The sequence below is a fragment of the Brevundimonas sp. BR2-1 genome (assembly GCF_037626195.1).
Taxonomy (GTDB): Bacteria; Pseudomonadota; Alphaproteobacteria; order Caulobacterales; family Caulobacteraceae; genus Brevundimonas.
The window spans coordinates 214,434-325,008 of the sequence record NZ_JARKMV010000003.1; the positions used below are offsets into that span (position 1 = coordinate 214,434).

The following is a 110,575-nucleotide window of genomic DNA, read 5'->3' on the forward strand; positions in this document are numbered from 1 at the left end:
TGAGGCCGAAGGGTTTGCGGTCGGCGACGGAGACCCCTTGGCCGAGGCCATGGCGGGCTGGGCCGCGGGCCTGTCTGGCAGCGACGCCTTGGAATTGACGGCGACGCTGTTGCTGGGACTGGCGGCGCCGGCGCGATCCGCGCGGGTCACGCCAAACGTCCTGACCCTGTCGGATCCCGGCGCCGGCGAGAGGCTGGCCGCAGAGGGCGCGCGACGCCGGGCCGGCCGCAGGGCGGCGGGCGCGGTCGAGGCGCTCGCGACAGCGCTGGCAAGTGTTTCGGACGCTGTCAGTCGGTGCGAGGGCCCGCGTGCCGACTGCGCCGATCCCGCGTCCAATCCGGCGCTGGCCAGGGCGGCGCTCGCCGCACGGCGCAGCGGGGCGTCGGACGCCGATATCCTGCGAGCCATCGCCGGTGAGCGGTTCGATTCTGTTCCCCTGCCCCTTTCGCCCCCGCCCGTTATCGTCGCCCTGGCGGACCGCGCGATGATCGCCTCGGGCGCGCCGGACGCCCTGATGGCGGCCGAGGCGGCGCTGGAAGGCGATCTGCTGCTGACGTTCGAGCCCGACGACGCGGAAAGCGCCGCCGGGTCGGCGCGGGCGCCGGCCGTCCTGCTGTCCCTGCCGGCCTTGCGGGCGATCAGCGGCCCCGCCGTCGAACACGCCCTCGGCGATCTGGTGCGGCTGTGGTCCCGCGCCCTGAGCGCGGGCCGCGCGTCTTCCTTCGCAATCGGCCTTGGCGGACTCGCCGATCTGATCCTGAAGGAGGGACCGGACGACGCGGCGTCGCGGACGGCCCAACTGGCGGGAACCGTCACGGCGGCCTGCGACGTCGCGCCATCCCTCTTCGTCGACGACGTTGAGGCGTCGCTGCGCCTCGGCCTGGGCCCGCTGGCGGCCATCGATATCTGGCAGACGGGAGACGGCGAAGTCGTCCGACGTCTGAATCCGGCGCTGGCCACGGCCATCCGCAGGGCCGGCGGCGACATCGATTCGGCGGAACGGCATCTGTTCGGCCGACGCACGCTGCTGGACGCCCCCGGCGTCGACCACGCGGCCCTGAGAGCGAAGGGTTTCACCGACATTGAACTTGAGGCGGTTGAGATCGCCCTGACCCAGGTCGACGCGCTGGCGGACGCCTTCCGCGCGCCGGTGCTCGACGCAGGCTTCGTCCGCGACGTGCTGGGCATCGAGGCGGCGGAAGGAGATCTGCTGCCCCAACTGGGGTTCGCCGACGACGCGGTCAGTCTGACCCAGGCCTGGGCGCTCGGAGAACCCGATCTGGCCGGATGGACGGAGGCGCCGGAAGCGCTGAAGCAGATTCTCGCCGACCCCGCCGCTTTCGAGGCCGGCCTGCGCACGGTCGTCGAACAGGTCAGCGCGGCCCCGGACGCCGCCCCGACGCTGATCGACTGGCGCACCACGGCGATCCAGGCCGCGAGGCTGCTTGGCGACGCGGCCCGCGAGGGCCGGCGCGCCATCCGCCTGCAGCGGGCGGCGCCGCCCGCCGGGCCGCTGCTGAGCCTGACGGAACCGGAAGAGACGACCCGCCAGCGTCGGTGGGAGCCGGAAACCCGGGCCGTGGAACGGGTGGTCGAGAAGGTGATCGAACGCGACCGCACCCGACGCAAACTGCCGGACCGGCGCAAGGGCTATATCCAGAAGGCCGCCGTGGGCGGACACAAGGTCTATATTCACACCGGCGAATACGAGGATGGCGAGCTCGGCGAGATATTCATCGACATGCACAAGGAAGGCGCCGCCTTCCGCAGCCTGATGAACAATTTCGCCATCGCCATCTCCATCGGCCTGCAATACGGCGTGCCGCTGGACGAGTTCGTGGACGCCTTTGTCTTCACCCGGTTCGAGCCGGCAGGACGCGTCACCGGCAACGACTCGATCCGCTCGGCGACGTCGATCCTGGACTACATCTTCCGCGAATTGGGCGTGTCCTATCTGGACCGGAGCGAACTGGCCAATGCGGACGCCGATGGCCTGAACGCCGACGGTCTGGGAGCCGGCAAGGCCGACGACGGCGAGCTGGAAACCGTGCCGGCGGCCCGGTTCATTTCCAAGGGATTCGCCCGCGGCGCGGCGCCGGACAATCTGGTGGTCCTCCCCTTCGGTCAGTCGCGCGTTGCGCCGGCGACCGTCCCGGCGGCCACAGAGGCTGTGGCCTGCCCGGCATGCGGGGATTTCACCCTGCAGCAGCGCGGCGCCGGCTGGACGTGCGACGCGTGCGGCGCCGCGCCGTCCATGCAGGGTTGATCAAGGATTGTGCGCCATGATGGCCTGCGTCTTGCATATTCGAAGGCGAGACCGGAGCCCGTCATGAAAGCCATTCTGACCCTCACCCTGGCCGCAATCCTCGCGGCCGCCGCCCTGCCCGCCTCGGCGCAGAACGCCGGCCAGATCGCGCGCGTGCGCGGCGGCGCCAGCTGCCCCGGCTGCAACCTGTTCCAGGGCGATTTCGGCGGCCTGGAGGCGCGGGGCCTCAATCTGTCGGGCGCGCGCCTGCGGCAGGCCGACCTGAGCCTGGCGGTCATGAACCGGACCCGCTTCTCCAACGCCGACCTGCGCGATGTGGAAGCCTACGGCGGGGTGTTCTCAAACTCCAATTTCTCGGGCGCAAACCTGTCCAACAGCAGCTTCGTCGGGACGTATCTCGAAGGCGCGTCCTTCTCGGGCGCGACCCTGTCGGGAGCCAATTTCTCGGGCGCCTCGCTGCGGGGAGCGACCGGCCTGACGCAGGGCCGGTTGAACCAGGCTTGCGGCGACGAAGCCACGCGCCTGCCGCGCGGCCTGTCGATACCCCACTGCTAAGCTGACGGAATGAAGCCGCGCACCTTACCGCGATTTAAGTAGGGTTTGTCGGGGTTTGACGTCATGACAGGGGTGTGAAAATTCTTGTTTCCATGACCCGCCGCCTTCCCGCCGCAAGCCTTGCGCTCGGCGCGGCCCTCGCCGCCCTTGCGGCGGCCGGGTCGGCGAGCGCCGAAATCCAGTTCCAGTTCGGCCAGGATCGCGACGTGGCGCGGATGGTGTCGCTGGGCGGCTCCTGCAACCGCTGTGAGCTGTCGGGTCGCGACCTGACGGGCGCGGCCTTCACCGGCGCCGTCTTCACCAACGCCACCTTGGTCGGCGCCAACTTGCGCGGCGCCGAACTGCAAGGCTCGAACTTCACCGGCAGCGACTTCAGCCGCGCCGACCTGACCGGCGCCGAGATGAATTTCGCCAACTTCACCAACGCCAACTTCAGCGGCGCGGACATGTCCGGCGCCGAGGCTATGGGCGCGACCCTGGTCCGGGTGCGGATGGCCGGGACCGACCTGAGCGGAGCCGCCCTGAACGGCGCCAATATGAACGGCGCGGTCCTGACGGGCGCCGACCTCTCGTCTACCGAAATGAACGCCACCACCCTGGCGAACGTCAGCGCCCGGTCCGCCAACTTCAGCGATGCCGAAATCGCCATGTCGAACCTGTCGAACGGCGATTTCCGGAACGTCTCATTCCGCGACGCCACGTTGAACGGGGCCCGGCTGACCGGTGGAAATTTCGCCGGCGCCGACTTCCGCGATGCCGAAATGAACCGCGTCGACATCCGCGGCGCCGATCTGTCGGGCGCACGGGGTCTGACGCAGGAGCAGGTCCAGCGGGCCTGCGGCGACGCCAACACCCGCCTGCCGGGCAATCTCACGCCGCGGGTGTGCCGGGGCATCATCGGGGTCCGCGTTACGCCCCGGCCGCCCGTCGTGCCGAGCCCGCCCGCGCCGCCGGCGCCCCCGAGGGTGCGCAACCTCGTGGTCGCCAACTCCGGCCACTGACGACAAAGGCCGCCGTCCCCGGGGACAGCGGCCTTTTTCATGTCCGGGGATCCGGCCGCTGATCAGGTCTTCAGCGGCAGGGCCGCACGGATGTGCAGCTCCTTGTACTGACGTTCCTGCGCCTCGGCCGGGGCGCTCATCAGCAGGTCCTGACCCTGCTGGTTCAGCGGGAAGGCGATGACCTCGCGGATCGCGACCTGGTTAGCCAGCAGCATGACGATGCGGTCGATGCCGGGCGCCAGACCGCCGTGCGGGGGTGCGCCGAAGCGGAAGGCGTTGAGCATGCCCCCGAACTGCTCCTCGACCACCGAGGCGTCATAGCCGGCGATCTCGAAGGCCTTGAGCATGATCTCCGCCTTGTGGTTCCGGATCGCGCCCGAGCACAGCTCATAGCCGTTGCAGACGATGTCGTACTGGTAGGCGAGGATGTCGAGCGGATCCTTCGTCTCGAGCGCCTCCATCTCGCCCTGGGGCATGGAGAAGGGGTTGTGCGAGAAGTCGACCTTCTTCTCCTCCTCCGACCATTCGAACATGGGGAAGTCGACGATCCAGCAGAATTTGAACTCGTCGTCCGAAATCAGGTTGAGGTCCTGTCCCAGCTTGGTGCGGGCGTTCCCGGCGAATTTGTGGAACACGGCCGGGTCGCCGGCGGCGAAGAAGGCGGCGTCGCCCTTGCCCATGGCGAGGGACTTCATCAGGGCGTCGGTCGCCTCGGCGCCGAGGTTCTTGGCGATCGGGCCGCCCCACGCGCCCTGGTCCTCGGACCAGAAGATGTAGCCGAGGCCGGGCTGGCCCTCGCCCTGGGCCCAGGAGTTCATGCGGTCGCAGAAGGCGCGCGAGCCGCCGGTCGGGGCCGGAATGGCCCAGACGGCGTTCTTCGCATCGGCGGCGAGGATCTTGTTGAACAGGCCGAAGCCGCCGTCGCGGAAATGCTCCGACACGTCCGACATCTCGATCGGGTTGCGCAGGTCCGGCTTGTCGGTGCCGAACAGGGCGATGGCCTCGCGATAGGGGATGCGGACGAAGGGATAGGGATCGACCTTCTTGCCGTCGGCGAACTCCTCGAACACGCCGTGCATGACGGGTTCAATCGCAGCAAAAACATCCTCTTGTGTGACAAAGCTCATCTCGACGTCGAGCTGATAGAACTCCAGCGAACGGTCGGCGCGCAGGTCCTCGTCGCGGAAACAGGGGGCGATCTGGAAATAGCGGTCGAAGCCCGAGACCATCAGCAGCTGTTTGAACTGCTGCGGGGCCTGCGGCAGGGCGTAGAATTTGCCCGGATGCAGGCGCGACGGGACCAGGAAGTCGCGCGCGCCTTCCGGCGACGAGGCCGTCAGGATCGGGGTCTGGTATTCGAGGAAGCCCTGGTCGACCATGCGGCGGCGGATCGAGGAGATGACGCGCGAGCGAAGGACGATGTTCTTGTGCAGGGTCTCGCGGCGCAGGTCGAGGTAGCGGTGCTTGAGGCGGATGTCCTCGGGGTACTCCGGCTCGCCGAAGACCGGCAGCGGCAGTTCGGCGGCCTCGGACAGGACCTCGACGCCGGTGACGCGCAGTTCGATCTCGCCGGTGGGCAGGCTGGCATTGATCACGGAGGCCTCGCGGGCGACCACCTCGCCGTCGACGCGGATGACGCTTTCGGCGCGCAGGCGTTCGACGGCCTCGAAGCCCGGCGTCTCGGGGTGCAGCACGAGCTGGGTGAGGCCGTAGTGGTCGCGCAGGTCGATGAACAGCAGACCGCCGTGGTCGCGCTTGCGGTGGACCCAGCCGGACAGGCGGACATTGGAGCCCGCATCGGTCAAACGGAGGGCGCCGCAGGTGTGGGAGCGGTAGGCGTGCATGGTCGGTACGTCTTGGAATACGGGCCGGGGAGGCCTCAAATCGGGAGGCCGGAAGGGCGCATTATCGCCCCTGAAAGTCAAGGTTTGCCGGACTGTGGCGCGCATGTCCTCCCTGTCTTCCAATTCTTTCCCCGATGTCTCCGAACTCCTCCGGTTTCTGTCGTCGAATTCCTCGCCCGTCCTCCACAGCCGAAAACCTTTGTCCACGGGCCTGAAAGGAACCCGCGCCGTCGTCTGCTATAGCTGTCCCATTATGACCGCCCGCCCCGCCCCTCCTGGCCAGATGCGACTTCCGCTGCAACGCGACCTGCCTGACGGCGCCGAGGGCTTCGTCGTGTCCGACTGCAACCGCGCGGCAGTCGAGGCCTTGGAGGACTGGCCGAACCTGATCGGCGGGGCGATGGCGATCTGCGGGCCGGCGGGTTGCGGCAAAAGCCGGCTGGCGCAGATCTGGGGCGAACGCGTCGGGGCCGTGGCCCTGCACGGAGCCGAGGCGGCGCTGATCGATCCGCTGGAGATCGACGGGCGGCCGGTGCTGCTGGACCGGGCCAGGGATGTCGACGACGAGACCCTGTTCCACCTGATCAACCTGGCCCAGGCGCCCGGCGGCGCCCTGCTGATGGTGGCGCGGTCGGCGCCGTCCAGCTGGACGGTCGCCCTGCCCGACCTGCGATCGCGGCTGGATGCGGTCATCAGCGTGCCGATGGAGGCCCCCGACGACGCCGTGCTGGCGGCCATGCTGGACGCCCGGTTCGCGGAACGGGGCATCCGGCCGCAGAAGGACGTGGTGCCCTATCTGCTGAGGCGGATCGACCGGTCGGCGGCGGCGGCGGAAGCCGTGGTTGCGACGCTGGACGCCCTGCACAAGCCGGTGACGCGGGCCCTGGCGCGTGAGGCGCTGGAAGGCGCGGACGACACCGACGACCTGTTCGGCTAGCCGCCAGCAAGACCGATCAAGGCATGATATCGGCGGAGGCCCGGGCTCATACCCCGATCTGGCGGTCGTCTTTCCGTAGCGCGGCCGGTCCGGATGAGGCGCTCGTCGGTTCCGCGGCTTCGCGATCCCCCCTCCCCATCGCTTCGCGACAGGGAGGAGACAGGATTCACAGCCCCAGCTTCGCCTTCAGGATGTCGTTGACCGCGGCCGGGTTGGCCTTGCCGCCCGTGGCCTTCATGACCTGGCCGACGAACCAGCCGAGGGCCTGGGGCTTTTCGGCGACGGCGGCGGCCTTGTCGGGATTGGCGGCGATGATGTCGTCGATGGCCTTTTCGATCGCGCCGGTGTCGGTGACCTGTTTGAGGCCGTGCTTCTCGACGACCTCCGCGGGCGAGCCCTCGCCGTTCCAGACGTGGTCGAAGACCTCCTTGGCGATTTTCGACGAGATGACGCCGGTCTCGATCAGTTCGACCAGCTGGGCGACATGGGCGGCCGGCAGGCTGTTTTCGGAGAAATCCTTGCCGTCGGCGGCGAGGCGGGCGGACAGCTCGTTGGTGACCCAGTTGGCGACCAGTTTGGCGTCGCGCCCCCTGGCGGCCGCTTCGAAATAGTCCGCCTTGGCCTGTTCCGAGATCAGGACCACGGCGTCGTATTGCGACAGGCCGTAGTCGGCCATCAGCCGCCGACGCTTGGCGTCCGGCAGTTCGGGCAGGCTGGCCTTGATGTCGTCGATCCAGGCCTGCTCCAGCTCCAGGGGCAGCAGGTCGGGGTCGGGGAAGTAGCGATAGTCCATCGCCTCTTCCTTGGAGCGCATCGAGCGGGTCTCGCCGGCCGTGGGGTCGTAGAGGCGCGTCTCCTGATCGATCTTGCCGCCGTCCTCGAGGATCTCGATCTGGCGCCGGGCCTCGTAGTTGATGGCCTGGCTGATGAAGCGGAACGAGTTGACGTTCTTGATCTCGCAGCGCGTGCCCAGATGGCTGAAGTCGCCCGTCGCCTTGTATTCGGCGTACTGGCCCTCGCGGCAGACCGAGACGTTGACGTCGGCGCGAAGGTTGCCCTTCTCCATGTCGCCGTCGCAGGTGCCCAGATAGATCAGAATGGTTCTGATCTTCTTTACGTAAGCCACGGCTTCTTCAGGAGAACGGATGTCCGGGCGTGACACAATCTCCATCAGGGCGGTGCCCGCGCGGTTCAGGTCGACATAGCTCTCGGTCGGCGACAGGTCGTGGATCAGCTTGCCCGCGTCCTGCTCCAGATGCAGGCGTTCGATGCCGACGTTGAAGAAGGAGCCGTCCTCGGCCTCCACCTCGACGACGCCCTCGCCGACGATGGGGAAGTAGAGCTGGCTGATCTGATATCCGGTGGGCAGGTCGGGGTAGAAATAGTTCTTCCGGTCGAACTGGCTGCGCTTGTTGATCTGCGCATTGAGGCCCAGGCCGGTGCGGACGGCCTGTTCGACACAGTGTCTGTTCAGGGTCGGCAGCATGCCGGGGAAGCCGGCGTCGACCAGCGACACCTGCTCGTTCGGCCCCGCGCCGAAGCCGACGGCGGCGCCCGAGAACAGCTTGGCCTTCGACGCCACCTGGGCGTGGATCTCCAGCCCCATGACGATTTCCCACGGGCCGGTGCGGCCCTGGATGAGTTTGGATGTGTCGGTCATGCTCACCACCACTTGTCCGGCCTGGCCACAAACCCCGCCGCGTCTTCCAGAGCACTCGCCACCTGGAACACCGTCGCCTCGTCCAGCGCCTTGCCGATGACCTGAAGGCCCAGCGGCAGGCCACCCTTGTCGAGGCCCGCGGGCACCGAAATGCCCGGCAGGCCGGCGAGGTTGGCGGTGACGGTGAAGATGTCGTTCAGATACATCTGCAGCGGATCGACCTGCTTGTCGCCCAGGGCGAAGGCGGCAGACGGGGTCGACGGCGTCAGGATGGCGTCCACCTTGTCCCAGACGGCGTCGAAATCCATGGCGATGCGACGGCGGACCTTGAGCGCCCGGACGTAATAGGCGTCATAGAATCCGGCCGACAGGACATAGGCCCCGATGGTCAGGCGGCGCTGGACCTCCTTGCCGAAACCCTCGGCGCGGCTGGTCTCATAGAGATCGGTCAGGCTGGTCGTTCCCTCGGCGCGGTGGCCGAAGCGCATGCCGTCGTAGCGGGCCAGGTTGGACGAGGCCTCGGCCGGGGCGATGATGTAATAGGCCGGCAGGGCGTATTTGGTGTGCGGCAGGCTGATTTCGACGATCTCGGCGCCGCCGGCCTTGAGCCAGGCCACGCCCTGGTCCCACAGGGCCTGGATCTCGGCGGGCATGCCGTCGACGACGTATTCCTTCGGCACGCCGATGCGCAGGCCCTTCACGCCCTTGTTGAGGGATTTCGTCCAGTCGGGGGTCTCGACGTCGAGGCTGGTCGAATCCTTCGGGTCGAAGGAGCACATGGAGCGCAGCAGGATGGCCGAATCCTCGACCGTTTTCGTGATCGGACCGGCCTGATCCAGCGAACTGGCGAAGGCGACCATGCCGAAGCGGCTGGCGCGGCCGTAGGTGGGCTTGACCCCGACGGTGCCGGTGAAGGCCGCGGGCTGGCGGATCGAGCCGCCGGTGTCCGAGGCGGTGGCCGCCAGACACAGGTCGCCGGCGACGGCCGAGGCCGAACCGCCCGAGCTGCCGCCCGGGGTCAGGTCTGCGTTGGAGGTCTTCGACTTCCACGGATTGACCACCGGACCGAAGGCCGAGGTTTCATTGGACGAGCCCATGGCGAACTCGTCCATGTTGAGCTTGCCCAGCATGACTGCGCCGTCGCGCCACAGGTTCGAGGTGACGGTGGACTCATAGGGCGGGACGAAGCCGCGCAGCATGTTGGAGCCGGCCGTGGTCTGGACGCCCGCGGTGCAGAACAGGTCCTTGATGCCGAGAGGCGCGCCTTCCAGCGCCCCGCCCTCGCCTTTCGCGATGCGGGCGTCGGAGGCGCGGGCCATGTCAAGGGCCTTGTCCGTGGTCTGGACGACATAGGCGTTGAGGCGCGGGTTGGCGGCGTCGATGTTGGCGACGAAGGCCCGGGTGATTTCCTCGGACGAGAAGGACTTCGACTTCAGGCCGTCGAGTGCGGCCTTGAGGGTGAGCTTGGTCAGGTCGGACATGTCTATTCGACCACCTTGGGCACGACGAAGAAGCCGTCGGCGGACCGCGGCGCGTTTCCGAGCACGTCAGCGACCTTGCCGCCGTCTGTGACGACGTCGTCGCGCAGGCGCAGGGGCTGGGCGACGTTGGAGGTCATGGGCTCGACACCCGCGACGTCGACCTCGTTCAGTTGCTCGATCCAGGCGAGGATGCCGTTCAGCTCCTGGGCCAGGGGCTCCAGACGCTCCTCGGGGGTCTTGATACGGGCGAGGTGCGCCACCCGGCGCACGGTCGCGGCGTCGATGGCCATGCGGCCCTCCAGCAACGGAAACGGAAGCGGCGGGAATAGCGGTCCGGGTCCCGAATCTCAAGAACGGCGCGCGATTACCGTGATCCAGTCGGCTTCCCGGCCACGGAAGAGCGAGCGCCAGTCCACGGCGAGGCCGTGTCGGGAGAGGCAATCGACCATGTCGGCCTCGCGCCAACGGACGACCTGATAGGTCCCTTCGGCGTCCATGGACGTGTGTTCGCCCTCGCCTTCCTGCCATGACACCAGCAGCGTTCCTCCGGGACGGAGCGCCTCGGCGACCCGGGTGATCACGCCGTCGACAAGGTCGCGGCCGATGTGCTGGATGACATAGAGGGCGACGAGGCCGTCCCACGGGCCGCCCAGATCGCCGGTGATCAGGTCCAGTTGCTCGACGGCCCGGCCGCGATCCCGCTGGAAGGCGATGAAACCTTCGGAGAGGTCGGTTCGCCGAACCTGAAGTCCCATGGCCTCCAGCCGGTCGGCGTCCCAGCCCGGGCCGGAGGCGACTTCCAGTACGCGGCCGCCGGGCCCGACCGCGGCGACAAGCCGCTCGAGGGCCTCCACATGCTCCGGCGTCGGGGCATGGTCCGTCTCGGCCGCGTAGCTTTCGGCTGAGGCGTCATAGCCCGCGACCGTCGCCCGGTTGCGGGCCAGTTCGTCGGAGGCGTTCACTGCGCGGGCGTGAAGGTCACCGTGGGCGGGGCCGAGCCGTCGGCCGCCACCGCCCAGCCGACGATGACCCGGCGGGTCCGGCTGCCGATCGCGCTCGTGGCCTGGTCCATCGTGCTTTCCTTGATCTCCAGGTCGACGCGGCCCGGGGCTTCGGACAGGACGCGATATTCGAGGAAGTCGCCGAGGCGGAAGACACGCCAGCCCTCGGCCGGGCCCTGGAAGAAGGCCAGGTGGGTGTAGAGGCCGTTCATCGCGGGGTCGCCGCCGGCCGTGCCAAACAGTTTGGCGGTCGATGTCCCCTGGGCCCTGAGCTCGTCGAGTTCGACGACGGAGGCCGCGTCCTGCAGATTGGGCGCGGTTTCGGGCTGGAGGGTCGCGGCGGGCCCGGAGGCGGTCAGCGGCGCGGCGGCGGGCGTGGGCGTTCCGGTCTGTTCAACGGGCGGGACCTCGGCCTTGCGGGTCTCGACCTGGGTGTCGCAGGCGGCGAGCGCGAGCACCGCTGCAAGGAAGGTGACTGGCTTCATCGGATGTTCCCCCATCAACGATACGCCACCTTTGCACTTTGACAGGGCGGCTCGCCAGTCCTACCGCCAAGCCGTGACAGTTCTATCGCTCGAAGACCTCGCCGCCTCGACCCCGCCGGGCACGCCCTGGCTGGGGCTGGACCTCGGCGAGAAGACCATCGGCGTGGCTGTTTCGGACACGACGCGCATGATCGCCAGCCCGCTGTCGCTGATCCGCAAGACCAAATTCACCGACGACGCTCATGCGGTGCTGAAGCTGATGGACGGGCGCAGGGCGTCGGGGCTGGTGATCGGGCTGCCGTTGAACATGGACGGGACAGAGGGCCCGCGGGCGCAGTCGTGCCGGGCGTTCGCGCGAAATCTGCAGCGCATCCGCGAAGTGCCCTGCGCCTTCCAGGACGAGCGGCTGTCGACCAGCGCGGTCGAGCGGTTCCTGATCGGCGAACTGGACCTGACCCGAAAGCGCCGCGCCGACGTGGTCGATCGAACCGCCGCCGCCTGGATATTGCAGGGCGCGCTGGACCGGCTGAGGGATCAGGCCGGGCGATGAGCGGCCTGCTCACCGGCATCGTTCCCGTCTTCGCCATGATCGCCCTCGGCTGGGGGCTGAAGAAGCGCAATTTCCTTGCTGACGATGGCTGGCGGGCCGTCGAGCGTCTGACCTATTTCGTCTTCTATCCCGCCTTCCTGATCCCGGCCGTCTGGCGCGCCGACTTCGCGGGCGGCGCAGCGGGACCGGTGGCGATGGCCACGGTCGCCGTGGCGCTGACGGTCGCCCTGCTGACGGTGCTGGCCAAGCCGCTGATGCGGATCAGCGATCCGGCCTTCACCAGCGTGTTTCAGGGCGTCATCCGCTGGAACGGCTTCGTCTTCCTGCCGGTAGCGGGGGCGGTGTTCGGCGAGCCGGGACTCGGCGTGGCGGCGGTGGCCTTCGGCGTGCTGGCGCCGGCCCTGAATGTGGTGTGCGTGCTGGTGCTGGCGCGCTGGGGCGCGGGCCAGGGCGGCGGCTGGCGGCTGGCGCTGACATCGCTGTCGAGAAACCCGATCATCTGGGCCTGCGGAACCGGGGCGGCCCTGAATTTCGCCGGCGTTCCGCAACCCGCCCTGCTGATGGCGGGGTTCGACCTTATGGGCCCCGGGGCCATCGCCCTGGGCCTGATGACCGCCGGGGCCGGGCTCAGTTTCCGATACGCGGCCTCCCGACCGGTCCTGATGGTCGCGGTGACGGCGATCAAGCTGATCATCCTGCCGCTGGGCATGTACTGGCTGACCGGCGCGCTGGGCGGCGACCGGATGGCGCAGGGGCTGGCGCTGCTGGCCGGCGCTTCGCCGGGGGCGGCCGCCTCCTATGTCATGGCCCGCCAGATGGGCGGCGACGCGCCCCTGATGGCCGGGGTGGTCGCCCTGACCACGGTGGTCAGCGCCTTCACCATTCCGATCCTTCTGGCGGTGTTCGGCTACATCTGAACACGCGGCGTCTTCCGTTCCGCCCCGCCCGGCCCTATAGGCGGGCCTCGATGAGCCAGCCTGCCGCACTCACCGATCTGATTCTCGAGCGGCTGGCGCCGTTCCCGCACAGCCATTTCCTGTCCGCGGGCGACCTGAATGCCGCCACGACCCCGCCGCTGCTGGACCTGGCCGACGCCTTCGTCGACTTCAACCGCCAGTCCTCCAAGTCGCTGGACCTGATGCGCGGGCGCACGGTCATGAACCTGTTCTTCGAGAACTCGACCCGCACCAGCGCCTCGTTCGAGATCGCGGCCAAGCGGCTGGGCGCCGATGTGACGGCCCTGAGCCCGCGGACCTCGTCGGTGGCCAAGGGCGAGACCCTGATCGACACGGCGGCGACGCTGAACGCCATGAAGCCCGACGTGCTGGTGGTGCGCCACGGAGCCTCGGGCGCGGCGGCCCTGCTGGCCCAGAAGGTGGGCTGCGCGGTCGTCAACGCGGGCGACGGACGGCACGAACATCCGACCCAGGCCCTGCTGGATCTGCTGAGCCTGCGCCGGGCGTTCGGGGACGTGGGCGGGCTGACGGTCGCCATCTGCGGCGACATCGCCCACAGCCGCGTGGCGCGGTCGAATGTGTCGATGCTGTCGATGATGGGCGCGCGGGTGCGGCTGATCGGGCCGCCGACGCTGGTGCCCGGAGACGCCGACCGCTGGGGCTGCGAGGTGTTCCACGACATGCGCGAGGGCCTGAAGGGCTGCGACGTCGTGATGATGCTGCGCCTCCAGCTGGAGCGGATGGAGGGGGCGCTGGTCCCCTCGACCCGCGAATATTTCCGCTTCTGGGGCCTGGACCGCGAGAAACTGTCGTGGGCCAATCCGGGGGCGAAGGTGATGCACCCGGGACCGATGAACCGGGGCGTCGAGATCGACTCCGACGTGGCCGACGATCTGACCGTCTCCCTGATCCAGGACCAGGTCGAGATGGGTGTGGCGGCTCGCATGGCGGTGCTGGCCGCCCTGTCGGCGCGGCTGGATGGAGCGGCGTCATGAGCGCCATAGCGATCCTGAATGCGCGGCTGCTGGACCCCGGCGCCGACTACGACGGTCCCGGCGCGGTGCTGGTCGAGGACGGCCGCATCACCGAGGTCATCCACGGCGCCGGAGCAGCCGCGCCGGACGGTGTGACTGTCATAGACGCCGGCGGCCTGTGCCTGTCGCCGGGCCTGATCGACATCCGGGTCAAGACAGGCGAGCCGGGCGCGGAACCGAAAGAGACGCTCAAGTCGGCCAGCCTGTCGGCGGCGGCGGGCGGCGTGACCACCATCGTCATCCAGCCCGATACCGACCCGGCGCTGGACGATCCGGCGATGATCGAATTCATCCAGCGGCGCGGCGCGGCCCTGGGCCTCGTCAACGTCCGCGCGGCCGGCGCGGCGACCCGGGCGCGCGACGGGGTCCGCATGGCCGAGATTGGCCTGATGGACGAGGCCGGCGCGCTGTATTTCACCGACGTCGATGCGGTCATCGCCAACACCCGGACCCTGCAGCGGGTCATGAGCTACGCCGCCGCCTTCAACGCCCTGATTTCATGCCGTCCGGCCGAGCCCTGGCTGAGCGAGGGCGCGGTGGCGACCTCGGGCGAACTGGCGACGCGGCTCGGTCTGGCCTCGGCCCCGGCCATCGCCGAACGCATCCAGCTGGAGCGCGATCTGGCGCTGGTCGAACAGACAGGCGCGCGTTTCCTGGTCGACCAGATCTCGACCGAGGGCGCGCTGGAGGCGCTGGCGCGGGCCCGGGCGAAGGGGCTGGAGGTCGCCGCCTCGGTGTCGATCAACCACCTGTGCTTCAACGAGATCGACATCGGCGACTACCGCACCTTCTACCGGCTGGACCCGCCGTTGCGGCCCGAGAGCGACCGGCAGGCGCTGATCGAGGCGGTGCGCGACGGCCTGATCGACGCCATCACCAGCGCCCACGCCCCCGCCCCCGCCGAAGACAAGCGCCGGCCCTTTGCCGAGGCGACGCCGGGCGCGGTCGGGCTGGAGACCCTTCTGGCGGCTGCCCTGTCGTTGCACCACGAGGACGGGCTGGACCTGCTCGACATCCTGCGGCCCCTGACCCACGGCCCGGCGACCCTGCTGGGACTGGATGCAGGCGTGCTGGCCGCGGGCGCGCCCGCGGACCTGATCCTGTTCGATCCGGGCGCGCCTGTCGTGGTCGATGCGAGTGCGCTGAAGTCAAAATCCAAGAACTCCCCCTTCGACGGACGCCGTCTGCAAGGCCGGGTGTTGCTTACCGTCGTCGGCGGACGCATCGTCCACGACGCACGCTAAGAGGGAGCGAATCACTTGCAGGATCTGGTCGGGCCCGCTCTGGGGACGCTCGCCCTCGTGGCGGTCGGCGGCTACCTGCTGGGCTCCATCCCGTTCGGCGTGATCCTCACCCGTCTGGTGACCGGCGAGGATGTGCGCAGCATCGGTTCGGGCAATATCGGCGCGACCAATGTCCTGAGGACCGGGCGCAAGGATCTGGCCTTCGCGACCCTGATCCTGGACGCCGGCAAGGGCGCGGCGGCGCTATTGCTGGCCAGATACATGCTGGGCGGCGTGAGCCATGCGGCCGAGGTCGCGGGCGCCATCGCCGGCGGCGCGGCCTTCATGGGCCACCTGTTCCCCGTCTGGCTGAAGTTCAAGGGCGGCAAGGGGGTTGCGACCTTCTTCGGCCTGCTGTTGGCCGCCTGCTGGCCGTTGGGCCTGCTGGCCGGGGCGACCTGGCTGCTGATCGCAGCCCTGTTCCGGATATCCTCGCTGGCGGCCCTGATCGCTGCGGTCGCCGCGCCGGTCTACGCCGTGCTGCCTCTTGCGGCCCTGGGTCTGCCCGCGCCTACGCCGGTCGCGGCCCTGTCAGTCTTCACCGCCGCCCTGATCTGGATCCGCCACCACGAGAATATCGCCCGCCTGCTGAAGGGGACGGAACCCCGCATCGGCGCCAGCAAGGGGTGAGCCCCCGTCCGCCCCTGTCCGAGGCGGAGCGATTCGCGCGGCTGCGGCTGGCGCGCACCGTCCGGGTCGGTCCCGTGACCTTCCGCCAGCTTCTGGACCGGTACGGCGCGGCGGAACGCGCGCTTGAAGCCCTGCCGGATCTGATGCGGCGCGCCGGAGGCCGCGGCGAAGGCCCGCCGCCGGTCGGAGAGATCGAACAGGAACTCGCCGCGGGTGAGCGGATCGGGGGCCGGCTGATCGTGCTGGGCGACGCCGCCTATTCCGAGCCGCTGGCGGCGACGGATCCGCCGCCGCCCGCACTGTGGACCCTTGGCGACGTCGCGCTGATGGCCCGGCCATGTATCGCCGTGGTGGGCGCCCGGATCGCGTCCGCGGGCGGCCAGCGGATCGCGCGGGGGCTGGCGCAGCAACTGGGCGAGGCGGGCCATGTCATCGTCTCGGGGCTGGCGCGCGGAATCGACGGGGCGGCGCATACGGGGGCGCTGCCGACCGGCACGATCGCCGTGCTGGGCGGCGGGGTGGACGACGTCTATCCGCCCGACAACGCCGACCTCTATCGCCAGATCGTCGAACGGGGCTGCATCGTCTCGGAAAGCCCGGTCGGAACGCGGGCGCAGGCCAGGGACTTTCCCCGGCGCAACCGCATCATCTCGGGCCTGTCGCGCGGCGTGATCGTGGTCGAGGCCGAGCTGAGATCCGGGTCGCTGATCACGGCGCGTCTGGCGGCGGAACAGGGGCGTGACGTCTTCGCCGTGCCGGGTTCGCCACTCGATCCCCGCTCGAAAGGCCCCAACGAACTGCTGCGGCAGGGGGCGATCCTGTGCGAGGGGCTGGAGGATGTGGAACGCGCCTTCTCGACCCTGCGCACCCTGCGCGAGCCGGGCCCGGACAATCCATTCCGGGGCGCGCCTGACGAGATCGACGCGGCGCTGATCGAATGCGTGGCCGGCCTTCTGTCGCCGACCCCGACGCCGCGCGATGAGTTGGCCCGGGCGGCGGGCGCGCCCGTCGGGGCGGTGGCCGCGGCCCTGCTGGAGCTCAGCCTGGCCGGACGGGCGACGCTTCTGCCCGGCGGTCTGGCGTCCAGCTAGGCCCGGCGTTTGATCGGTGCGGCGACCACGACCGGATGGACCAGCGGACGCATGGCCAGATCCACGGCCGCCTCGAGCGCCTCGGCGAGGGCTTCGTCCCCTGCGTCCCGCGCCATGAGCGCCAGCTGCCCGGCGAAGTCGCCGACGTACTCCCTGACCGGGTCGCGCGCCTCCTGCGGCCTTCCTGCGGTTCGTCGGGGAGATGGCGCGGCGAGCGACGGGTTCGGGTCGGACATGTCTGACTCCTGCAGATGTCACGGATTGGACACAACTCCTACGTGTTTTGCAAGGTCATGCACCGTATTTCGAGTTGCGCCTCAGATACGCCGATTGACAGCGACGCTCGCTCCAACCACGTTCCGCCCCCTTTCCGCGCCGTTTCAAGGCCCCCTCCCCGCATGAACCTCGTCGTCGTCGAGAGCCCCGCAAAGGCCAAGACCATCAACAAATATCTGGGCCCGGACTTCACCGTCCTGGCGTCCTACGGGCATGTCCGCGATCTGCCGTCCAAGGACGGTTCGGTCCTGCCCGACGACGACTTCGCCATGTCGTGGGAGATCGACGCCAAGGCCTCCAAGCGTCTGTCGGAGATCGCCGAGGTCGCCAAACGGTCCGACCGCGTCATCCTGGCCACCGACCCCGACCGCGAGGGCGAGGCGATCAGCTGGCACGTGCTGGAGATCCTGAACAAGAAGAAGGTGCTGAAGGACACGCACGTCGAGCGGGTCACCTTCAACGCCATCACCAGGAGCGCCGTGCTCGAGGCCATGGCCAATCCGCGCCAGATCGACATGGAGCTGGTCGAGGCCTATCTGGCCCGTCGCGCGCTGGACTATCTGGTGGGCTTCACCCTGTCGCCGGTGTTGTGGCGCAAGCTGCCGGGCGCGCGTTCGGCCGGACGGGTGCAGTCGGTCGCCCTGCGCATCGTCGTCGATCGCGAAATGGAGATCGAGAAGTTCAGGGCGCAGGAATACTGGTCCGTCGAGGCCGACCTGAACGCCGACAGCCCGCCCTTCACCACCCGTCTGGTCAAACACGCCGGGAAACGGGTGCAGCGGCTGGACATCACCTCGGAAGCCATGGCCACGGCGGCGCGCGACGCCATCAACGCCGGGACCTTCACCATCGCCTCGGTGGAGAAGAAGCCGGTCAAGCGCGCACCGGCCCCGCCGTTCATGACCTCGACCCTGCAGCAGGAGGCCTCGCGCAAGCTGGGCTTCACCGCGCAGCGCACCATGCAGGCGGCCCAGAAACTGTATGAGGGCGTCGACGACCAGGGCGGCCTGATCACCTACATGCGGACCGACGGCCTGTCGGTCAGCCCCGAGGGCATCGCCCAGGCGCGCGAGGTCATCGGCGACCGGTTCGGACCGGCCTACGTTCCCGAACAACCTCGCTATTACAAGACGAAAGCCAAGAACGCTCAGGAAGCGCACGAAGCGATCCGTCCGACCAACATGACCCGCGCGCCCGAGACCCTGCGTCTCGAGGGCGACCTGCAGAAGCTGTACGAACTGATCTGGAAGCGGACCATCGCCAGCCAGATGGAGTCCGCGCGTCTGGACCGCACGACGGTCGAGATCGAGGAGCCGACGGGCCAGACCGGCCTGCGAGCCACCGGCCAGGTCGTGGCCTTCGACGGATTCATGGCCGTCTATGAAGAGGGCCGCGACGACAGGCCGAAGGACGGCGGCGACGACGAGGACGACACGACCCGCCTGCCCGCGCTGAAGGAAGGCGCCGCGGCCAAGGTCGAGGCGATCCGCACCGAACAGCATTTCACCGAGCCGCCCCCGCGCTATTCGGAAGCGACCCTGGTCAAGAAGCTGGAAGAGCTGGGCATCGGCCGCCCTTCGACCTACGCCTCGATCCTGACGACGCTGCGCGACCGTGAATATGTGCGCACGGACAAGAACCGCTTCTATCCCGAGGACAAGGGACGGCTGGTGACAGCCTTCCTGGAGCAGTTCTTCGCAAAGTGGGTGGAGTACGACTTCACCGCGGCGCTCGAGACACGGCTGGACGAGGTGTCGGCGGGCAATCTGAACTGGAAGGTGCTGCTGCGCGAATTCTGGTCGGACTTCCATGTCGCGACCCAGGCCGCCGGCGAGCTGCGCACCACGGCTATTCTGGACGCGCTGAACGAGTCGCTGGGACCCCATATCTTCCCGCAGAAGGAAGACGGCTCCGACCCGCGCGAATGCCCGCTGTGCCATCAGGGGCAACTGAGCCTGAAGACCAGCCGGTTCGGCGCCTTCATCGGCTGTTCGCGCTATCCCGAGTGCAAATACACCCGGCCCGTGGCCTCGCCTGATGCGGCGGAAGGCGGCGCGGACGGCGGGGACCGGGAGCTGGGCGTCGATCCGGCGACCGGCGCCTCCGTGTCGCTGAAGATCGGCCGCTTCGGCCCGTATGTTGAGACCACCCCTCCCGGGGAGGAGAAGCCGAAACGGTCGTCCCTGCCCAAGGGCTGGTCGCCGGCGTCGCTGAGCCTGGAACAGGCCCTGCGCCTGCTGGCCCTGCCGCGCGAGGTCGGGATGCACCCCGAAGACGGCAAGCCGATCACGGCGGGCCTCGGCCGCTATGGCCCGTTCGTGCTGCACGCCGGAACCTACGCCAATGTCGCGGACATCGACGAGGTGTTCGAGATCGGTCTGAACCGCGCCGTGGTTCTGCTGGCCGAGAAGCGGGCGGGCAAATTCGCAGGACGGGGCGCCGCGACGGCGCCGCTGAAGGACCTGGGCGCCCACCCCGAAACGGGCGAGCCGATCCACGTCATGGCGGGCCGGTTCGGCCCCTATGTGAAATCGGGCAAGATCAACGCCACCCTGCCCAAGGGTACGGCGCCGGAAGACCTGACGCTGGAGCAGGCCCTGCCCCTGCTGGCGGCGCGGGCGCTGGCGGCGCCGTCCAGGGGCAAGAAGGCTCCAGCCAAAAAGGCGGCGGCGAAGAAGCCCGCTGCGAAGAAACCGGCTGCAAAGAAGGCTGCGGCCAGGAAGCCGGCTGCGAAGAAGGCCGCCAAGCCGGCGGCCTGACCCTCGGGTCACCGCCTGAGCAGGTGATCGCGCGCCGCGTTCAGACGTGAGGCGAGGCCCTGCGTTCCGCCCTGATCAGGGTGGGCGCGGCCCATCAGGCGCTTCCAGGCGGCGTTGATGTCCTGAACCGTGGCGTCGGCGGATACGCCGAGGATCGCCCGCGCCTCTGTATCGCTCATCGCCTCGCTGCGGGGAGCGACGGCCCGCTGGCGCGAGGCCACCGTCAGCCACAGGCTCGCGCCGATCAGGCCGACGGCGGGTATCCACGCGCCTTTCGAGGCCAGCAGGACACCGCCGGCCAGCATCACGGCGCTGAAGAGGGTGGCGGCGACACGCCACTGGCCCCGGCCCCTGCTCTCGCTCTGGCGTCCGAGCCGGACCAGGGCCCAGACGGCGATCGCGGCCAGGGCCAGCCAGATCAGGCTCAAGACGTCATGCCGCCGCGTCGAGCGGGGCGTCCAACGCGCCGCTGTCCAGCCCGAGGGCGTGCATCAGGCTGCGCATCTCCTGACGGGCCGCGACGTGGGCCAGCGACACAGCCACGGGGCGGATGTCGTTGGAGAGGTCCGCCACGGTCAGGCCGAACGGGAACAGTTCGCGATAGATGACGCGGTCGCGCAGGCCGGGGCCCATTCGGAAGCCGACGCGGCGAGCCAGCTTCTCCATCCGCTCTTCCAGACGCTGGCGATTGCGGGCCGCGGCGACGGCCAGGCGGTTGGTGACCACGATCCAGTCGATCTGGGCGTGGCGGCCCTGGGCGACGGCGCGCTGTTTGCGGGCCTCCCAGACGCTTTCGGAATAGATCGAGGGCTTGAGCAGGTCGAGGGTGACGGGATCCACCGACCCCAGCAGGTCGAAGTCGACGAAGCTGTCGTTCATCGGCGTGACGATCTGATCGGCCAGGCCGTGGGCCGTGCGCGACAGGAGGGTGTCGCCGCCGGGGGTGTCGATCAGGATGACGTCGGCGGTCGCCTTGGCCTCGGCGAAGGCCGCTTCGAACCGGGCCAGTTGCTCGGCCTCGTTGGCCCGCGCCAGGGCCTTGCCGTCGCCCATGTCAGGCTCGATCGGCATGGGCAGGGTGTGGCCATTGCCCGCCATCCAGGCCGCGCGATTGGCGAAGAATTTGGCCATCGACCGCTGACGCAGGTCCAGGTCGATGATGGCGACCCGCTTTCCGGCGTGCAGCAGGGCGGTGACGATATGGATCGCGAGCGTGGACTTGCCCGCCCCGCCCTTTTCGTTGCCGACGACGATGACCGTGGGGTCAGCCATGGAGGATTCACACCTGTATGGAGCCGCCGACTCAGACGCGCGGCCAGAACAGGCAAAATCGCGTTCGCCGGGGCCGCCGTCAACGCAGGCGGATGGAAGGTCTGTGGATGCGCGGTCTAGACGGCGCGGCGGCACCAGGGATCGTCGATCCCGGCGGCGGCGCAGACGGCGGCGGCGCCGGAGGCGGGCGCGCGGACCTTCAGCCGCGTCAGGCTGCGGCCGCCGACATCGACGGCTTCATAGACCGGCGACAGGCCGTCCAGAGCCCAGGCCGCCTGCCCGCTCTTGAGGCGGGTCCAGGCCGCACGGGCCGAAGCTTCACTGGAATAGGCGCCCAGTTGCACCAGACCGCGCGAAGCGGCGGGCGCGGCGGCCGGGCGGGTCTGGATCGCCGGGCGCAGGCCGGCGCGGGAGGCGGCGCTGTCGATACGGGTCGAGACCTGCTGCACGACGGCGTCGGCCACGGCGGGCGCGGCGGCGGCCACGAGTTGCGGTGCGGCGCGCTCGACCATGCCGCTCATGTCGGCGTCGCGCGCGTCCCAGAAGGCGTGGGTATCCATGACCTCGACGCGAATGGCGGGGCGCAGGCCGGCGTCTGCGGCGGTGCGGTGAGCCGCAGGCGTGACGGCGGGCGCGCGCTGCCCGTCGAGGGGGATGGCGGCGACGGACTCGGCCAGATTTTCGAAACGATGCGGGTCGGCGTCGACCATGCCGCAGGCGGTCAGGCCCGAGGCGGCGAGAAGGACAAGCACTGGACGGATCAGGAGGCTCGGCGTCATAAGCCAACCCTCGCACGGCAGCGTTTGCCGCCCGGTTCACAAGCAGGCTTAAGGCGAAGGGTTAATCCGTTCATCATGACCGATCCCACGTCCCTTCCGATCGTCCGCACTGTCGCCGCGCTGCGCGAACAGGTCAGCGCGTGGAAGCGTCAGGGGTTCACGGTCGGCTTCGTTCCGACCATGGGCGCGTTGCACGAAGGCCACTTGACCCTTGTGCGCGAAGCGGGCCGCCGGGCAGACCGCGTGGTCGCCAGCGTCTTCGTCAATCCGACCCAGTTCGCGGCGCATGAGGATCTGGGCACCTATCCCCGGCGCGAGGCGCAGGACGCCGAAATGCTGGCGAGCGCGGGCTGTCACCTGCTGTTCGCGCCGACGGTCGAGGAGATGTATCCGGACGGGTTCGTCACCGCCGTCAGCGTCGGCGGGCCGTCGGCGGGGCTGGAGACCGACTTCCGTCCGCACTTCTTCGGCGGGGTGGCCGTGGTGGTCGCCAAGCTGCTCAATCAGGTCCAGGCCGATGTCGCGGTGTTCGGCGAGAAGGATTATCAGCAGCTGATGGTCGTGCGGCGCATGGTGCGCGATCTGGACATTCCCACCGAGATCGTCGGGTCGCCGACCGAGCGCGACGGCCACGGCCTGGCTCTGTCGTCGCGCAACGCCTACCTCAGCGAGGCCGAGCTTGAGACCGCGCGGCGGCTGAACGGGGTGCTCGCCGAGGCCGGGATACAGGCGACGGCGCGGCGTCCGCTGGCCGCTGTAGAACGCGACGCGCACGCCGCCCTGCTGAAGGCCGGGTTCGAGCGGATCGACTATGTCGCCGTGCGCCGCGCTGACGACCTGGCGCCGTTCCGGGACGGCGTCGTGGACGCGCCAGCGCGCATTCTGGCGGCGGCGTGGCTGGGGCGGACGCGGCTCATCGACAATATGGCGGTCGCGACCCCGACCTGAGGGCCGTCTAGGCCAACTCCAGATCCATCGGTCCGCCGATCCATTCGACAGCCGCCTTGCGCCTGGCCTCGGCCGCCGCGTCGGCGTCGCCCAGCGCTGTCTCGGCCTCGGCGAGGACAAAATAGCTGTAGGGGTCGCTGGGCCAGTCCTCGAGCAGTTCGACGATCTTCACCTTTGCGCCCGCCGCGTCGCCCTTGAGCAGCAGTGCCGCGGCGAGGCTGCGGCGCGTCGGATACCAGAGGATCGGCGGATCGCCGCCCTCGGAATCCTGCCCCTGGATTTCGGCGGCGCGGGTAAAGGCGGCGACGGCCGCGTCGGCGTTCCCCTCGATCATGGCGGCCCTGCCTTCGAGCACCCGCTGCGAAACCTCGGTGAATTCGTTGCGCATCCTGCCCTGCGGTCCGGCGGCGAAGTCCGGCGCGGCGCGCAAGGCGGCGATGGCCTCGGCCTCGGCCCGGACGGCGGACGCGTCCCCTGCCCGCGCCGCGGCCTCGCCCCGGGCGAAGCGCCAGCTGACGCGCAGCATCGGATGGGTTTCAGCCGGTTCGGCCAGCGAGGCGACCTTCTCCGGCGAACCGAAGCGGCCGTAGATGGCGTAGGCGTTGTTGGCCATGGCCTGACGCCAGACATTGGTCGCCGGAATGTCCGGATAGGTGGCCAGGAACCAGTCGGCCAGTTTCAGCCCTTCCTCACCCCCGCCGGCCATCAGGGCGCCGCCCATGCCGAAATGGATGTTGTGGCCGTGCAGCGGCATGCCGGGCACGCCGCCGGGTGGACGGGCCAGCCCGTCATAGCGCCGGTCCAGCGCCACGGCGTTGACGTTGGACATCATCGCGTCCTTGTACCGACCCACGCGATAGAAGGTGTGCGACGGCATATGCACCAGATGGCTGGCTCCGGGAGCCAGGGCCGCCAGCCGCTCGCCATAGGGAATGGCCTTGTGCGGGTCGTCCGACCATTCGGTCAGATGGATGTAGAGGTGGATGGCGCCGGGATCGTCGGGAAGCCGGGCCAGGGTCTGTTCGAGGATGGACATGGCGCGGGTGATGCCGGGGTCGGCGGCCTTGCCGTCGTCGTCCCACCATTCGTCGGCGTTCAGCATCCAGGCGTCGGCGGTGATGGCGGCCACGGTGACGTCCGATGGATTGTTGCGCGCGATCCGGTCCATCGACTGGGCGAAGCGGCGACTGCGCGAGGATTTCCAGCCTGAATAGCGCTGGACGAGGGCGTCGATCATCTGCCGCTGCATGGGCGTCGCCTGCCGCGCCATCCGGCGGGCTTCGCGCGCGGCCTTCACGGCGGCGGCGAGGCTTTCGTCGTCATTGCCGCCGCCGTTCAGATTGGGGCCGAGCGCCCAGGCCTCGCCCCAGGCGCACATGGCGCATGACGGGTCGAGTAGACGGGCCTTGCGGAAGGCGCGCACCGATTCCGTGTGCTCGAAGGCCCAGCGCAGGCGGACGCCGTGGTTGAACCAGGCCTGGGCCTCGGGATTGGCCGTATCAATGGCGAAGCCGCCCGCGCCGAAGCCGTCGACCATGACCATGTCGGTGACCGGCGTGCCCGCATTGGCCGACCCGGCCTGTCCGCAGACCTGGGGGCTTTCCAGCAGCGCGCGTACGGCGCTGTCGGCGGTCGCGTCGGCGACGGCGGCAGGTCCGATCAGCACCGCCGTCAGGGCGACGCCCGACATCAGCATCGTACGCATGGTCTGCCCTCCCCGGACTTCCACGCCACCCTGCCGTGAAAGGCGCGGGACGCCAAGCGGGATCAGCCGCAGTCGACGCGTTCGATGATGCCGGTCGCCTGGTTGAAGCGGATGTTCAGCCGGTCGGGGCGCAGGTCCTTCGTCGTCGGACAGGTGGTGCAGACGATGCGGACGTTCGCGCCGGCTGCGAAGTCCACGGCGCCGACATGGGAGCCGATCAGCGACTGCGCCGCCCCGGCGTCGCAGCGTTGGGGGACGGGCGAGGTCTCGGGCGTCCCTGCCGGCGCGCACGCCGCCAGAGTCAGGCCGGCGACGGCGACGGCGATGGCCCTCATCCGCATTTGACCTCGCGGATGACGCCGGTGCGTTCCTCATAGAAGATATTCAGGCGCGAGGGACTGTAGTCCATCGTCACCGGGCAGGTGGTGCAGGTGACGCGCCAGTTCTCATTGGCCGGTTTGGGCGGCAGTTCGGAACGGTTGCGGCCGACGTACTGCTGATACTGGTCCGCGCGGCACTGGGTCGGACCGTCCGAAGGCGGAACGGACGCGCCGTCGTCGACCGGGGCGCAGGCGGCCAGCAGGCCGGCGGCCGAGAGGCTGAGTACAAGGGTCTTCATCGGCGGGGTCTCCTTGGGGTGCGTCAGCCGCAGCGGACCTGTTCGACGATCTGCGTCTGTTCGTTGAAGAAGATGTTCAGGCGGTGAGGCGCATAGTCCTCGGTCACCGGACAGGTCGTGCAGGTGACCCGGCGATTCACGACATCGACAGGAACGGGAATCTCGGTCTTCGGTTTCCCGACCAGCCATTGAAGCTCGCCCGCGCGGCACATGTCGACGGTCGGATAGGTGGGCTGGGAACCGACGGGAGGATTCAGCTGCGCCTCCTCAATGGCGCGCGGCGCCGAGGCGTCAGAGGCGGGCGTCGTGCAGGCCGCCAGCGCCGCGAGGGCGATCAGGCCGCCTTTTCCCAGCGTCCCTCGGGCGACTGCTTCCAGTAGGCCAGGTTCGCGCCCTGATCCTTCAGCGTCTTCCAGCGGACCCGCGCGCCGGACAGCGCCTCGTCGTTCCGTCCGTCGAAGATGATGAAGCATCGGTCGAAGCCTTTCGTGTCGCCCAGTTCAGCGCTGTCCAGGATGAACAGCGCCTGAGCCGCGTTCGGGTTCTCGGTCGATTCCGTCAGCAGGATGGGCTGACGCGCCGCCTCGGGCTCGTCCGCGCGGCCGTGGGCGAGGAAGCTGTCGTCGCGGTACGTCCACAGCCGCTCGTCGATGTCGTCGAGCAGATGCGGATCGGACGCGCGGACCAGCGCCTTCCAGCCCCGCTCGCGCGTCTTTTCCAGCAGACCCGGCAGGACCTGATCCAGCGTCGAGCGCTCGAGATGGTAGAACCAGATTTCCGGCGATGCGTCAGACACCCGGTTCCACCTCTCACAGCCGATCAGGACTCGTAGGAGTCGGCCACCATCCGGTCGAGCGTGCGCACGCCCCAGCCGACGGCGCCGTCCGGCACGGTCGGGCTCTTCGAGTCCTTGACCCAGGCCGTCGGGGCGATGTCGATGTGGGCCCAGGGCGTGCCGTTGGTGAAGCGCTGCAGGAACAGGGCGGCGGTGATCGAGCCGCCCGCGCGGCCATTGCCGGTGTTCTTCACATCGGCGATCGGGGTGTCGATGTGGCGCTCGTAGGCGGCCGGGATCGGCATCCGCCACGCGTTCTCGCCGACCTTGGGCGCGGCGGCCAGGAAGTTATTGGCCAGTTCGTCCGAGTTGGAGAAGACGCCCGCATATTCCAGGCCGAGCGCCACGATCATGGCGCCCGTCAGGGTGGCCAGATCGAGCATGAATTTCGGCTTGAAACGCTCTTGGGTGTACCAGAGGCAGTCGGCCAGAACGAGGCGGCCCTCGGCGTCCGTGTTCAGCACCTCGACCGACTGGCCGGACAGGGACATGACCACGTCGCCCGGGCGCTGGGCCGCGCCGTCGGGCATGTTCTCGACCAGGCCGATGACGCCGATGGCGTTCACCTTCGCCTTGCGGCCGGCCAGGGCGTGCATGAGGCCGGACACGGCGGCGGCGCCGCCCATGTCCCACTTCATGTCCTCCATGCCGTCGGCCGGTTTGATGGAAATGCCGCCGGTGTCGAAACAGACGCCCTTGCCGACGAAGGCGATGGGCTGCTCGCCCTTCTTGCCGCCGTTCCACTTCATGATGGCGACCTGGCTCTCGCGCACGCTGCCCATGCCGACGGCCAGCAGGGTGTTGAAGCCGAGTTTGGTCAGTTCCTTCTCGCCGAGAATCTCGACCTCGAGGCCGAGTTTCTCGAGGCTCTTCACCCGTTTGGCGAACTCTTCCGGGTACAGGACGTTGGCGGGCTCGCTGACCAGATCGCGCGAGAATTCGACGGCGGCGGCGACGGCCGAGAACGATTCGTATGCAGCCTTGGCGGCCTTCGGATCGGCGGCGACGACCTCGATGGTTTCGATCGACGGCGTCTTCTCGGGCTTCAGGGTCGTGCGGTATTTCAGGAAGCGGTAGCTGGCCAGACGGGCGGCGAAGGCGGCGCGGGCGGCCTGGTCGGCCGAGAGGTGCGAGGCGTCGATGGTGAGGGCCGTCGCGCCCGACATCTTAACCGCATGATAGGCGGCGCCGGCGGCGGCCTCGAGGGCGAGATCATCGAACTTGCCCGGATCGCCCGCGCCGGTCAGCACGATGGTCGAGGCGTCGACGCCGGCGGGCGCGGCGACGACGAGGGTGCTGTTGGACCCGCCGGTGAAGCGGCTGGCGGTCATGGCCCGGGTCAGCGCACCTGACGTCGCGGCGTCGAGCTGGCTTCCCGTCCCCACGAAGGTCCTTCCTTCGTTGACGAGGACGGCGAGAACCTGGGGGGCGCTCGCGGACGCGACGAATTCGATCTTCATTTACTGCTCCCGCCGGGCATTACGCGCCCGGTGATGGTGTCGACAAGGATGAGCGCGCGCGGTTTCACCGGCGCGGTCGGGTGTGTATTAGATGCTCTCCCTCGCCGCCGCCTGCAACGGGCGATTTCTCCCGAACATGACCCTGATCCAAGGCTATCTTTTCCGGCAAATCGCGCGTCCCGTCATCGGCGCGTGCGCGGCGCTGACCGGAATCGGCATTCTGAGCCAGAGCCTGGATCAACTGGAGGTGATCGTCGAGCGCGGCCAGAGCCTGTGGGTGATGGTCAAGCTGACCCTGCTGGCTGTGCCGCAGCTGCTGGCCGTGATCGTGCCCATCGGCTTGTTCGTCGGGGCGCTGATCGCCCTGACCCGGCTGCAGCGCGAACAGGAACTGACGGCCGTCTTCGCCTCGGGCGTGACGCGCTGGTCCGCCATCCGGCCGGCGATCAAGCTGGCGGCGATCGCGGCCCTGGTCACCCTGCTGATCACCACGGTGCTGCAGCCATGGGGCCAGCGTCAGGCCCGCGCCGAGGCCTTCGCCATCCGCACCGATCTGGCCGCCGTGCTGATCGAGGAGGGTCGCTTCGTCCAGGGCCCCAATGGCCTGACCGTCTATGTCCAGCAGATCGAGCAGAACGGCCTGCTGAAAAACCTGTTCGTCTATGTCGACGAGGGCGACAAGGTCACGACCTGGGACGCGGCCGAGGCGCGCTTCGGACGAATCGACGGCAGCCCCGTCCTGACCCTGCTGAACGGCTCGCGGCAAAGCTATTCGTCGCGCGGCGTCCTCGAATACTTTTCGTTCGGCCGCACCGTGGTCGATCTGGCGCCCTACGCCAACCTGACCGACCGGATTCGCTACAAGCCGGCGGACCTTTACCTGCCGCAGCTGTTCAACCCCTCGCCGCAGGATCTCGAGACCGTCGGCTCGGCCGGAGAACTGGCGGCGGAGGGGCATTCCCGCCTGTCAGCGCCGCTCTACGCGCTGATGGCCATGGCGATGGCGCTGACCGCGATCATGGGCGGTCAGTTCAGCCGCACCGGCTACAGCCTGCGAATCGCCAAGGCGGCGGGCGCCTTCCTGATCGTACGGGTGGCCGGCTACGGGGTGGTGTCCGCAAGCGCATGGAACGGCTGGCTGAACGTGTTCCAGTATCTGCTGCCGATCGTCGCCACCGCCATCGCCCTGAGGCTGCTGTTCCGCGCGCTGAAGCCGCGGCGCAGCCGGCCCTGGCCCCTGGTGGACCAATTGAAGGCGAGGTTCGCATGAGCCGCGTCGCCCTGCCCGTCCCGCGGATCCGCCTCGGCCGGATCGAGCGCTACGTTCTGGTCCAGCAGGCCCGGTCGTTGGCCATCGCACTGGGCGTCATCAGCGCACTGATCATGCTGATCGACTTCGTGGAAATTTCCCGCGGCGTCGGGTCGGACGTCGATCTGTCGGCCCCGCGCATCCTCGGCCTGATGCTGCTGAAGTCGCCGCAGGTGATCATCCAGCTGTTGCCGTTCGTCTTTCTGTTCGGGACGCTGGCGGCCTTCGTCGGGCTGAACCGGCGCAGCGAACTGATCGCGATGCGGGCGGCTGGGGTTTCGGCCTGGCGGTTCGTCCTGCCCGCAGCCGGCGCCGCCCTGATGTTTGGCGTGCTGACGGTCGGCGCCCTCGGGCCGTTGGCGGCCTCGGCGGACGGGCTGTTCCAGCGGGAGCGGTCGCGGCTGTCCGGATCGGCGATGTCCGGCGAGACCGAACAGGCGATCTGGATCCGTGAGGGCGACGACACGCGGCAGATGGTCATTCGCGGGGCCCGACAGGATCGCGCGAACGCCCGCCTTCTGGGCGTGAGCTTCTTCATCTACACCAATGACGCCGCCGGAATGCGGACCTTCTCCGAGCGGATCGACGCCGCCTCCGCGACCCTGGCCGCGGGGCGCTGGCGCCTGGTCGACGCGGTCGGAGCCCAGATCGGCCAGCGAGCGGTGCGCTACGCCACGCTCGACCTGCCCTCCAGCCTGGCCGACGACGAGGCGTTCGAGCGATTCGCCCGGCCCCAGTCCACATCCTTCTGGTCGCTGCCGGCCCAGATCGCGCGCGTCGCGGACGCGGGCTTCTCTTCCACTGCCTACAGGCTGAGATTCCAGCAATTGCTGGCCACGCCCCTGATGTTCGCGGCCATGTCGATCCTGGCCGCGGCCTTTTCGCTGCGGCTGATGCGGCTGGGTGATCTGGCGAAGATGAGCGTCGCGGCCGTGGTGCTGGGATTCGGCTTCTTCTTCGTCAACCAGGCGGCCTCAGCGTTCGGTTCCGCCGAGGTGATCCCGCCCTGGCTGGCCGCATGGCTGCCGCCCTTGCTGACAGCGCTCGCCGCCTTCACCTTGCTGTTCTATACCGAAGACGGCTAAGCGAACCCTCGTCGCCCCTCCACGGCCAGAGTGATTTTTGCATGCAGCGTGACCGCCGCGCGCCCGACACGGCAGCCTTGCGCCGTCGGCTTCTGGCCGGCGCCGCCGCCATGGCCCTGGCCGGCTGGGCGTCCGTCGCCCATGCGCAGACCCCCTCCGCACCCGCCACGCCGGCGTCCAATGCAGCCGGCCCGGACGGACTGACGCCGGACGCCCTGTATCTCGAGGCTGACGTCGCATCCCGCGAGGGCGACGTCATCACGGCAAGCGGCCTCGACGCCAGCCGGGTGCTGGCCCGATTCCGCGGCTCGACGCTGAGAGCGGGCGAGATCAGCTACGATCTGGCGCTCGGCGTCGCCACGGCCAATCGGCGGGTGGAGTTCACTGACGCGGGCGGCACGGTGATTTTCGCCAGCTATCTGGAGCTGGATTCCGACATGAAGGCCGGCGTCGCTGTCGACTTGGCCAGCCGGTTCCCCAACGGCAGCAGCCTGATGGCCGCGACCGCCGTGCGCCGGAGCGAACACGTCAACGAGCTGAACTACGCCATCTTCACGCCGTGCCCGATCTGCGACGCTGAAGGCCGGCCAAAGCAGCCCAGCATCTCCGTCCAGGCCGAGAAGGTCGTCCAGAACGAGGAGCTGCGGGCGGTTCTGTACCGCAACGCCGTCTTCCGCGTGGGCGGCGTGCCGGTGCTCTACCTGCCGTATTTCGCCCATCCGGATCCGACTGTGGAGCGCGCCTCGGGCTTCCTGGTGCCGATCCCCAGCTATGACGACGGACGCGGCCTGAGTGTGGAGACGCCCTATCTGCGCGTCATCTCGCCGTCTGAAGACTGGCTGATCAGTCCGCAGTTCAACACCGACGTGGCGCCCCTGCTGAACCTGCAATGGCGCCGGCGGTTCTCGCACGCGACCGTCCAGGCCCGCGTCGGCTATACCTATGAAGAGAATTTCGGGGATTTCGACGCCGACGGCGATAACGTGCCCGACATCCCGATCGAGGCCGAACACCGCAGTTATCTGCTGGCTTACGGCCGGTTCGATCCCGATGGGCCGTGGCGCGCCGGTTTCACCGCCGAGCGGACCTCGGACAAGACCCTGTTCGACCGCTACGACATCCACGACCCATATCAGGACAACGGCCTTTACTACGGCGACCGCCGCCGGCTGATCAGTCAGGTCTACGCCGAGCGACAGACCCAGCGGTCGTATCTCTCGATCGCAGCCTTCGACCTGCAGAGCCTCCGCGTGGCCGTTCCCAATGACGATGCGCCGGGTCTGAACGAATTCGAGGCCGACGGCAGCCTGCCGTTCGTCGCGCCGTTGATCGAGGCGCGGTGGGAGCCGGACGGTCCGGTGCTGGGCGGGCGTCTACGGCTGCGAAGCACAGCCGTAGCCCTGTATCGCGACGCCTATGTCGGCAGCCCGGTCCTGCGTCCCGAGGTCATCCCGCCTGGCTCGATCCTCGGCCAGCCCGGCGTCGACAGCCGCCGTATCTCGGGCCAGGCCGAGTGGCGCCGGACCATGATTTCCCGCGCCGGCGTGCGATGGGAGCCGTTCGTCGACGTGCGCGCCGACGTCTATTCGATCGCCGACCTGCCGCCGAGCCTGGGGCTGGAAGACGAGACAATCTCCCGCGGACGCGCCACGGCCGGCCTGGATGTCAGCTATCCCCTGATCCGGCGGATGGGCGACAGCGCCGACCTGATCCTCGAGCCCATGGCCCAGTTCTCGGCCTCGACCGATCCCGACCTGGACCCCCGTATTCCGAACGAGGACAGCCAGACGCTGGAATTGGACCAGAGCTCGCTGTTCCGGACCGACCGGTTCCCCGGGTACGACCTGCTGGAGGGTGGTTTGCGTCTTACCGCCGGCATGCGGGCGACCATGCGCTGGGATCAGGGCCGGGAAGCCAGCCTGTTCGTCGGCCGCAGCCTGCGCGACGCCGAGCAACCTGGGTTCCGCGTCCCTGTGCCCGACGCGCCGGCGCAGCTGTACGATCCGTCGGGTCTGGCGTCGGATACGTCGGACTGGGTCGTCCAGGGCAGCTTCTCCCCGTCGGACCGGGTCCGGGGTTGGGGGCACGCCACGATCGATTCCTCGGGCGAGGTGCGGCGGGCCGAGGCCTCGGCCGACGGCCGCTGGGGCCGGCGCAACCTGGCGACGGTGACCTATATTATCGACCGGTCCAACCCGATCGAGGGGCCACTGAACCGCAACTATGAATTCATCCAGCTGTCGGGCCAGCAGTTCATCTATGGCAATTGGGGCGTGACCGTCGCCGGCATCGCCGACCTGGAACAGGACGAGATCACCCGCTCCGACATCGGACTGCTGTTCGATGACGATTGTTTCCGGTTCGAGCTGGGCTGGCGGCGCGACAACACCCGCGTACGCCCGACGGGCCCGTCCGAGGGCGTCTATGTGCGCCTAAACCTCGCCACTTTCGGCGGTACAGGGTATTGACGCAGCGACAGGCGCTGGACGCCGCGCGACCCGGGGGCGCGCGGAATGATTATCCGGATCAAATCCGGGCCAACGCCGCTTGAGGAATACGGACTGATATGGGTTTGACGCGTTATATGACGGGCGTGGCGATGGCCGCCCTCCTGGCCGGTACGGCCGTGGCGCAGACCGCGCCGGTCCAGGCTCCGGCCGCTGCGGGAACCCTGAATCCGGCGGCCGAGGCGGCGCCGCCCGCGGCTCCGGCCGCACCCGCGTTCCAGATGTCCGACGGCATCCTGGCCACGGTCAACGACAGCGTCATCACCGGCTACGACCTTCGCCAGCGGATGCTGCTGCTGATCGCCATGACCCAGGTCCAGCCGACGCCCGAGAATATTCCGGCCATCCAGCAGCAGGCCCTGAACCTGCTGATCGACGAGCGGCTGCAGGCCCAGGAACTGACCAAATACGAGGACCTGGTGATCACCGACGAGGAGGTCGATCAGGAACTGGCCGCCATGGCCCAGGAAGTCGGCGCTGCACCGGCGACCTATATCGATTTCCTCGCCCAGGGCGGCATCCGTCCCTCGACCCTGCGCGAACAGCTCCGGACCCAGCTTGGCTGGTCCCAACTGGTCGGCGGACGCTTCCAGAGCCGCGCCCGCGTCAGCAAGGCGGCGGTCGACGCCGCCCTTCGCCAGGCCGCCGAGGCGGCCTCGAAGAAGCAGTATCTGATCGGCGAAATCTATATCGAGGCCAGCCGCGTCGGCGGCCAGCAGGCCGCGCTGAACGGCGCCACCCAACTGGTCCAGCAGATGGTCCAGGGCGCACCCTTCCAGGCCGTCGCCCAGCAGTTCTCGGCCGCGCCTTCGGCCACCCGCGGCGGCGACGCCGGCTGGGTCGTGGAAGGCACCATGCAGCCGGCCCTGCAACAGGCGCTGGATCAGCTCGAAGTCGGCCAGCTGTCGCGGCCAATTCCGGTCGATGGCGGGGTCTATATTGTTTATATGCGCGACAAGCGGGATGGGGCGTCGGCCAGCCTGGTGCAGATCAAACAGGTGATGATCGAGCTGCCGGAGACCGCCACCGACGCGGAGGTGGCCGCGGCCACGGCGCGCCTGGAGGCCCTTCGGCCCCAGCTGACCTGCGATACGATGCTGCAACGCGCCACGTCGGAACAGGGCCTGCTGGGCTCCGACCTGGGCGAGGCCGACGTGCAGAACCTGGCGCCCCAGTTCCAGCAGGTCGCCCGCTCGGCCGAGGTCGGTTCGGTCAGCACTCCCGTCCGCACGCCGCTGGGCGTCCACCTGCTGGGCGTCTGCGGACGCCGGGCCGGCGGGGTCGAGGCTCCCGACGCGCGCGCCGTGGAAGCCCAGTTGTTCCGCCAGAACCTCGCGACCCTGGGCAAGCGCTATATGCGCGACCTGCGTGAGGACGCCCTCATCGAGATGAAGTGATGACCGGCCCCGCGCCGCTGGCCCTGTCCATGGGCGAACCGGCGGGCGTGGGACCCGAGATCATCGCGAAGGCGTGGGCGGCGCTGAAGGCCGAGGGTCCGGTCTTCGTCGTGATCGGCGACGCCCAGGCGCTCAGCGTCTACGCGCCGGTCGCTGCTGTTCTGACCGCGGCGGACGCAGCCGACGTCTTTTCGACGCGCATCCCGGTTATCGATTCACCGCTTCCCATTCAGTGCAGGCCGGGCCATCCCGAGCCCGCCAACGCCGGGACCGTCGCCGACTGGATCGAGCAGGCGGTCAACCTGGCCCTGTCGGGCGAGTGCTCGGGCGTGGTCACCGCCCCGATCGCCAAGGCCCCGTTGTACGCCGCCGGCTTCCGCTTCCCCGGTCACACAGAATTTATCGCCGAACTGACTGCGGACGCGCCGTTCGCCGGCGCGCGCGGACCGGTGATGATGCTGACGGCGAAGGATCTGCGGGCCTGCCTCGTCACCATCCATGCGCCGCTGGCCGAGGCGCCGGAACTGGTCACGGTCGAACGCGTCTGCCGCACGGCGCGCGTGGTCCATGAGGCGCTGAAGCGCGACTTCGGCGTCGCCGCGCCCCGGCTGGCCCTCGCCGCGCTGAACCCGCACGCGGGCGAAGGCGGGGCGATCGGACTGGAGGAGATCGAGGTGCTGGCCCCGGCGGTCGGGATCCTCAGGGGCGAAGGCATCACCATCACCGATCCCCTGCCCGCCGACACCCTGTTCCACGACGACGCGCGCGCGACCTACGACGCCGTCCTGTGCCTGTACCACGACCAGGCCCTGATCCCGGTCAAGACGCTGGACTTCTGGGGCGGGGTCAATACGACCCTGGGCCTGCCCGTGATCCGCACCTCGCCCGACCACGGCACCGGCTTCGACATCGCCGGCAAGGGCGTCGCGCGGGCCGACAGCCTGATCGCGGCCATCCGTCTGGCCGGACAGATGGCGGCGGCGCGCCGGGCGCTGTAAGCAGCCCGTGTGACCGACCTCCCCACCCTCCGCGAATCCCTCGACGCCCACGGGCTGTCGGCGAAGAAGAGCTTCGGCCAGCATTTCCTGCTGGACCTGAATGTGACCCGCAAGATCGTACGCCTGGCCGGCCCGTTCGAGGGCCGCGCCGTGATCGAGGTCGGCCCCGGCCCCGGCGGTCTGACCCGGGCCCTGCTGGAAAGCGACGCCGGCAAGGTGGTGCTGGTCGAGAAGGACCCCCGCTTCCTCCCTCTGCTGGCCGAGCTCGACGACGGATCCGGACGGTTGATCGTGGTCGAGGCCGACGCCCTGAAGGTGCGCGAGGCGGAGCTGGTTGAGGGCCCCGCGCATGTGGTGTCCAACCTGCCCTACAACGTCGGCACGCCGTTGCTGATCAAATGGCTGACCGGGCCGTGGACGCCCCACGCCCTGACCCTGATGTTCCAGAAGGAAGTCGCCGAGCGGATCGTCGCCGCGCCGGGCGACGACGCCTACGGCCGGCTGGCGGTGATCAGCCAGGCCGTGTGCGAGGCGCGTCTGGTCATGCATCTGCCGGCCGCGGCGTTTACGCCGCCGCCGAAGGTGGCCTCGGCCGTGGTCCATCTGGTCCCGCGGACGGATCGGCCGGATGCGGAGACACTGAAGCGGCTGGAACGGGTGACGGCGGCGGCGTTCGGCCAGCGCCGCAAGATGCTGCGATCCAGCCTGAAGACGCTGGGCGGCGCGGCGCTGTGCGAGGCCGCCGGGATCGAGCCGGACGCGCGCGCCGAGGTGGTCGATGGCGCGGGCTTTCTGCGGCTTGCACGCGCGCTCTGAGCCTCACTGTGGGCGGGCGCGCCTCAGTTTCGGCATCGTGTGGAGTGGCAAAGGCCGCTATCGTCCACCGACCAGCCTGAAGGGGGGACCCGCCACCGTCTGCGCCAGCGCGTCTCTAGACCGCCTCGTTCAGCAGGGCGTTGCGGTAGGCGTCGACCCAGAGGTTGCGGAACCGCCGGGACCGTTCGGCGTGGTAGATGTGGGCCAGTTCGGCGTAGCTGCGGTCGAAGTCGTCGTTGACGAAGATGTAGTCGAAGTCCCCGCAGTGCTCGATCTCGCCCTTGGCGTTGGCGATGCGGCGTTCGATGACCTCTTCGGCGTCCTGCGAACGGGTCACCAGGCGGCGGCGCAACTCCTCGAGGCTGGGCGGCAGGATGAAGACGCGGACGGCGTCCTCCGGGCATTTGCGGGCGATGTCGCGGGCGCCCTGCCAGTCGATGTCGAACAGGACGTCCCGTCCCTCGGACAGGGCCCGGTCGATGGGGGCGCGCGGCGAGCCATAGCGGGCGCCGTGGACGTCGGCCCATTCGAGGAAGGCGTCGGCATCGATCAGACGCTGGAATTCGGCGTCGTCGACGAAATGATAGTCGCGGTCGGCGACCTCGCCAGGGCGGATGCCGCGGGTGGTCATGGAGATCGACAGCTCCAGCCCGCCGTGGTCGGCCATCAGGCGGCGGCACAGGCTGGTCTTGCCCGCGCCGGACGGGCTGGCGACGATCAGCAGGACGCCGCGGCGGGGCGTGCGTTCATTCGACATTCTGGACCTGTTCGCGCAACTGTTCGATGACGGCCTTCAGCTCGAGGCCGATTCCGGTGAGCGCGGTCGTAGCCGATTTCGAGCAGAGGGTGTTCGCCTCCCTCATGAATTCCTGCATCAGGAAGTCGAGTTTTCGTCCGGCGGGGGGTTGCTGCAACAGGGTGCGGGCCGAGGCGACGTGGGCGGTCAGCCGGTCCAGTTCCTCGCGCACGTCGGCCTTGGTCGCCAGCGCCGCCGCCTCGAGGAAGATGCGGTCCTGGAGCCCCGGAGCGTCCGGCGCCAATTCGGTCATGCGGCGGGTGAACCGCTCGCGGATGGCGTCGGTCTGGGCGGCGGCCCCGGTTTCGGCCTGGACCGTCAGGGCGTCGATGCGGGCGATGAAGTCGGTGATCACGGGCAGAAGCTGGCCGCCCTCGCGGTCGCGCGAGAGCTTCAGGGCGTCCATGGCCTGATCGATGGTGACGGCCATGGCGGCCTCGACGGCGGCGCGGGCCTCGGCTTCGTCGGCGTCCTCGGGCGCCTCCAGCACGCCGCGCAGGGACAGCAGGCCGTCGGCCGAAGGCGGGGTCGCCCCCTCCTCCGCCAGCTCATTGGCCAGCGCCAGATAGCGGGCGAGGACGTCCTGATTGATCTTCAGCGCGGCGGCGCCGGGGTCGGCGCGTTTGGCCTGGATCCCGACCGTGACCTGTCCGCGGCTCAGCCGGGCCTGGGCCGAAGCCTTGGCGTGGCGCTCCAGGGTGTCGAAGCCGGGCGGGCCGCGGAAGCGGACCTCCAGATTGCGGCCGTTGACCGAACGGGCCTCGACCGACCAGCTCCAGTCGCCCCCACCCTCGACGGCGAGCGCGCCGTCCGCACGCCCGAAGCCGGTCATGCCGGAAATCCGGCTCATCGGGCCGGCGCCGGGGTCGTCTGCGGGATGCTGATGACGCGGGCGCCGGGCGGCGCGGTCACCCCCGGAGCCGCGGTTGCGCCCGCGGCGGCCTCGGGGGGCGCATTGGGCACGCCGGGAACCGTGCCGGGCACGGCCGGCGGCGCGGCCTCGGGCGGCAGGCCGGCCTTGCGACGCTCGATCTCGCGCCAGCGGGCGACATTGATCAGGTGCTCGTCATAGGTTCGGGCGAAGACGTGTCCCCCCGTGCCGTCGGCGACGAAGAACAGTTCGTCGGTCCGGGGCGGGTTCAGCACGGCGGCGATGGCGTCGCGACCCGGATTGGCGATGGGCGTCGGAGGCAGGCCGTCGATCTGATAGGTGTTCCAGGCCGTCTGGCGATCCAGCTCGGACCGCCGGATGCCCCGGCCCAGAGGGCGGCCGCGGGTGATGCCATAGACGATCGTCGGATCGCTCTCCAGCCGCATGCCGGCGCGCAGACGGTTGGTGAAGATGGCGGCGACGCGCGGACGTTCGGCGGCCAGACCGGTTTCCTTCTCGACGATCGAGGCCAGGACCATGGCTTCCTCGGGCGAGCGAACGACCGTGGTCGGGCTGCGGGCGGCCCACAGGCGGGCCAGGTTCTCGTCGCGGGCGCGGCGCATGCGGGCGATCACCGAATTGCGGGTTTCCCCGCGGCTGACCTCATAGGTGTCGGGCCACAGGGAGCCCTCGTCCGGGGTCACGTCCACCGTGCCGATCAGGATCGGCTGTTTGTTCAGGATGTCGACGGCCTGGGCCGAGGACCAGCCTTCCGGCAGGGTGACGTAGTGGCGGACCACCCGGCCCTCGACCAGCAGGACGATGACGGATCGCAGCGACGCCTTGCTCGGCACCTCGTACTCGCCGGCGCGCAGCTTGCGGTCGGCGCCGGTCAGGGTGGCGGCGGCCTTGAACATGTCGGTCGAGCGGATCACGCCCGCCGACTTCAGGGTCGCGGCGATGGCCGAGACGCCCGCGCCGCTGGGCAGGGTGACGATGGTGGTCTGTCGACCGTCCCGAGCCGCCGGGCCGGGGGCGTAGAAGACGCTCCAGGCCGCGACCAGGGCGGCGATGATGAACAGGCTGATGGTGGCCGTGGCCGCCAGGAAGGCCGTCTTGCGGCCCGATCCCCGTTCGACCCCCACCTAGCTCACCTTGCGGAAGATGACGGTGGCGTTGGTGCCGCCGAAGCCGAAGCTGTTCGACATGGCCACATCAATCTCCATTGGCTGGCCCTTGTCGCGGACCAGGTTCAGGGCGGTTTCCTGCTCGGGATTGTCCAGGTTGATGGTCGGCGGCGCGATCTGGTCCCGGATGGCGAGGATGCAGAAGATCGCCTCGATGGCCCCGGCGGCGCCCAGCAGGTGTCCGGTCATGGACTTGGTCGAGGACAGGGCCACCTTCGGCGCGTGGTCGCCCATCAGCTTCTCGATGGCGCCGGCCTCGATCCAGTCGGCCATGGTCGAGGTGCCGTGCGCGTTGACGTAGTCGATGTCCGAGACCTCGATACCCGCCCGTTTGACGGCCATCTGCATGGCGCGGTAGCCGCCGTTGCCGTCCTCGGCCGGGGCGGTGATGTGATACGCGTCGCCGCTGAGCCCATAGCCGATGACCTCGGCGTAGATCGTCGCGCCGCGCGCTTTCGCGTGCTCGTACTCTTCCAGCACCACGATGCCCGCGCCCTCGCCCATGACGAAGCCGGAATGGTCCTTGTCCCAGGGCCGCGAGGCCTTTTCGGGCTGATCGTTGTACGCGGTGCACAGGGCCTTGCAGGCCAGGAAGCCGGCGATGCCTATGGGGACGATGGAGCTTTCCGCCCCGCCGGCCACCATGACGTCGGCGTCGTCCATCATGATCATCCGCGCCGCATCGCCGATGGCGTGGGCGCCGGTCGCGCAGGCGGTCACGACGGAATGGTTCGGGCCCTTGAGGCCGTGGCGGATCGATATCTGGCCCGAGGTCAGGTTGATCAGGGCCGAGGGGATGAAGAAGGGGCTGACCCGGCGCGGGCCCTGCTCCTTGAGGATGATGGCGGTGTCGGCGATGGGGCCCAGACCGCCAATGCCCGAACCGACCATGACGCCTGTGCGTTCGCGCTGTTCCTCGGTCTCGGGCTTCCAGCCGGCGTCGGCCAGGGCCTCGTCGGCTGCGGCGATGGCGTAGACGATGAAGTCGTCGACCCGCTTGCGATCCTTGGGCGACATGACCTTTTCATGGTCGAAGACTCCGGGCTGGCCGGGCGCGCCGCCGCCGCGGCCGTCTACGGACGGGATTTCACCCGCGATGGTGCAGGCATAGCCTTCGGTATCGAAGCTGGTGATCGGGCCGATGCCCGAACGCCCTTCAAGGATGCCCTTCCAGGTGTGATCCACGCCCCAGCCCAGAGGCGTGAGCAGACCGAGACCGGTGACGACGACGCGGCGCATGAGCGCTCCTCGCTACAGAATCCTGACCGCAAACAGTAATGGCCGCCGGGCGACCCCGCTAGGGGCGCGCCACGGCGGCCATCAAAGCCGTATCGAAAGCGGCGGCGATCAGCCGGCCAGCTTCTCGTCGATGAACTTCACGGCGTCGCCGACCGTCTGGATGTGTTCGGCGGCGTCGTCCGGGATTTCGATGTCGAATTCTTCCTCGAAGGCCATCACCAGTTCGACGTTGTCGAGCGAGTCGGCGCCCAGATCGTCGATGAAGCTGGCTTTTTCAACGACCTTTTCCGGATCGGCGTCCAGGTGGTCGATAACGATCTTACGGACGCGTTCCAGGGTGTCGGACATGGGAGTCTCTGCTTTTAGGGCCGCCGGGGCGGCTGTTGTCTCAGTCACTGCCGTATGACGACAGCGGCGACGGCGCAAGCCTTCAACGAAGACTCAGGCCGGTCGGTTGCGTGGCCTTTAGCACAGCCGTCAGGGCAGGAAATAGCCCCCGGCCAAGCCAGGCGAAATCAGATCATCGCCATGCCGCCGTTCACGTGCAGCGTCTGGCCCGTGACATAGGCGGCCTCGTCCGACGAAAGATAGACGGCGGCGGCGGCGATCTCGTCCCCCGTGCCGAGGCGGCCGGCCGGGATGTTCTTCAGGATGGTCTCGCGCTGGGCGTCGTTCAGCACGTCCGTCATGGGCGAGGCGATGAAGCCCGGGGCGATGCAGTTCACGGTGATGCCCCTGGAGCCCACCTCCTGCGCCAGCGACTTGGAAAAGCCGATCATGCCGGCCTTCGAGGCCGCATAGTTGGTCTGGCCGGGGTTGCCGGTGACGCCGACCACCGAGGTCACGCCGATGATCCGGCCCGAGCGTCGCTTCATCATCCCCTTCATCGCGGCGCGCGACAGGCGGAAATAGCTCTCCAGATTGATCCGGATGACGTCCTGGAAGTCCTCGTCCTTCATTCGCATCAGCAGGCCGTCCTTCGTGATGCCGGCGTTGGCGATCAGGATGTCCAGCGGCGCGCCGGCGGCTTCCTCGGCGCGGGCGATGAGGCCGTCGACCGATTCGGCGTCCGACAGGTTGGCGGCGGCGGCGAAGGCGCGCTCACCCAATTCCTTCGCCAGATCCTGCAGCACCGCCTCGCGGGTGCCGGACAGGACGACCGTCGCGCCCTGGGCGTGCAGGGCGCGGGCGACCGCGCCGCCGATGCCGCCCGTTGCGCCGGTTACAAGCGCAGTCTTTCCAGTGAGATCGAACATCTTCTTTTCCTTGTGTCTCAGAGCGACGTGGCGAAGGCTTCCAGCTCTTCGGGCGTATTCAGGGCCGTGCTTTCGGCGTCCGGCGCGATCCGCCTGGCCATGCCGGTCAGGACCTTGCCCGAGCCGATCTCGGCGAAGCGGGTGACGCCGCCCTCTCCGGCCATCCACTCCATGCTTTCGCGCCAGCGGACGCGGCCGGTGACCTGTTCGACCAGCAGGCGGCGGATGACCTCGGGATCGGTCTCCGGGCGGGCGGTGATGTTGGCGACGACGGCGACCGAGGGCGCGACGATGGTCGCCGGGGCCAGGGCCGTGGCCATTTCGTCGGCGGCGGGCTGCATCAGCGGGCAGTGGAAGGGCGCCGAGACGTTCAGCGGAATGGCCCGCGCGCCCAGCTCCTTGGCCTTTTCGATGGCGCGGTCGACGGCGGCCTTGTCGCCCGAGATGACGACGTTGCCGTTGTTGTTGTCATTGGCCACGACACAGACGCCGACCTCGGACCCGGCCTTCGCCGCCTCCTCCGCCAGCGCCAGATCGGTTTTCGGGCCGATCAGCGACGCCATGGCGCCCCTGCCCACGGGCACGGCGCGTTGCATGGCCTGACCGCGCAGCTTCAGCAGCCGCGCCGTGTCGGCCAGGGAGACGGCGCCCACGGCGCACAGGGCGGAATATTCGCCCAGCGAATGGCCGGCGGCGTATGTCGCTTTCGTCAGATCGAAGCCGAACTCGGTCTTCAGGGCCCGCATCGCCGCCACCGAGACCGCCATCAGGGCCGGCTGGGCGTTCTCGGTCAGGGTCAGCTGATCCTCGGGACCCTCGCGCATCAGCTGGCTGAGGTTCTGGCCCAGGGCCTCGTCGACCTCGGCGAAGACGGCGCGGGCCGAAGCGAAGGCGTCGGCCAGGGCGGAGCCCATGCCGACCGACTGGCTGCCTTGTCCCGGGAACAGCAGGGCGAGGGTCATGAGGGGCTCCTGAGCCGTGAATCAAGCGCGAACCGATAGGCCGGGCCTGCCGCAGGGGCAAGCCGTCCGCCCTGCCTTGTTCCTCGTCGGACCATCGATTTGACATGCAGGTATTTACCTGCATATATGATCCATATCCGAGAGAGACCGAATGGACGCGGACAAGGTTTTCAAGGCGCTGGGCGACCCGACCCGCAGAAAGCTGCTCGACCGGCTTTGCGAAAAGAACGGCCAGACGCTGGGCGAGCTTTGCGAAAATCTGGACATGGCCCGGCAGTCCGCCACCCAGCACCTCGGAATTCTCGAGGAGGCCAATCTGGTCAGCACCGTCAGGCGCGGCCGGGAAAAGCTGCACTTCATCAACCCGGTGCCGCTGCACGACATCTACGAACGCTGGATCCGCAAGTTCGAAATCCAGCGGCTCAGCCTGCTGCACGACCTCAAGACAGAACTCGAAGGAGACAAGAGATGACCCGCCAGACCACCAGCTTCGTCTATGTGACCTACATCGTCTCGACGCCCGAAAAGGTGTTCGAGGCCATCACCCGGCCCGACATCGCGCGGCGCTACTGGGGCCACGAGAATGTCTCGGACTGGAAGCCCGGTTCGAAATGGCAGCACGTCCGCGCCAATGACGAACGGACCGTCGAACTGGTCGGCGAGGTGGTCGAATCCTCGCCGCCCTCGCGGCTGGTCATCACCTGGGCGAATGAGTCCCAGGCCTCCGATCCGGACGCCTACAGCCGGGTGACCTTCGAGATCGAGCCTTATGAGGAGATGGTCCGGCTGACCGTCTCGCACGACGATCTGGTCGTCGGCAGCGGCATGGCCAACGGCGTCACCAAGGGCTGGCCGATCGTCCTTTCCAGCCTGAAATCGCTGCTGGAGACCGGCCAGGGCCTCGACGTCTTCGCCAGGCCGAAAGCGGCCTGACCATGACCGAACCCTATGCCGGCGGATGCGCGTGCGGCGCGGTCCGCTATGAGGTGAAGAGCGAACCCCTGTTCCAGAACCACTGCCACTGCCTCCAGTGCCAGAAGCTGAGCGGCGCGGGGCACGGCTCCTACCTGACCTTTCCCGGGCGGGCGGAGGCGAGCCTGACGGGCGAGGCCAGCACATGGCGGGTGGCGGGCGACAGCGGCGCCAGGAAGCTGCACGCCTTCTGCCCGACCTGCGGATCGCCGGTCTGGCTGACGTTTGAGGCGGCGCCGGACCTGATCGCGGTCCACGCCGGCAGCCTCGACGATCCGGGCCGGTTCAAGCCGCAGGCGATCACCTACGGCGTTCGCGCGCCGGCGTGGGACACGATGGATCCGGCGCTGCAGACCTTCGACAGGATGCCGACGGGCTAGCTCTCCGGACCGGCGCCTAGAACAGCACCGCGGGGTTCATGATCCGGTGCGGGTCCAGCGCGGCCCGCACCGCCTGCATCGCCGCGATCTCGACCGGCGACTTGTACCGCCGCGCCTCTTCGGTCTTCAGCCGTCCCAGCCCGTGCTCGGCCGAGATGGAGCCGTCGTAGCGGGCGACGATGTCGTGGACGACCTGCGACCCTTCCGCCCAGCGGGCGAGAAAGGCCGGGAGGTCGCCGCCGGGCGGGCACAGCACGTCATAGTGCATATTGCCGTCGCCGACGTGGCCGAAGGCGCTGACCCGCGCGCCGGGGTGGAAGCGTTCGACGGCCGCCGTGGCTTCTTCCAGGAAGTCGGCGATGCGCGAGACGGGCACGGAGACGTCGTGCTTCCAGCCGCCGCCCTCGGGCTTCTGGGCCGCGGACTGCTCCTCGCGCACCTTCCAGAAGGCGGCGCGCTGGGCGTCGTTCTGGGCGATGGCGGCGTCGACGATCAGGCCGGTCTCGAAGGCGTGGGTCAGCAGCCGTTCCATGGCGGAATCGGCCCCGCCGGGCTCGCCCGAGACCAGTTCGATGAGGACGTACCAGGGCGGGGTCGAGTCCAGCGGCTCGCGCGTGTCGGGGATGTTGGCGAGAACGAACTCCATGCCGATCCGCTTCATCAGCTCGAAGGCCTCGACCCCGCCGCCGGTTTCGGCCTTGGCGCGGGCCAGCAGTTCGATCGCGGCCGCGGGCGTCTCCAGCCCGACCATGGCCGTCGCCCGGCTGCGCATGACGGGAAACAGCTTCAGCGTCGCCGCCGTGACGACGCCCAGCGTGCCTTCCGCGCCGATCAGCAGCTGCTTCAGGTCGTAGCCGGTGTTGTCCTTCCGCAGACGTTTCAGACCGTGGAAAATCTGGCCGTCCGGCAGCACCGCCTCCAGCCCCAGCACCAGATCGCGCATCACGCCGTAGCGGATGACCGCGGTGCCGCCCGCATTGGTCGAGACCACGCCGCCGATGGTGGCCGTGCCCTCGGCCGCGAGGCTGAGCGGGAACAGACGGCCGGCGGCGGCGGCGGCCTGTTGAGCCTCCAGCAAGGTCACGCCGGCCTCGACCGTCATGGCGTCGTCCAGCGGCGTGACGTCGCGGATCGCGCGCAGCTTCCGCGTCGACAGCAGGACCTCGCCATAGGGAATCTGGCCGCCCACGAGGCCGGTGTCGCCGCCCTGGGGGGTGATAGCCACGCGGTGTTCGGCGCAGATCGCGACCAGCCGAGCCGTCTCTTCCGTCGAGCGGGGTGTCAGCATCAGCGGCGTATGTCCCCGCCAGCGGTTGCGCCATTCCGTCAGCCATGGCGCGATCTCGGCGGGATCGTCCGTCCAGCCGCCGGCTCCGGCCGCGGATTTCAGGGCTTCGAGGGCGGCGGCGGACGGCGGGGTCATGCGCCCTTGTCTCAAAGTCGTGGACGCGGCGAAAGGGCCAAGCCACGCTGGCGCCATGACGACCGCCCTTCCCTCGCCCGTTCCCGCCGTCGGCGTCGTCTGCCTGCGGGGCGACGAGGTGCTGCTGATCCGGCGGGGAACGCCGCCGCGGCAGGGCGAATGGAGCCTTCCGGGCGGCCGGATCGAACCGGGCGAACGCGCCGTCGACGCCGCGCTGCGCGAACTGCGCGAGGAAACCGGGGTCGAGGCGGAGATCACCGGCCTGATCGACGTGGTCGACGGGATATTTCCGGATTCGGACCGCCACTATGTCCTGATCGACTACGCCGCGCGCTGGATGTCCGGCGAGCCGGTTGCGGGCGATGACGCGGTCGAGGCGCGGTTCGTGGCGCTGGACCAGGTCGAGGCGCTGGTGAACTGGTCGGAGACGCGCCGGATCATCGCCCTGGCTGCGGCGTCCCGCGATTTGGGACGCGACCCGCGTTCGCCGACGTGACAAGCTGCGCCTTTCCGGCGATCGGCCGGACGGGGAACCTCATCATGCGTATCCGTAGTCTCGTGGCGGCGCTCGCCGCCTCGGCCGCCCTGCTCGCGCCGGCGGCCTCGGCCCAGACCGAGTCGATCGACTTCACCCTGACCAACAACACCGAACATGTGCTGACCGCCCTGTTCATCTCCCTGCCTTCGACGAACGAATGGGAAGAGGACATCTTCGGCGCCGACGTCCTGGGTTCGGGCGAGAGCATCGACATCTCGATCGACGACGGCCTGCCGGAGTGCGTCTACGACATCCGCGCCGACTTCTCGGACGGCGATTCGGTGCAGGTCGCGGAGGTCAATTTCTGCGAACTGGACGGCGAGGAACTGGCCATCAACGAGGACTAGTCCGGCGCGCCAACGCTGACCGCAGGGCGGCTCCCGACCGGGGGCCGCCCTTTTCATTACGCGGATGTCATCTTCGCCCTGTCCGGTTTCTGTGGCGCACGGGCCACAGGGTGCTAACCTGAACGGGATTTGGGAGGCTTTATGGACACGTCCGTTCTTTTCACCATCGCCCTGGTCGCGCTGGCCTTCGTTCTGCTGTTCAGCGTGGTCAAGATCGTGCCGCAAGGGCGCGAAATGACTGTCGAACGTTTCGGCAAATACACGCGCACGCTTGCGCCGGGCATCAGCATACTGACGCCCTTCGTCGAGCGGATCGGCCGGCGCATGAACATGATGGAGCAGGTCCTCGACGTGCCCCAGCAGGAGGTCATCACCAAGGACAACGCCATGGTGAAGGTCGACGCCATCGTCTTCATCCAGGTGATGGACGCCGCCTCGGCCGCCTATCGGGTCGAGAACCTGCCCTACGCCATCACCCAGCTGTGCATGACCAACCTGCGCACCGTGGTCGGGTCGATGGAGCTGGACGAGGTCCTGTTCCAGCGGGACAGCATCAACTCGCGCCTGCTGACCGTGATCGACGCGGCGACCGAGCCCTGGGGCGTCAAGGTCAACCGGATCGAGATCAAGGACCTGACCCCGCCCGCGGACATCACCAACGCCATGGCCCGCCAGATGAAGGCCGAGCGCGAGAAGCGCGCGGTCATCACCGAGGCCGAGGGCGAGAAACAGGCCGCCATCGCGCGCGCCGAGGGCGCCAAGCAATCGGCCATCCTCCAGTCCGAGGGCCGCAAGGAAGCCGCCTTCCGCGACGCCGAGGCCCGCGAACGCGCCGCCGAGGCCGAGGCCAAGGCCACGGCCATGGTCTCGGAAGCCATCGCCCGCGGCGACGTCAACGCCATCAACTATTTCGTGGCCCAGAAATACGTCGAGGCCTTCGCCGAACTGGCGCGCAACCCGACCGCCAAGACCGTCATCGTCCCCGCCGAGATGAGCGGACTGGTCGGCACCATCGCCGGACTGGGCGAACTGGTCGGATTGGCGAAGGAGCAGCAGCAGAGCCGCACCGACGTGCGCCGCGATGCGCCGCCGCCGCCGCCGAAGCCGCCCGCGCCGCCGCGCCCGCCGCGTCCCGCCGTTCCGAGGACCTGATCCATGGATGCCCTGATCGACCTGCACGCCGCCCAGCCATTCTGGATCTGGCTGGCCCTGGGCGTGATCCTGCTGGCGGTCGAGGCCGCCTTCTCGACCGAATGGCTGCTGTGGCCGGCGGTGTCGGCGGGGATGGTGGCCGTGGTCACCGCCCTTGGCCTGCCGCTGAGCTTCGTGGGCGAGGTCGCCCTGTTCGCCGTGCTGACGGTGGCCATGACCCTGCTGTCGCGCCGCCTGATCCAGCGGGTGAACCCCAGCGACAGTCCGGACATCAACGCCCGCGACAACCGGCTGGTCGGGCAGCGGGCCCAGGTCGTCCAGCCGTTCGTGGACGGCCGTGGCCGGGTGTTCGTTTCGGGCGCCGAGTGGGTGGCCGAAATCGACGGCGCGGGGCCGCTGATCGGAGAGAGCGTGATCGTCGACCGGGTTGATGGATCGAAGCTGAGGGTACGTCTGGCCTGAAATCCTTCTGAAGGCCTTGCCCCCGGAGCGCCGGCATGTATGTTGACTTAGTCAACATAGGTCGCCGCCATGGACTTCGCTCAGGACGTACGTCGGTTCAATCGTTTCTACACGCGCCAGATCGGCCTGCTGGAGGAACACCTGCCCGCCAGCGATCTGTCCCTTCCGGAAGGTCGGGTCCTGTTCGAGATCGCGACGGAAGGGCCCCGCACCGCCGCCGCCATCTCCAGAGCGATGGGGATGGACAAGGCACAATTGAGCCGCCTTGTCGGACGCCTTCTGGAGCGCTCGCTGCTGGTCAGCCAGATCGACCCGGACAACGCCAGGCGCCGCATTCTCTCGCTGACAGACCGGGGCCGCAAAGCCTTCGCCGAGCTGGATCGCGGCTCGCAAAACAAGACCGAGGCCATGCTGGAGGCTCTTCGAAGCGAACAGCGGCGCCGGCTGGTCGGAGCCATGCGGGAAATCGAGGCGACCCTTGCCGCCAAGGACGGCGACGGCGACGGGGTGACGCTAAGAGCCCCCCGGTCGGGCGATATCGGCTGGGTCACCAGCCGTCAGGCCGTCCTGTACACACAGGAGTACGGCTGGGACTGGACCTACGAGGCCTTCGTCGCGAAAATTCTCGGCGACTTCGTCACAGGTTTCGATCCCCGACGTGAGGACGCATGGATCGCCGAAAGGAACGGCCGGATCCTGGGATCGATCTTCCTCATGCGGGGCGACAGGCCCGAAGTCGCAAGACTGCGCCTGCTCTACGTCGAGCCGGAGGCGCGTGGTCTGGGTCTTGGCCGCCGACTGGTCGAGACGTGTATCGAGCGCGCCCGTGAACTGGGGTACGGCCGCCTGACCCTGTGGACCAACGACATCCTGACCGCCGCCCGCCATATCTACGAGAACGCCGGCTTCCGCCTGACCGAACAGACCCCGCACCGGTCCTTCGGAAAGGATCTCGTCGGCCAGACCTGGGATCTGGACCTCTAGCCGCCGCGCATCTCTTCGATGCCGCGATTGGCCAGCCCGTCGGCGCGCTCGTTCAGTTCGTGCCCCGCGTGGCCCTTCACCCAGTGCCATTTGACGTCGTGCCTGGCGCGAGCCTCGTCGAGGCGGCGCCACAGGTCCTCATTCTTGACCGGCTTCCTGTCGGCCGTCTTCCAGCCGCGCGCCTTCCAGCCCCGGATCCATTCTGTGATGCCGGTCATGACGTATTTGCTGTCGGTGTGCAGATCGACGCGGCACGGCCGGGTCAGGGCCTCCAGGGCGCTGATCGCCCCCATCAGCTCCATGCGGTTGTTGGTCGTCAGCGGCTCGCCGCCCCACAGTTCCTTCTCGTGGCCGCCGCCGGTCTGAAGGACGGCGCCCCAGCCGCCGGGCCCCGGATTGCCCTTGCAGGCGCCGTCGGTGTGGATGATGACGTGACTCATGGGCGCGTCCTAACAGGTTCGCTTGGCGTCGCGCCACTGAACGGCCTATATGCGGCAAGAGATTTCGACCGGGCCGACCCGGCCTGACTGAGGAGAGTTGTCCGTGGGTTCATTCAGCATCTGGCACTGGGCCATCGTCGCCATCATCGTGCTTCTGCTGTTCGGCGGCCGGGGCAAGCTGTCGGGCCTGATGGGCGACGCGGCCAAGGGCGTGAAAGCCTTCAGGGACGGCCTGAAAGACACCGACGGGGACAAGCCCCGCGATGAGCGCGCCGGAGCACTGCCCCGCACCGACGCCGAAAAAGAAGACCTGAAGTCGTAAGCCGCATTGACGTCGGAGACCTGACGCATGGGTGGCCTGGGTCCCGGAATCGGGGGCGGCGAATATCTGGTGATCGCGATTGTGGCCCTGCTGGTGGTGGGGCCCGAGCGCCTGCCGCTGCTGTTGCGCAAGCTGGGCAAAATGGTCGCCAAGGCGCGCGGCATGGCCAATGAGTTCCGCTCAAGCTTCGACGAGATGGCGCGCCAGTCCGAGCTGGACGAGCTGCGCAAGGAGGTCGAGGCGCTGCGCACCGGTCAGGGCATGCACGCCCTGGGCGCCGACGCCGAAGCCGCCTTCCGGGACATCCGCGACGACCTGAACAAGCCGCTGGATCCGCCGATGCTGTCCGCGCCCGACGAATGGCCCGACAGTCCGCCGGTCATGGCCCCGATCGAGACGCCGCCGGCCGCCGTCAAGCCGACGCCCAAGGCGAAGCCGGCCCGCAAAACGCCCGCGAGGGCGAAGGCCGCAGCGAAACCGGCGGCCTCCGTCAAGGCCGCCGACGGCAAGAGAACGCCCGTGCGCGCCCGTAAGGTCGAGCTGTGACCCTGGATCGCGACGAGGACGAGATCGAGGCGTCGCGCGCGCCTCTGATGGATCACCTGATCGAGCTGCGCGGACGGCTGCTGATCTGCGTCGTCGCCTTCATCCTGGCCTTCCTCGTCTGCTTCTATTTCGCCAGCCCGCTCTATGTCTTCCTGGTCAAACCGTATGTGGTGGCCAGCGCCCTGCAGGCGGTCGACGGCCATAATGTATCCCTGCCGGACCTGATCCTGACCATGGTCGGGCTGAAGCCGCTGGTGGAGGGCCAGCACGAGACGGCGCAGCTGATCTATACGGCTCCGCTGGAGATCCTGTTCGTGAAGATGAAGCTGGCCGGGCTGGGCGCGGTCGTCGCCGCCTTCCCGGTGCTCGCCTTCCAGCTTTACCGGTTCGTGGCGCCCGGGCTGTATCGCAACGAGCGCGGGGCCTTCCTGCCCTTCCTGATCGCGGCGCCGGTGCTGTTCCTCATCGGCGCGGCCCTCGTCTACTACATCATGCTGCCCATCGTGATGCTGTTCTCGCTCAACCAGGGCATCGTCGCCGAGGGCGTCACCGCCGCCCTGCTGCCCAAGGTGTCCGAATACATGAGCCTGGCCACGGCGCTGATCCTGGCCTTCGGCCTGTGCTTCCAGCTGCCGGTAGTGATGACGCTTCTCGGTCTGGCCGGCATCATCAGTTCGAAGGTCATGGCCGAGGGCCGCCGTTACGCCATCGTCGCCGTGGTCGTGGTCGCGGCCGTGGTGACTCCGCCGGATCCGATCAGCCAGCTGATGCTCGCCGTGCCGCTGGTGCTGCTGTATGAAATCTCCATCTGGTGCGTGCGTCTGATCGAGATGCGCCGCAAGACGGCCGACGCCGCGGTCTGAACGCCGGCGCCGGGAGTGAGATCATGACCGCACCGGCCTTCTCACTGGCGCCCCGTCCGGCCGCCGCCCTGGCGCGGCTGCAGGCGATTCCGGGCGCGCGCTACTGGGCTGCGGTCGCGCTGGTCCTTGTGGCGCTCGGCATCCGGTTGACGGCGTCGTCGGCCATGGGCAACGGGTATGGCTATACCTGCTTCTACCCGGCCGTGATCCTGGCGGCCTACTGGCTGGGCGCCTGCCCCGCCCTGTTGGCCACGGGTCTGTCGACGGCCATCGTCTACGCCTTCCTCGGGCCGGCGCCGCTGCACTGGAATGTGGACGGACGGGGTCTGGTGGCGTTGACCTCCTTCCTGCTGTCCTCGGTTCTGCTGATCCACATCCTGAGCACGATCCGGAGCCAGTTCAACCAGCTGGCCGCCACGCACGCGCGGGTCGAGGCCCTGGCCACGAGCCAGGCCGAGCTGTTCCACGAGCACGCCCAGCGGACGACGGATCATCTGCAACTGATCTCGGCCATCCTGCAGCTTCGGGCGCGTGAGGAAGCCGATCCGATGGTCTCGCGCGTGCTGACCAACGCAGCCTCGCGCACCTTGCTGATCTCCCGCGCCCACCGCGAGTTCACGGGCAATCCGCAGAGCCGGATCCCGTTCGCCGCCTTCGCCCGTAAGCTGGTCCAGGCCTCGACCTCTCGGGGCGGTCTGGCGGCGGACAGGGTGCGGATCGCCGCAGGCGATCTCGATGTTCCCCTCGAGCATGCGACGGCGCTGGGCCTGGTGCTGCTGGAGTATCTGACCTCGCTGAAGGACTGCCCCTCAGCCACAAATCTGGCCGTGATCCTGGCCGACGACGGCGACAGTCGAACCTTGAGCCTGGTCGCCGCCGGCGACAGCGGGGTCGCGCCTCCGCGAGATATTCCCCTGTTCGAAGCCATTTCGGAACAGCTGGGCGGGGAGCTTCTGATCACCCGCGGCGCCACGGGCTGCGGGGTGCGCATCCGCTTCCCGGCGACGATCCAGCCGGCCCGGTCCCCGGAACCCGCAGCCGTCAGCCTGCACTGACGGCGGCTTGACCGGAACCGGGGGCGCGCGCCGGTGTTGGTGTCGGGACATCCACTCGGAACCAACGCCATGACAACTCTTCAAAGCATCGCGGCAGCCACGGCCCTGACCGCGCTCGCCTTCGGCGCGGTAGGCTGCACCCAGCAGGAAGCGGCCCCGGCCGCCGAGCAGGCCGCCGCACCGGCGGCCGCGCCGGAAACCCGGACCGTCGTGGAAACCCGGGAGGTCGCGGTGCCCGTGCCCGTGGCTCCCCCGACTGTGGTGGTCGAACGTCCCGAGGTCCGCGCCGGCGACAGCACGACCGTTCGCGCGGGCCGGGACGGCATCGAGGTCGAAACGACCAACCGCTAGATCGCGGAATCCGAATGAATGACGGCGCCGGAGGGCTTCCCCTCCGGCGCCGATTTCGTTCCGCCTCAGCCGGATTGGATCAGCAGCTGTAGTACATGTCGAATTCGACGGGGTGCGGGTGCAGTTGCAGACGCATCACCTCTTCCATCTTCAGCTCGATGTAGCTGTCGATGAAGTCGTCATCCATGACGCCGCCCTTCTTGAGGAAGGCGCGGTCCTTGTCGAGGTTTTCGAGGGCTTCCTTCAGGCTGCCGCAGACCTCGGGGATGTTGCCCCGCTCTTCCGGCGGCAGGTCGTACAGGTTCTTGTCGGCGGCCGCGCCCGGATCGATCCGGTTCTCGATCCCGTCCAGACCGGCCATCAGCAGGGCCACGAAGGTCAGATAGGGGTTGCCCATCGGGTCCGGGAAACGGGCCTCGATACGTTTGGCCTTGGGCGAGTTGACGAACGGGATACGGATCGACGCCGAGCGGTTGCGCGACGAATAGGCCAGCTTGACCGGGGCTTCGTAGCCGGGGACCAGGCGTTTGTAGGAGTTGGTCGTCGAGTTGGCGAAGGCGTTGATGGCCTTGGCGTGTTTGATGATGCCGCCGATGTACCACAGACACATGTCCGACAGGCCGGCGTATTTGTCGCCGGCGAACAGCGGCTTGCCGTCGCGCCAGATCGACTGGTGCACGTGCATGCCCGAGCCGTTGTCGCCGAAGGTCGGCTTGGCCATGAAGGTGGCCGACTTGCCGTAGGCGGCGGCGACGTTGTGGATCACGTATTTGTAGAGCTGCAGACGGTCGGCCATGGTCAGCAGGTCGCTGAACTTCAGGCCCAGTTCGTGCTGCGCCGGCGCGACCTCGTGGTGGTGCTTCTCGGGCTGCATGCCCAGGTCGCGCATGACGCCCAGCATCTCGCCGCGCAGGTCCTGGGCGCTGTCGGTCGGGTTGACCGGGAAATAACCGCCCTTGTGGGTCGGACGGTGGCCCATGTTGCCTTCGGAATATTCCGCGCCCGTGTTGGCCGGCAGCTCGATCGAATCATAGGTGTAGCCGGTGTCGTGCGGCTGGGTGCTCCAGCGCACGTCGTCGAAGATGAAGAACTCGGCCTCCGGTCCGAAGAAGACCGTGTCGCCCACGCCCGAGGACTGGACATAGGCCAGGGCCTTCTTGGCCATCGAGCGGCTGTCGCGGTTGTAGGGCTCGCCCGTGTCGGGATTCAGGACGTCGCAGAACAGGAACAGGGTCGTCTGCTGATAAAAGGGATCGATCCAGAAGCCGTTCAGGTCCGGCTTCAACAGCATGTCGCTTTCGTTGATCGCCTTCCAGCCGGCGATCGAGGAGCCGTCGAACATCGTCCCCTCTTCCAGGAATTCCTCGTCCACCAGGTCGATGTCGAAGGTGACATGCTGCATCCGTCCCTTGGTGTCGGTGAACCTGAGGTCGACGTATTTGACGTCTTTTTCCTTGATCTCCTTGAGGATTTTGCTGGCGCTCATGGTGTTCGACGTCCTGTGGCTCGGGGAGGTTAGTAAAATGGCCGCCCCGGGGGCGGCCGTTGGAAGGTCAGACGGCCTGTGCGCCCGTCTCGCCGGTGCGGATGCGGATGACGTCGAGGACGTCGGTGACGAAGATCTTGCCATCGCCGATCTTGCCGGTGCGGGCGGCGGCCTGGATGGCGTCCACGACGGAGTTGACCATGTCGTCCGAAACGACCACCTCGATCTTGATCTTGGGCAGGAAGTCGATGACGTATTCTGCGCCGCGGTACAGCTCGGAATGGCCCTTCTGGCGGCCATATCCCTTGGCCTCCAGCACAGTCATCCCTTGCACGCCTGCGTCTTGCAGCGCTTCCTTCACTTCATCCAGCTTGAAGGGCTTGATGACGGCTTCGATCTTTTTCATTGGCGGTCCCAGGCGGGCGTTATCATGCCGCGCGCACGGGACGTAAAGGGACATTGCATTGCACAATAAGGCAAGTGTTTTTCCTTCCCCGTCGCCATCCGTGAACGGAGGACCCGCACGATGACCGAAGGGCCGACGCCCGACTGGCGCGACGCCCTCCCGTGGCCGGGTGAAGACGCGCACAAACACGCGCGCGGACGACTGGGCGTCGTCGCGGGCAAGGCCAGCCAGACCGGCGCGGCCCGGCTGGCGGCGCGAGCCGGCCTGCGGATCGGCGCGGGCGTGGTGCGCATCCTTTGTCCGCCCGACGCGACCGCGATCATCGCCTCCGCCATCGAGGCCGTCATGCTGACCCCCTTCGGCTCCGCCGAGGCGCTGGCCGAAGCCGTAGAGGGGATGGACGCCGTGGTCATCGGGCCCGCCGCCGGCGTGACCGACGCGACCCTGACGCATGTGCGCGCCCTGGCCGGGACAGGCGCGGCGCTGGTGGTCGACGCCGACGGCCTGACCGTCTTCGAGGGCTGGCCGACCGACCTGTTCGACGTACTGGATCGCGACGACGTCCTGACCCCGCACGAGGGCGAGTTCAAACGGCTGTTTCCCGGCCTGCTGGACCTGGGCCGCGAGGCGGCGGCCCGGGCGGCGGCGAAACGCGCCGGGGCGGTGGTCGTGCTCAAGGGTCCGGCCACCATCATCGCCGCGCCCGACGGCCGGCTGGCGGTCAATGACAACGGCGTCCGCTGGCTGGCGACGGCCGGGACCGGCGACGTGCTGGCGGGCATGATCGGCGGCCTGATGGCCCAGCGGATGGACAGTTTCGACGCGGCGCGGGCGGCGGTCTGGATGCACGCCGAGGCGGCGCGGGGTTTCGGCCCCGGCCTGATCGCCGAGGACCTGCCCGACCGGCTGCCGCAGGTTCTGGCCGCCCTCTATTCACAGGATCGCTGAGCGCGGCCAGGGCGCCGGTTCAATTCGTCATCGAACGGGCCTATCTGCACGCCAACGCCGCCGGAGCCTGTTCCCTTGCTGATCGTCCTGTCCCCGGCCAAGCGGCTGGATTTCACCGAAGCCCGCCCCGATGCGCCCGCATCCGAGCGGCGCTTCCAGGACGACACCGCCAACCTGTCGCGGACAGCGCGGGCGCGGACCGTGGCCGAACTGCGCCGGCTGATGGGCATCTCCGACGATCTGGCCCGACTGAACCGCGAACGCTTCCAGGCCTTCGACGCCGCCTCGACCGACGGCGTCCAGGCCGCCTTCGCCTTCGCCGGCGACGTCTACGAAGGCCTGAAGGCGCGCGAGCTGGATGAGCCGTCCCTGGCCTGGGCGCAGGACCACCTGCGCATCCTGTCCGGCTTCTACGGCCTGCTGCGCCCGCTGGACCGCATCCAGCCCTACCGGCTGGAGATGGGAACCCGGCTGAAGACCCGGCGCGGGTCCAGCCTGTACGACTTCTGGGGCGACCGGCTGTCGAAACAGCTGAACGCCGACGCCGAGGGGCACGCCGACCCGACCCTGATCAACCTGGCCAGCCAGGAGTATTTCGGCGCGGTCGACGCCAAGGCGCTCAAACTGCCGGTCGTGACGCCGCATTTCCGCGAATCGAAGGACGGGGAAAGCCGCATCATCTCCTTCTTCGCCAAGAAGGCCCGGGGCGGCATGGCGCGTTTCGCCATCGACGAGCGGATCGAGCGGGCCCAGGACCTCAAGGCCTTCGACCGCGACGGCTACGCTTTTGACAAGGCGGCGTCGAACGACACAGAGTGGATATTCACCAGATCGGGAAATTAAACCCGACTGTCGCCTTCGCAACCGCGAACGGCTAGGCTGACCAGACTGAAGGACGGACGAGACAACCTCATGTTCCAATGGCCCAAACGCGGCGACGGCTCCCAGACCTCGAGCGAACCCTTCCGCGATATCGGCGACCTCAAGGGTCAGGTGGCGGTGATTTCGGGTTCGACCTCGGGCATCGGTCTGGCTTTCGCCCGCGCCATCGCCTCGCGCGGCGGCGACGTGGTGCTGAACGGTCTGGGCGACCCGTCCGAGATCGAACGCACCCGCGCGGAGCTGGAGGCCAGCTGCGGCGTGCGGGTCCGCTATCACGCCGCCAACATGCTGCGCGGCGACGAGGTCGCCGACATGGTGGCCTATGGCAAACACCAGCTGGGCCGGCTCGACATCCTGATCAACAACGCCGGCGTCCAGCATGTCGAGGCGGTCGAGAAATTCCCGTCCGACAAATGGGAACAGATCATCGCCATCAACCTGTCCTCGACCTTCTACGCCACGCGCGCCGCCATCCCGATCATGAAGGCGCAAGGCAGGGGCCGGATCATCAACGTCGCCTCGGCCCACGGTCTGGTCGCCAGCCCGTTCAAGTCAGCCTACGTCGCGGCCAAACATGGCGTCATCGGCTTCACCAAGACGGTCGCCCTTGAAGTCGCCCAGGACAACATCACCTGCAACGCCCTGTGCCCCGGCTTCGTCGAGACGCCGATCGTCGAAAAGCAGATCGCCGATCAGGCCCGCACGCGGGGCATGTCGAAAGAGGCGGTGCTGAAGGACGTCATCCTCGGCTCCCAGCCGACCAAGCGGTTCGTCACCACCGACGAGCTGACGGGCATGATGCTGTACCTCGCCTCGGATCTTGGCGCTTCGGCCAACGGCGCCAGCTTCTCCATCGACGGCGGCTGGACGGCGCAGTAGGCGCGAAAGGAATACGGGTGTTGAAGCGAAAGCCGCCCGTTCCGCAACGCCGTCCCATTAGCCTCGCCCTGCAGGGCGGCGGGGCCCACGGGGCCTTCCAGTGGGGCGTGCTGGATCGCCTGCTCGAGGACGACCGGCTCGACATTCGCGCCGTGACCGCCTCCTCCGCCGGGGCCATGAACGCGGCCGCCCTGATCAGCGGCCTGCAGGCCGACGGGACCGGGGGCGCCCGGCGGCAGCTGGATCTGTTGTGGCGCGAAGTGAACCTGTCAGGCGGACGAAACGTGTTCGGCGACTCCTCGATCTGGAGCGCCGCCCTGACGCCGGGATGGTTGAAGGACAGCGGTCTGTGGCGCTCGGCGGAACAGGCCGCCATGTCGATGAGCCCCTATCAATTCAATCCGTTCAACCTGAACCCTCTCAAACGGGTTCTGGACACGGCAATCGATTTCGAGGCGGTGCGCGCCTCTCCGATACAGTTGTTCGTCGCCGCCACGGCGGTCAGGCACGGCCGGGCGCGGCTGTTCACGACGCCCGAGATCACCGATCAGGTCCTGCTGGCCTCGGCCTGTCTGCCGCACCTGTTCCATGCGGTCGAGATCGACGGCGAGCCCTATTGGGACGGCGGCTATCTGGCCAATCCCGCCCTTTGGCCGCTGTTCTACGCCGACACCCCCGACGACATCCTGCTGCTGCCCTTGAATCCGTTCGTGCGCGAGGAAGCCCCGCGAGCGGCGGGCGAGATCATGGATCGCCTGAACGAGATCGTCTTCAACGCGCCCCTGGTCGCCGAGCTGCGCGCCGTGGCCTTCGTGCAGGATCTGATCGCCGAAGGTCGGCTGAAACGGACAGGGGAGGACCGATATCGTGGGCTGCTGATGCATGCCATCGAGCCGGAGCCGTGGTTGGGCTCCCTGTCGTTGAGCTCCAAATTCGACACCGAATGGACCTTCCTCACCGATCTGAAGACGCGCGGACGGGAAGCGGCGGACCAATGGCTCGACCACTGCCTCCCGGATGTCGGCGAGCGATCCAGTATCGACATCAAGGCCCGCTTCCTGGCCTAGCCGACGAATCCCGCCGCCCGCCTCAGCCGGTCGTTGATCGCCTCGCCGAGGCCGTGCGCCGGAATCGGCGACACGGCGATGCCCGAAGGCCGTTCCCGGTCCGCTTCGCGCAGCCGCCGGAACAGATTGGCCGCCGCCTCGCGCAGATCGCCCGACGGGCTCAGGCTCCAGCGCGGATCGCCCCTGCCCGGACCGAATCCCAGCAGGATTTCGCCGTTGCGCGCCGCCTCGGCCTCAATCCGCACCGGGGCGTCGGGCGCATAGTGCAGGGCCAGCCGGCCGGGGGAGCGATGCCCCTCCCCGCCCCGATCCAGCGGCCCAACGACGGCCTCGATCTCGTCGCGCGTGACCGAGCCGGGACGCAGCAGGGCGACACGGCCGTCCAGCACCGAGACGACGGTGCTCTCCACCCCCACCGCGCACGGTCCGCCGTCGATGGCGGCGCCAGCGGCGAAGCCCGTTTCTTCCACGGCGTCGGCGAAGGTGGTCGGGCTGGGCCGTCCCGAACGATTGGCCGACGGCGCCACCACGGGCCGACCGAAGGCCGAGATCAGGGCGCGGGCGCGGGCGTGGCCCGGGACGCGGACGGCGACGCTGTCCAGTCCCGCCCGGGCGAGATCGCAGACCCCGATGCGGTCGCGAATGGGGGCCACGATCGTCAGCGGCCCCGGCCAGAACGCCTCGGCCAGCGCCTGTGCCCGGCGGTCGAACACCGCGACCTCTCCGGCCTGCACCGCGTCGGCGACATGGGCGATCAGGGGATTGAAGCGCGGGCGCCCCTTGGCCTCGAAGATCGCGGCGACGGCGCGCGCGTCGCCGGCGTCGGCGGCCAGACCGTAGACCGTCTCGGTCGGCAGGATGACCAGGCCCCCGGCGTTCAGGACCGCGACGGCCTCGGCGTCGGACGCGCTCAGCCGGGACGCGCCTGAAGCATCACCCGCACGGTCACCTGCCGTCCGACCAGTCTGTTCCACGGCCCCGAGGTTCCTATTCCAAAGTCCGCGCGATCCAGTGTCAGCGCGCCCGCCAGATGCGCCCTGTCCCCGCTGATGCGCAAGTCCAGGGGGAAGGTCACCGCCCGCGTGCGCCCCTTCATCGTGATGTCGGCGTGGGCCGTATACCGGTCGCCGCCCAACGGCTCGAGCGACTTCAGATCGAAGCGGATGACCGGATGGCGCGCGGCGTCGAGAAACGCCGGCCCGACGGCTCGACGGGTCGCGACCGCCGGCGACATCTTCAGGGATGCGGCCTGAACCGTCACGGAGGCGCGGACGCCTTCGGGACGGGCCGGATCCAGTACGACGGAGCCCCGCCAATCCTCGAACCGTCCCGTGCGCGCGGCGCCGAACGCCCGAACGGACATCTCGATGCTCGACCCGTCCCGCTCGAAGGTCCAGGGTCCCGGCGCCGCGCCGGACAGCAGCGGCGTCAGCAGCGCCAGAATCAGGGCCGCGAAAAACCTCATGGTCGGCGAGGGATCCACGGGATCATCCTGTGCAGGACATTGTCCCGATCGACGAACTGATGCTTCAGCGCCCCGATAATGTGCAGAACGATCAGGGCGATCAGCGCCTTGGCGGCGAGTTCGTGCAGGTCCATCAGCCGGCCGGCCGTCTCGCGTCCGCCGCCGATGGGCAACGGCGGCCATTCGAACAGGCCGAACCAGTGGATTTCGCGGCCCGCCGCCGACGACGCCGCCCAGCCGACCAGCGGCATGGCGATCAGGAAGACGTAGAAGAGGACGTGTGTCGTCCGGGCCAGAATCTTCTGCCAGCGCGGCATTTCAACCGGCAGCGGAATGGCGGGGTTGGCGATCCGCCAGCCGAGCCGGCCCAAGGTCAGCACCAGGATGCTGAGGCCCACGGACTTGTGGATCTGGACGAACTCGCGGGAGATCGGGCCCTCTGTCCATTCATGCGCGGCGATCAGCAGCACCTGGGTCACGACCAGGGCGGCGATCAGCCAGTGCAGGGTCAGCGAGACGGTGGAATAGCGATTGCGGGGTTCAGCCACGACGACCTCCTTCGGACGCGCCAGTCTGACCCGCTGGCACCCCTTCGCCAAGCCGCCGCTTGCATGCCCCGGCGGCAAGGCGGCATGAACGCGGAACAGTCCGATCCGAGGCCCTACCGCCATGACCTACCGCGCGCCCGTCCGCGACATCGCCTTCGCCCTGCAGGCCGTGGCCGGCATCGATCACGTCGCCGCCACCGGCGCCTTTCCCGACTACGACACGGATGTCCTCGGGGCGGTGCTGGAGGCCGCGGCGCAATTCTCGGAAGGCGTCCTCGCGCCGCTGAACCGCATCGGGGATCAGAAGGGCTCGACCTACGCGAACGGCTCGGTGACCGCCGCTCCCGGGTTCGCCGACGCCTATCGCCAGTTCGCCGCGGGCGGCTGGACCGGCCTGTCCGCCCCGGCCCACGCCGGCGGCCAGCAACTGCCCAAGGCGCTGGAGCTGGCGGCCTATGAGACGGTGCACGCCGCCAATATGGCGTTCGGCCTGTGCCCGATGCTGTCGCTGGCCGCGATCGAGGCGCTGGAGGCCCACGGAACGCCGTCGCAGAAGGAGATCTATCTGTCGAAACTGGTGTCGGGGGAATGGACCGGGGCCATGGTCCTGACCGAGCCTCAGGCGGGCTCGGACCTCGGCGCCCTGACGGCCACGGCGACGCCGAACGGCGACGGGACGTACGCCCTGAACGGCCAGAAAATCTTCATCACCTGGGGCGACCACGACGCTACGGACAACATCGTCCACATGGTGCTGGCCCGCCTGCCCGACGCCCCGCCGGGACCCAAGGGCATCAGCCTGTTCCTGGCCTCCAAATACCTCGTGAAAGAGGACGGGACACTGGGAGACCGAAACGGCTTCCGGCCCGTCGGCGTAGAGCACAAGCTGGGCATCCACGCCTCGCCCACCTGCGTCATGGCCTATGAGGGCGCGACCGCGGAACTGGTCGGCCAGCCCAACCAGGGCCTGGCCCATATGTTCGTCATGATGAACGCGGCCCGCCTCGCCGTCGGCGTCGAGGGCGTCGGCATCGCCGAGCGGGCCTATCAGCACGCGCTGGCCTATGCGTCCGAGCGACGCCAGGGCCGGTCGGTCTGGACCGGCGAGGCCAACGCCCCGATCATCGATCATCCGGACGTGCGCCGCACCCTGTCGGTGATGAAGGCGAAGATCGCCGCCGCCCGCGCCATCTGCCTGTCCACCGGCGTGGCCGCCGATCTGGCCAGGCACGCGGCGACGGAAGGCGAACGCCGCCGCTGGAAGGGCCGCGAGGACCTGTTCACCCCCATCGCCAAGGCCTGGTCCACCGACGTCGGCTGCGAGGTCGCCTCGGCGGGCGTTCAGATCCACGGCGGCATGGGCTTCATCGAGGAGACCGGCGCGGCCCAGCACTATCGCGACGCCCGCATCGCCCCGATCTATGAGGGCACCAACGGCATCCAGGCCATGGATCTGGTCGGCCGCAAGCTGTCGATGGACGGCGGCCAGTCGGCCCGCGATCTGATCGCCGACATGAAGATCACCCTCGCCCGGCTGCCGCGCCTGTATTCCGGCAAGCCGGTCGAGCGGTTCGCCGCCGCGATCACGGCGGTCGAGGACGCCACCCTGTGGCTGCTGGACCGCAAGGCCGCCGCCGACGGGGCCGCCGACGTGCTGGCCGCCGCCGACGCCTATCTGAAGCTGCTGGGCGACGTCGCGGGCGGCTGGATGCTGGCCCAGGGCGCGCTGTACGCCCGCGACCAGCTGGACGGGGGTCAGGGCGACCCGACGTGGCTGGAAGGCAAGATCACCCTGTACGAGGTCTACGCCGCCAACGTGCTGGGCCACGCCTCCAGCCGCCTCGCCGCTGTGGGCCAGGGCGGTTCGCTGTTGGAGCGGATGAGCCTGGACGTGTTGGCGGGCTAGCCTCCGCCGGACTTGCGGCGTCGGCAGGTTCGGCGGTTCAGCCGGCCAATTCCATTGCAGTTCATGCAGAGCCCCGCGCTTGCGGGAACTGCAGGGAATGCGCCCGTCAGATGTGGATCACCCGCCCATAGGCGTCCAGAGCCGCCTCGTGCATGGCCTCGGACATGGTCGGGTGTGGATAGACGATGCCGTGGATGTCTTCCTCGGTCGCTTCCATGGCGATGGCGGTGACGAAGCCCTGGATCATCTCGGTGACCTCGGCGCCGATCAGGTGGGCGCCGATCAGGGCGCCGGTCTTCGCGTCGAAGATCACCTTGACGAAGCCCTCGATCTCGCCGGCGGCCACCGCCTTGCCGTTCACCCGGAAGGGGAAGCGGCCGACCTTGACCTCGCGCTTCGCCTCGCGCGCGCCCTGTTCGGTGATCCCGACCGAGGCGACCTGTGGCTGGGCGTAGGTGCAGCCGGCGATGGGCGAGTTGACGTTGGGGGTCTTGTAGCCGGCGATGTGTTCGGCGGCGTGGATGCCCTCGTGCGAGGCCTTGTGCGCCAGCCACGGCGCGCCGGCGCAGTCGCCGATGGCGTACAGCCCCTTCACGTTCGTCTGGCAGTGGCTGTCGATGGTGATGTGGCCGCGTTCCATGTCGACGCCCAGCGCCTCCAGACCGATGCCGTCCGTATTGGCGGTGATCCCGACCGCCGAGATGCAGACCTCGGCCTCCAGCGTCTCGGCCTTGCCGCCGGCCTCGATGGCCACCTGCACGCCCTTGCCGCCCTTGGACACCTTCGTGACCTTGCAACCGGTGCGGAACTTCATGCCGCGCTTCTCGAAGGCCTTCTGCGCCGCCTTGGACACTTCCTCGTCCTCGACGGGCATGATCCGGTCGACGGCTTCGACGATGGTCACCTCGGCGCCGAGGGCCCGATAGAAGCTGCCGAACTCCACGCCGATGGCGCCCGAACCGATCACGACGATGGAAGCGGGCATCTTCTTCGGCGCCATGGCCTCGCGATAGGCCCAGATGCGGTCGCCGTCGGCCTCCAGGCCGATCTGCGGAATGGCCTTGGCGCGGGCGCCGACCGCCAGCATCACGGCCCTGGCTTCGACCGTCCGCGATCCGCCGGCCTTCAGGGCCACGACCACTTTCGGCGCGGCCGCGCCCTTCTCCAGCTTCGCCGTCCCCTCGATCACCTCGATCTTGTTCTTCTTCATCAAATAGGTGACGCCCTTGTTCATCGTGGCGGCCACCCCGCGCGAGCGCTGGATGATGGCGTCGAAGTCGAAGCCGACCTTGTCGGCTGACAGGCCGTAGTCCTTCAGGTGCGACAGGCTTTCGTATTTCTCGCCCGACTTGAGCAGGGCCTTGGTCGGGATGCAGCCCCAGTTCAGGCAAATGCCGCCCAGACTCTCGCGCTCGACGATGGCGACCTTCTGGCCCAGCTGGCTGGCGCGGATGGCCGCGACATAGCCGCCGGGGCCCGAACCGATGACGATGAGGTCGAATTCCATGGGTTTTCCGCTGGTTGTAGTCACAGGCCGGTCTCGCGTTTCCACGCCTCGGAGACGGCGCGTCCCCGGGCCATGTCGTCGACCACCAGGATCATCTGGTGGTCATGGTCGCTGTACAGGACCTCGATGTTGACGCCGGCCTCGGCCATCCGGCGCGTGAGTTGTCCCAGCTGACCGGGAACGTCCTGTTTCAGCCTTTGAACCAGGACTTCGTTTTCGGCGACCACCCGGATGCCCGCGGCTTCCAGCGCCGCGCGTGCGGCCGGGCCGTCGGTGAACAGGAAATGCGCCACCCCGACGCCGTCAGCGAGCCACGCCCCGCCGCCCTCGATGCTGACGCCCGCACGCGCCAGGGCCTCGCCCATCTCGGCGAGCGCGCCCGGGCGGTTTTCGAGGGCGATGGCGAGGTCCCGCAGCTCGGCCATGTCAGATCAGCTTCTCGATATCGGCCTTGATGGCCTCGGGTTCGACCTGGGGAGCGTAGCGCGCGACCACCCGCCCCTCGCGGTCGGTCAGGAATTTGGTGAAGTTCCACTTGATGTCGCGGCTGCCCAGAAAGCCCCTCTTCTGGCTGGTCAGCCAGTCGAAGAGCGGATGCCGGTTCGGGCCGTTGACCTCGACCTTGTCGAACATCGGAAAGTCCACGCCGTATGTCGAAGAGCAGAAACTGGCGATCTCGGCGGCCTTGCCTGGCTCCTGCTGTCCGAACTGGTTGCAGGGAAAACCCAGCACCTCGAACGGCTTGTCGGCGAAATCCCGATGCAGCGACTCCAGGCCGGCGTACTGGCCGGTGAAGCCGCATTTGGAGGCCGTGTTGACGATCAGTAGGGCCTGGCCGCGATATTGCTCCAGCGCCTGCTCGGCGCCGTCGATGGCCGTGGCGCTGAAATCATAGACCGAGGTCACAACCCGTCTCCTACGCCAGCATCGTCACAGGATCTTCGATCATCGCCTTGAAGGCCTGAAGGAATTTCGCGCCGACAGCGCCGTCCACCACGCGATGATCGCAGGTCAGGGTCACGGTCATCACCGTGGCCACGGCCAGTTGGCCGTTCTTGACCACAGGGCGCTGTTCGCCCGCGCCCACGCTCAGGATCGCGCCCTGGGGCTCGTTGATGATCGAGGCGAAGGCCTTGATGCCGAACATGCCCAGGTTGGAGACGGAGAAGGTGCCGCCCTGGAATTCCTCGGGTTTCAGCTTGCGGTCGCGGGCGCGCTTGGCCAGGTCCTTGGACTCGGTCGCGATCTGCGACAGGGACTTGGTTTCCGCCGCGCGGATGATCGGGGTGATCAGGCCGCCGTCGATCGCCACCGCCATCGCCACGTCGGCGTGGTGATGCATGGCGATGCCCTCGGGCGAATAGCTGGCGTTGGCTTCCGGCGCCGCCTTCAGCGCCATGGCCGAGGCCTTGATGACGAAGTCGTTGACCGAGACCTTCACGCCCGACTTCTCGAGCATGGCGTTGACCTTCGCCCGCGAGGCCAGCAGGCCGTCGATCTCGCAATCGATGGTCAGCGGGAAATGCGGCACGTCGCGGAAGCTGTCGGTCAAGCGCCGGGCGATGGCCTTGCGCATGCCGTCCAGCGGGATCAGGTCGTAGCTGCCGTCCGGAATGCCCATCTGGGCCAGCGACTGGATCTTGCGGACTTCGCCGCCGGCCGGGGCCGAAGCGCCGGCGGCGGCCGGAGCCTGCGCTCCGCCCTTCACGCCCTCGACATCGCGCTTGACGATCCGGCCGTGGGGGCCGGTGCCCTTGACGGATTTCAGGTCGACGCCGTTCTGGGCCGCGATGCGCCGGGCCAGAGGCGAGGCGAAGACGCGCTCGCCGTCGGCCTTCGCCGGCGCGGATTTCGGAGCGGCGGCGGGCGCCGGAGCGGCCTCGGCCTTCGCCGGTTCAGCCTTGGCCGGAGCCGCGGCGGCCTTCGGAGCCGGAGCGGCCGCGCCGCCCTCGTCCTTCAGCCGGGCGATCGGCGTATTGACCTTCACGCCCTCAGTGCCTTCAGCCACGAGGATGTCGGTGACCTCGCCCTCGTCGACGGCCTCGACCTCCATGGTCGCCTTGTCGGTCTCGATCTCGGCGATGACATCGCCGGCCTTGACCGTGTCGCCGACCTTGACGTGCCATTTGGCCAGCACGCCCTCTTCCATGGTGGGCGACAGGGCGGGCATCAGGATGTCGGTCATTGCACGCTCCCGGGCTGGGCGACCGGCTCGGCCACGGTCTGCACATTGTCGGCCTTGATCACGTCGGACAGGCCCTGCAGGATTCGCTGATAGGCCTGCCGCTCGTCATGGCCGTGACGCACCGCATAGCCGTGGGCCATGTGTCTGGCGGCATAGGCCAGCATGTTGCCGAACCGGACCGGATCGTTGAACGCCGGCTTGACCGACATGACAGGCTCGCCGTTCGACCACCACATGCGCAGGAGCTCGACGGCGTCGGGGTCGGCGGCGACGCTGTCGGGCGTCGTCAGCTGGAATTCCGGCTTCTCGCTCATGCCATCACCTGCTTCACGGCGGCGACGATCCTGTCCACGCCCGGCAGCGACAGGGCTTCCAGATTGGCGGCGTAGGGCAGCGGCACGTCTTCCTGATGGACCCGCACCGGCGGCGCGTCGAGGTAGTCGAACGCGTGCTCGATCACCCGCGCCACGACCTCGGCGCCGACGCCCATCGGACCCCAGCCTTCCTCGGCCGAGACCAGGCGGCTGGTCTTTTTGACGCTCTCGACGATGGTTTCGTGGTCCAGCGGACGCAGGGTGCGCAGGTCGACGACCTCGCAGCTGATCCCCTCCCCGGCCAGCTGTTCGGCGGCCTGAAGCGCGAAGCCGACCATGCGGCTGTGGGCGGTGATGGTCACGTCCGTGCCTTCGCGACGAACCTTGGCCTTGCCGATCGGCACGAGGTAGTCCTCGACCTCGGGCACGTCGAACTCCAGCCCGTACATCATCTCGTGTTCGAGGAAGACGACGGGGTTGGGGTCGCGGATGGCCGACTTCATCAGCCCCTTGGCGTCGGCGGCGTCATAGGGGGCGACGACCTTCAGACCGGGCACCTGGGCGTACCAGGCCGAATAGTCCTGGCTGTGCTGGGCGCCGACGCGGCTGGCGGCGCCGTTGGGGCCGCGGAAGACGATGCTGGCGCGGATCTGGCCGCCCGACATGTACAGGGTCTTGGCCGCCGAATTGATGATGTGGTCGATGGCCTGCATGGCGAAGTTGAAGGTCATGAACTCGACGATCGGCTTCAGCCCCGCCATGGCGGCGCCGACGCCCAGGCCGGCGAAGCCGTGCTCGGTGATCGGGGTGTCGACGACGCGCTGGTCGCCGAACTCCTGCAGCAGTTCCCGGCTGACCTTGTAGGCGCCCTGGTACTGGGCGACTTCCTCGCCGATCAGGAAGACGCCCTCGTCGCGGCGCATCTCCTCGGCCATGGCGTCGCGCAGGGCGTCGCGGATGGTCGTCTTGACCAGTTTCGCGCCGGCCGGAATTTCAGGGTCGCGCAGTTCGACCTTCGGGCCGGCCGCCGTGACGTCCTTCTTCTCCGGCTCGCCCGAGGCGCCGGATTGGGCGGGAGCCTTTTCCGCCGCGGGCGCTTCGGCCTTCGGCGCCGGGGCCGCGGCTCCGTCCTCGCCCGCCAGACGGGCGATCGGCGTGTTCACCTTCACGTTCTCGGAGCCCTCGGCCACGAGAATTTCCAGCACCTCGCCCTCGTCGACGGCCTCGACTTCCATCGTGGCCTTGTCGGTTTCGATCTCGGCGATGACCTGGCCGGCCGAGACGGTGTCACCCGCCTTGATGTGCCATTTGGTCAGCGTGCCCTCTTCCATCGTGGGCGACAGCGCCGGCATGAGAATGTCGGTCACGGTCAGGCCTCCACGTAGACGTCGGTATAGAGCTCGGACGGATCCGGCTCCGGGCTTTCCTGGGCGAACTGAACGGCGTCCGCGACGATGGTCTTGATCTCGGCGTCGATGGCCTTGAGGTCGTCCTCGGTCGCGCCGGCCTGGTCGAGCAGCATCTTGACGTGATCAATCGGGTCGCGGGTCTTCTTGACCTCGTCGACCTCTTCCTTGGCCCGGTATTTTGCCGGATCCGACATCGAGTGACCGCGATAGCGATAGGTCTTCATCTCCAGGATGAAGGGACCGCCGCCTTCACGGGCGCGCTTGACGGCCCGGGCAACGGCGTCGCGCACGGCCAGCACGTCCATGCCGTCGACCTGTTCGCCGGGAATGCCGAAGCTCGACCCGCGCTCGCTCAGTTGCGTCGTGGACGACGAGCGCTCGATGCTCGTGCCCATGGCGTACTGGTTGTTCTCGATGATGTAGATGGCCGGCAGCTTCCACAGCTGGGCCATGTTGAAGCTCTCGTAGACCTGGCCCTGGTTGGCCGCACCATCGCCGAAATAGATGAAGGCGACCGAGTCATCGCCCCGATAACGGCCGGCGAAGGCCAGGCCGGTGCCCAGGGCGACCTGCGCGCCCACGATGCCGTGGCCGCCGTAGAAGCCCGTGGCGGTGTCGAACATGTGCATCGAGCCGCCCTTGCCCTTGGACGATCCGCCGATGCGGCCGGTCAGCTCGGCCATGACCTCTTTCGGATCCATGCCGGCGCACAGCATGTGGCCGTGGTCGCGATAGCCGGTGATGATCTTGTCGTGGCCCTGTCTGACGCTTTCCTGAACGCCCACGGCCACGGCCTCCTGGCCGATGTACAGGTGGCAGAAGCCCCCGATCAGACCCATGCCGTAAAGCTGGCCCGCGCGCTCCTCGAACCGGCGGATAAGGACCATCTCGCGGTAGAAGCGCAGCAGGTCCTCCCTGGAGGCCTTCGGCGTATTGGGCAGTTTGGTCGCCTTGCTGGAATCAGCTTTGGCGGCGGGGGCTTTCGCCATCCGTCATCTCCCGGCTGGGCCCGCCGTTGCAGGCCTCTTGTCGTTACGGAAAGGGGCTTTAGCAGCCTTCGTTCCCGAAACGCAAAGCGCACCGGTCAAGCTGTAACGAAAGTTCACGCCCGAACGAAACCGGTTCGGATGCGCCTGCATCCGATCTCGGGTTTCGTTCCACCAAGAAGGGGCCTGATCTGCGATCAGGCTCGGGGCGCGGGGCCCCCTGGCGAGACGGGCGCCGAGATCCGGATCACATAGTCGCGCGGGTCGCTGAAGCCCAGCACGGCGCGCGCGCGCTCCTCCAGCAGATCGCGCGACAGGCTGTCGGTGCGAAGATAGCGGACGCGGACCTCAAGGTCCCGCCTCTGCTCCAGGATTCCGGCCAGTTGGGCCTCGCGTCGCACCAGCAAGGCGTCCCGCTCATGACCGCTCAGCAGGCCGCGCTCGCCCGTCAGGGCCTGCACGCCCAGATAGACGATCAGCAACGCCAGGATGGCGGAGGGGAAATACGGTTTCATCCGCTCGGGCACAGGGGGGACGCTCCTTCTGAGCGTGGACTCAAGATTGAAGGAGTCTGACCGAAAATGCCTAACGAACCGTAGCTTGGCCGCAAAAACTGCGAACCGGCGCCTACCGGTTCAGCAGCATGCCGTCGCCGAAATAGGCGCCCTGATCGCCCAGCATCTCCTCGATGCGGAGAAGCTGGTTGTATTTGGCCGTCCGGTCCGAACGCGCCAGCGAACCGGTCTTGATCTGCCCGCAGTTGGTGGCCACGGCCAGGTCGGCGATGGTCGAATCCTCGGTCTCGCCGGAACGGTGGCTCATTACGGCGGTGTAGCCGGCGCGGTGCGCCATATCCACGGCCTCAAGAGTTTCGGACAAGGTACCGATCTGGTTGACCTTCACCAGAATGGAGTTGGCCAGGCCCTCGCCGATGCCGGCGGCCAGTCGGGCCGGGTTGGTGACGAACAGGTCGTCGCCGACGATCTGGCAGCGGTCGCCCAGGCGTTCGGTCAGCAGACGCCATCCATCGAAGTCGTCCTCGGCGCAGCCGTCCTCGATCGAGACGATCGGGAAACGTTCGCACAGGTCGGCCAGGTAGTTGACCATGGCGTCGGCCTCCAGCGTCTTGCCTTCGCCGGCCATGACGTATTTGCCGTCCTTGAAGAATTCCGTGGCGGCGACGTCGAGGCCGAGGTGGAAGTCCTCGCCGGCGAGATAGCCCGCCGCCTGCCCCGCCCGGGTGATGAAGCTCAGCGCCTCCTCGGCCGAGGCCAGGTTGGGGGCGAAACCGCCCTCGTCGCCGACGTTGGTGTTGTGACCGGCGTCTTTCAACTGCGTCTTCAGGGCGTGGAAGATTTCCGAACCCATCCGCAGGGCCTCCGAGAAGCTCTCGGCGCCGGTAGGCAGGATCATGAACTCCTGGATGTCGATCGGATTGTCGGCGTGGGCCCCGCCGTTGATGATGTTCATCATCGGCGTCGGCAGTATGCGGGCCGAGACGCCGCCCAGATAGCGGTGCAGCGGCAGGCCCGACGAGATGGCGCTGGCCTTGGCGCAGGCCAGCGACACGCCGAGGATGGCGTTGGCGCCCAGCCGGCCCTTGTTCTCGGTGCCGTCCAGGGCGATCAGGGCCTCGTCGATGCGGCGCTGGTCCTCGGCGTCCATGCCGGACAGGGCGTCGAAGATCTCGCCATTGACCGCGTCGACGGCCTTGCCGACGCCCTTGCCGCCCCACAGGTCCTTGTCGCCGTCGCGCAGTTCGACGGCCTCATGCGCCCCCGTGGAGGCGCCCGAGGGCACCGCCGCGCGGCCGAAGCTGCCGTCGTCCAGGATCACATCCACCTCGACCGTCGGATTGCCGCGGCTGTCGAGGATCTGGCGGGCGACGATATCGGCGATGTCGGTCATGGGAGCGCTCTGCTGTCAGGGAAGTCGGCGGGGTTTAGCGCAGGCCCCGCCGAATCGCCAACCTTCAGGCCTCGGGGATCAGGAGCACCCTTCGACCATCTGGATCGCCGGCCCGCCCACATGGACGATGCCGACCTTGCCCGTGCTCTCGATCTCGTAGCGAACGCCCCGGGCCGCCGCGTCCTGGACATAGGCGTTGGCGGTCGCCGGCCCGCCGGAGGCCCAGACGAAGATGTCTTCGGCGGGGGGCGCAGAATATTTGTGGGGCTGCGACACCGCGCTGGCGCCGTAGGCGGCCTTGATCGCCGCCGCGGTATCGCCGACGCCGAAGCCGCGATCCGTCTTCAGGGTTGAAGGCGACGCGACCGAGATGCGGGTCAGGACGCCGTCCTGGATCATGACCAGCAGGCCTTCCGGCGCACGCTCGGGTCGCCACTGATCGCACACCTCGGGCTCGGCGCCTCCCACCGATCCCGGATCGCTGTCGGGGCCCAGCGCCGCCTCGACCTCGGCCTTGGTCATGCCGATGCGCAGCGGACCGAAACCCTGGGCGGTCAGGGTGTCGGCGGCGGCGGGGGGCGTCCCGGGATCCACCTGCGGAGGCGAAGGCTCGGGCGCCGGTTCGGCGGGCGGCGCGTTGCAGGCCGCGAGCGACAGCAGGACGGAGGAACTCAGGGCGGTGAGGCGGATCATGGGGCGTCTCCAGCTTGGAATGCCGACAGAACGCACGAAAACGGCGCGCGAGTCATCGCGCGCCGTGAAATCTCCCGTGTGGCCCGGAGGCCGCGCCGTGAAAGACTAGTCTTCCTTGGGCGTCAGAACCTGACGGCCGCGATAGGTGCCGGTCTTCAGGTCGATGTGATGCGAGCGGCGCAGCTCGCCCGTGTCCTTGTCCTCGGTATAGGCGTTCGTGCCCAGCGAGTCGTGGGCGCGGCGCATGTTGCGACGCGAGGGCGATACTTTGCGCTTCGGAACGGCCATGTCCGGTCTCAATCTTCCAAGTCGACGCCTGCAAGGGCGCGAAAACAACAGCGGCGGCCCGAAAGAGCCGCCAGCGAGGGCGGGCTTATGCCTGAACCCGACCCGAAGTTCAAGCGGGAGCTTGTTCGCCCTGCGTCGCGCCCCGATCCGCGCGGGACAGGGCGTAATAGATGCTGTCTTTCCAGACCCCGCCGACGTTCCAGGTGCGCGCCGCAAAGCCCGTTCGCACGAAGCCAAGCCTCTCCAGCAGCCGAATCGAGGCGGCGTTCTCCGGATCCACGTCGGCGGTCAGGGTCTCGATCTCGCGGGTCGCGAAGACATGGTCGATGGCCGCCTTCACGGCCTCGGCGGCCAGCCCCCGCCCCCAGACGTCAGGATGCAGGATGTAGCCGAGGTCGGGCAGCCGCCAGAAGCCGGCCTTGCCGACCACCCGGCCCTCCAGCTCGACGACGAAATCCGGTTGGTCGGGACCGTTGGCGATCATTCCGTCCAGCCACGCGGCGGTCTGCTCCAACGTCTCGTGCGGCGGTGTCGACCACCAGAGGGTGGCGCGGGGGTCCGACAGGATGGCGTGCATTCCCTCCAGATCGTCCGGACGGGCGGAGCGAAGGGTTAGACGGGCGGTGCGGATTTCCATCGGCTCAACCCAGCTCGCGTTCCATGACGATGAAATAGAGGTCGTCACGTTTGGGCAGGCCGAAGCGGAGGTCGCCGTAGGGGAACGGCAGGGTGTTTCCGGTCTTGCGATAGCCGAGCCGCTCGTACCAGCCGATCAAGGTCTCCCGCTGCGGAAAGACCGAAATGCGCACGCGCCGGGCGCCGAACCGGTCCGCGAGCGCCCGGTGAGCGGCCTCGACCAGCCGCCGGCCCAGACCCCCGCCCTGCAGGGTCGGGCTGACCGACAGCATGCCGAAATAGCCCGTCCCTTCGCCGCGATCGGCGATCAGGATGCAGCCGACCAGCTCGTCGCCGCGCCGTGCCGACAGCAGGGCCTGTTTCGGATCGGCGAGGATGTCGGCCAGATCTTCAGGATCAGTGCGCTGGCCATCCAGCAGATCGGCCTCCGTCGTCCAGCCTGCGCGCGAGGCCTCGCCGCGATAGGCGCTCTCGATCAGGCGGTGCAGTGCCGGAATGTCGGCCGCAACGGCGTCGCGGATGGCGATGTCAGTCATGACCCAGCATTTCGCCGACGGCTTCGCCGATCGCAAGAGAGCTGGTCAGACCGGGGCTTTCGATGCCGAACAGGGCGACCAGACCGTCGATCCCGTGATCATCGCGGCCGCGCAGCTGGAAATCCGGCTGCGGCTCGCCGGCCCCGTGCAGCTTGGGGCGGATGCCGGCGTAGTCGGCGGTCAGGGCGCCGGCCGGCAGGCCCGGCCAGAAGCGGCGGATATAGTTTTCGAACTCGCCGACCTTGGCCGGATCGACGGAATAGTCCTCGGTCCCGACATAGACGAGGTCGGGGCCGAACACGGCCTGACCGCCCAGATCCTTGCGGTAGTGGGTGCCCAGCGCGCCCGGGATCGGCGGCGGATAGACCAGCCTTTCGAACGGCGCCTTGCCGGTCAGGCGGAAATAGACGCCCTTGCCGAAATGGCCCTTCGGTATGCCATGAGCGGGATAGCCGGCGATACGGCCCGCCGCCTCCTGCGCGCCCAGACCCGGCGCTGTGACCAGCAGCCGCGTGGTCAGGGTCGCCCCGCCCTCCCCGCCCGCGGTGACGGTGAAGCCGCCGCCAGCCAGCGGTTCGGCGCGTTCGAACGGCGTGGACACGACCACCGAACCGCCCGCGTCCTCGATCTCGCCCTGCAGGGCTAACATGTAGCCGTGGCTGTCGAACACGCCGCTCTCGGGCGACAGGATGGCGGCGTGAGCGTTCAGTCCCGGCTCCAGCGCCCGCGCCTGGGCGCCGGTCAGGTGATCCAGTCCTTCGACCTCATTGGCGACGCCCTGTTCGAAGATGGCCTCGATGCGCGCGACCTCCGCCTCCTCGGTCGCCACGACCAGCTTGCCGCACTTCCGGAAGTCGACCTTGTGGCTTTCAAGGAAGGGGTAAAGGGCGCGGCGGCCACGAACGCAGAACCGGGCCTTCAGCGAGCCGCTCGGGTAGTAGAGGCCGCCATGGATGACCTCGGAATTGCGCGAGCTGACGCCCTGTCCGATGTGCGGCTCTTTCTCCAGCACGAGTACCGACCGCCCCTGCTTAGCCAGCGCCCGGCCGCAGGCCAGCCCGACCGCGCCGGCGCCCACGACCGTCGCATCGAAGTCGAAGCTCACGCCTCGGCCTGGGACGACCGGGGCCCGTAAAGCCGGGCGGCCCGCGCCTCGAAACAGTGCATCAGCTTGCTGACCGCCCGGTCGAAATTGGCGTGCAGGACCCCGTCGAGAATCCGCGACTTGAAGGCGAAGTCGATAAAGAACTCGACGCGTGTCCCCTTCGGGTCCGGGAAAAACTCCCAGCGGTTGTTCAGATGTTTGAACGGCCCGCGCAGCAGGCCGACCTCGACCATATTGCGGTTCCGGTCATGCCGGACCCAGGTCGAGAACCGCTCCTTGAGGAAGGAGAAACCCACCGCGGCCTCGGCGTCGAGCAGCGACACGCCCGGCGCTTCTTCCCGGGGCGCCCAGGTCCGCATGGCGGTGACCCACGGCACGAACTCGGGATAGGCGCGCACGTCGGCGACCAGCTCCGCCAGTTGTTCGGGCCTGTACGGCAGGATTTTCGTTACGCGGTGGACGGCCAAGCGCGGCTCAGCGCCCGGTCTGGGCCAGGCGCGCCGCGCGCAACCTGGCGAAGTCGTCCCCGGCATGGTGCGAGCTGCGGGTCAGGGGCGATGAGGACACCATCAGGAAGCCCTTGGCCCGGGCGATAGCCTCATAGGCCTTGAACTCTTCCGGGGTCACGAACCGCTCGATGGCGGCGTGTTTCCGGGTCGGCTGCAAGTACTGGCCGATGGTGATGAAGTCGACGCCGGCGGAACGCATGTCGTCCATCACCTGCATGACCTCTTCGCGGGTCTCGCCCAGGCCGACCATGATGCCGGACTTGGTGAACTGGTTGGGATCGCGCTCCTTGACCATCTGCAGCAGGCGCAGGCTGTGGAAATAGCGGGCCCCGGGGCGGATCTTCAGATACAGCCGCGGCACGGTCTCGAGGTTGTGGTTGAACACGTCCGGGGTCGCGTCGATCATCACCTCGGCCGCCCCGTCCTTGCGCAGGAAGTCGGGCGTCAGGATCTCGATGGTGGTGTTGGGGGCCTGCAGGCGGATCTGGCGCACCACCTCGGCGAAATGGGCCGCGCCGCCGTCGGAGACATCGTCGCGATCGACACTGGTGATGACGACGTGGTTCAGCCCCATCTCGCGGACGGCCAGACCGACCTTGGCGGGCTCTTCGGGATCGAGCGGCTGGGGTAGGCCCGTCTTGACGTTGCAGAAGGCGCAGGCCCGCGTGCAGGTGTCGCCCATGATCATCAGGGTGGCGTGCTTCTGGCTCCAGCACTCGCCGATGTTCGGACAGGCCGCCTCTTCGCAGACCGTGACGAGGCCCTTGTCCTTCACGATGGCCCTGGTGGCGTTGTACTGGCCCGAGCCGGGCGCCTTGACGCGCAGCCAGTCGGGCTTCTTCAGCACGGCGGTTTCCGGACGGTTCTGTTTTTCCGGGTGACGCAGCTCGGCCGGCGTCTTCCTCAGGGTATCGATCAGCGTGACCAAGGCGTCGCGGCTCCGGGCTGTGCGAGACCGCTATGTCGTCCTTCCGGACGGCGAAGGCAAGGCGAGGTCAAGGCTCACGCAGGGTAACGTATCTTTTCAACGGCGGCTCGCCGCCCTAGTTTGCGCGTTCAGCATAACGGGCCGGACCCAACCGGGCCCATGGAGGATGGTTTTGCGCGTACCCCTGGATACCAAGGCCGGTGAGCAGACCATTTTCGACGCCCTGATCGCGGCTCGCGAAAAATACGGCGACAAGGAAATCCTCGAGGACCAGGACCGCAAGCCCCTCACCTACACCGGCCTGATCCGCGCCGCCTTCGTGCTGGGCCGCAAGATCGCCGCCATGACCGAGCTTTCCGAGCGGGTCGGCATCCTTCTGCCGTCCAGCATGGGGGTGGTGGTCACCTACTACGGTCTGCACGCCCACGGACGCGTGCCGGTAATGCTGAATTTCACGTCGGGCGAGGCCAACATCAAGGCGGCGATCAAGGCCGCGGGCGTGAAGAAGATCCTGACCGCCAAACGCTTCATCACCCAGGCCAAGCTGGAAGACCTGATCGAGGACCTCGGCACGGTCGCCGAGATCGTCTGGCTGGACGACGTGCGCAAGACGATCGGCATCCAGGACAAGGTCTACGGCCTGATGGCCGGCATGATGCCCAAACGGTTCCGGACGAAGACCGAGCCGTCGTCTCCCGGCGTGGTCCTGTTCACCTCCGGCAGTTTCGGCGCACCCAAGGGCGTGGTGCTCAGCCAGTGGAACCTGGTCGCCAACTGCCGGCAGGTGGCCCAGCACATCGACCTGCTGCCCGAATGGGTGATGTTCAACCCGCTGCCGACCTTCCACTGTTTCGGCCTGACGGGCGGCGTCCTGCTGCCGATCCTGCACGGGATGAAGGCCTTCCAATATCCGTCGCCGCTGCACGCCAAACAGATCGTCGAACTTCTGCCCGAGGTGAAGGCCTCGATCCTGTTCGCCACAGACACCTTCCTGAACCAGTACGCCCGGGTCGCGGCGGCCGACGACTTCGCCACCCTGCAGTTCGTCGTGGCCGGCGCCGAGCGCGTGCGCGACGAGACCCATCACCTGTTCAACACCCGCTTCCACGGCCTGAAACTGCTGGAAGGCTACGGCGCCACCGAAGCGGCCCCCGTGGTGGCGGTGAACCATCCCGACCGCAACCGCCCCGGCACCGTCGGCCAGATGATGCCGGGCCTTGAATGGCGCATCGATCCGGTCGAGGGCATCTCCGACGGCGGCCGGCTGTATCTGCGCGGGCCCAACGTCATGCACGGCTATCTGTCGGCCGACGATCCCCTGTCGATCGATCCCCTGCCCGGCGGCTGGCACGACACGGGGGACATCGTCGACATCGACAAGGACGGCTACGTCTCCATCCTCGGGCGGGTGAAGCGGTTCGCCAAGATCGGCGGCGAGATGGTGTCGCTGACCGCGGTCGAGGGTCTGGCCAGCGCAGTCTGGCCCGACGCGCGCCACGCCGTGGTCTCCATCCCCGACAGCCGCAAGGGCGAGAAGCTGGTGCTGGTCACCGATCGCAAGGACGCCGACGTCGCGCGTCTGGCCGAATGGGCCCGCAGTCACGGCGCCCCGGAACTGGCCGTGCCCAAGAAGATCATGCGCGTCGTCGAGGTGCCGGTCCTCGGCACCGGCAAGACGGACTATGTGCGCATCCAGCAACTCGCCGAGGTCGACAAGGCCGCCTGACGTCCATGTTTGATTTGCAGCCGACTCGGTTGCAGACTGGCCGCTTCATCAAGGGAGGGTTCCATGTTTGACAGGTTCTCCGCGTATCAGCCGCAACTTCTCAGCGTCCTGCGTATCGTCGCCGGCCTGCTGTTCGTGTGTCACGGCACGGCCAAGGTCCTGGGCTTCCCGGCCGTCGAAGGCCTGCCGCCGCCGGGCCTGAGCCTCGCGGGGCTTTCCGGTCCGCTCGAACTGATCCTCGGCGCCCTGCTTGTCCTGGGACTGTTCACGCGTCCCGCCGCCTTCCTCGCTGCGGGCTTCTGCGCGGTCGGCTACTGGGCGGTTCACGGAATGCAGAACCCTATCCCCATGGTCAACGGCGGCGAGACCATCGCCCTGTACTGCTTCGTCTTCCTGTATCTGGCGGCGGCCGGTCCCGGACCGTGGAGCATCGACGCCGTCATGCGCAAGAAACCCTACGCCTGACCGATCCGCACACCGGTCATCGAGATTGACCCGCCCTCGATGACGTCGTTGAAGAAGCTGACGTCGTCGCCCGGTCCGCGCTGGGCGGCGACGTAGAGCAATGGCAGATAGTGTTCGTCGGTCGGCACGCTCAACTGCGCGTCTTCGGCCAGACCGACCCAGTCGATCAGCGCCGCCTCGTCCCCGCGCACCAGGGCTGATTTCACCGCCTCGTTGAAATCCGAGGCCCACGGATAGGCGCCCCCGCCCGTCCGCTTCCAGGTACGCAGATTGTGGACGAAGTCGCCCGAGCCGGCGATGACCACGCCCTCGTCGCGGAGGACTGAAAGCCGGCGCGCCAGATTGAAATGGCCCTGTGCGTCCAGCCGCCGATCGAGCGACAGCTGCACCACCGGCACGTCGGCCTCGGGCCAGACGTGCGCCAGCACCGACCAGGTCCCGTGGTCCAGGCCCCATTGTGTCGTCGGCGTCGCTCCGGTCAGGTCCGAGACCCGCGCCGCCAGTTCGGGCGAACCGGGAGCGGGATATTGCATGGCGTGCAGCTCATCGGTGAAGCCGCCGAAGTCATGGATGGTTTCAGGATGAGGTTGGGCCGTGACGCCCAGCCCGCTGGTTTCCCAGTGGGCCGAGACCATGACCACGCCCTTCGGCTTGCCGATCGACGCCCCTACCGCCCGCCAGACATCCGCATACGGACCACCGAGCGCGTTCATGGGGGAACCGTGACCGAAGAAGACGGCAGGCTGGCGCATCGCGGGCATGGGATTCTTCCTGACTGCAGGTTTGTTTAGTAACAGTCTCGGTGCTTAAATTGGGCCCCGTGCGATACGCCGCAAGTGGAGGGCGTCAGAATCTTGCGCGCGGCGGCGTCTCTTCCCAGATGCGGAAAGCTTGGCCGGGAGATGGAAGCGTGTTCGATCATTTGTCCTTGGGCGTTCGCGATCTGGGCGCGGCCCGCCGCTTCTACGCCGCCTTCCTCGGGCCCCTGGGCCATGGCGAGACGACGGCGACCGAGGCTGAGCTGGCCTATGGTCGGGGCGGCGAAAACAGTCAGTTCTTTCTGTATCCCGTTAGCGGCGACCGCATCCCGGGCCTGGGAACCCATATCGCCTTCGCGGCCCCCAATCCGGCGGCCGTGGACGCGGCCTGCGCCGCCGCCATCGCCAACGGCGCGACGGTGATCCGCGCCGCCGGAAGACATCCGGATATCGCGCCGGACTACTACGGCGCCGTGCTGCTGGACCCCGACGGCAACAAGCTGGAGATCGTCACCGGCCTCATGCACTAGGCCGGCCGATCGGGCAGACCCGGTCGTAGAAGGCCTGGTCGCCGGGCGTTTGCTCGCCCCGCGACAGGCGAAACCGATGCTCGACCACCATGGCCTGCTGCTCGATGTTCAGATCGGTCCAGCCGCAGTCCATGCCGACCGGATATTCGTAGGATGCCGGGCGATCCCCGGCTCTCAGCTTGCCGGTCAGCAGGTTCACGCCCTGCTGCGCCTGCCAGACATGGGTCAGTTCGTGAATGAAGGTCGCCTGCAGCCTCAATGACGCCAGCGCGACGTCCGCCGGCAGGAACCGGCGCGGCCACACGATCCAGTCCCGCCCGAACCAGCGCCCGGCGACGAAGGCCCGGTTGAACGGCCACGGCGCCAGCAGAAAGCGAACGGTTTCGAGGATCAGGGAGTCGCCGAACGCCTCCTCCGCCAGCGCCCGTTCACCGACCGTCAGTGCACGGATCATTGCCCGGCATAGCCTCCGGTCGGGCTGACCCACTCCCAGTGCCAGGGCTCATAGACATAGGGGGTGAAGCCGAACCGGCCGGCGTTCTTGACCAGCCAGCGATAGGTCGGGCCGCGGGTCATATGCAGCCGGCTGGCCGCCGAGGTGTTGTCGACCCCCAGTCCCGCCAATTGGCCGACATAGAGATCCACCGCGGTTCCCGTCCGGTGGGGCGAACAAACCGCCCGCCTCAGCCCGTCGCAATTGCCCGACGCAGCGCAGCGGGCCGCGTCGGCCTCGGGATCGCGGAAGCCGGAGAAGATCTGCAGCAACTCCGGATCGTTGGCGACCTCAGGCGCCTCGGCGCGCGCGGCGGCGACCAGCCGGCGATAGGCGTCCAGAACGTCACGCCGCAGCAGACGGGTCAGGCGGTCGGCGTGCTCCTCCGATTCGACCAGATAGCCGAGCTGGTACAGCGGCGGCGGTTCGGGGCACGGCTCCTCGCGCACCCGGGCCATGATGAAGGGCCGCCGTTCCTGCCACAGGCCGCGGAATGTCTGGAAGGTGGCGGCGTCGAACCAGCCGGTCGGCGGCAGGCCGTGGCCAATCTGGAACTCCGCCAGCTTCCGCGCGAACACCGGCGAACCGGGCGCGCAGTCGGTGCCCAGCTCGTGCTGGATCAGCGGCAGATAGGTCTCCCAGCCGTATTCGGTCGGCCCGAACGGCGCCCATTCCATCCGCTGCCACGACACGCTGTTGGCAAAGGCGGGACCGGCCCATTCTATGGCGTCGGCGTCGCAGACCTGGGCCTGACCCGGGCGCGGCGCACGCCCGCGATTCTGCGCCTCGGCCGCCGTCGCGGCGAACAGGCCGGCGGCGGTCAGCAGCAACAGGATCAGACGCATCAGCATGGGGTGATGGTGACCCCGTCTGTGTGGTCACGGCAAGGCCATTCGCCTCACGCTCGCGCGACGCCTGCAAAGTCGGCATGGTGAGGCCACGGCCGACTCGGGCCGGATCGCCGGACCTTGCCATGACCGACGCACCCGTCGCCGAAGCCGCCCCCGCCCGCCGCTCCAACGCCATACTGGCGGCCTTCTCGGGCCCCTGCCTGCCTCTGGCCGCCTTCGGCGTGGCCCTGCCGGTCACCCTGCCCGAGTTCTACGCCACCTATGTGGGGCTGGAGCTGGGCGTGGTCGCGGCGGTGTTCATGGCGGTGCGGCTGATCGACATCGTCTTCGACCCCTTCATCGGCTGGGGCATGGACAAGACCAAAACCAGATGGGGCCGCTACCGTCCGTGGATGGCGATCTCGACGCCGATCCTGATGCTGTCGGCCCTGATGATGTTCGTGGTGGTCCAGCCCGGCGCCGGCGCGGCCTACCTGTTCGGCTGGCTGCTGGTCCTCTACCTCGGCTTCTCGATCGGCACCCTGGGCCAGCTGGGCTGGGCCTCGGTGCTGGCGCCGCAGTACGACCAGCGCAGCCGCGTCTACGGCTGGTGGCAGGTGTTCAACATCATCGGCGTGATCCTGATTCTGATCCTGCCGACCGTGGTGGTGAAGACAGGCATCGGCGACTACGCCGCCGGCGTGCGCATCATGGGCTGGGCCATCATGATCGCCCTGCCCGTCACCATCGGCCTGGCCATGTTCGTGGTGCCCGAGCCGGTCAACGCCGGCGCCGCGCCGCATGGCGGGCCGAAGGCCTACCTCGGCCTGTTCGGCAAGAAGACGGTGCGCAAGCTGCTGTTCGCCGACCTGCTGCTGGGCGTGGCGCCGGGCATCACCGGCTCGCTGCTGTTCTTCTTCTTCGGCCAGATCAAGGGCTATGACCACACCCAGGCCTCGCTGTTCATGCTGTTCTATTTCGTCGCCGGACTGGTCGGCGCGCCGTTCTGGGCCTGGCTGGCCACAAAGATCGGCAAGGACCGGGCGCTGGCGACGGCCAGCCTGGTCTTCGCGGTCTTCTACATCGGCGCCACCCTGGTCCCGGGCGGCAATTTCGCCCTGACCGCCGCCGCCATGTTCATCGCCGGCCTGCCCTATGCGGCGGGCCTGTTCCTGCTGCGGGCCATGATGGCCGACGCGGGCGACGAGGTTCGTCTGGACACGGGCGTGGACCGCACCGGCCTGATGTTCTCCATCCTGTCGGCCACGACCAAGATCGGCCACGTGGTGGCCCTGATCCCCTATCTGGTCCTGCAGGCCGTCGGCTTCCGCGCCGTTCCCGGCGTCGGGGGCAATAGCGAGATGTCGCTGCTGACGCTGCAGATCCTCTTCATCCTCGTCCCCGGCCTGCTGCTGGCCGCCGCGGCCCTGGTGCTGAAGGGCTATCCGCTGACGCCCGCGCGCCATGACGAAATCCGCAAGGCGCTCGAGGCCCGCGACGGCGCGGCGACAGATCCGGTTGTGGAGCCCGCATGACGCCGATCGACCGCCTGACGGCCATCATGGCCCGACTGCGCGACCCCGTCGGCGGCTGTCCGTGGGACGTGGAGCAGACCTTCGCCACCATCGCCCCCTATACGCTGGAAGAGGCCTATGAGGTCGCCGACGCCATCGAGCGCGGCGACATGGACGAACTGAAGTCCGAACTCGGCGATCTGCTGTTCCAGGTCGTCTTCCACGCCCGCATGGCCGAGGAACAGGGGCTGTTCGCCTTCGACGACGTGGCCAACGCCATCGCCGACAAGCTGGAGCGCCGCCATCCGCACGTCTTCGGCGACGAGGCGGCAAAGGCCGACGGCGCGGCCCAGAAGGCCCGCTGGGAGGACATCAAGGCCGCCGAACGCGTGGCGAAGGCCCAGCACGGCGTGCTGGACGACGTGCCGGTCGGCCTGCCCGCCCTCGCCCGGGCCGCCAAACTGACCAAACGCGCCGCCCGGGTGGGCTTCGACTGGCCCTCGACCGACGAGGTCTTCGACAAGCTGGACGAGGAGGTGGCCGAACTGCGCGTCGAGATCGCCGCCGGGGACCTCGACAAGGCCCGGGACGAGGTCGGGGACCTGCTGTTCGTGGTCGCCAATCTGGCGCGGAAGCTGGGGGTCGAGCCGGAGGACGCGCTGCGGGGGGCGAATGCGAAATTCGTACGGCGGTTCGGGTTCATCGAGGCGGAGCTGGCCAAGGACGGGCGGACGCCGGAGCAGAGCGATCTGGCCGAGATGGACGGGCTGTGGGACGCGGCGAAGGCGCACGAAAGAGGCTGACCTTCTAACCTGAGATTGTATTCGCTGGCGCAGCTTGCTCCGTCCGGACAAGCTGGCCCCGTCTCCTCCCTGTGGCGAAGCCATGGGGAGGGGGACCACGAAGTGGTGGAGGGGTAATGACGGCGTTGCTGACGGTTGAGAGGGCCCGAGAACTTCGTCGGCGGATGACCCCGCCCGAGGCGCGACTATGGGTCTGTCTTCGCGGCAAACGGCTGGCGGGTCTGAAGTTTCGCCGTCAGCATCCGATCGGCCCGTACGTTCTGGACTTCTACTGCGCTGCAGCGAAGCTGGCTGTCGAGGTGGATGGGCAGAGCCACGAACGCCCAGAGCAAATCGCGCATGACCGTCGGCGCACGGCTTGGCTGAGGGAACAGGGCGTGAGAGTCGTTCGGCTCGCCGCCGAGGATGTCCGGGTGCACCTAGACGGGGTCGTGGACTACATACGGCGAACCGCCCTGGAGCGGCAGGGTGGCTGATACCCCTCCACCGCTTCGCGGTCCCCCTCCCCATCGGCTTCGCCGACAGGGAGGAGACAATCCTTAGCCCGCCGTCTGGAACTGCCGCTCGAACCGCCCCAGCGCCGCCGGGTGAAGCCGCACCACCACATGCGTCCGGCCTTCGTCGTCCGTCTCGCGGCCGGTGACGCGGCCGTTCTCGTAGAGCCAGGCGAGCGCCTCGCCCTGTGAGGGGTCCAGCACCAGTTCCGTCTCCGGGTCGTCGTCGATCAGGCCGGCGATGGTTTCGCGCAGGGGTTCGATCCCCTCCCCGGTCCAGGCCGAGACCGCGACGGCCTTGCCCTGCGCCCGGAGGCGTTCGGCCTGACCCAGGACGGCCTCGCGGACGTCCTCGGCCAGCAGGTCCGTCTTGTTCCAGACCTCCAGAACCCGGCGGGTCTTGCCCTCGGGCGTCGGGATCTGTTTCAGCACCGCCTCGACGTCCTTCGACTGGGCGTCGCTGTCCGGGCTGGCGATGTCGCGGACGTGCAGGATCAGGTCGGCCTCGCCCACCTCTTCCAGCGTGGCGCGGAAGCTCTCGACCAGTTCGTGGGGCAGGTCCGAGATGAAGCCGACGGTGTCCGCCACGATGGCGGGCCGGCCCTGCGGCAGGCGGATGGTGCGCTGGGTCGTGTCCAGGGTGGCGAACAACAGGTCCTTGGCCAAGACCTCGGAGCCCGTCAGCCGATTGAACAGGGTCGACTTGCCGGCGTTGGTGTAGCCGACCAGGGCGATGGTCGGGAACGGGACCTTCTGGCGCTGTTTGCGGTGCAGTCCGCGGGTGCGGCGCACCTCGTCCAGCTCGACCTTCAGCTTGACGATGCGGTCGGCGATCAGGCGGCGGTCGAGCTCGATCTGGGTTTCGCCGGGGCCGCCGGTCGAACCGGTGCCGCCGCGTTGCCGCTCGAGGTGGGTCCAGGTGCGCACCAGCCGCGACCGCTCATAGTCCAGCCGCGCCAGCTCGACCTGCAGCCGGCCTTCCTTGGTCCGTGCGCGGCGGCCGAAGATTTCGAGGATCAGGCCGGTGCGGTCGATGACCTTGCAGTCCCAGGCCTTTTCCAGATTGCGCTGCTGAACCGGCGACAGGTCGTCGTCGACGACCACGGCCTCGGCCTCGGCGGCGCGAACCAGGGCGGCCAGCTCCTCGACCTTGCCGGTCCCGAACAGGGTGGCGGGCGTGGGCTTTCGGATGCGCACGATTTCCTCGGCGCGCACATCGAGGTCAAGCGCGCGGGCGAGGCCGACGGCCTCTTCCAGACGCTCCACGGACTGACGCGAACTTTCGCTCGCGCCGAAGCCCGATCGTTCAGGGTGCAGGACGACGGCCCGGATCAGCGGGACGGCGTGGTCGATGTGTTTGGACGTCAAGTGTGTTGTGCTGCTTTCAAAGGCGTCATCCTCGGGCTTGACCCGAGGATCGGACTATCCGGTGCTCACTGACAGATAGGCACGCGACGGACGGAAGGCCACCTTACACGCACAGGACCGGCGACCTCTGATCCTCGGGTCAAGCCCGAGGATGACGACGGGGGTGACGCGCGGGAGGCGTCAGTCCTCGTCCGCTTCCGGCTCGTACAGCTGGACGGGCGCGGACGGCATGATGGTCGAGATGGCGTGTTTGTAGACCAGTTGCGACTGGCCGTCGCGACGCAGCAGCACACAGAAGTTGTCGAACCAGGTCACGATGCCCTGCAGCTTGACCCCGTTGACCAGGAAGATGGTCAGGGGCGTCTTGGTCTTGCGGACGCTGTTGAGGAAGGTGTCCTGGAGATTCTTGGACTTGTCTTGCGACATGGCAGGTTCAGCCTGTTCTTGCTTGTTCTCCGGCCGAGAGAGCGGCGCGGGGCTGGATCGGATGTCCGGCCCCTCCAGCATAGGCATCGGCGGCGACCGATCAATCTCATTCGGCAAGTGCGGACGTCACAGGGCGTCGCGGATGGCCTGATCCAGATAAAGGGTGCGTAACCGGGTCGCGATCGGGCCCGGCTTGCCCGCGCCGATCTTCGTCCCGTCGATCGACACCGCCGGCATCACGAAGCCGCTGGCGGAGGTGTAGAAGGCCTCCCTGGCCCGCTTGGCCTCGTCGACGCTGAAGGCCCGCTCCTCGAACTCCAGCCCCTCCTCCTCGATCAGCCTCAGCACCGCCGCACGCGTGACGCCGCGCAGGATGTTGGACTGGGCGTCGCGGGTCCTCAGCTTGCCGTTCTCGTCGACGATCCAGGCGTTGGTGGACGAGCCCTCGGTGACCAGACCCATTTCGTCGACCATCCAGGCTTCGGCCGCGCCCTTTTCCTTCGCCGCCTGTTTGGCCAGGACATTGGGCAGAAGGCCCACGGTCTTGATGTCGCAACGTCCCCAGCGGATGTCGGGATGGGTGACCACCGCCACCCCCTTCTTCGCCGCCGCATTGCCTTTCGACAACGGCAGGGACCGGGCGGTGACGACCACGCTGGGCGGCGTGCCCTCGGGCGGGAACGGATGGTCGCGCCGGGCCGTGCCACGCGTGACCTGCAGATAGACCAGCCCTTCCCTGACCCGGTTGCGCCGCACCGTCTCGTTCAGAACCCGGGCCAGCGCCTCGGCCGTCATCGGGATGGGGATGCGCAACTCGTTCAGGCTGCGGTGCAGGCGCGTCATATGGCCGTCGAAATCCGCCAGGCGGCCGTCGAACACCGACCAGACCTCATAGACCCCGTCGGCGAACTGGAAGCCGCGATCCTCGACATGGATCACGGCCTGGCCGTGCGGCTGGTACTGGCCGTTGACGTAGGCGACGCGGCTCATTCCTCGATGACCTCTTCGATGTCTTCCTCGCCGCCGCGGGACGGCGAGACGCCGAGCGACTTGAGCTTCCGGTGCAGGGCCGACCGCTCCATGCCGATGAAAGCCGCGGTGCGCGAGATATTGCCGCCGAAGCGCATGATCTGCGCCGCCAGATACTCGCGCTCGAACACCTCGCGCGCCTCCCGCAGCGGCAAGGCGATGATGCGCTCGCCGCCCAGGGTGCCGGTCGAGTTCGCGTTGGTCGCCTCCTGCGGCAGCATGTCGGCGGTGATCGGCTCATTGACGTCGCCGGTGGCCAGGATCAGCAGCCGCTCGACGTTGTTGCGCAGCTGGCGGACGTTGCCCGGCCAGGGATGGACCTGCAGCACGGCGATGGCGTCGTCGCCCAGCCGCCGCTTCGGCAGGCCCTGCGACGACGACAGGCTTTCGATGAAATAGTCGATCAGCTCCTGGATGTCCTCGCGGCGCTCGGACAGGGCGGGCACCCGGATTGGCACCACGTTCAGGCGGTGGAACAGGTCCTCGCGGAACCGGCCCTCGGCGATCTCCTGCTTCAGGTCGCGCGAGGTCGAGGTGACCACGCGGATATCGACCTGCACGTCCTGCTCGCCGCCGACCCGGCGGAAGCGCTGTTCGACCAGCACGCGCAGAACCCGACTCTGACTCTCACGCGGCATGTCGCCGACGTCGTCCAGATAGAGGGTGCCGTTGTGGGCGCGTTCGAACACCCCGATCTTGCGCGGACGGCCGTCGACGCCCTCCTCCCCGAACAGTTCGATGTCCAGCCGTTCCGGCGTCATGCCGGCGGCGGCGATGGCCACGAACTCGCCCTTGGACCGCGCGCTGGCCTCGTGGATCTGGCGCGCCACCAGTTCCTTGCCCGAACCCGGAGGGCCCGAGATCAGGACCCGGCTGTTGGCCGGCGCCACCTTGGCGATGGTGCTGCGCAGGGCCTGGGCCGCGGCGGAGCGGCCGATGAAGCCTGTCGGCGCGGCGACCTGGGCGCGCAGCCGGCGGTTCTCGCGCTTCAGCGAACTGGCTTCCAGCGCGCGTTGCACCACGACGACCAGGCGGTCGGACTTGAACGGCTTTTCGATGAAGTCATAGGCCCCGCGCTGCAGCGCCGTGACCGCCGTCTCGATATTGCCGTGGCCCGAGATCATGACCACCGGCAGATCGGGATCCAGCTCCTTGATGACGTCCAGCAGTTCCAGCCCGTCCAGACCGCCGCCCTGCATCCAGATATCCAGCAGGGCCAGCGACGGCTTCCTGGCCCGAATGGCGGCCAGGGCCTCGTCGGAGTTGGACGCCGTGCGCACGGCGTGGCCTTCGTCCTCCAGCAGGCCTGACACCAGCTCGCGGATATCGGCCTCGTCATCGACGACCAGAATGTCGGCTCCCGTGGATCGCATATCGCCTCGCTATTCAGCAGCCGGAAGGGTCGGAGTCCGGGACGGTTTCGCGTCCTTCGCCCCGGCCGCGCCGGCCGATTTCGGTTGGGATTTGAGAGGGAAGGTCAGGCACACGCGTGCGCCCGACAGGTTTTCGGCGTCGGCCAGCTTCAGCTCGCCGCCGTGTTCTTCACAGATGCGTTTGACGATCGCCAGACCCAGGCCGGTGCCCTTCTCGCGCGTCGTCACATAGGGTTCGGTCAGGCGGTCGCGGTCCTTGGCGGGCAGGCCCGGGCCGTCGTCCTCAATGACGAAGGTCGCCGTCCCGTCCTCGACGATCAGCCGCGCCGAAATGCCCGGACGGTCGCCGTCGTCCGGCCGTGGCGCGATGGCTCGCCGCGCGGCCACGGCCTCGCCCGCGTTCTTGAGGATGTTGGTCAGGGCCTGACCGACCATCGGCCGGTCGGCGTGCAGGGTGACCTTGGGCAGGGGTTCGACCAGCTCGACGCCGATCTCCGCCTCGGCCACCCGCTGGGCGAATACGGCCTCTCGCAGGAGCTCGGCCGGATCGGCGGCGGTGAACCGGGGCGCGGGCATCCGGGCGAAGGACGAGAATTCGTCGACCATCCGGCCGATGTCTCCGACCTGACGGATGATGGTTTCGGTGCAGCGGTCGAACACCTCGACGTCGTCCATGACCTGTCCGCGATAACGCCGCCTCAGACGTTCGGCCGACAGCTGGATCGGGGTCAGCGGGTTCTTGATCTCGTGCGCGATGCGCCGCGCGACGTCGCGCCAGGCGGCGTTGCGCTGGGCCGTCACCAGCCGGGTGATGTCGTCGAAGGTCAGGACCATCTCCCCGCCGACCCCGCCTTCGATGCGGACCCGCAGGCGGCGGGTCTCGCCCTCCAGACTGACGTCGATCTCTTCCTCAATGTGCGCCTCGGCGCGACCGGCCAGTTCACTGAGTTCCGGCGATACCTCTCCCAGCGGACGGCCGATGATGTCGGAGTCGCGGATGGCCAGCAGCTCCACGGCGCTGTCGTTGATGGCCGAGACGCGGCGCTGGCGGTCCAGACCGATCACGCCGGCGGAGACGCCGGACAGCACGGTCTCGATGAACCGGCTGCGGCCCGTGGCCTCCTCGCTGGCGGCTCTCAGCGCGGCCTGCTGGGCCTCCAGGTCTCCGGTCATGCGGTTGAAGGCCGCCGAAAGGGTCTTGATCTCGCCCGGTCCGTCCTCGCCGTCGACACGCGCCGTCAGGTCGCCGCCGGCGACCCGGTCCGCCGCCTTGACCAGCCGCCCGATCGGCGCCGAGATGGCGCTGGCCGCGCCCATACCCAGCCAGATGGCGCCGACGAGCACCAGCAGGGCCGTCTCGACATAGCTGAGTGCGAAGGCGGCCTGGATGCGTTGCCGACTTTCCTGCGCCTCGCGATAGGCGACGATGGATTCCTCGCCGTTGCGCATCTGGGCGATCAGCCCGTCCTGCAACGGTCGAACCAGATACAGATAGGCGTCGCCGTAGGCCGGCAGGGGGATCAGCGACCGCACGGCGTCCGGATTTTCGGTGACCTCTTGCGGCGGCTCGCCGCCTTCGGCCGCGGCCTCCAGCACCACGCGGGGCGGCGCCACATAGGCCGGCGCGGCGGGTCCCTCGCCGCTGGCGAGAACCTCGCCGTCGGGTCCGATTATATAGATGGCGGGATAGCCGAAGAGATCGGCGATCTGGGTCAGGGCATCGGAAAACTGGATGCGGTTTTCAAACAATGGCCTGGCGCCGACAAGCTGGTCCGCGATGACGCGAAGGTCCCCGTCCATCTCTTCAGAGACGTCTTTCAGATAGGCGTCGCCGATCAGGGCCCCATTCCTCACCGCCGACTGGACATTGTCGCTGAACCACTGGTCCACGCCGCGGTTGACCAGTACTCCGAACACCAGGGCGATCAGCACCGCCGGCACCAGAGCGACCAGCGAGAACAGGGTCACGAACCGCAGATGCAGGCGCGCGCCCGCGTCGGTGCGCCGGCGAAACAGGGATAGCGCCCGCCGCCCCACCACCACGGCCAGTCCGCCGATCAGCATCAGATTGGCGCCCAGGATGACCAGCACGGCCTGACTGGCGGTCGCCCGCGCCCCTTCGCCGCTGCTGCCCGGGGCGACCGCGACCAGCCAGATGGCGGCGATCGTGATCACGAAGGCTAGCGAATAGGCGGCCACAAAGGCGTTGCGCCGACGCTCCTCCGACCAGCCGGCGAACCAGCGAACCTCGCCGCGTCGATCGGCGGCGGGTCCAGGCTCTGTGTCAGCGGTCGGTGTATCCGTCATGCCACTCCAGCTTCGACCACCTGTGGCGAAATATCAACAGGGTGGTGGCCTGAATGCGTCACCTGACGCCACAGCGTCGTGAGTTCGCGCTCAACCTCGTCAGGGCTTTCAAGGCGGCACAGCCGGGACTTCGCCGCCCGCCGCTCCAGCGGATCCCCGGGCCAGGGCGCCTGTTCGATGTACCAGCCCAGGTGTTTGCGGAACATCTTCAACCCCAGCGGCAGACCGTAGAAGGCGGCCGAGGCCCGTAGATGTTCGACGACGATTGCCAGCCGCTCCTCCCGGTCAGGCTCCACCAGCACGGTCCCGTCGGCCAGGGCCCGCTCCATATGCGCCGCCAGCCACGGCCGGCCGTACACGCCGCGGCCCAGCATCAGGGCGTCGGCGCCTGACTGGCTCAGCGCCGCGCGAGCATCGTCGGCAGTCAGGATGTCGCCATTGACGATGACGGGGATGCCCACAGCCGCCTTGACCTCGCCGACCGCGGTCCAGTCAGCGACGCCGGTGTAGAATTGCTGCCGGGTCCGCCCGTGTACGGTGACCGCCTTGACGCCGATCTCCTCGGCCCGCTTCGCCAGCAGGGGCGCGTTGCGGTGGGCGTCGTCCCAGCCCAGCCGCATCTTGACCGTCACCGGCCGCGTGGTCGCCTCGACCGCCGCCTGCATGAGACGGCAGGCCAGTTCGGGGGCCCGCATCAGGGCCGAACCGCAGGCCGAACCCGTGACCTCCTTGGCCGGACAGCCGAAATTCAGATCGACGATGTCGGCCCCGGCCTTTTCGGCCATGCGCGCACCCTCGGCCATGGCCGCAGGATCGCGACCCACCAGCTGGATCACGGTCAGAGGGAGACCCTCGCCCACCGCCGCGCGACGGACCACATCGGGCCGCGCCCGGGCCAGCTCGGCGGCGGCCACCATCTCGGTCGCGACATAGGCTGCGCCCAGCCGAGAGGCCAGCCGCCGGAACGGCAGGTCGGTGATCCCGGTCATCGGCGCGGTCAGCACCCGTCCGGGCACCCACACGTCGCCGATCTGTATGCCTGTAGCCATGAGGCCCTTTCCGCGCCCTCGACGCCCCTCGTCAAGCGCAACCGCGGCGATTAGAAGGCCGGGATGACCACGCTCCAACCCGCCTTCGCCGCCATCGTGGTCGCCGCCGGCTCCGGCTCTCGCGCCGGAGGGGCCAAGCAGTGGCGGGCCCTTGGCGGAAAGCCGGTTGTACGCTGGTCGGTCGAGGCCCTGTTGAAGGCCGGGGCTGAAGACATCGTGGTCGTCGTTTCAGCCGGTTCGGAAGCCGAGGCGCAGTCCGCCCTCGCCGGTCTTTCGGGTTGGCGGCTGGCGACGGGTGGCGACACCCGGGCCGCCTCGGTCCGTAATGGCCTGCAGGCGCTGGGCGGTCCCGGCGACCGGTCCGTTCTGATCCATGACGCCGCGCGGCCGTTCCTGGATGCTTCCGTCATCCGTCGTCTGATCGAGGTGCTCGGCGAGGCGGACGGCGCCCTGCCCGCCCTGCCCGTCGCCGACAGCCTGCGCCGCGCGACCGGCGGGCTCGTGTCGGGCGCGATCGAGCGCGACGGCTTGTGGCGCGCCCAGACCCCGCAGGCCTTTCGCTATCAGGCCATCGCCGACGCATATGCGGCCTGGCCCGCCGACGAACCCGCCACCGACGAGGCCGCCGTGCTGGAACGCGCCGGCGGCCGCGTCCGCATCGTCGAGGGCGATGCGCGGCTGATGAAACTGACCTTCCCCGAGGATTTCGCCATGGCCGAGACGCTCATCCCCCGCCAGATCCGCGTGGGTCAGGGCTTCGACGCCCATCGCTGGGGCCCCGGAACCTCGGTCTGGCTGTGCGGCGTGGAAATCCCCCACGACCAGACCCTGATCGGTCATTCCGACGCCGACGCCGGGCTGCACGCCCTGACCGACGCCATTCTGGGCGCCATGGGGGATGGCGACATCGGCGACCATTTCCCGCCCACCGATCCGCAATGGAAGGGCGCGTCGTCCGACCTGTTCCTGATCCACGCCATTCAGCGGCTGGCCGCGCGCGGCGGCCGGCTGGTCAACGTCGACGTCACCCTGATCTGCGAAAGACCGAAGGTGAAACCGCACCGTCAGGCCATGCGCGAACGTGTCGCCGACATCCTGTCGCTCCCGCTCGACGCGGTCAGCGTCAAGGCGACCACCACGGAGGCCATGGGCTTCACGGGGCGCGGCGAAGGCCTGGCCGCCCAAGCCTTGGCGACGATCGAACTACCCGCCTAGAGCGGCCTTTCGGCCGGCGGGAACATGCTGCGCCACAGCGAGCCGAACAGGTTAACGTAGTCGTCCGTCCACGGCCGCACCGTCGTCTGCAGCGGCTGTTTCCAGCGCGCGTCGGCGCGGAAGTCGGCCAGCCCCTCGGGCGTCGGCGACAGGATCAGGGCCTCGGTCGAGGCCTCGGCCATCTCGGGCGTCGAATCGCCCTCGTAATAGATCTGATGCAGGCTGGCCTTGCCCAGCGACTGCGCCGCGGCGATGGCCGGCAGGGTGATGTCGAGGTTGCGGTTCGACAGGTGCAGCAGCACGACCCCATTGGGCTTCAACAGCTTCAGATAGCCTTCGATGGCCTCGGCCGTCAGCAGGTGCGTCGGCACCGCGTCCGACGAGAAGGCGTCGATGATCAGCAGGTCGTACGATCCCGCCGGCTGCTTCGCCAGCGTCAGACGCGCGTCGCCCAGAACGGTGTCGATCGGGCCCGCAGCGCAGTCCGAGATATAGGTGAACCACTCGGGATCTCGCGACAGCCTGTCGACCATCGGATCGATCTCGAAGAAGGTCATCGAGTCCTCGGCCCGCTTGTAGGTGGCCATGGCGCCCGAGCCCTGGCCGACGACGCCGATCCGGGCCGGGCCGCGCGCCTCGACCATCTCGGCGGCCTGACCGATAGGCGTGGCGGGAGCGTAGTAGAGGGTCGGCACGCAGTCGAAGCGGGGATCGCGCGCCTGCGCTCCATGCAGGGTCGTGCCGTGCATGAGCACATGGACGTCGCCGCCCAGCCGCGGGTCGGGCGAATTGGCCACCCGCATCACGCCGAAGAAGCTGCGGCCCGAATAGCTCCAGTCATAGCCGCGCGCGATCCATTGCGACGACAGGGTGATGGCCAGCAGGATCGCCGTGAACGCCAGCGCCCGGTCGCGCACCAGAAAGGCGCAGATGGCGACCGGCAGCAGCATGATCATCGCCAGCTGGCCCATCTGGAACGGCGAAGTCGAATAGAAGGCGGCTCGTGCTCCGTCATTGCTGTTCAGCCAAAGGGACAACAGCACCGGCGAGGCCGCGACGACCAGGGCGGCCACGAGGACGCCCGTCTGCGTCCCGTTGAGCGGTCCCCTGCCCCATGGCCGGGCCAGGCCGACCAGCACGAGGACCAGCGGATACTCCCAGACCATGTTGAAGATGACCGGCGCGAGCAGGGCGGTGAACGCCCCGCCGACCACGCCGCCCAGCGACATCAGCAGATAGAATTCCGTCAGCCGGTCCGGCGCCGGCCGCCGGGCCGCCAGCAACTGATGGCACATCAGGGCGGCGAAGAAGAAGGCGGTCAGGTGGATGGCGAAGGCCATGGTCCAGTTGGATGAGCGGAAGGCCACGGTCAGCACGCAGACCGCCCCGATCGCGGCCTGGATCGGCAGGGTCGCCGTCAGCGGAATCCACGGCCTGTTCTGGAAGGCGATGACGAAGGTCAGCAGATACAGGGCCAGCGGCGCGACCCACAGGAAGGGCGCCGAGGCCACGTCGGTTGACAGGTGCGAGGTCACCCCCAGCATCAGGCTGGACGGCGCGGCGGCCAGCAGGACCAGAATGATCTTCTCGCGCAACGTCATCGGCGGGCTGACGGTCAGGCGGGCGGGCTCGGCGGAGCGGTCCAGCCGTCGGCTCCAGACCACGAAGGCCAGGGCCACGACCATGAGCATGAAGGCGACATAGCCGCCGCTCCAGCCCCACCGCTGTCCCGACAGGGTCGCCAGCGGCTCTATCAGGATCGGATAGGACAGCAGGGCCAGGAAGCTGCCGAGGTTCGAAGCCGCATAGAGCACATAGGGATTCCGGCCGTCGGCGTAGCCGGCGCGCACCCGGGCGTACCAGGCCTGCAGCAAGGGGGCCGTCGCCGACAGGACCGCGAACGGCGCACCGACCGACAGGGCCAGGGTCGCCAGCAGCCATATGACCGGCGCCGACGGATCGGGGTCTCCCAGCCAGCCGTTGATGCGCAGCGGCAGGAACAGGGCGGCCGCGACCAGCAGCGCCAGATGGATGGCCACCTGGGTCTTGATCGACCCGACCTTCTGCAGGCCGTGGGCATAGCCGTAGCCGGCCAGCAGCGCGGTCTGGAAGAAGACCATGGCCGTGTTCCACACCGCCGGCGATCCGCCCAGCATGGGCAGGACCAGCTTGGTCACCATCGGCTGGACCACGAACACCAGAGAGGCCGAGGTGAAGATGGCCACGGCGAAAAGCAGCGGCGTCAGCCTGTCCGGCGCGCGCGCTTCGATCGCCGTGTCCCCTGTGGTGTCGCTCATGCCCGCCCCGTATGCTGGCGCCGTTCCCGGCGCTTTGGCTCACACTGGACCGACTCGCCGCCCCTTCGGAAGGCCCTGCCCGATGTTCCCCGACGATATTGACGCCTTGGCCCGGCGGGTCGTCGAAGCGGCCGTGGCGCGGGGCCTGATGATCGCCACCGCCGAGAGCTGCACGGGCGGTCTGGTGGCGGGAGCCCTGACGGCCGTCGCCGGCTCGTCGGCGGCGCTGGACCGGGGTTTCGTGACCTACAGCAACGCCGCCAAGAGCGAGATGCTGGGCGTTCCCGCCGAGCTTATCGAGGCCCACGGGGCTGTGTCCGGGCCGGTCGCCCATGCCATGGCCGAGGGCGCCGTCAGCCGATCTGACGCCACGGTCTCGGTCGCCGTTACAGGGATCGCGGGTCCGGGCGGCGGATCGGATGACAAGCCCGTCGGCCTGGTTCATTTCGCCGCCTCGGGGCCTGCCGGCCTGATCCATGCCGAGCATCGTTTCGGCGCCCCGGGCCGCGAGACGATCCGCCTCGAAAGCGTGCGCGTCGCCCTGCGCCTGCTGCTGGACCGGATCGGCGCATGATCGTCGACGCCCGCGGCCACCGCTGCCCGACCCCCAGCCTGAAGCTTCAGAAGGCGATGCGCCAAGCCCCCGCCGGCGCGCGGCTGACCCTGCTGGCGACCGATCCCATGGCCCGGATCGACGTACCGCATCTGATGAACGGCATCGGAGGCCGCATGGTGTCGGTCGACGAGGCGGACGGCGTCCTGACTATCGTGGTCGAGACGCCCGGCGCTCCGACAGATTGACCACGCTCTCCGGCAGGGGCGCGTCGGGCTCGATCTCGGGCGCGCCGATCGACCGGGACGCGATCTCCATCTCGGTGGTGAAGGCGCCGCCGTAGAAGATGGCGTTGACGTTCCACGACAGCCAGATCAGCAGCACCACCACCGCGCCCACCGAGCCGTATGTCGCCCCCAGCGGCGCGATCTGCTCGACATAGATGGCGCACAGCCACGACGAGATCGTCGACATCACCGTCGCCACCAGCCCGCCCGCGATGGACGGCGCCCAGGCCACCGGCGTCCGGTGCGACATGGCGTAGCGGTAGAGCATGGTCAGGCCGATCGCGAGTCCCAGCGCCGGCCACAGACCGTCCAGCGCGATCCCCCCTGACGACGGCGCGGCCGTCCCGGCGACGATCGGACCGGCGTGCTCCAGCAGCCGCGAGGTCACCACCGCACCCGAGACCACGGTGAACAGCAGGAAGGCCGCCAGGGCCACGAAGAAGGCCAGCAGGTTGAATTTGAAGAAGCCGTGCGGCTCCTTCTCATCGTGGATCAGGTTCAGGCCGGCCAGCAGGGCCTTGAAGCCGCGGTGGGCGGCGTATCCGCCGATGACAAGGGCGAAGAAACTCTGCGCCGACACCGTCCGCGCCGAGGCGTTGGCCAGCCGCTCGATCTCGGCCCGGAAGATGGCCCGCGCCGCCGCCGGCATGACGTCGGCCAGGGCCGCCGCCTGTTCGCTGACCTGGGCGATCGACAGCACGGCCTTGTAGAAGCCGATCAGGATGGCGATAGCCGGAAACACCGCCAGCAGGGCGAAGAACGACACCCCGCCCGTGTACAGCATCACGTCCCGGCCCCAGCTACGCGTGAACGCCTTGACCGCCAGCCGACCCCACATCATGGGCGTGGCCCATCGCGCGGCGGCTTCAATATCCGATTTGGCCTGCAAGCCGGTCCCCACAACCGTTAATGCGCGCACTTCTAACGCAATTCGGCCCGAGGGAAAGCACTGCTGGGGATAGCCGCTGTCGACCCGTTGCTTCGAGCCGCCGACCGTCGCTATGGTCCGCGGCCAATGAAACCGCGCCAGGGGGCTGGAGCGGCTGGAGATTCCGACCTTGGGTTCCGATCCGCGCATTCTGGTCGTCGCCCCTGACGACGACCTGGTCGGCCCGCTGTGTCAGGGCCTGGACGCCCTCGGCTGGCGCACCGTCACGGCCCGCTCCCTCGCCGGCGCCATCCAGACCCTGATCGACTGGCCTCTGGAGGCCGTGGTCCTCGACGCCCGCCTGCCCGACGCGGAACAAGGAGTCGGCGCCCTGCGCCAGACCGTCAATCCGCGCCGCCTGCCCGTCCTCGCCATCGGCGCCGACGGCTGGGACCCCGGAGCCGCCGACATCGTCATGTCCGCTCCGCCGCACGCCGCCCAGGCCGCGCTGCGTCTGGAAAACCTGATCCGCTCGGCCATCGCCGAGGAAGAGGTCAGCCTGCGCGAAGCCACCTTCGCGGCGCGCGGCCAGCCCCTGCCCCTGTCCGATCTGGACGCGACGCCGTTGCGCGTCCTGGCGGCGGGCAAGCCGGACCGGCATTTCCTCGCCCTGTCCAACGCCCTGACCGAACGCGGCTGCGAGGTCGTGGCCGCGCCGACGCCCTACACCGCCTTCGACTATCTGCACGAAAAGCCGTTTGACGCCGCCGTCCTGTGGGGCGCGGAGGATCATACCCCCGCCCTGTCGATCGCCTCCGGGATGAAGCGGAACACCCGCCTGTATCATATCCCGGCCGTGCTCTATCTGCGCGGCGCCGGCGAGATCAATCTGGCCGAGCTCTACAACCGCGGCTTCGCCGACGTCGCCGCAGCCGACACGCCAGAGGAAGAGACCGCCGGGCGTATCGTCGCCCTGGCCCGCGCCCATCGCCGCCACGTCGCCATCCGCAAGGCGCTGGAAAGCGCCCGCGGTTCGGGCCTGACCGATCCCGCCACCGGTCTGTTCACGCCGGAACTGTTCGCCAGCCATCTGGCCCGCATCGCCGACGGCGCCCGCCTGCGCCGCCGCCCCCTGTCGGTCGCCGTGCTGCGCGTCTCGGAAACCGATGCGGTCACAGAGGCCCGCAAGGGCGGCTGGCTGGACCGCGCCCTGCCCCAGATCGGGGCCATGGTCTCGCGCCTGATCCGCACCGAGGATACGGCGGCGCGTCTGTCGCCCGACGTCTTCGCCCTCGCCCTGCCCGCCACCCATGGGCCGTCCGGCCGGATCGCCGCCGACCGGATCGCCGCCGTCATCGGCTGCACCGCCTTCGACGCCGGCCCTGACCGCTCGCCCTTCGTGGTCGAGTTCGAGGTTGGCGTCGCCGAGATCTCGCCGGGCGAGTCTCCCGCCGCCGTTCTGGAACGCGCCTCCAGGGACGTGCGGGCCCAGGGCTGACGTCCATTTGACAATCTGATTTGTCTAATGCAGGTTCGCGCCATGACGGCGCGTCCCTCAGCCCTGCTCGACGACCTGGACACCGCCCTGCTGGCGCTGGCGCCGATCCGTCGGCGCATCCTCGCCGCCCTGACCGAACCGGCCTCGGCGGCCGGCCTGTCGGAAAAGCTGGGCCTGCCGCGCCAGAACATCGGCCACCATCTGCGTGCGCTTGAGGCGGCAGGCCTGATCCAGCTGGCTGAGGAACGGCGCAGGCGCGGCTTTACGGAACGGCTGTTCGTCGCCGCCCGAAGCTATGTGTTTGACCCGGCCCTGATGCAGGCCCCGCCCGACCCCGATGCGGTCGAGGCCCAGGACCGCCACGCCGCCGACCATCTGATCTCGACCGCCTCGACCATTGTCCGGGACGTCGCCCGCATGCGTCAGGACGCCGCCACCGAGGGCTCGCGCCTGCTGACCCTGACCGTCGAGGCGGACGTCACCTTCGCCACGCCCGCTGATTTCGAGACCTTCACCGAAGAGGTCAGCACCGCCGTCGCCGCTCTCGCCCGCAAATATTCGGCCTCTTCGGGCCGTCGCTACCGCCTCACCGCCGCCGCCCATCCGGCGACGCCCCGACCCGCGCCAGCCAGGAACTGACCCATGATCGAAGCCGCCAAGCCCATGGAAGACCACGTCCTCGTCGAGGTTACCGTGCCCGCCCCCGCCGATGCGGTCTGGGCCGCGCTGCGCGATCCGCAGCAGATCAAGAACTGGTTCGGCTGGGACGCGGACAGCCTGAAGGATGAGATCGACTTCATCTTCATCACCCACGCCGAGGCCGACGAGGAACGCCGCACGGTCACCTTCGTCGGCGTCAACGATCGCTACGAAGTCGAGGCCCGCGGCGAGACCAGCCTCGTCCGCGTGGTCCGCTCCGCCCCCGTCGGAGAGTGGACGGACGTGTTCGATGGCATGATCGAGGGCTGGATTTCCTTCACCCAGCAGTTGGCCTTCGCCTTCGCCCGCCATCCGGGCCAGACGCGCCGCACCCTCTTCTTCTCGGGCCCGCCGCGCGTGGACGGGCTGGGCCGGTCGGTGCTGGGTCTCGACGCCGCTCCGGCTCCCGGAGAGCCGTACGCGATGCCGCTGGGTCCCGACGCCGACGCCGCGGGCCAGGTCTGGTTCACGGCGCGTCACCAGATCGGCGTCACCGTCGACGCCTGGGGCGATGGCCTGCTCGTGGTGCTGGACAGCCCGCCCCGGGAAGACAAGCGCCCTCTCGGCTCCACCATGCTGACCCTGACCACCTACGGCCTGTCCGACGCCGCCTTCGCCGATCTGGAAGGGCGCTGGAAGGCGTGGTGGGACGCGCGCTTCGACAACGCCGCCCCGCACGAGAGCTAGGCGGCCGTCAGAGCCGCCGATACATGATGTGCAGGCCGACCAACCCCTCATGCGGATGGTCGAACGCCTCCGGGGCGGTGGCGAGGATTTCGAACCCCAACGACCGCCACAGACTCACCGCCGCGTGGTTCGCCGCCACCACGGCGTTGAACTGCATGGCGTGATAGCCGGCCTCCGCTGCGCCGCGGATCACCGCCTCGCCCAGAGCCCGGCCCACGCCCTGCCCGCGGGCCTCCGGCGCGACCATGAAGCTGGCGTTGGCGATATGGGATCCCGGTCCCAACTGGTTGGGACCGTATTTCGCCGTGCCCAGCACCGCGCCGGTCTCGTCGACCGCGACCAGCACCACCCACGACGGCGGATTCCACAGCGCCTTGCCGACAGCCTCGGTCAGGTCGCGCGGATAGGTGTAGGTCTCTCCGGCCGCCGCCGTCGCCTTCACGATCGGCCAGATCGCCGGCCAGTCCGCCTCCGTCGCCTCCCGGATCGTCAGGGTCACGCCGCCTCCGCCACCCGCGCCAGATCGGCGGTGATGCGTTCGGCGACCTTCAGCCGGTCCGCCGCCGTGTCCCACTCGCCCTTGACCACGATCTTCTGGTCCGGCCGGATCTTCCAGAACGCATGGTTCTTCTGGATCAGCCCGACCAGCCCCATCGGATTGGGGAATTCGTTGTTGCGCAGGGTCAGCACCGCGCCCTTGGGCCCGATGTCGATGCGTTCGATACAGGCGGTCTTGCAGTTGGCCTTGATGCCGACGATCCGCAGCAGCTGTTTCGCCTCGTCCGGCAGCGGCCCGAACCGGTCGATCAGCTCTGCGGCCAGCGCCTCGCGCGTTTCCGAGTTCTCGGCGTCGGACAGACGGCGGTACAGGCTCAGACGAACGTTCAAGTCTGGAACATAATCTTCTGGAATCAATACAGCCGCGCCGACATTGATGGCCGGCGACCAGCCTCGGTCGACGACGCCCCCGCCCTCGCCCGCCTGGCGCAGTTCGGCCACCGCGTCCTCCAGCATCTGCTGGTACAGCTCGACCCCGACCTCGCGGATATGGCCCGACTGTTCGTCGCCCAGCAGATTGCCGCCGCCGCGCTGGTCCAGATCGTGGCTGGCCAGCTGGAAGCCGGCGCCCAGGTTGTCCAGCGATTGCAGCACCTGCAGCCGCCGTTCGGACGACAGGCTCATCGGCTTCTCCGGCGGCGTCGTGAGATAGGCGAAGGCGCGCGCCTTGGCACGCCCGATCCGGCCGCGAATCTGGTGCAGCTGGGCCAGGCCGAACATGTCGGCCTTGTGCACGATCAGGGTGTTGGCGGTCGGAACGTCCAGCCCGCTCTCGACGATGGTCGTCGACAGCAGCAGGTCGTAGCTGCCGTCGTAGAAGGCGCTCATCACGTCTTCCAGCTGGGTCGGCGACATCTGGCCGTGGCCGACCACGAACTTGATTTCCGGGACTTGCTCGCGCAGGAATTTCTCGATGTCCGGCAGGTCCGACAGGCGCGGCACGACGTAATAGGCCTGACCGCCGCGATACTTTTCGCGCAGCAGGGCCTCGCGCACCAGCACCGGATCCCACGGCGTCACATAGGTCCGCACCGCCAGACGATCGACCGGCGGGGTGGCGATGATCGACATCTCGCGGATGCCCGACAGCGCCATCTGCAGCGTGCGGGGAATGGGCGTCGCCGTCAGGGTCAGCAGATGGACGTCGGCCCGCAGGGACTTCAGCTTCTCCTTGTGCTTGACGCCGAAATGCTGCTCCTCGTCCACGATCACCAGGCCGAGGTCCTTGAACCCGACCTGTTCGCTCAGCACCGCATGGGTGCCGACCACGATCTCGAACGAGCCGTCCTTCAGCCCCGCCCGCGTCTCGGCCGCGTCCCTGGCCGTCACCATCCGCGACAGGTGGCGCACCTTGACCGGCCAGCCGGCGAACCGCTCGCTGAAGGTCTTGAAATGCTGCCGCGCCAGCAGGGTCGTCGGGCAGACGATGGCCACCTGCTGGCCGCTCATGGCCACCACGAAGGCGGCCCGCAGCGCCACCTCGGTCTTGCCGAAACCGACGTCGCCGCAGATCAGGCGATCCATCGGCGTGCCCTTGCCGAGATCCTCCAGCACGTCGCCGATGGCGTTCAGCTGGTCGTCCGTCTCCTCGTAGGGGAAGCGGGCGCAGAACTCGTCGAACAGCCCTTGCGGCGGCGTGATCGGGTCCGAACTGCGCAAGGATCGCTTGGCGGCCAGCGCAATCAGCCCCTCGGCCATGTCGCGCAAACGGGCCTTGGCCTTGGCCTTGCGCGCCTGCCAACCCGCCCCGCCCAGCCGGTCCAGCTGCGCGCCGTCGGAGTCCGAGCCGTAGCGGGTCAGCAGGTCGATGTTCTCGACCGGCAGATACAGTTTGCTGTCGCCGGCGTAGAGCAGCTCGAGGCAGTCGTGCGGCGCCTGCTGGATATCCAGCGTCTTGAGGCCTTCATATCGGCCGATGCCGTGGTCCAGATGGACGACCAGATCGCCCGTCGTCAAAGCCGACGCCTCGGCCAGGAAGTTCGACGCCCGCCGCTTCTTCCTCGGCCGCGCCAGCCGGTCGCCGAGGATGTCGGTCTCGGAGATGACCGCGACCTCGGCCGTTTCGAACCCGTGCTCCACCGGCAGGACGCCGCGCAGATAGATGTCCTTCGGCGCTTTCCGGACGTCCGCCCAGTCGCGCACCGCGATCACATGCTCCAGCCCGTGGTCGGCCAGCATGGCGGCCAGACGTTCGGACGAGCCTTCGGTCCATGAGGCGAACAGCACCCGTTTCCCGGCCGCCTTCACCTTTTCGGCGTGGCGCGCCACGGCCTCGAACAGATTGACGCTGTCCTGCGCCCGCTCGGCCGCGAAACTGCGGCCCAGCCGTCCGCCCGCATCCTCGCCTGGTCCCTGGAAGGGCGACATGCGCCGCACCCAGCGGCCCGCCAGGGCGCTGTTCCAGTCGCCATCGTCCAGATAGAGCCGCTCCGGCGGCAGGGCGCGATAGGCCGTTCCGCCGGCCTTCCGGCTCATCGCCGCGTCGCGCCGCGCCTCGTATGCGTCGCGGGTCAGGGTCCAACGCTCGGCCCGCGCCGCCTCGACCTGGTTGTCCAGAAAGACCTTCGCGTCCTCGGGCAGATAGTCGAACAGCGTCTCCAGCCGGTCGTAGAGCAGCGGCAGCCAGTGCTCCATGCCCTGCCGCCGCGCGCCCTCGCTGATCGCAGCGTACAGCGGATCGTCGCCCGCCGCCCCGAACAGGCTCAGATAACCCGTGCGGAACCGGGAAATGCTGTCGGCGTCCAGCAGGGCCTCGGACACCGGCGCCAGAGACACCTCGCGCCGCTGCCCGGTCGAACGCTGGGTCGCCGGATCGAAGGTGCGGATCGATTCCAGCTCCGAACCGAACATGTCCAGCCGCACCGGCTCCTCGAAGCCCGGTGGGAAGACGTCGATCACCCCGCCGCGCACCGCGAACTCGCCGCGCTCCGACACCGTCGAGGCGCGCATGTAGCCATTGGCCGCGAAATACCGCTCCAGCGCCGCCGTATCGAGGTCGAGACCGACCGTCGTCTCGAACCCCGCCCCGCAGGTCACCTCGCGCGGCGGCGTCCGCTGGATCGCCGCCCCGACCGTGGTCACGACCAGCGTCGGGCGGCTGTCGCCCTTCTGGCGCCGGGCCAGTTTCGTCAGCGCAGCCATTCGCTCGGCCGACACGGACGATGACGGGCTCAGCCGGTCGTAGGGCAGGCAGTCCCAGGCCGGAAACTCGATGACCTCGATGTCCCGGGCGAAGAAGCCGAACGCCTGAACGAACTCGCCCATACGGGCGTAGTCGCGCGCCACGAAGACGCCGACGCCGCCTTCGGCCTTCAGGCGCTCGGCGACCGTCAGCGCGTCCAGTCCCTCAGGGGCCCCGCCCAGTTCCTGATCGCCCCGTTTGGGCAGCACAGCATCCATCAGCCGGCGCCCTCGGCCACGGCGGCGGCGACGTGGTCGCGCATGAAGTCGCGGATCTTGCCCATCACAGCCGTGTCGTGCGCCGGGGGCGTCGGCTCGCTGCCGATGATCCAGGCGTACAGTCGGTGATCGTCGTCTTCGGCCAGCAGAGCCTCCAGGGAATTCAGTTCGTCTTCGGCCAGGGTCGGCCCGACCTGGTCCGCGAACGGACCCAGCACCAGATCGGCCTCGCGGAACCCGCGCCGCCAGGCCCGGAACACGATCCGGCCCAGCCGCTCACGGGCAGAAGCCTCTTCGGGACGCGCGTCTGTATCGGTCACAAGCTTCCTTGCCCGGTCGGTCGGTTAGCGCGCTCAAGCAGCGCGAAGCGCGATAGCGCCTTTTAACAATGCCGGGTCAGATAGCGTTCCCCCCGCCGTTTCGCCAGCTATGCTGTCGCCTGATGCGGCCCGAGATTCTCTTTCCCCTCTTCGCCGAGAGCTCCACGCTGAAGGGCGTGGGCCCCAAGGTGCTGCCGCTCGTCCAGAAGCTGGCCGGCCCGCTGGTGCGCGACGTCCTGTTCCTGTCGCCATCGGGCCTGATCGTGCGCCGTCCGATGACCGCCATCGACGCCATCGAGGGCCAGGTCGGGATTTTCGAGATCAGCATCGACCGCCTGATCGTGCCGTCCAGACCCGGCGCCCCGATCAAGGTGCGGGCGACCGACGCCACGGGCTTCGTCCACCTGATCTGGTTCGGCGGCTCGGCCCAGCATATCGACCGCCTGCTGCCGCGCGGCCAGACCCGGCTCGTCACGGGCAAGGTCGAGCGTTTCAACAACGAGGTCCAGATCGTCCACCCGGACATCTTCACCCCCGAACAGGCCGGCGAGATTCCCGCCATCGAACCCGTCTATCCGGCGACCCAGGGCCTCACCTCCCGCGTCATCCGCAAACTGGTCCAGGCCTCGCTCCAGCACGCCCCCGACCTGCCCGAATGGCAGGATCCCGCATGGCTGGCGAAAACCCGCTGGCCGGGCTGGCGCGCCGCCCTGGAGCGCCTGCACGCCCCCGAGGCCGAGCCCGATCTGGAGCCCGACGCCCCCGCCCGCCAGCGGCTGGCCTATGACGAACTGTTCGCCCACCAGCTGGCGCTCGCCCGACGCCGCCGCGCCCGCCAGATCACGCCCGCCCCCGTCATCCATCCCGGCGACGCCTCCGCCCGCCTGCTGGCCTCCCTTCCCTTCGAACTCACCGGCGCTCAGGATCAGGCCGTCGCCGAGATCCGTCGCGACCTCGCCTCGGGCGAACAGATGGGTCGGCTGCTGCAGGGCGACGTGGGCTCGGGCAAGACCGCCGTCGCCGCCCTGGCCCTGGCCGACGCGGCCGCCTCGGGTTTCCAGTCCGCCCTGATGGCGCCGACCGAAATCCTCGCCCGCCAGCATTTCCAGCGTATCGCGCCGATGATGGAGGCCGCGGGCGTCGCCACCGTCCTCCTGACCGGCCGGGACGCCCCCGCCGAACGCCGCGCCCGCCTCGCGGCCCTCGCCTCGGGAGAGGCGCAGGTCGCCATCGGCACCCACGCCCTGTTCCAGGACGCCGTCCGCTTCGACCGGCTGGCCCTGGCGGTCATCGACGAACAGCACCGTTTCGGCGTCAACGAGCGCCAGCGGCTGCAGGCCAAGGGCGACCCGCGCACCGGCGGGGTCCACCTGCTGACCATGTCGGCCACCCCCATCCCCCGCACCCTTGAACTGACCCAGTATGGCGAGCTCGAGGTGTCGCGCCTGACCGAGAAGCCGCCGGGCCGCACGCCGGTCACCACCGCCGTCCTGCCGCTGGCCCGCATCGGCGAGGTGGCGAAACGGCTGAAGGCGGCCATCGACGGCGGCGCCCAGGCCTACTGGATTTGTCCGCTGGTGGCCGAGAGCGAGGCCTCCGATCTCGCCGCCGCAGAGGCCCGCGCCGCCGATCTGCGCCGCATCCTCAAGGTCGAGGTCGGCCTCGCCCACGGCCAGATGCCCGGCCCTGAGCGCGAGGGCGTCATGGCCGACTTCGCCGACGGCCGCATCCCCCTGTTGGTCGCCACCACCGTGGTCGAGGTTGGGGTCGACGTGCCCAACGCCACGATCATGGTCATCGAACACGCCGACCGCTTCGGCCTGGCCCAGCTTCACCAGTTGCGCGGCCGCGTGGGCCGGGGCGCCAAGGCGAGCGCCTGCATCCTGCTGTACGGCGGGGGCGACGACGGCCTCGGCGAAATCGCGAGGACCCGGCTGGAGACCCTGCGCCGCACCGAGGACGGGTTCGAGATCGCCGAGGAGGATTTCCGCCTGCGCGGAGGCGGCGATCCGCTGGGTCTGAAGCAGAGCGGCTTCCCGGCCTATCGCTTCGCCGACCCGATCCGGCACCGCGCCCTGTTGCTGGCCGCGGCCGACGACGCCCGTCTGGTGCTGGGCCGCGACCCCGACCTGACCTCGTCGCGCGGCGAGGCGGTCAGGGTGCTGGAAGCCCTGTTTGACTGGCGCAACGATCGTCCGGGCATCGACTAGGGCGCCGCTTGGGGCCCTATCGTCACGCAGCGCTCCAGATACGGCCGGGCCACGGCGAGATCCCGCGCGGCCTCGTCGCGAATCCACGCACGGAAAGCCTGCACCTTTGCGCTGCCGGCGCGCACGCCGGGCCAGGTGAACCAGTACCGGCGTCCGTCCGCCACGACCAGGTCGTGGGCCGGGACCAGAGCGCCCGAGGCCAGTTCGCCGGCGAAGAAGATCGGCGAGGCCAGGGCCACGCCGTGGCCCGCGATCGCCGCGGTGACGCACATGTGCTCGGCCCCGAAATCGGTGCCGAACCGGCCGGTCAGGTCGAGCCCCGGCCATCCTGCGGCGGCGAACCAGGTGGCCCACCAGTTCGGGCGGCCCAGCAGGGCGAAGCCCAGCGGCGGCCCGGGCGTATCCAGCCTGCGCGCCGCTTCCCTCAGCGCTGGACTGCACACGGGCATGTAGAGGTTGGGAACCAGATCATCGGCGCGCAGACCCGGCCACACACCCCCGCCGCTTCGCACGGCGGCGTCGAACTGGCCGGTGCCGAAATCCGTCGGAGCGACCGAGAGGTCGAGGGTGATCCGTATGGCCGGATGGTCGGTGTGAAACCTCCCCAGCTTGGGCGCCAGCCAGGCGGCTCCCACCGTCGGCAGGGTGGTCAGGGACAGGGTCTGGTCGGCGCTCTCGACCGCATGGGCGAAGACGGAGCGCATGGTCGCGAACGTCTCTGACAGGATCGGCCCGATCAGGGCGCCCTGCGGCGTCAGCTCGACCTGCCGGGCGTGGCGTATGAACAGGGTCACGCCCAGCCGGCGCTCCAGCTGCTTGATCTGATAGCTGACGGCGGCCGCGGTCATGCCCAGTTCCGAGGCGGCGCGTGAGAAACTGCCCAGACGTGCAGCGGCCTCGAACGCTCGTACGGCGGTCAGAGGCGGCAGGCTTTCGGGCGTGTTCAGCATCAGCTCACCTTAGCCTTATCCGCATTGTTTGGCGTGTTTTCTGTCGGACGGCTTCCGCACCATGCCGGCGTCCCGCCCGTCTCGCCGACGGACAGGGAACCTCCCCGCCGCCGTCATGAAAGGGCACCATGTCGCCTCGCGTTTCCCTCCCGTTGGCCGCCTGTTCGCAGACGGCCCTCCTGTGCTTCCTCGCCCTGATGATTCTGCCCTCGGCGGCCCGCGCCCAGCGCGCGTCCGAGAATGCGGTGACCGGCGCGACGGACGGCTTCGGCGCCAGCATCGGCAATGAGCGGGTCGGCGTCTACAGCCCCACCAGCGTACGCGGCTTCAGCCCGGTCACGGCCGGGAACCGGCGGCTGGACGGCCTGTATTTCGACATGGGCGGCAACGGCCTGACCAGCCGCCTGACCGCCAGTTCGACAGTTCGGGTCGGCCTGACGGCTCTGGCCTATCCATTTCCCGCCCCCTCCGGGATCGTCGACTATGCGCTGCGTCCCTCCGGCGACCGGCGCATCGTCAGCGTCGTGGGCGGCCGCACCAACTATGGCGGCTCCTTCGTCGAGGTCGACACCCAGATCCCGCTGATTCCCGGGCGCACCAGCCTCGCCGCCGGGACCCAGGTGAGCGAAAGCCACCACTCGGACGGCCGCACGGTCGACTATTTCCAGTTGGCCGTCATTCCCCGGCTGAAGTTCGAACGCGGCTCCATCACCGCCTTCTACGGCTACGCCGAGACCAGTCGCGACGGACCCGCCCAGTTCACCACCACCGGTCCGGTCCTGCCTCCTGTGGTCGACTACAGCAAATTCTACAGTCAGCCCTGGGCCAGCAACCGTCAGCAAAGCGACACCTACGGCCTCTTGGGCGACCTGGCCCTGCGCGACGACCTGACCCTGCGGGTGGGCGCGTTCGAGTCGCGCTCCAACCGCGTCGCCACTTTTGACGACCTGTTTCTCGACATCCAGCCGGACGGAACGGCGCGCAATGTCATGGTGGCCGAGCGCGACCTGCCCGCGCGATGGACGTCCGGCGAGGCGCGCCTGACCTGGGTCCGCGACGCGGGGCCGTTCGATCATGCGGTCCACCTGTCCGTTCGCGGTCGCGACAAGCGTCTGGTAAGCGGCGGCGGCGGCTCCGCCTTCCTCGGTATCGCCCGTCTCGGCGAACACACGTTTCGCTCCAGGCCGGATTTTGTCTTCGGAACGCCGACCATCAGCGAGGTTCGCCAGCTGACGGGCGGCGTCGCTTACGTCGGCCGATGGTCTGACCGGGCGGAACTGAACGTCGGCCTGCAGAAGACCGACTATCGCCTGACGATCCATCAGAGGGGCGTCACCGCTCATACCGAGGATTCGCCATGGCTGTACAACGCCACCCTCGCGATCAGTCCGCGCCCCTGGCTGGCCTTCTACGCCGGCGCCGCGACCGGCATCGAGGAAACCCGGGGACCGCCGCTGACCGCCGTCAACCGGGATGACGCGGTGCCCGCCTCGCGCACGGAACAGCAGGACGCCGGGGTCAGGATTGCCCTTGGCCGCACGCGCGTGGTGGCGGGCCTGTTCCGGATCGAACGGCCCTACTATGGCGTCGGGTCCGACGGGGTCTACAGGGCGCTGGGCGACGTCGCCAACCGTGGCGTCGAGGTCTCGGTGGTGGGCCAGGTCACAAACCGGTTGTCGGTCGTGGGAGGCCTGGTGCTTCTGGACGCCGAAGTCACCGGCGAGGCCGTCGACAGCGGGCGCGTGGGCCGGCGGCCCGTCGCGACCTCCAACCGCTCGGGCCGGATCGACGTCGAATACCGGCCCCCGTTCCTGGACGCCCTGTCCCTGACCGCGGGCGTCCAGCACACGGGACCCGCCATCGCCAGCACGGCCGGTTACGCCGCATTGAGCGGCGATCAGCTGGAGGTGCCCGCCTGGACCACCCTGGATCTGGGCGCGCGCTACCGGTTCGCGGTCGGGGAGACGCCGGTGTCGGCGCGTCTCCTGCTGGCCAATGTGTTCGACGACAGAGGCTACGCCGTGGCGTCGGGAAACGGCTTCCAGCTGCGCGAGACGCGCCGCTTCAGCCTTCAGCTGTCGGCGGACTTCTGACGTCCGGCGCGGATGATCCGGCGGCCTGGCGCGGAGGCTCCTCCAGCCAGGCTGTCAGGCGCGCCTGAACGTCCGCTTCAATATCGCCATAGAACAGATTGTAAGGCCGGGATTTTCTTCGATCAGCCCAATTCCCGGTCTCACGGAAGGACTCGGTCGTCGGTTCGGTGTGGCGCAGCAGACCGCCGCGGCACTGGGTGGCGATCTCGCGAGCCATCAGGGCCGGCCGCGCGCCCCACTCCAGCCCCGTGGCGTTGGTCGCCCCCTTGTGGACCCGCATCTCGACGGGCGCGGTGTTGGTGGAGCCCGTGACCGGGTTGACGCACAGCGCCGGACGCCCGTCCAGATCGACCAGCCGGCCCCGCGTATCCCAGACCAGCGCCCGGCGGAGCCGCCGCCGCGCCGCGCCGTCATTGCCGTTGCCGACCGGAGACCAGCCCACGACGCAACCGACCTGATCCCGGCGCGCGCAGGCGGGAACCAGAGGCGACAGGCCGTTCGCGGCCGCCACTACATCGATCAGATAGGCCGCGACCAGCCGCCGGCGCAGCGCCGGGTCGGTCGCGACCCGCTCGCGCACCAGCCGCTCGACGATGTCGCCGCCCTGCTCCACCCCCGCCAGCACGATCGGCCCGGTCGGATGATTGGCGATCCAGACGTCGAACGCCGCCGCCACGTCGCCATACGCAAAGGCCCGCGCCTCCCGCGCGTCCTCGCGCAGCGTCAGCCGGGTGTAGAGACTGCCCTGCCGATAGCGGGGCGCGCTGATCGCCCCGGAACGGGCGAACGGGCCAGCGTAGTTAGGCAAAACGACCCGGCTCAGCCAGGCGTCGGCGCTGCGGTCCCCGATCGGCCCGTTCCAGTCCCGTCCGCCGTCATAGGTGGTCGAATGGACGAAGAAGATCGCCGCCGGCCCCGCGCCCGGCGTCCGGGTCTCGCGCAGCGCCCAGGCCGCCGGCGCGCCGTAGTCGGGCGCAGGCGGGGGCGTATACGTCTGGAACGGCACCTGCGGATCCAGCCCGGCCTTGAGGATGTCTCCGCGCCACACGGCTACCGCCGTGGCCAGCAGGAGGATGATCGTCAAGCCGATCCAGCCGGCCCATTGCCGAAAGGTCAGCCGGCGCCAGCTCATCGATAGGGATCCGCCCTGGCGAGGAAGTCCTGCACATAGCGGCGCACGCCTTCTTCCAGCGGCGTCGATTGCCCGTTGAAGCCAGCGGCGCGCACCCGCTCCATCCGGGCCTCGGTGAAATACTGGTATTTGTCGCGGATGCTCTCGGGCGTGTCGACGTAGTCGATCCGCGGCGCCTTGCCCGCCGCCGCGAAGGTGGCGTTGGCCAGGTCGAGGAAGGACCGCGCCTGTCCGGATCCGGCGTTGAACACCCCGGACACTTCGGGCGTCTCCAGCAGCCACTCCACCATGTCGACCACATCGTCCACGAAGACGAAGTCGCGCATCTGGCCGCCGTCGGCGTAATTCGGATTGTGCGAACGGAACAGGGTCACCGGCTGGTCGGCCTGGACCTTGGGCCAGATCTGGGCCACGACCGACTTCATGCTGCCCTTGTGGTACTCGTTCGGGCCATAGACGTTGAAGAATTTCAGCCCCGCCCACTGGGTCGGCGCCGTCCGCGACTGCGCCTGCCGCGCCGCATACTGATCGAACAGATATTTCGAATAACCATAGGCGTTTAACGGCCTGAGTGCAGACAGGGACCGAAGATCGTCATGGTCCTCGAACCCCAGTCCGCCGTCTCCGTAGGTCGCCGCGGATGAGGCGTAGATCAGCCGCGCGTCGCGCAAGGCGCACCAGGCCCACAGGTCCCGCGACAGACCGAAATTGGTGCGCAGGATCAGGTCGGCGTCCGGCTCGGTTGTCGAGGAAATGGCGCCCATATGCACCACGGCCTCGATCCGTTCGGCGTTTCGCTCCAGCTGGTCGAACAGCTCTTCCGGCTCCCAGAAGTCGGCGATCGGGTGTTTGGCCAGGTTTTTCCACTTGCCGAGGTCGGCCGTCTCCAGCCGGTCGCACACGACGATGTCGCGCCGCCCTTCGGCGCACAGACGCGCGACGATGTTCGAGCCGATGAAGCCGGCTCCGCCCGTCACCACGATCATGCGTCGGATCATGTTCCGCCCTTCATCTTCTCGACCGTCTTCGTGGTCGAATAGCCGTCCTCGAACGTCGCCAGTCTCACCTCGCCGCCCCAGCTCTCGACCAGATCGCCGCCGACCACGCCTTCGCGCGTATAGTCCGCGCCCTTGATCAGCACGTCGGGCCGCAGCCGCTCGATCAGGGCCAGGGGCGTCGGATCGTCGAAGGCCGTCACCCGGTCCACGGACTGCAGGCCGCCGATGACCACGGCCCGGCTGTCCAGATCGTTGATCGGCCGCCCCTCGCCCTTCAGCCGCCGCACCGAGGCGTCGGTGTTCAGCGCCACCACCAGCCGGTCACACCAGCCGCGCGCCTGGGCCAGATAGGCGACATGGCCCCGGTGCAGGATGTCGAAACAGCCGTTGGTGAAGCCGACCTTCAGCCCCTGCCGCTTCCAGCCCTCGACCACGGCTGCCAGCTCTTCCAGCGGCATGACCTTGGCGTGGGCCCCGGCAGCGTGCTGGCTCATCTCCGCGTCGATCAGCTCGGCCGGGGTGACCACCGCCGTGCCCGCCTTGCCGACCACCACGCCCGAGGCGAGAATGGCGAACTCCACTGCCGTCTCCAGCGAGGCGCCCGCGCCCAACGCCAGGCCCAGAGCCGCCAGACCCGTATCGCCGGCGCCCGAAACGTCGAACACCTCGCGCGCCCGGCCGGGGAAATGCTTTACCGCCCCGCCGCGCCGCATCAGGCTCATGCCCTTGCCGGCCCGCGTCACCACCACGGCCTTTGCCGTTGTGGCGTGCAGCAGCGCCTTCAGGGCCGCCTCGGCCTCGGCGTCGCTCTCGACCGGCAGGCCTGTCGCGGCGGCCAGTTCGCTGGCGTTCGGCTTGATCAGATCGACCGCGCCATAGCGGGCGAAATCGCGACCCTTGGGATCGACCACCACCGGCGCGCCGCTCTTCTGGGCCGCCGACAGGGCTTGGGCGATCACCAGATCGCTGACCACACCCTTTGAGTAATCCGATAACAGATAGACAGAAGTGCCCGTAAAGGCATCGCTTTCATCTCCCATCAGAGCCGCCGCCTCCTCGTCCAGCCGCAGCAGTTGCTGACCGGCGGCGACGAAGCGCGTCTTGACGATGGTGGCCACGCCAGCCCGGCGTTCGACAGCGTCCTCGACGCCGGGTTCGGCCGAGATCAGGGCCGCCAGTTCGTCGCCGGCGGCGTCCTGTCCCGCCACGGCCCCCAGCCGCGCCACACCCCCCAGCGCCGCGACGTTGCGGGCCACATTGCCCACGCCGCCCGGCATGGCGACGGTGTGGCGCGTGCGCAGCACGGGAATGGGCGCCTCGGGCGAGATCCGGCTGACCTCGCCATAGACGTAGCGGTCCAGCATCAGGTC

The 110,575-nt window shown here is 68.7% G+C and carries 114 protein-coding genes (2 of these 114 only partly in view); 50 read left to right on the plus strand and 64 right to left on the minus strand.

Going from position 1 to position 110,575, the window contains the following annotated elements; all coding sequences use genetic code 11:
• The 3 genes from BrevBR_RS14005 to BrevBR_RS14015 form a co-directional block, all read left to right on the plus strand.
• A protein-coding gene (locus BrevBR_RS14005; RefSeq protein ID WP_340001359.1) for a TSCPD domain-containing protein crosses the window boundary here: on the plus strand, window positions 1-2,266 show its 3' portion. The gene continues 137 nt to the left of window position 1, outside the view; the window shows 2,266 of its 2,403 coding nt (coding positions 138-2,403); its start codon lies off the left edge, out of view; its stop codon occupies window positions 2,264-2,266.
• A 63-nt stretch (window positions 2,267-2,329) separates the two neighbouring features.
• Window positions 2,330-2,821: a pentapeptide repeat-containing protein gene (locus BrevBR_RS14010; RefSeq protein ID WP_332639804.1), complete on the plus strand. Its 492-nt coding sequence runs from the start codon at window positions 2,330-2,332 to the stop codon at window positions 2,819-2,821.
• Window positions 2,822-2,913: 92 nt separating this feature from the next.
• Window positions 2,914-3,822 carry a pentapeptide repeat-containing protein gene (locus BrevBR_RS14015; protein WP_332639805.1) on the plus strand — a complete coding sequence of 303 codons (909 nt, stop codon included), beginning with the start codon at window positions 2,914-2,916 and terminating at the stop codon, window positions 3,820-3,822.
• A gap of 62 nt (window positions 3,823-3,884) precedes the next feature.
• Here BrevBR_RS14015 and aspS read toward each other — a convergent pair whose 3' ends face one another.
• On the minus strand, window positions 3,885-5,666 hold the full coding sequence (aspS, locus tag BrevBR_RS14020; protein WP_340001360.1) for an aspartate--tRNA ligase: 1,782 nt from the start codon (window positions 5,664-5,666) through the stop codon (window positions 3,885-3,887).
• Between the two features lie 283 nt (window positions 5,667-5,949).
• Here aspS and BrevBR_RS14025 point away from each other — a divergent pair, with 283 nt between their 5' ends.
• Window positions 5,950-6,603 carry a chromosomal replication initiator DnaA gene (locus BrevBR_RS14025; protein ID WP_332639807.1) on the plus strand — a complete coding sequence of 218 codons (654 nt, stop codon included), beginning with the start codon at window positions 5,950-5,952 and terminating at the stop codon, window positions 6,601-6,603.
• A 166-nt stretch (window positions 6,604-6,769) separates the two neighbouring features.
• Here BrevBR_RS14025 and gatB read toward each other — a convergent pair whose 3' ends face one another.
• The 5 genes from gatB to BrevBR_RS14050 are packed head-to-tail and all read right to left on the minus strand — an operon-like array spanning window position 6,770 to window position 11,230.
• Complete coding sequence (gatB, locus tag BrevBR_RS14030) at window positions 6,770-8,263, minus strand: Asp-tRNA(Asn)/Glu-tRNA(Gln) amidotransferase subunit GatB (protein ID WP_340001361.1); 1,494 nt, start codon at window positions 8,261-8,263, stop codon at window positions 6,770-6,772.
• Between the two features lie 2 nt (window positions 8,264-8,265).
• Complete coding sequence (gatA, locus tag BrevBR_RS14035; RefSeq protein ID WP_340001362.1) at window positions 8,266-9,744, minus strand: Asp-tRNA(Asn)/Glu-tRNA(Gln) amidotransferase subunit GatA; 1,479 nt, start codon at window positions 9,742-9,744, stop codon at window positions 8,266-8,268.
• 2 nt (window positions 9,745-9,746) lie between these two features.
• On the minus strand, window positions 9,747-10,034 hold the full coding sequence (gene gatC, locus BrevBR_RS14040; RefSeq protein WP_332639810.1) for an Asp-tRNA(Asn)/Glu-tRNA(Gln) amidotransferase subunit GatC: 288 nt from the start codon (window positions 10,032-10,034) through the stop codon (window positions 9,747-9,749).
• Between the two features lie 57 nt (window positions 10,035-10,091).
• Window positions 10,092-10,706 carry a class I SAM-dependent methyltransferase gene (locus tag BrevBR_RS14045; protein WP_332639811.1) on the minus strand — a complete coding sequence of 205 codons (615 nt, stop codon included), beginning with the start codon at window positions 10,704-10,706 and terminating at the stop codon, window positions 10,092-10,094.
• Entirely contained in the window at window positions 10,703-11,230 is a 528-nt protein-coding gene (locus BrevBR_RS14050; protein ID WP_340001363.1) for a hypothetical protein, read from the minus strand. Before BrevBR_RS14050 ends, BrevBR_RS14045 begins: the two co-directional genes overlap by 4 nt.
• 73 nt (window positions 11,231-11,303) lie before the next feature.
• On the opposite strand from BrevBR_RS14050, the gene ruvX reads away from it, so the two are divergent.
• From ruvX to dprA, 6 genes are read left to right on the plus strand one after another with little or no spacing between them, the layout of a single operon-like run.
• Window positions 11,304-11,780: a Holliday junction resolvase RuvX gene (ruvX, locus tag BrevBR_RS14055; protein ID WP_332639813.1), complete on the plus strand. Its 477-nt coding sequence runs from the start codon at window positions 11,304-11,306 to the stop codon at window positions 11,778-11,780.
• Window positions 11,777-12,697 (plus strand): AEC family transporter, encoded by a 921-nt coding sequence (locus BrevBR_RS14060; protein ID WP_340001364.1) that lies wholly within the window; start codon window positions 11,777-11,779, stop codon window positions 12,695-12,697. Before ruvX ends, BrevBR_RS14060 begins: the two co-directional genes overlap by 4 nt.
• Window positions 12,698-12,747: 50 nt before the next feature.
• Window positions 12,748-13,731 (plus strand): aspartate carbamoyltransferase catalytic subunit, encoded by a 984-nt coding sequence (locus tag BrevBR_RS14065; RefSeq protein ID WP_332639815.1) that lies wholly within the window; start codon window positions 12,748-12,750, stop codon window positions 13,729-13,731.
• Complete coding sequence (pyrC, locus tag BrevBR_RS14070; protein ID WP_332639816.1) at window positions 13,728-15,014, plus strand: dihydroorotase; 1,287 nt, start codon at window positions 13,728-13,730, stop codon at window positions 15,012-15,014. The genes BrevBR_RS14065 and pyrC overlap by 4 nt, the downstream gene beginning before the upstream one ends.
• Before the next feature lie 15 nt (window positions 15,015-15,029).
• Window positions 15,030-15,683: a glycerol-3-phosphate 1-O-acyltransferase PlsY gene (plsY, locus tag BrevBR_RS14075; RefSeq protein WP_332639817.1), complete on the plus strand. Its 654-nt coding sequence runs from the start codon at window positions 15,030-15,032 to the stop codon at window positions 15,681-15,683.
• Entirely contained in the window at window positions 15,680-16,774 is a 1,095-nt protein-coding gene (dprA, locus tag BrevBR_RS14080) for a DNA-processing protein DprA (protein ID WP_332639818.1), read from the plus strand. Before plsY ends, dprA begins: the two co-directional genes overlap by 4 nt.
• Here the strand turns inward: dprA and BrevBR_RS14085 are convergent.
• Window positions 16,771-17,010 carry a hypothetical protein gene (locus BrevBR_RS14085; RefSeq protein WP_332639819.1) on the minus strand — a complete coding sequence of 80 codons (240 nt, stop codon included), beginning with the start codon at window positions 17,008-17,010 and terminating at the stop codon, window positions 16,771-16,773. The genes dprA and BrevBR_RS14085 overlap by 4 nt on opposite strands.
• 162 nt (window positions 17,011-17,172) lie before the next feature.
• Here BrevBR_RS14085 and topA point away from each other — a divergent pair, with 162 nt between their 5' ends.
• Window positions 17,173-19,809: a type I DNA topoisomerase gene (gene topA / locus BrevBR_RS14090; protein ID WP_332639820.1), complete on the plus strand. Its 2,637-nt coding sequence runs from the start codon at window positions 17,173-17,175 to the stop codon at window positions 19,807-19,809.
• Between the two features lie 8 nt (window positions 19,810-19,817).
• Here topA and BrevBR_RS14095 read toward each other — a convergent pair whose 3' ends face one another.
• The 3 genes from BrevBR_RS14095 to BrevBR_RS14105 all read right to left on the minus strand — a co-directional run bounded on the left by BrevBR_RS14095 (window position 19,818) and on the right by BrevBR_RS14105 (window position 21,860).
• On the minus strand, window positions 19,818-20,237 hold the full coding sequence (locus BrevBR_RS14095) for a molecular chaperone DnaJ (protein ID WP_332639821.1): 420 nt from the start codon (window positions 20,235-20,237) through the stop codon (window positions 19,818-19,820).
• A 4-nt stretch (window positions 20,238-20,241) separates the two neighbouring features.
• Window positions 20,242-21,081 carry a division plane positioning ATPase MipZ gene (locus BrevBR_RS14100; protein ID WP_340001366.1) on the minus strand — a complete coding sequence of 280 codons (840 nt, stop codon included), beginning with the start codon at window positions 21,079-21,081 and terminating at the stop codon, window positions 20,242-20,244.
• Window positions 21,082-21,197: 116 nt separating this feature from the next.
• Window positions 21,198-21,860, minus strand: a complete 663-nt coding sequence (locus BrevBR_RS14105; RefSeq protein WP_340001367.1) for an SPOR domain-containing protein — start codon at window positions 21,858-21,860, stop codon at window positions 21,198-21,200.
• A gap of 75 nt (window positions 21,861-21,935) precedes the next feature.
• Here BrevBR_RS14105 and panC point away from each other — a divergent pair, with 75 nt between their 5' ends.
• Complete coding sequence (panC, locus tag BrevBR_RS14110) at window positions 21,936-22,808, plus strand: pantoate--beta-alanine ligase (RefSeq protein ID WP_340001368.1); 873 nt, start codon at window positions 21,936-21,938, stop codon at window positions 22,806-22,808.
• Between the two features lie 7 nt (window positions 22,809-22,815).
• On the opposite strand, the gene BrevBR_RS14115 is transcribed toward panC, so the two are convergent.
• The 6 genes from BrevBR_RS14115 to BrevBR_RS14140 form a co-directional block, all read right to left on the minus strand.
• Window positions 22,816-24,513 (minus strand): hypothetical protein, encoded by a 1,698-nt coding sequence (locus tag BrevBR_RS14115; RefSeq protein WP_340001369.1) that lies wholly within the window; start codon window positions 24,511-24,513, stop codon window positions 22,816-22,818.
• Between the two features lie 62 nt (window positions 24,514-24,575).
• On the minus strand, window positions 24,576-24,848 hold the full coding sequence (locus BrevBR_RS14120; RefSeq protein WP_340001370.1) for a peptidase inhibitor I78: 273 nt from the start codon (window positions 24,846-24,848) through the stop codon (window positions 24,576-24,578).
• Entirely contained in the window at window positions 24,845-25,132 is a 288-nt protein-coding gene (locus BrevBR_RS14125; protein ID WP_332639827.1) for an I78 family peptidase inhibitor, read from the minus strand. Before BrevBR_RS14125 ends, BrevBR_RS14120 begins: the two co-directional genes overlap by 4 nt.
• Window positions 25,133-25,155: 23 nt before the next feature.
• Window positions 25,156-25,344 (minus strand): hypothetical protein, encoded by a 189-nt coding sequence (locus BrevBR_RS14130; protein ID WP_332639828.1) that lies wholly within the window; start codon window positions 25,342-25,344, stop codon window positions 25,156-25,158.
• A gap of 122 nt (window positions 25,345-25,466) precedes the next feature.
• Window positions 25,467-25,928, minus strand: a complete 462-nt coding sequence (locus BrevBR_RS14135) for a DNA polymerase III subunit chi (RefSeq protein WP_332639829.1) — start codon at window positions 25,926-25,928, stop codon at window positions 25,467-25,469.
• A 23-nt stretch (window positions 25,929-25,951) separates the two neighbouring features.
• The gene (locus BrevBR_RS14140) at window positions 25,952-27,427 is read right to left on the minus strand and encodes a leucyl aminopeptidase (RefSeq protein ID WP_340001371.1); all 1,476 of its coding nucleotides are present in this window, start codon (window positions 27,425-27,427) and stop codon (window positions 25,952-25,954) included.
• 136 nt (window positions 27,428-27,563) lie between these two features.
• Here BrevBR_RS14140 and BrevBR_RS14145 point away from each other — a divergent pair, with 136 nt between their 5' ends.
• The 6 genes from BrevBR_RS14145 (at window position 27,564) to rsmA (ending at window position 35,539) form a co-directional block, all read left to right on the plus strand.
• A complete protein-coding gene (locus BrevBR_RS14145; protein ID WP_340001372.1) occupies window positions 27,564-28,697 on the plus strand; it encodes an LptF/LptG family permease in 1,134 nt (377 codons plus the stop codon).
• A complete protein-coding gene (gene lptG / locus BrevBR_RS14150) occupies window positions 28,694-29,821 on the plus strand; it encodes an LPS export ABC transporter permease LptG (protein WP_340001373.1) in 1,128 nt (375 codons plus the stop codon). The genes BrevBR_RS14145 and lptG overlap by 4 nt, the downstream gene beginning before the upstream one ends.
• 41 nt (window positions 29,822-29,862) lie before the next feature.
• On the plus strand, window positions 29,863-32,289 hold the full coding sequence (locus tag BrevBR_RS14155; protein WP_340001374.1) for an LPS-assembly protein LptD: 2,427 nt from the start codon (window positions 29,863-29,865) through the stop codon (window positions 32,287-32,289).
• Between the two features lie 98 nt (window positions 32,290-32,387).
• A complete protein-coding gene (locus BrevBR_RS14160; RefSeq protein ID WP_332639834.1) occupies window positions 32,388-33,725 on the plus strand; it encodes a peptidylprolyl isomerase in 1,338 nt (445 codons plus the stop codon).
• A complete protein-coding gene (gene pdxA, locus BrevBR_RS14165) occupies window positions 33,725-34,723 on the plus strand; it encodes a 4-hydroxythreonine-4-phosphate dehydrogenase PdxA (RefSeq protein WP_340001375.1) in 999 nt (332 codons plus the stop codon). The genes BrevBR_RS14160 and pdxA overlap by 1 nt, the downstream gene beginning before the upstream one ends.
• A 9-nt stretch (window positions 34,724-34,732) precedes the next feature.
• On the plus strand, window positions 34,733-35,539 hold the full coding sequence (gene rsmA / locus BrevBR_RS14170) for a 16S rRNA (adenine(1518)-N(6)/adenine(1519)-N(6))-dimethyltransferase RsmA (protein ID WP_332639836.1): 807 nt from the start codon (window positions 34,733-34,735) through the stop codon (window positions 35,537-35,539).
• A 115-nt stretch (window positions 35,540-35,654) separates the two neighbouring features.
• Here rsmA and gmk read toward each other — a convergent pair whose 3' ends face one another.
• The 7 genes from gmk to fabD form a co-directional block, all read right to left on the minus strand.
• A complete protein-coding gene (gene gmk / locus BrevBR_RS14175; RefSeq protein ID WP_332639837.1) occupies window positions 35,655-36,296 on the minus strand; it encodes a guanylate kinase in 642 nt (213 codons plus the stop codon).
• Window positions 36,286-37,185, minus strand: coding sequence for a YicC/YloC family endoribonuclease (locus BrevBR_RS14180; RefSeq protein ID WP_340001376.1), 900 nt, complete (start codon window positions 37,183-37,185; stop codon window positions 36,286-36,288). Before BrevBR_RS14180 ends, gmk begins: the two co-directional genes overlap by 11 nt.
• A complete protein-coding gene (gene mltG, locus BrevBR_RS14185; RefSeq protein ID WP_340001377.1) occupies window positions 37,182-38,351 on the minus strand; it encodes an endolytic transglycosylase MltG in 1,170 nt (389 codons plus the stop codon). Before mltG ends, BrevBR_RS14180 begins: the two co-directional genes overlap by 4 nt.
• Window positions 38,352-39,632: a beta-ketoacyl-ACP synthase II gene (gene fabF, locus BrevBR_RS14190; protein ID WP_340001378.1), complete on the minus strand. Its 1,281-nt coding sequence runs from the start codon at window positions 39,630-39,632 to the stop codon at window positions 38,352-38,354.
• Window positions 39,633-39,740: 108 nt separating this feature from the next.
• Complete coding sequence (locus BrevBR_RS14195) at window positions 39,741-39,980, minus strand: acyl carrier protein (protein ID WP_055830235.1); 240 nt, start codon at window positions 39,978-39,980, stop codon at window positions 39,741-39,743.
• Between the two features lie 167 nt (window positions 39,981-40,147).
• Window positions 40,148-40,888: a 3-oxoacyl-[acyl-carrier-protein] reductase gene (gene fabG, locus BrevBR_RS14200; RefSeq protein ID WP_332639841.1), complete on the minus strand. Its 741-nt coding sequence runs from the start codon at window positions 40,886-40,888 to the stop codon at window positions 40,148-40,150.
• A 17-nt stretch (window positions 40,889-40,905) separates the two neighbouring features.
• The gene (fabD, locus tag BrevBR_RS14205) at window positions 40,906-41,850 is read right to left on the minus strand and encodes an ACP S-malonyltransferase (protein ID WP_340001379.1); all 945 of its coding nucleotides are present in this window, start codon (window positions 41,848-41,850) and stop codon (window positions 40,906-40,908) included.
• 151 nt (window positions 41,851-42,001) lie between these two features.
• Here fabD and BrevBR_RS14210 point away from each other — a divergent pair, with 151 nt between their 5' ends.
• The 3 genes from BrevBR_RS14210 to BrevBR_RS14220 are packed head-to-tail and all read left to right on the plus strand — an operon-like array spanning window position 42,002 to window position 43,202.
• A complete protein-coding gene (locus BrevBR_RS14210) occupies window positions 42,002-42,322 on the plus strand; it encodes an ArsR/SmtB family transcription factor (protein WP_332639843.1) in 321 nt (106 codons plus the stop codon).
• Window positions 42,319-42,783, plus strand: coding sequence for an SRPBCC family protein (locus tag BrevBR_RS14215; RefSeq protein ID WP_332639844.1), 465 nt, complete (start codon window positions 42,319-42,321; stop codon window positions 42,781-42,783). The genes BrevBR_RS14210 and BrevBR_RS14215 overlap by 4 nt, the downstream gene beginning before the upstream one ends.
• A gap of 2 nt (window positions 42,784-42,785) precedes the next feature.
• The gene (locus BrevBR_RS14220; RefSeq protein ID WP_332639845.1) at window positions 42,786-43,202 is read left to right on the plus strand and encodes a GFA family protein; all 417 of its coding nucleotides are present in this window, start codon (window positions 42,786-42,788) and stop codon (window positions 43,200-43,202) included.
• 16 nt (window positions 43,203-43,218) lie between these two features.
• Here BrevBR_RS14220 and BrevBR_RS14225 read toward each other — a convergent pair whose 3' ends face one another.
• Window positions 43,219-44,625, minus strand: a complete 1,407-nt coding sequence (locus tag BrevBR_RS14225; protein WP_340001380.1) for an FAD-binding oxidoreductase — start codon at window positions 44,623-44,625, stop codon at window positions 43,219-43,221.
• Window positions 44,626-44,680: 55 nt separating this feature from the next.
• Here BrevBR_RS14225 and BrevBR_RS14230 point away from each other — a divergent pair, with 55 nt between their 5' ends.
• The 5 genes from BrevBR_RS14230 to BrevBR_RS14250 all read left to right on the plus strand — a co-directional run bounded on the left by BrevBR_RS14230 (window position 44,681) and on the right by BrevBR_RS14250 (window position 48,108).
• Window positions 44,681-45,121 (plus strand): NUDIX hydrolase, encoded by a 441-nt coding sequence (locus tag BrevBR_RS14230; RefSeq protein ID WP_340001381.1) that lies wholly within the window; start codon window positions 44,681-44,683, stop codon window positions 45,119-45,121.
• A gap of 44 nt (window positions 45,122-45,165) precedes the next feature.
• On the plus strand, window positions 45,166-45,510 hold the full coding sequence (locus BrevBR_RS14235) for a hypothetical protein (protein WP_340001382.1): 345 nt from the start codon (window positions 45,166-45,168) through the stop codon (window positions 45,508-45,510).
• A 141-nt stretch (window positions 45,511-45,651) separates the two neighbouring features.
• Window positions 45,652-46,662 carry an SPFH domain-containing protein gene (locus BrevBR_RS14240; protein ID WP_340001383.1) on the plus strand — a complete coding sequence of 337 codons (1,011 nt, stop codon included), beginning with the start codon at window positions 45,652-45,654 and terminating at the stop codon, window positions 46,660-46,662.
• A gap of 3 nt (window positions 46,663-46,665) precedes the next feature.
• Entirely contained in the window at window positions 46,666-47,124 is a 459-nt protein-coding gene (locus tag BrevBR_RS14245) for an NfeD family protein (RefSeq protein ID WP_332639850.1), read from the plus strand.
• 69 nt (window positions 47,125-47,193) lie between these two features.
• Window positions 47,194-48,108 carry a bifunctional helix-turn-helix transcriptional regulator/GNAT family N-acetyltransferase gene (locus BrevBR_RS14250; RefSeq protein WP_332639851.1) on the plus strand — a complete coding sequence of 305 codons (915 nt, stop codon included), beginning with the start codon at window positions 47,194-47,196 and terminating at the stop codon, window positions 48,106-48,108.
• Here BrevBR_RS14250 and rnhA read toward each other — a convergent pair.
• Window positions 48,105-48,548 (minus strand): ribonuclease HI, encoded by a 444-nt coding sequence (gene rnhA, locus BrevBR_RS14255; protein ID WP_332639852.1) that lies wholly within the window; start codon window positions 48,546-48,548, stop codon window positions 48,105-48,107. The genes BrevBR_RS14250 and rnhA overlap by 4 nt on opposite strands.
• Before the next feature lie 103 nt (window positions 48,549-48,651).
• On the opposite strand from rnhA, the gene BrevBR_RS14260 reads away from it, so the two are divergent.
• From BrevBR_RS14260 to BrevBR_RS14280, 5 genes are all read left to right on the plus strand, one after another.
• The gene (locus tag BrevBR_RS14260; RefSeq protein ID WP_332639853.1) at window positions 48,652-48,870 is read left to right on the plus strand and encodes a twin-arginine translocase TatA/TatE family subunit; all 219 of its coding nucleotides are present in this window, start codon (window positions 48,652-48,654) and stop codon (window positions 48,868-48,870) included.
• A 27-nt stretch (window positions 48,871-48,897) separates the two neighbouring features.
• Window positions 48,898-49,416, plus strand: a complete 519-nt coding sequence (gene tatB / locus BrevBR_RS14265; protein ID WP_445214765.1) for a Sec-independent protein translocase protein TatB — start codon at window positions 48,898-48,900, stop codon at window positions 49,414-49,416.
• Window positions 49,417-49,463: 47 nt separating this feature from the next.
• Window positions 49,464-50,279, plus strand: a complete 816-nt coding sequence (gene tatC / locus BrevBR_RS14270) for a twin-arginine translocase subunit TatC (protein ID WP_332639866.1) — start codon at window positions 49,464-49,466, stop codon at window positions 50,277-50,279.
• A 23-nt stretch (window positions 50,280-50,302) separates the two neighbouring features.
• On the plus strand, window positions 50,303-51,334 hold the full coding sequence (locus BrevBR_RS14275) for a DUF4118 domain-containing protein (protein ID WP_340001385.1): 1,032 nt from the start codon (window positions 50,303-50,305) through the stop codon (window positions 51,332-51,334).
• Window positions 51,335-51,403: 69 nt separating this feature from the next.
• Window positions 51,404-51,685 (plus strand): hypothetical protein, encoded by a 282-nt coding sequence (locus BrevBR_RS14280; protein WP_332639856.1) that lies wholly within the window; start codon window positions 51,404-51,406, stop codon window positions 51,683-51,685.
• A gap of 79 nt (window positions 51,686-51,764) precedes the next feature.
• Here BrevBR_RS14280 and glnA read toward each other — a convergent pair whose 3' ends face one another.
• The gene (glnA, locus tag BrevBR_RS14285) at window positions 51,765-53,171 is read right to left on the minus strand and encodes a type I glutamate--ammonia ligase (RefSeq protein WP_332639857.1); all 1,407 of its coding nucleotides are present in this window, start codon (window positions 53,169-53,171) and stop codon (window positions 51,765-51,767) included.
• A 67-nt stretch (window positions 53,172-53,238) separates the two neighbouring features.
• Complete coding sequence (locus BrevBR_RS14290) at window positions 53,239-53,577, minus strand: P-II family nitrogen regulator (RefSeq protein WP_300466914.1); 339 nt, start codon at window positions 53,575-53,577, stop codon at window positions 53,239-53,241.
• A gap of 120 nt (window positions 53,578-53,697) precedes the next feature.
• Here BrevBR_RS14290 and BrevBR_RS14295 point away from each other — a divergent pair, with 120 nt between their 5' ends.
• The 4 genes from BrevBR_RS14295 to BrevBR_RS14310 all read left to right on the plus strand — a co-directional run bounded on the left by BrevBR_RS14295 (window position 53,698) and on the right by BrevBR_RS14310 (window position 57,353).
• Entirely contained in the window at window positions 53,698-54,525 is an 828-nt protein-coding gene (locus tag BrevBR_RS14295; RefSeq protein ID WP_340001386.1) for an NAD(P)H-hydrate dehydratase, read from the plus strand.
• Window positions 54,526-54,600: 75 nt separating this feature from the next.
• A complete protein-coding gene (gene yaaA, locus BrevBR_RS14300; RefSeq protein WP_332639859.1) occupies window positions 54,601-55,368 on the plus strand; it encodes a peroxide stress protein YaaA in 768 nt (255 codons plus the stop codon).
• Between the two features lie 69 nt (window positions 55,369-55,437).
• Window positions 55,438-56,286 carry a 3-hydroxybutyrate dehydrogenase gene (locus BrevBR_RS14305; protein WP_332639860.1) on the plus strand — a complete coding sequence of 283 codons (849 nt, stop codon included), beginning with the start codon at window positions 55,438-55,440 and terminating at the stop codon, window positions 56,284-56,286.
• A gap of 20 nt (window positions 56,287-56,306) precedes the next feature.
• Window positions 56,307-57,353 carry a patatin-like phospholipase family protein gene (locus tag BrevBR_RS14310; protein ID WP_340001387.1) on the plus strand — a complete coding sequence of 349 codons (1,047 nt, stop codon included), beginning with the start codon at window positions 56,307-56,309 and terminating at the stop codon, window positions 57,351-57,353.
• Here BrevBR_RS14310 and BrevBR_RS14315 read toward each other — a convergent pair.
• The 3 genes from BrevBR_RS14315 to BrevBR_RS14325 are packed head-to-tail and all read right to left on the minus strand — an operon-like array spanning window position 57,350 to window position 59,366.
• A complete protein-coding gene (locus tag BrevBR_RS14315; protein ID WP_340001464.1) occupies window positions 57,350-58,267 on the minus strand; it encodes an L-threonylcarbamoyladenylate synthase in 918 nt (305 codons plus the stop codon). The genes BrevBR_RS14310 and BrevBR_RS14315 overlap by 4 nt on opposite strands.
• Window positions 58,264-58,818 (minus strand): YceI family protein, encoded by a 555-nt coding sequence (locus BrevBR_RS14320; RefSeq protein ID WP_332639862.1) that lies wholly within the window; start codon window positions 58,816-58,818, stop codon window positions 58,264-58,266. The genes BrevBR_RS14315 and BrevBR_RS14320 overlap by 4 nt, the downstream gene beginning before the upstream one ends.
• Window positions 58,815-59,366 carry a cytochrome b gene (locus BrevBR_RS14325; protein ID WP_332639863.1) on the minus strand — a complete coding sequence of 184 codons (552 nt, stop codon included), beginning with the start codon at window positions 59,364-59,366 and terminating at the stop codon, window positions 58,815-58,817. The genes BrevBR_RS14320 and BrevBR_RS14325 overlap by 4 nt, the downstream gene beginning before the upstream one ends.
• A gap of 121 nt (window positions 59,367-59,487) precedes the next feature.
• On the opposite strand from BrevBR_RS14325, the gene BrevBR_RS14330 reads away from it, so the two are divergent.
• Window positions 59,488-61,272 carry an acyl-CoA dehydrogenase gene (locus BrevBR_RS14330; RefSeq protein WP_340001388.1) on the plus strand — a complete coding sequence of 595 codons (1,785 nt, stop codon included), beginning with the start codon at window positions 59,488-59,490 and terminating at the stop codon, window positions 61,270-61,272.
• Window positions 61,273-61,378: 106 nt separating this feature from the next.
• On the opposite strand, the gene lpdA is transcribed toward BrevBR_RS14330, so the two are convergent.
• From lpdA to lipA, 16 genes are all read right to left on the minus strand, one after another.
• Window positions 61,379-62,779: a dihydrolipoyl dehydrogenase gene (lpdA, locus tag BrevBR_RS14335; protein WP_340001389.1), complete on the minus strand. Its 1,401-nt coding sequence runs from the start codon at window positions 62,777-62,779 to the stop codon at window positions 61,379-61,381.
• Between the two features lie 20 nt (window positions 62,780-62,799).
• Window positions 62,800-63,204, minus strand: coding sequence for a hypothetical protein (locus BrevBR_RS14340; RefSeq protein WP_332639266.1), 405 nt, complete (start codon window positions 63,202-63,204; stop codon window positions 62,800-62,802).
• 1 nt (window position 63,205) lies between these two features.
• Complete coding sequence (locus BrevBR_RS14345; RefSeq protein ID WP_340001390.1) at window positions 63,206-63,685, minus strand: glutathione peroxidase; 480 nt, start codon at window positions 63,683-63,685, stop codon at window positions 63,206-63,208.
• Window positions 63,686-63,695: 10 nt separating this feature from the next.
• Window positions 63,696-64,964, minus strand: coding sequence for a pyruvate dehydrogenase complex dihydrolipoamide acetyltransferase (locus tag BrevBR_RS14350; RefSeq protein ID WP_340001391.1), 1,269 nt, complete (start codon window positions 64,962-64,964; stop codon window positions 63,696-63,698).
• Window positions 64,961-65,278: a DUF5076 domain-containing protein gene (locus tag BrevBR_RS14355; RefSeq protein ID WP_332639263.1), complete on the minus strand. Its 318-nt coding sequence runs from the start codon at window positions 65,276-65,278 to the stop codon at window positions 64,961-64,963. Before BrevBR_RS14355 ends, BrevBR_RS14350 begins: the two co-directional genes overlap by 4 nt.
• Window positions 65,275-66,645, minus strand: a complete 1,371-nt coding sequence (locus tag BrevBR_RS14360; RefSeq protein ID WP_332639262.1) for a pyruvate dehydrogenase complex E1 component subunit beta — start codon at window positions 66,643-66,645, stop codon at window positions 65,275-65,277. Before BrevBR_RS14360 ends, BrevBR_RS14355 begins: the two co-directional genes overlap by 4 nt.
• Before the next feature lie 2 nt (window positions 66,646-66,647).
• Window positions 66,648-67,676 (minus strand): pyruvate dehydrogenase (acetyl-transferring) E1 component subunit alpha, encoded by a 1,029-nt coding sequence (gene pdhA, locus BrevBR_RS14365; protein ID WP_332639261.1) that lies wholly within the window; start codon window positions 67,674-67,676, stop codon window positions 66,648-66,650.
• Window positions 67,677-67,870: 194 nt separating this feature from the next.
• Window positions 67,871-68,188 (minus strand): FtsB family cell division protein, encoded by a 318-nt coding sequence (locus BrevBR_RS14370; protein WP_445214767.1) that lies wholly within the window; start codon window positions 68,186-68,188, stop codon window positions 67,871-67,873.
• Between the two features lie 112 nt (window positions 68,189-68,300).
• A complete protein-coding gene (gene eno / locus BrevBR_RS14375) occupies window positions 68,301-69,581 on the minus strand; it encodes a phosphopyruvate hydratase (protein ID WP_332639259.1) in 1,281 nt (426 codons plus the stop codon).
• Window positions 69,582-69,659: 78 nt separating this feature from the next.
• Window positions 69,660-70,274, minus strand: a complete 615-nt coding sequence (locus tag BrevBR_RS14380; protein WP_340001393.1) for a hypothetical protein — start codon at window positions 70,272-70,274, stop codon at window positions 69,660-69,662.
• Window positions 70,275-70,379: 105 nt separating this feature from the next.
• Window positions 70,380-70,562, minus strand: a complete 183-nt coding sequence (rpmF, locus tag BrevBR_RS14385) for a 50S ribosomal protein L32 (protein ID WP_324814960.1) — start codon at window positions 70,560-70,562, stop codon at window positions 70,380-70,382.
• 109 nt (window positions 70,563-70,671) lie between these two features.
• Window positions 70,672-71,199, minus strand: coding sequence for a GNAT family N-acetyltransferase (locus BrevBR_RS14390; protein WP_340001394.1), 528 nt, complete (start codon window positions 71,197-71,199; stop codon window positions 70,672-70,674).
• Between the two features lie 4 nt (window positions 71,200-71,203).
• Window positions 71,204-71,734 (minus strand): GNAT family N-acetyltransferase, encoded by a 531-nt coding sequence (locus BrevBR_RS14395; protein ID WP_332639256.1) that lies wholly within the window; start codon window positions 71,732-71,734, stop codon window positions 71,204-71,206.
• Window positions 71,727-72,839 (minus strand): NAD(P)/FAD-dependent oxidoreductase, encoded by a 1,113-nt coding sequence (locus tag BrevBR_RS14400; RefSeq protein ID WP_340001395.1) that lies wholly within the window; start codon window positions 72,837-72,839, stop codon window positions 71,727-71,729. The genes BrevBR_RS14395 and BrevBR_RS14400 overlap by 8 nt, the downstream gene beginning before the upstream one ends.
• Window positions 72,836-73,306: a type II toxin-antitoxin system RatA family toxin gene (locus BrevBR_RS14405; RefSeq protein ID WP_340001396.1), complete on the minus strand. Its 471-nt coding sequence runs from the start codon at window positions 73,304-73,306 to the stop codon at window positions 72,836-72,838. Before BrevBR_RS14405 ends, BrevBR_RS14400 begins: the two co-directional genes overlap by 4 nt.
• A 7-nt stretch (window positions 73,307-73,313) precedes the next feature.
• Window positions 73,314-74,276: a lipoyl synthase gene (gene lipA, locus BrevBR_RS14410; protein ID WP_340001397.1), complete on the minus strand. Its 963-nt coding sequence runs from the start codon at window positions 74,274-74,276 to the stop codon at window positions 73,314-73,316.
• Window positions 74,277-74,442: 166 nt separating this feature from the next.
• On the opposite strand from lipA, the gene BrevBR_RS14415 reads away from it, so the two are divergent.
• Window positions 74,443-76,002 carry an AMP-binding protein gene (locus BrevBR_RS14415; protein WP_340001398.1) on the plus strand — a complete coding sequence of 520 codons (1,560 nt, stop codon included), beginning with the start codon at window positions 74,443-74,445 and terminating at the stop codon, window positions 76,000-76,002.
• Between the two features lie 63 nt (window positions 76,003-76,065).
• The gene (locus BrevBR_RS14420; RefSeq protein WP_332639251.1) at window positions 76,066-76,467 is read left to right on the plus strand and encodes a DoxX family protein; all 402 of its coding nucleotides are present in this window, start codon (window positions 76,066-76,068) and stop codon (window positions 76,465-76,467) included.
• Here the strand turns inward: BrevBR_RS14420 and ygiD are convergent.
• Complete coding sequence (ygiD, locus tag BrevBR_RS14425) at window positions 76,458-77,219, minus strand: 4,5-DOPA dioxygenase extradiol (RefSeq protein WP_340001465.1); 762 nt, start codon at window positions 77,217-77,219, stop codon at window positions 76,458-76,460. The genes BrevBR_RS14420 and ygiD overlap by 10 nt on opposite strands.
• Window positions 77,220-77,377: 158 nt before the next feature.
• Between ygiD and BrevBR_RS14430 the strand changes: the two genes are divergently transcribed.
• A complete protein-coding gene (locus BrevBR_RS14430) occupies window positions 77,378-77,755 on the plus strand; it encodes a VOC family protein (RefSeq protein ID WP_340001399.1) in 378 nt (125 codons plus the stop codon).
• On the opposite strand, the gene BrevBR_RS14435 is transcribed toward BrevBR_RS14430, so the two are convergent.
• Together BrevBR_RS14435 and BrevBR_RS14440 are read right to left on the minus strand one after the other, a co-directional pair.
• Window positions 77,745-78,209: a hypothetical protein gene (locus BrevBR_RS14435; protein ID WP_340001400.1), complete on the minus strand. Its 465-nt coding sequence runs from the start codon at window positions 78,207-78,209 to the stop codon at window positions 77,745-77,747. The genes BrevBR_RS14430 and BrevBR_RS14435 overlap by 11 nt on opposite strands.
• Window positions 78,206-79,099: a D-alanyl-D-alanine carboxypeptidase family protein gene (locus BrevBR_RS14440; protein WP_340001401.1), complete on the minus strand. Its 894-nt coding sequence runs from the start codon at window positions 79,097-79,099 to the stop codon at window positions 78,206-78,208. The genes BrevBR_RS14435 and BrevBR_RS14440 overlap by 4 nt, the downstream gene beginning before the upstream one ends.
• A gap of 122 nt (window positions 79,100-79,221) precedes the next feature.
• Between BrevBR_RS14440 and BrevBR_RS14445 the strand changes: the two genes are divergently transcribed.
• The 3 genes from BrevBR_RS14445 to BrevBR_RS14455 all read left to right on the plus strand — a co-directional run bounded on the left by BrevBR_RS14445 (window position 79,222) and on the right by BrevBR_RS14455 (window position 81,871).
• Complete coding sequence (locus tag BrevBR_RS14445) at window positions 79,222-80,613, plus strand: MFS transporter (protein ID WP_340001402.1); 1,392 nt, start codon at window positions 79,222-79,224, stop codon at window positions 80,611-80,613.
• Window positions 80,610-81,395: a nucleoside triphosphate pyrophosphohydrolase gene (gene mazG, locus BrevBR_RS14450; RefSeq protein ID WP_340001403.1), complete on the plus strand. Its 786-nt coding sequence runs from the start codon at window positions 80,610-80,612 to the stop codon at window positions 81,393-81,395. The genes BrevBR_RS14445 and mazG overlap by 4 nt, the downstream gene beginning before the upstream one ends.
• Window positions 81,396-81,511: 116 nt before the next feature.
• Complete coding sequence (locus BrevBR_RS14455) at window positions 81,512-81,871, plus strand: endonuclease domain-containing protein (protein ID WP_340001404.1); 360 nt, start codon at window positions 81,512-81,514, stop codon at window positions 81,869-81,871.
• Window positions 81,872-81,934: 63 nt separating this feature from the next.
• Here the strand turns inward: BrevBR_RS14455 and hflX are convergent, their stop codons facing one another.
• The 6 genes from hflX to dusB form a co-directional block, all read right to left on the minus strand.
• Entirely contained in the window at window positions 81,935-83,257 is a 1,323-nt protein-coding gene (gene hflX, locus BrevBR_RS14460; protein WP_332639235.1) for a GTPase HflX, read from the minus strand.
• A gap of 180 nt (window positions 83,258-83,437) precedes the next feature.
• Window positions 83,438-83,683 carry an RNA chaperone Hfq gene (gene hfq, locus BrevBR_RS14465; RefSeq protein ID WP_055830158.1) on the minus strand — a complete coding sequence of 82 codons (246 nt, stop codon included), beginning with the start codon at window positions 83,681-83,683 and terminating at the stop codon, window positions 83,438-83,440.
• A gap of 126 nt (window positions 83,684-83,809) precedes the next feature.
• Window positions 83,810-84,673, minus strand: coding sequence for a D-amino-acid transaminase (locus tag BrevBR_RS14470; RefSeq protein ID WP_332639230.1), 864 nt, complete (start codon window positions 84,671-84,673; stop codon window positions 83,810-83,812).
• Window positions 84,670-86,085: a nitrogen assimilation response regulator NtrX gene (gene ntrX / locus BrevBR_RS14475; RefSeq protein WP_332639229.1), complete on the minus strand. Its 1,416-nt coding sequence runs from the start codon at window positions 86,083-86,085 to the stop codon at window positions 84,670-84,672. Before ntrX ends, BrevBR_RS14470 begins: the two co-directional genes overlap by 4 nt.
• Before the next feature lie 9 nt (window positions 86,086-86,094).
• The gene (locus BrevBR_RS14480; RefSeq protein WP_340001405.1) at window positions 86,095-88,392 is read right to left on the minus strand and encodes a sensor histidine kinase NtrY-like; all 2,298 of its coding nucleotides are present in this window, start codon (window positions 88,390-88,392) and stop codon (window positions 86,095-86,097) included.
• Entirely contained in the window at window positions 88,389-89,441 is a 1,053-nt protein-coding gene (dusB, locus tag BrevBR_RS14485) for a tRNA dihydrouridine synthase DusB (protein WP_340001406.1), read from the minus strand. Before dusB ends, BrevBR_RS14480 begins: the two co-directional genes overlap by 4 nt.
• A gap of 63 nt (window positions 89,442-89,504) precedes the next feature.
• On the opposite strand from dusB, the gene BrevBR_RS14490 reads away from it, so the two are divergent.
• Window positions 89,505-90,656, plus strand: a complete 1,152-nt coding sequence (locus tag BrevBR_RS14490) for a bifunctional 2-C-methyl-D-erythritol 4-phosphate cytidylyltransferase/2-C-methyl-D-erythritol 2,4-cyclodiphosphate synthase (RefSeq protein ID WP_340001407.1) — start codon at window positions 89,505-89,507, stop codon at window positions 90,654-90,656.
• On the opposite strand, the gene BrevBR_RS14495 is transcribed toward BrevBR_RS14490, so the two are convergent.
• Window positions 90,653-92,953: a spermidine synthase gene (locus BrevBR_RS14495; RefSeq protein WP_340001408.1), complete on the minus strand. Its 2,301-nt coding sequence runs from the start codon at window positions 92,951-92,953 to the stop codon at window positions 90,653-90,655. The genes BrevBR_RS14490 and BrevBR_RS14495 overlap by 4 nt on opposite strands.
• An 82-nt stretch (window positions 92,954-93,035) precedes the next feature.
• Between BrevBR_RS14495 and BrevBR_RS14500 the strand changes: the two genes are divergently transcribed.
• Window positions 93,036-93,527 carry a CinA family protein gene (locus tag BrevBR_RS14500; RefSeq protein WP_340001409.1) on the plus strand — a complete coding sequence of 164 codons (492 nt, stop codon included), beginning with the start codon at window positions 93,036-93,038 and terminating at the stop codon, window positions 93,525-93,527.
• The gene (locus BrevBR_RS14505) at window positions 93,524-93,754 is read left to right on the plus strand and encodes a sulfurtransferase TusA family protein (RefSeq protein ID WP_340001411.1); all 231 of its coding nucleotides are present in this window, start codon (window positions 93,524-93,526) and stop codon (window positions 93,752-93,754) included. Before BrevBR_RS14500 ends, BrevBR_RS14505 begins: the two co-directional genes overlap by 4 nt.
• Here BrevBR_RS14505 and BrevBR_RS14510 read toward each other — a convergent pair.
• Window positions 93,717-94,634 carry a YihY/virulence factor BrkB family protein gene (locus tag BrevBR_RS14510; protein ID WP_442881306.1) on the minus strand — a complete coding sequence of 306 codons (918 nt, stop codon included), beginning with the start codon at window positions 94,632-94,634 and terminating at the stop codon, window positions 93,717-93,719. The genes BrevBR_RS14505 and BrevBR_RS14510 overlap by 38 nt on opposite strands.
• A 217-nt stretch (window positions 94,635-94,851) precedes the next feature.
• Here BrevBR_RS14510 and BrevBR_RS14515 point away from each other — a divergent pair, with 217 nt between their 5' ends.
• Genes BrevBR_RS14515 through BrevBR_RS14525 form a run of 3 tightly spaced genes read left to right on the plus strand, consistent with a single transcriptional unit; the run spans window position 94,852 to window position 97,545 of the window.
• A complete protein-coding gene (locus BrevBR_RS14515; RefSeq protein ID WP_340001412.1) occupies window positions 94,852-96,159 on the plus strand; it encodes a diguanylate cyclase domain-containing protein in 1,308 nt (435 codons plus the stop codon).
• 42 nt (window positions 96,160-96,201) lie between these two features.
• The gene (locus tag BrevBR_RS14520) at window positions 96,202-96,798 is read left to right on the plus strand and encodes an ArsR/SmtB family transcription factor (RefSeq protein WP_340001413.1); all 597 of its coding nucleotides are present in this window, start codon (window positions 96,202-96,204) and stop codon (window positions 96,796-96,798) included.
• 3 nt (window positions 96,799-96,801) lie between these two features.
• Window positions 96,802-97,545 carry an SRPBCC family protein gene (locus tag BrevBR_RS14525; protein WP_340001414.1) on the plus strand — a complete coding sequence of 248 codons (744 nt, stop codon included), beginning with the start codon at window positions 96,802-96,804 and terminating at the stop codon, window positions 97,543-97,545.
• Between the two features lie 7 nt (window positions 97,546-97,552).
• On the opposite strand, the gene BrevBR_RS14530 is transcribed toward BrevBR_RS14525, so the two are convergent.
• From BrevBR_RS14530 to BrevBR_RS14540, 3 genes are read right to left on the minus strand one after another with little or no spacing between them, the layout of a single operon-like run.
• A complete protein-coding gene (locus BrevBR_RS14530) occupies window positions 97,553-98,044 on the minus strand; it encodes a GNAT family N-acetyltransferase (RefSeq protein ID WP_340001415.1) in 492 nt (163 codons plus the stop codon).
• Window positions 98,041-101,502, minus strand: a complete 3,462-nt coding sequence (gene mfd, locus BrevBR_RS14535) for a transcription-repair coupling factor (RefSeq protein WP_340001416.1) — start codon at window positions 101,500-101,502, stop codon at window positions 98,041-98,043. The genes BrevBR_RS14530 and mfd overlap by 4 nt, the downstream gene beginning before the upstream one ends.
• Window positions 101,502-101,822, minus strand: a complete 321-nt coding sequence (locus BrevBR_RS14540) for an FAD assembly factor SdhE (protein ID WP_332639207.1) — start codon at window positions 101,820-101,822, stop codon at window positions 101,502-101,504. The genes mfd and BrevBR_RS14540 overlap by 1 nt, the downstream gene beginning before the upstream one ends.
• Before the next feature lie 122 nt (window positions 101,823-101,944).
• Here BrevBR_RS14540 and recG point away from each other — a divergent pair, with 122 nt between their 5' ends.
• Window positions 101,945-104,032, plus strand: coding sequence for an ATP-dependent DNA helicase RecG (recG, locus tag BrevBR_RS14545; protein ID WP_340001417.1), 2,088 nt, complete (start codon window positions 101,945-101,947; stop codon window positions 104,030-104,032).
• Here recG and BrevBR_RS14550 read toward each other — a convergent pair.
• Window positions 104,029-104,982, minus strand: a complete 954-nt coding sequence (locus BrevBR_RS14550) for a LysR substrate-binding domain-containing protein (RefSeq protein ID WP_340001418.1) — start codon at window positions 104,980-104,982, stop codon at window positions 104,029-104,031. The two genes, recG and BrevBR_RS14550, sit on opposite strands and share 4 nt — an antisense overlap.
• A 128-nt stretch (window positions 104,983-105,110) precedes the next feature.
• On the opposite strand from BrevBR_RS14550, the gene BrevBR_RS14555 reads away from it, so the two are divergent.
• Complete coding sequence (locus BrevBR_RS14555; protein WP_340001419.1) at window positions 105,111-107,075, plus strand: TonB-dependent receptor domain-containing protein; 1,965 nt, start codon at window positions 105,111-105,113, stop codon at window positions 107,073-107,075.
• Here BrevBR_RS14555 and BrevBR_RS14560 read toward each other — a convergent pair.
• The 3 genes in view from BrevBR_RS14560 to rfaE2 are tightly spaced (each overlapping or abutting the next) and all read right to left on the minus strand, a layout consistent with a single transcriptional unit that may run on beyond the window.
• Window positions 107,047-108,207, minus strand: coding sequence for a DUF3089 domain-containing protein (locus BrevBR_RS14560; RefSeq protein WP_340001420.1), 1,161 nt, complete (start codon window positions 108,205-108,207; stop codon window positions 107,047-107,049). The two genes, BrevBR_RS14555 and BrevBR_RS14560, sit on opposite strands and share 29 nt — an antisense overlap.
• Window positions 108,204-109,205 (minus strand): ADP-glyceromanno-heptose 6-epimerase, encoded by a 1,002-nt coding sequence (gene rfaD / locus BrevBR_RS14565; RefSeq protein WP_340001421.1) that lies wholly within the window; start codon window positions 109,203-109,205, stop codon window positions 108,204-108,206. Before rfaD ends, BrevBR_RS14560 begins: the two co-directional genes overlap by 4 nt.
• Window positions 109,202-110,575: the 3' portion of a D-glycero-beta-D-manno-heptose 1-phosphate adenylyltransferase gene (rfaE2, locus tag BrevBR_RS14570; protein ID WP_332639196.1), read on the minus strand. The gene runs 81 nt beyond the window's last position; the window shows 1,374 of its 1,455 coding nt (coding positions 82-1,455); the start codon falls outside the window, past its right edge; the stop codon is at window positions 109,202-109,204. Before rfaE2 ends, rfaD begins: the two co-directional genes overlap by 4 nt.

Coding starts and splice junctions, on each gene's coding strand:
- rpmF (WP_324814960.1), bottom strand. CDS start 70,562: ATGGCCGTTCCGAAGCGCAAAGTATCGCCCTCGCGTCGCAACATGCGC.
- BrevBR_RS14120 (WP_340001370.1), bottom strand. CDS start 24,848: ATGAGGGCCATCGCCGTCGCCGTCGCCGGCCTGACTCTGGCGGCGTGC.
- BrevBR_RS14495 (WP_340001408.1), bottom strand. CDS start 92,953: ATGAGCGACACCACAGGGGACACGGCGATCGAAGCGCGCGCGCCGGAC.
- BrevBR_RS14520 (WP_340001413.1), top strand. CDS start 96,202: ATGACGGCGCGTCCCTCAGCCCTGCTCGACGACCTGGACACCGCCCTG.
- BrevBR_RS14085 (WP_332639819.1), bottom strand. CDS start 17,010: ATGTCCGACCCGAACCCGTCGCTCGCCGCGCCATCTCCCCGACGAACC.
- BrevBR_RS14210 (WP_332639843.1), top strand. CDS start 42,002: ATGGACGCGGACAAGGTTTTCAAGGCGCTGGGCGACCCGACCCGCAGA.
- BrevBR_RS14435 (WP_340001400.1), bottom strand. CDS start 78,209: ATGATCCGTGCACTGACGGTCGGTGAACGGGCGCTGGCGGAGGAGGCG.
- BrevBR_RS14235 (WP_340001382.1), top strand. CDS start 45,166: ATGCGTATCCGTAGTCTCGTGGCGGCGCTCGCCGCCTCGGCCGCCCTG.
- BrevBR_RS14230 (WP_340001381.1), top strand. CDS start 44,681: ATGACGACCGCCCTTCCCTCGCCCGTTCCCGCCGTCGGCGTCGTCTGC.
- BrevBR_RS14305 (WP_332639860.1), top strand. CDS start 55,438: ATGTTCCAATGGCCCAAACGCGGCGACGGCTCCCAGACCTCGAGCGAA.
- BrevBR_RS14155 (WP_340001374.1), top strand. CDS start 29,863: ATGCAGCGTGACCGCCGCGCGCCCGACACGGCAGCCTTGCGCCGTCGG.
- lpdA (WP_340001389.1), bottom strand. CDS start 62,779: ATGGAATTCGACCTCATCGTCATCGGTTCGGGCCCCGGCGGCTATGTC.
- gatB (WP_340001361.1), bottom strand. CDS start 8,263: ATGACCGACACATCCAAACTCATCCAGGGCCGCACCGGCCCGTGGGAA.
- ygiD (WP_340001465.1), bottom strand. CDS start 77,219: ATGCGCCAGCCTGCCGTCTTCTTCGGTCACGGTTCCCCCATGAACGCG.
- BrevBR_RS14480 (WP_340001405.1), bottom strand. CDS start 88,392: ATGACGGATACACCGACCGCTGACACAGAGCCTGGACCCGCCGCCGAT.
- hfq (WP_055830158.1), bottom strand. CDS start 83,683: ATGTCGCAAGACAAGTCCAAGAATCTCCAGGACACCTTCCTCAACAGC.
- BrevBR_RS14500 (WP_340001409.1), top strand. CDS start 93,036: ATGTTCCCCGACGATATTGACGCCTTGGCCCGGCGGGTCGTCGAAGCG.
- tatB (WP_445214765.1), top strand. CDS start 48,898: ATGGGTGGCCTGGGTCCCGGAATCGGGGGCGGCGAATATCTGGTGATC.
- fabF (WP_340001378.1), bottom strand. CDS start 39,632: ATGCGCCGCGTCGTCGTCACCGGTCTCGGTCTGCTCACGCCTCTGGGC.
- BrevBR_RS14025 (WP_332639807.1), top strand. CDS start 5,950: ATGCGACTTCCGCTGCAACGCGACCTGCCTGACGGCGCCGAGGGCTTC.
- BrevBR_RS14115 (WP_340001369.1), bottom strand. CDS start 24,513: ATGCGTACGATGCTGATGTCGGGCGTCGCCCTGACGGCGGTGCTGATC.
- BrevBR_RS14525 (WP_340001414.1), top strand. CDS start 96,802: ATGATCGAAGCCGCCAAGCCCATGGAAGACCACGTCCTCGTCGAGGTT.
- BrevBR_RS14060 (WP_340001364.1), top strand. CDS start 11,777: ATGAGCGGCCTGCTCACCGGCATCGTTCCCGTCTTCGCCATGATCGCC.
- BrevBR_RS14160 (WP_332639834.1), top strand. CDS start 32,388: ATGGGTTTGACGCGTTATATGACGGGCGTGGCGATGGCCGCCCTCCTG.
- ntrX (WP_332639229.1), bottom strand. CDS start 86,085: ATGCGATCCACGGGAGCCGACATTCTGGTCGTCGATGACGAGGCCGAT.
- eno (WP_332639259.1), bottom strand. CDS start 69,581: ATGACCGACATCGCCGATATCGTCGCCCGCCAGATCCTCGACAGCCGC.
- aspS (WP_340001360.1), bottom strand. CDS start 5,666: ATGCACGCCTACCGCTCCCACACCTGCGGCGCCCTCCGTTTGACCGAT.
- BrevBR_RS14445 (WP_340001402.1), top strand. CDS start 79,222: ATGACCGACGCACCCGTCGCCGAAGCCGCCCCCGCCCGCCGCTCCAAC.
- BrevBR_RS14105 (WP_340001367.1), bottom strand. CDS start 21,860: ATGACGCCGAGCCTCCTGATCCGTCCAGTGCTTGTCCTTCTCGCCGCC.
- BrevBR_RS14295 (WP_340001386.1), top strand. CDS start 53,698: ATGACCGAAGGGCCGACGCCCGACTGGCGCGACGCCCTCCCGTGGCCG.
- BrevBR_RS14510 (WP_442881306.1), bottom strand. CDS start 94,634: ATGATGTGGGGTCGGCTGGCGGTCAAGGCGTTCACGCGTAGCTGGGGC.
- BrevBR_RS14370 (WP_445214767.1), bottom strand. CDS start 68,188: ATGAAACCGTATTTCCCCTCCGCCATCCTGGCGTTGCTGATCGTCTAT.
- BrevBR_RS14330 (WP_340001388.1), top strand. CDS start 59,488: ATGACCTACCGCGCGCCCGTCCGCGACATCGCCTTCGCCCTGCAGGCC.
- rnhA (WP_332639852.1), bottom strand. CDS start 48,548: ATGAGTCACGTCATCATCCACACCGACGGCGCCTGCAAGGGCAATCCG.
- BrevBR_RS14225 (WP_340001380.1), bottom strand. CDS start 44,625: ATGACCCCGCCGTCCGCCGCCGCCCTCGAAGCCCTGAAATCCGCGGCC.
- mazG (WP_340001403.1), top strand. CDS start 80,610: ATGACGCCGATCGACCGCCTGACGGCCATCATGGCCCGACTGCGCGAC.
- gatC (WP_332639810.1), bottom strand. CDS start 10,034: ATGGCCATCGACGCCGCGACCGTGCGCCGGGTGGCGCACCTCGCCCGT.
- BrevBR_RS14215 (WP_332639844.1), top strand. CDS start 42,319: ATGACCCGCCAGACCACCAGCTTCGTCTATGTGACCTACATCGTCTCG.
- BrevBR_RS14470 (WP_332639230.1), bottom strand. CDS start 84,673: ATGAGCCGCGTCGCCTACGTCAACGGCCAGTACCAGCCGCACGGCCAG.
- tatC (WP_332639866.1), top strand. CDS start 49,464: ATGGATCACCTGATCGAGCTGCGCGGACGGCTGCTGATCTGCGTCGTC.
- BrevBR_RS14050 (WP_340001363.1), bottom strand. CDS start 11,230: ATGAAGCCAGTCACCTTCCTTGCAGCGGTGCTCGCGCTCGCCGCCTGC.
- BrevBR_RS14350 (WP_340001391.1), bottom strand. CDS start 64,964: ATGACCGACATCCTGATGCCCGCCCTGTCGCCCACCATGGAAGAGGGC.
- BrevBR_RS14195 (WP_055830235.1), bottom strand. CDS start 39,980: ATGTCCGACACCCTGGAACGCGTCCGTAAGATCGTTATCGACCACCTG.
- BrevBR_RS14380 (WP_340001393.1), bottom strand. CDS start 70,274: ATGATCCGCCTCACCGCCCTGAGTTCCTCCGTCCTGCTGTCGCTCGCG.
- dusB (WP_340001406.1), bottom strand. CDS start 89,441: ATGGCTACAGGCATACAGATCGGCGACGTGTGGGTGCCCGGACGGGTG.
- BrevBR_RS14015 (WP_332639805.1), top strand. CDS start 2,914: ATGACCCGCCGCCTTCCCGCCGCAAGCCTTGCGCTCGGCGCGGCCCTC.
- BrevBR_RS14100 (WP_340001366.1), bottom strand. CDS start 21,081: ATGGCTGACCCCACGGTCATCGTCGTCGGCAACGAAAAGGGCGGGGCG.
- lptG (WP_340001373.1), top strand. CDS start 28,694: ATGAGCCGCGTCGCCCTGCCCGTCCCGCGGATCCGCCTCGGCCGGATC.
- BrevBR_RS14065 (WP_332639815.1), top strand. CDS start 12,748: ATGAGCCAGCCTGCCGCACTCACCGATCTGATTCTCGAGCGGCTGGCG.
- BrevBR_RS14250 (WP_332639851.1), top strand. CDS start 47,194: ATGGACTTCGCTCAGGACGTACGTCGGTTCAATCGTTTCTACACGCGC.
- BrevBR_RS14275 (WP_340001385.1), top strand. CDS start 50,303: ATGACCGCACCGGCCTTCTCACTGGCGCCCCGTCCGGCCGCCGCCCTG.
- BrevBR_RS14550 (WP_340001418.1), bottom strand. CDS start 104,982: ATGCTGAACACGCCCGAAAGCCTGCCGCCTCTGACCGCCGTACGAGCG.
- BrevBR_RS14390 (WP_340001394.1), bottom strand. CDS start 71,199: ATGGAAATCCGCACCGCCCGTCTAACCCTTCGCTCCGCCCGTCCGGAC.
- BrevBR_RS14555 (WP_340001419.1), top strand. CDS start 105,111: ATGTCGCCTCGCGTTTCCCTCCCGTTGGCCGCCTGTTCGCAGACGGCC.
- BrevBR_RS14505 (WP_340001411.1), top strand. CDS start 93,524: ATGATCGTCGACGCCCGCGGCCACCGCTGCCCGACCCCCAGCCTGAAG.
- topA (WP_332639820.1), top strand. CDS start 17,173: ATGAACCTCGTCGTCGTCGAGAGCCCCGCAAAGGCCAAGACCATCAAC.
- BrevBR_RS14290 (WP_300466914.1), bottom strand. CDS start 53,577: ATGAAAAAGATCGAAGCCGTCATCAAGCCCTTCAAGCTGGATGAAGTG.
- pdhA (WP_332639261.1), bottom strand. CDS start 67,676: ATGGCGAAAGCCCCCGCCGCCAAAGCTGATTCCAGCAAGGCGACCAAA.
- BrevBR_RS14440 (WP_340001401.1), bottom strand. CDS start 79,099: ATGCTGATGCGTCTGATCCTGTTGCTGCTGACCGCCGCCGGCCTGTTC.
- BrevBR_RS14140 (WP_340001371.1), bottom strand. CDS start 27,427: ATGAAGATCGAATTCGTCGCGTCCGCGAGCGCCCCCCAGGTTCTCGCC.
- BrevBR_RS14490 (WP_340001407.1), top strand. CDS start 89,505: ATGACCACGCTCCAACCCGCCTTCGCCGCCATCGTGGTCGCCGCCGGC.
- BrevBR_RS14340 (WP_332639266.1), bottom strand. CDS start 63,204: ATGGCCGAGCTGCGGGACCTCGCCATCGCCCTCGAAAACCGCCCGGGC.
- BrevBR_RS14125 (WP_332639827.1), bottom strand. CDS start 25,132: ATGAAGACCCTTGTACTCAGCCTCTCGGCCGCCGGCCTGCTGGCCGCC.
- gatA (WP_340001362.1), bottom strand. CDS start 9,744: ATGTCCGACCTGACCAAGCTCACCCTCAAGGCCGCACTCGACGGCCTG.
- BrevBR_RS14320 (WP_332639862.1), bottom strand. CDS start 58,818: ATGAGGTTTTTCGCGGCCCTGATTCTGGCGCTGCTGACGCCGCTGCTG.
- BrevBR_RS14355 (WP_332639263.1), bottom strand. CDS start 65,278: ATGAGCGAGAAGCCGGAATTCCAGCTGACGACGCCCGACAGCGTCGCC.
- BrevBR_RS14420 (WP_332639251.1), top strand. CDS start 76,066: ATGTTTGACAGGTTCTCCGCGTATCAGCCGCAACTTCTCAGCGTCCTG.
- BrevBR_RS14180 (WP_340001376.1), bottom strand. CDS start 37,185: ATGAGCCGGATTTCCGGCATGACCGGCTTCGGGCGTGCGGACGGCGCG.
- BrevBR_RS14145 (WP_340001372.1), top strand. CDS start 27,564: ATGACCCTGATCCAAGGCTATCTTTTCCGGCAAATCGCGCGTCCCGTC.
- pdxA (WP_340001375.1), top strand. CDS start 33,725: ATGACCGGCCCCGCGCCGCTGGCCCTGTCCATGGGCGAACCGGCGGGC.
- fabD (WP_340001379.1), bottom strand. CDS start 41,850: ATGACCCTCGCCCTGCTGTTCCCGGGACAAGGCAGCCAGTCGGTCGGC.
- recG (WP_340001417.1), top strand. CDS start 101,945: ATGCGGCCCGAGATTCTCTTTCCCCTCTTCGCCGAGAGCTCCACGCTG.
- BrevBR_RS14130 (WP_332639828.1), bottom strand. CDS start 25,344: ATGTGCCGCGCGGGCGAGCTTCAATGGCTGGTCGGGAAACCGAAGACC.
- BrevBR_RS14415 (WP_340001398.1), top strand. CDS start 74,443: ATGGTTTTGCGCGTACCCCTGGATACCAAGGCCGGTGAGCAGACCATT.
- BrevBR_RS14240 (WP_340001383.1), top strand. CDS start 45,652: ATGGACACGTCCGTTCTTTTCACCATCGCCCTGGTCGCGCTGGCCTTC.
- BrevBR_RS14280 (WP_332639856.1), top strand. CDS start 51,404: ATGACAACTCTTCAAAGCATCGCGGCAGCCACGGCCCTGACCGCGCTC.
- BrevBR_RS14220 (WP_332639845.1), top strand. CDS start 42,786: ATGACCGAACCCTATGCCGGCGGATGCGCGTGCGGCGCGGTCCGCTAT.
- panC (WP_340001368.1), top strand. CDS start 21,936: ATGACCGATCCCACGTCCCTTCCGATCGTCCGCACTGTCGCCGCGCTG.
- BrevBR_RS14395 (WP_332639256.1), bottom strand. CDS start 71,734: ATGACTGACATCGCCATCCGCGACGCCGTTGCGGCCGACATTCCGGCA.
- BrevBR_RS14455 (WP_340001404.1), top strand. CDS start 81,512: ATGACGGCGTTGCTGACGGTTGAGAGGGCCCGAGAACTTCGTCGGCGG.
- mfd (WP_340001416.1), bottom strand. CDS start 101,502: ATGGATGCTGTGCTGCCCAAACGGGGCGATCAGGAACTGGGCGGGGCC.
- BrevBR_RS14560 (WP_340001420.1), bottom strand. CDS start 108,207: ATGAGCTGGCGCCGGCTGACCTTTCGGCAATGGGCCGGCTGGATCGGC.
- pyrC (WP_332639816.1), top strand. CDS start 13,728: ATGAGCGCCATAGCGATCCTGAATGCGCGGCTGCTGGACCCCGGCGCC.
- gmk (WP_332639837.1), bottom strand. CDS start 36,296: ATGTCGAATGAACGCACGCCCCGCCGCGGCGTCCTGCTGATCGTCGCC.
- fabG (WP_332639841.1), bottom strand. CDS start 40,888: ATGTTCGATCTCACTGGAAAGACTGCGCTTGTAACCGGCGCAACGGGC.
- glnA (WP_332639857.1), bottom strand. CDS start 53,171: ATGAGCGCCAGCAAAATCCTCAAGGAGATCAAGGAAAAAGACGTCAAA.
- BrevBR_RS14010 (WP_332639804.1), top strand. CDS start 2,330: ATGAAAGCCATTCTGACCCTCACCCTGGCCGCAATCCTCGCGGCCGCC.
- BrevBR_RS14245 (WP_332639850.1), top strand. CDS start 46,666: ATGGATGCCCTGATCGACCTGCACGCCGCCCAGCCATTCTGGATCTGG.
- rfaD (WP_340001421.1), bottom strand. CDS start 109,205: ATGATCCGACGCATGATCGTGGTGACGGGCGGAGCCGGCTTCATCGGC.